Annotated in this window: 107 protein-coding genes and 1 riboswitch (2 of these 108 running past the window's edge); of the genes, 65 read left to right on the top strand and 42 right to left on the bottom strand. The window is 62.2% G+C overall.

Annotated features, from left to right (window positions below; genetic code table 11):
* A protein-coding gene (locus tag ACT54B_RS00770; RefSeq protein WP_476042100.1) for a pilus assembly protein TadG-related protein crosses the window boundary here: on the top strand, window positions 1-542 show its end. Its footprint begins 760 nt before the window's first position; only the last 542 of its 1302 coding nucleotides appear in the window; its start codon lies beyond the left edge, outside the window; its stop codon occupies window positions 540-542.
* A 9-nt stretch (window positions 543-551) separates the two neighbouring features.
* Here the strand turns inward: ACT54B_RS00770 and ACT54B_RS00765 are convergent, their stop codons facing one another.
* Together ACT54B_RS00765 and ACT54B_RS00760 are read right to left on the bottom strand one after the other, a co-directional pair.
* Window positions 552-899 carry a hypothetical protein gene (locus ACT54B_RS00765; protein ID WP_476043440.1) on the bottom strand — a complete coding sequence of 116 codons (348 nt, stop codon included), beginning with the start codon at window positions 897-899 and terminating at the stop codon, window positions 552-554.
* A 53-nt stretch (window positions 900-952) separates the two neighbouring features.
* Complete coding sequence (locus ACT54B_RS00760; protein ID WP_476043439.1) at window positions 953-2674, bottom strand: O-linked N-acetylglucosamine transferase, SPINDLY family protein; 1722 nt, start codon at window positions 2672-2674, stop codon at window positions 953-955.
* 266 nt (window positions 2675-2940) lie between these two features.
* Here ACT54B_RS00760 and ACT54B_RS00755 point away from each other — a divergent pair, with 266 nt between their 5' ends.
* On the top strand, window positions 2941-3963 hold the full coding sequence (locus ACT54B_RS00755) for a hypothetical protein (RefSeq protein WP_476042098.1): 1023 nt from the start codon (window positions 2941-2943) through the stop codon (window positions 3961-3963).
* Window positions 3964-3969: 6 nt separating this feature from the next.
* Here ACT54B_RS00755 and ACT54B_RS00750 read toward each other — a convergent pair whose 3' ends face one another.
* The 6 genes from ACT54B_RS00750 to ACT54B_RS00725 all read right to left on the bottom strand — a co-directional run bounded on the left by ACT54B_RS00750 (window position 3970) and on the right by ACT54B_RS00725 (window position 11172).
* Entirely contained in the window at window positions 3970-4842 is an 873-nt protein-coding gene (locus ACT54B_RS00750; protein ID WP_476042096.1) for an NAD-dependent epimerase/dehydratase family protein, read from the bottom strand.
* Window positions 4843-4855: 13 nt separating this feature from the next.
* Window positions 4856-5875 (bottom strand): betaine--homocysteine S-methyltransferase, encoded by a 1020-nt coding sequence (gene bmt, locus ACT54B_RS00745; RefSeq protein WP_476042094.1) that lies wholly within the window; start codon window positions 5873-5875, stop codon window positions 4856-4858.
* 142 nt (window positions 5876-6017) lie between these two features.
* Entirely contained in the window at window positions 6018-7631 is a 1614-nt protein-coding gene (locus tag ACT54B_RS00740) for an ABC transporter ATP-binding protein (protein WP_476042093.1), read from the bottom strand.
* Between the two features lie 3 nt (window positions 7632-7634).
* A complete protein-coding gene (locus tag ACT54B_RS00735) occupies window positions 7635-8468 on the bottom strand; it encodes an ABC transporter permease (RefSeq protein ID WP_476042091.1) in 834 nt (277 codons plus the stop codon).
* A 2-nt stretch (window positions 8469-8470) separates the two neighbouring features.
* Window positions 8471-9427 (bottom strand): ABC transporter permease, encoded by a 957-nt coding sequence (locus ACT54B_RS00730; RefSeq protein WP_476042089.1) that lies wholly within the window; start codon window positions 9425-9427, stop codon window positions 8471-8473.
* Between the two features lie 149 nt (window positions 9428-9576).
* On the bottom strand, window positions 9577-11172 hold the full coding sequence (locus ACT54B_RS00725; RefSeq protein WP_476042088.1) for an ABC transporter substrate-binding protein: 1596 nt from the start codon (window positions 11170-11172) through the stop codon (window positions 9577-9579).
* A gap of 1054 nt (window positions 11173-12226) precedes the next feature.
* Here ACT54B_RS00725 and ACT54B_RS00720 point away from each other — a divergent pair.
* From ACT54B_RS00720 to cobO, 5 genes are all read left to right on the top strand, one after another.
* Complete coding sequence (locus ACT54B_RS00720) at window positions 12227-13684, top strand: cobyric acid synthase (RefSeq protein ID WP_476042086.1); 1458 nt, start codon at window positions 12227-12229, stop codon at window positions 13682-13684.
* A 66-nt stretch (window positions 13685-13750) separates the two neighbouring features.
* Window positions 13751-14121, top strand: a riboswitch (cobalamin riboswitch).
* 184 nt (window positions 14122-14305) lie between these two features.
* A complete protein-coding gene (cobU, locus tag ACT54B_RS00715) occupies window positions 14306-14830 on the top strand; it encodes a bifunctional adenosylcobinamide kinase/adenosylcobinamide-phosphate guanylyltransferase (protein ID WP_476042085.1) in 525 nt (174 codons plus the stop codon).
* 4 nt (window positions 14831-14834) lie between these two features.
* Complete coding sequence (gene cobW / locus ACT54B_RS00710; RefSeq protein WP_476042083.1) at window positions 14835-15908, top strand: cobalamin biosynthesis protein CobW; 1074 nt, start codon at window positions 14835-14837, stop codon at window positions 15906-15908.
* Window positions 15909-15912: 4 nt separating this feature from the next.
* Window positions 15913-19971: a cobaltochelatase subunit CobN gene (gene cobN / locus ACT54B_RS00705; protein WP_476042081.1), complete on the top strand. Its 4059-nt coding sequence runs from the start codon at window positions 15913-15915 to the stop codon at window positions 19969-19971.
* Window positions 19972-20060: 89 nt separating this feature from the next.
* The gene (cobO, locus tag ACT54B_RS00700; protein ID WP_476042079.1) at window positions 20061-20702 is read left to right on the top strand and encodes a cob(I)yrinic acid a,c-diamide adenosyltransferase; all 642 of its coding nucleotides are present in this window, start codon (window positions 20061-20063) and stop codon (window positions 20700-20702) included.
* Window positions 20703-20705: 3 nt separating this feature from the next.
* On the opposite strand, the gene ACT54B_RS00695 is transcribed toward cobO, so the two are convergent.
* The 3 genes from ACT54B_RS00695 to ACT54B_RS00685 form a co-directional block, all read right to left on the bottom strand.
* Window positions 20706-21011 carry a type II toxin-antitoxin system RelE/ParE family toxin gene (locus ACT54B_RS00695; protein WP_476042077.1) on the bottom strand — a complete coding sequence of 102 codons (306 nt, stop codon included), beginning with the start codon at window positions 21009-21011 and terminating at the stop codon, window positions 20706-20708.
* Window positions 21008-21172, bottom strand: coding sequence for a hypothetical protein (locus ACT54B_RS00690; protein ID WP_476042075.1), 165 nt, complete (start codon window positions 21170-21172; stop codon window positions 21008-21010). Before ACT54B_RS00690 ends, ACT54B_RS00695 begins: the two co-directional genes overlap by 4 nt.
* Window positions 21173-21233: 61 nt before the next feature.
* The gene (locus tag ACT54B_RS00685; RefSeq protein WP_476042073.1) at window positions 21234-22019 is read right to left on the bottom strand and encodes a TSUP family transporter; all 786 of its coding nucleotides are present in this window, start codon (window positions 22017-22019) and stop codon (window positions 21234-21236) included.
* Between the two features lie 141 nt (window positions 22020-22160).
* On the opposite strand from ACT54B_RS00685, the gene ACT54B_RS00680 reads away from it, so the two are divergent.
* The gene (locus ACT54B_RS00680; RefSeq protein ID WP_476042071.1) at window positions 22161-22562 is read left to right on the top strand and encodes a cobalamin biosynthesis protein; all 402 of its coding nucleotides are present in this window, start codon (window positions 22161-22163) and stop codon (window positions 22560-22562) included.
* 514 nt (window positions 22563-23076) lie between these two features.
* Window positions 23077-24027 (top strand): nucleoside hydrolase, encoded by a 951-nt coding sequence (locus tag ACT54B_RS00675; protein WP_476042070.1) that lies wholly within the window; start codon window positions 23077-23079, stop codon window positions 24025-24027.
* Here the strand turns inward: ACT54B_RS00675 and ACT54B_RS00670 are convergent.
* Genes ACT54B_RS00670 through ACT54B_RS00655 form a run of 4 tightly spaced genes read right to left on the bottom strand, consistent with a single transcriptional unit; the run spans window position 24017 to window position 29271 of the window.
* The gene (locus tag ACT54B_RS00670) at window positions 24017-25189 is read right to left on the bottom strand and encodes a DegT/DnrJ/EryC1/StrS family aminotransferase (RefSeq protein WP_476042068.1); all 1173 of its coding nucleotides are present in this window, start codon (window positions 25187-25189) and stop codon (window positions 24017-24019) included. The genes ACT54B_RS00675 and ACT54B_RS00670 overlap by 11 nt on opposite strands.
* Window positions 25170-26114 (bottom strand): NAD-dependent epimerase/dehydratase family protein, encoded by a 945-nt coding sequence (locus tag ACT54B_RS00665; RefSeq protein ID WP_476042066.1) that lies wholly within the window; start codon window positions 26112-26114, stop codon window positions 25170-25172. The genes ACT54B_RS00670 and ACT54B_RS00665 overlap by 20 nt, the downstream gene beginning before the upstream one ends.
* A complete protein-coding gene (gene gmd, locus ACT54B_RS00660) occupies window positions 26111-27313 on the bottom strand; it encodes a GDP-mannose 4,6-dehydratase (RefSeq protein ID WP_476042064.1) in 1203 nt (400 codons plus the stop codon). The genes ACT54B_RS00665 and gmd overlap by 4 nt, the downstream gene beginning before the upstream one ends.
* Window positions 27313-29271 carry an O-linked N-acetylglucosamine transferase, SPINDLY family protein gene (locus ACT54B_RS00655; RefSeq protein ID WP_476042062.1) on the bottom strand — a complete coding sequence of 653 codons (1959 nt, stop codon included), beginning with the start codon at window positions 29269-29271 and terminating at the stop codon, window positions 27313-27315. The genes gmd and ACT54B_RS00655 overlap by 1 nt, the downstream gene beginning before the upstream one ends.
* A 318-nt stretch (window positions 29272-29589) precedes the next feature.
* On the opposite strand from ACT54B_RS00655, the gene ACT54B_RS00650 reads away from it, so the two are divergent.
* The 6 genes from ACT54B_RS00650 to ACT54B_RS00625 all read left to right on the top strand — a co-directional run bounded on the left by ACT54B_RS00650 (window position 29590) and on the right by ACT54B_RS00625 (window position 34825).
* Window positions 29590-30036: an N-acetyltransferase family protein gene (locus ACT54B_RS00650; protein WP_476042060.1), complete on the top strand. Its 447-nt coding sequence runs from the start codon at window positions 29590-29592 to the stop codon at window positions 30034-30036.
* Between the two features lie 55 nt (window positions 30037-30091).
* Entirely contained in the window at window positions 30092-30934 is an 843-nt protein-coding gene (cobA, locus tag ACT54B_RS00645) for a uroporphyrinogen-III C-methyltransferase (protein WP_476042058.1), read from the top strand.
* Complete coding sequence (locus ACT54B_RS00640) at window positions 30931-32253, top strand: cobyrinate a,c-diamide synthase (RefSeq protein ID WP_476042057.1); 1323 nt, start codon at window positions 30931-30933, stop codon at window positions 32251-32253. The genes cobA and ACT54B_RS00640 overlap by 4 nt, the downstream gene beginning before the upstream one ends.
* On the top strand, window positions 32238-33275 hold the full coding sequence (cobD, locus tag ACT54B_RS00635) for a threonine-phosphate decarboxylase CobD (RefSeq protein WP_476042056.1): 1038 nt from the start codon (window positions 32238-32240) through the stop codon (window positions 33273-33275). The genes ACT54B_RS00640 and cobD overlap by 16 nt, the downstream gene beginning before the upstream one ends.
* Window positions 33272-34252, top strand: a complete 981-nt coding sequence (cbiB, locus tag ACT54B_RS00630) for an adenosylcobinamide-phosphate synthase CbiB (protein ID WP_476042055.1) — start codon at window positions 33272-33274, stop codon at window positions 34250-34252. Before cobD ends, cbiB begins: the two co-directional genes overlap by 4 nt.
* Before the next feature lie 144 nt (window positions 34253-34396).
* Window positions 34397-34825, top strand: coding sequence for a L,D-transpeptidase (locus tag ACT54B_RS00625; RefSeq protein ID WP_476042053.1), 429 nt, complete (start codon window positions 34397-34399; stop codon window positions 34823-34825).
* A 28-nt stretch (window positions 34826-34853) separates the two neighbouring features.
* On the opposite strand, the gene ACT54B_RS00620 is transcribed toward ACT54B_RS00625, so the two are convergent.
* The gene (locus tag ACT54B_RS00620) at window positions 34854-35579 is read right to left on the bottom strand and encodes a Crp/Fnr family transcriptional regulator (RefSeq protein WP_476042051.1); all 726 of its coding nucleotides are present in this window, start codon (window positions 35577-35579) and stop codon (window positions 34854-34856) included.
* Between the two features lie 237 nt (window positions 35580-35816).
* On the opposite strand from ACT54B_RS00620, the gene hemN reads away from it, so the two are divergent.
* The 9 genes from hemN to ACT54B_RS00575 all read left to right on the top strand — a co-directional run bounded on the left by hemN (window position 35817) and on the right by ACT54B_RS00575 (window position 44899).
* The gene (gene hemN / locus ACT54B_RS00615; protein ID WP_476042049.1) at window positions 35817-37166 is read left to right on the top strand and encodes an oxygen-independent coproporphyrinogen III oxidase; all 1350 of its coding nucleotides are present in this window, start codon (window positions 35817-35819) and stop codon (window positions 37164-37166) included.
* Between the two features lie 128 nt (window positions 37167-37294).
* Window positions 37295-37573: an acyl carrier protein gene (locus ACT54B_RS00610; RefSeq protein WP_046797252.1), complete on the top strand. Its 279-nt coding sequence runs from the start codon at window positions 37295-37297 to the stop codon at window positions 37571-37573.
* A 28-nt stretch (window positions 37574-37601) separates the two neighbouring features.
* Entirely contained in the window at window positions 37602-38090 is a 489-nt protein-coding gene (locus tag ACT54B_RS00605) for a 3-hydroxyacyl-ACP dehydratase FabZ family protein (protein WP_476042047.1), read from the top strand.
* Window positions 38091-38099: 9 nt separating this feature from the next.
* Window positions 38100-39305, top strand: coding sequence for a beta-ketoacyl-ACP synthase (locus tag ACT54B_RS00600; protein WP_476042045.1), 1206 nt, complete (start codon window positions 38100-38102; stop codon window positions 39303-39305).
* A gap of 11 nt (window positions 39306-39316) precedes the next feature.
* The gene (locus ACT54B_RS00595) at window positions 39317-40603 is read left to right on the top strand and encodes a beta-ketoacyl-ACP synthase (protein WP_476042043.1); all 1287 of its coding nucleotides are present in this window, start codon (window positions 39317-39319) and stop codon (window positions 40601-40603) included.
* Window positions 40604-40661: 58 nt separating this feature from the next.
* A complete protein-coding gene (locus ACT54B_RS00590) occupies window positions 40662-41690 on the top strand; it encodes a zinc-binding dehydrogenase (RefSeq protein WP_476042042.1) in 1029 nt (342 codons plus the stop codon).
* 7 nt (window positions 41691-41697) lie between these two features.
* Window positions 41698-42627, top strand: coding sequence for a lipid A biosynthesis lauroyl acyltransferase (locus ACT54B_RS00585; protein ID WP_476042040.1), 930 nt, complete (start codon window positions 41698-41700; stop codon window positions 42625-42627).
* Window positions 42628-43117: 490 nt separating this feature from the next.
* Window positions 43118-43834, top strand: a complete 717-nt coding sequence (locus ACT54B_RS00580; protein WP_476042038.1) for a PAS domain-containing protein — start codon at window positions 43118-43120, stop codon at window positions 43832-43834.
* A 363-nt stretch (window positions 43835-44197) separates the two neighbouring features.
* On the top strand, window positions 44198-44899 hold the full coding sequence (locus ACT54B_RS00575; protein ID WP_476042036.1) for a PAS domain-containing protein: 702 nt from the start codon (window positions 44198-44200) through the stop codon (window positions 44897-44899).
* A gap of 63 nt (window positions 44900-44962) precedes the next feature.
* Here ACT54B_RS00575 and ACT54B_RS00570 read toward each other — a convergent pair whose 3' ends face one another.
* Entirely contained in the window at window positions 44963-45445 is a 483-nt protein-coding gene (locus tag ACT54B_RS00570; protein WP_476042035.1) for a hemerythrin domain-containing protein, read from the bottom strand.
* A gap of 223 nt (window positions 45446-45668) precedes the next feature.
* Here ACT54B_RS00570 and ccoN point away from each other — a divergent pair, with 223 nt between their 5' ends.
* The 4 genes from ccoN to ccoP are packed head-to-tail and all read left to right on the top strand — an operon-like array spanning window position 45669 to window position 49059.
* Window positions 45669-47282, top strand: a complete 1614-nt coding sequence (gene ccoN / locus ACT54B_RS00565; protein ID WP_476042033.1) for a cytochrome-c oxidase, cbb3-type subunit I — start codon at window positions 45669-45671, stop codon at window positions 47280-47282.
* 12 nt (window positions 47283-47294) lie between these two features.
* Complete coding sequence (gene ccoO, locus ACT54B_RS00560) at window positions 47295-48026, top strand: cytochrome-c oxidase, cbb3-type subunit II (protein ID WP_476042031.1); 732 nt, start codon at window positions 47295-47297, stop codon at window positions 48024-48026.
* 13 nt (window positions 48027-48039) lie between these two features.
* Window positions 48040-48192, top strand: a complete 153-nt coding sequence (locus ACT54B_RS00555; RefSeq protein WP_476042029.1) for a cbb3-type cytochrome c oxidase subunit 3 — start codon at window positions 48040-48042, stop codon at window positions 48190-48192.
* Between the two features lie 3 nt (window positions 48193-48195).
* Complete coding sequence (ccoP, locus tag ACT54B_RS00550) at window positions 48196-49059, top strand: cytochrome-c oxidase, cbb3-type subunit III (RefSeq protein WP_476042027.1); 864 nt, start codon at window positions 48196-48198, stop codon at window positions 49057-49059.
* A 72-nt stretch (window positions 49060-49131) separates the two neighbouring features.
* Here the strand turns inward: ccoP and ACT54B_RS00545 are convergent, their stop codons facing one another.
* Window positions 49132-49536 carry an SRPBCC family protein gene (locus tag ACT54B_RS00545; protein ID WP_476042026.1) on the bottom strand — a complete coding sequence of 135 codons (405 nt, stop codon included), beginning with the start codon at window positions 49534-49536 and terminating at the stop codon, window positions 49132-49134.
* A 139-nt stretch (window positions 49537-49675) separates the two neighbouring features.
* On the opposite strand from ACT54B_RS00545, the gene ccoG reads away from it, so the two are divergent.
* The 5 genes from ccoG (at window position 49676) to gndA (ending at window position 55748) form a co-directional block, all read left to right on the top strand.
* Entirely contained in the window at window positions 49676-51253 is a 1578-nt protein-coding gene (gene ccoG, locus ACT54B_RS00540) for a cytochrome c oxidase accessory protein CcoG (RefSeq protein WP_476042024.1), read from the top strand.
* The gene (locus ACT54B_RS00535) at window positions 51253-51759 is read left to right on the top strand and encodes a FixH family protein (RefSeq protein WP_476042022.1); all 507 of its coding nucleotides are present in this window, start codon (window positions 51253-51255) and stop codon (window positions 51757-51759) included. Before ccoG ends, ACT54B_RS00535 begins: the two co-directional genes overlap by 1 nt.
* A gap of 1 nt (window position 51760) precedes the next feature.
* Complete coding sequence (locus tag ACT54B_RS00530; RefSeq protein WP_476042020.1) at window positions 51761-54061, top strand: cation-translocating P-type ATPase; 2301 nt, start codon at window positions 51761-51763, stop codon at window positions 54059-54061.
* Entirely contained in the window at window positions 54061-54216 is a 156-nt protein-coding gene (ccoS, locus tag ACT54B_RS00525) for a cbb3-type cytochrome oxidase assembly protein CcoS (RefSeq protein WP_476042018.1), read from the top strand. The genes ACT54B_RS00530 and ccoS overlap by 1 nt, the downstream gene beginning before the upstream one ends.
* A gap of 92 nt (window positions 54217-54308) precedes the next feature.
* Window positions 54309-55748, top strand: coding sequence for an NADP-dependent phosphogluconate dehydrogenase (gene gndA / locus ACT54B_RS00520; RefSeq protein WP_476042017.1), 1440 nt, complete (start codon window positions 54309-54311; stop codon window positions 55746-55748).
* A gap of 4 nt (window positions 55749-55752) precedes the next feature.
* Here the strand turns inward: gndA and ACT54B_RS00515 are convergent, their stop codons facing one another.
* Window positions 55753-56781 carry a LacI family transcriptional regulator gene (locus tag ACT54B_RS00515; RefSeq protein WP_476042015.1) on the bottom strand — a complete coding sequence of 343 codons (1029 nt, stop codon included), beginning with the start codon at window positions 56779-56781 and terminating at the stop codon, window positions 55753-55755.
* 453 nt (window positions 56782-57234) lie between these two features.
* On the opposite strand from ACT54B_RS00515, the gene ACT54B_RS00510 reads away from it, so the two are divergent.
* The 7 genes from ACT54B_RS00510 to ACT54B_RS00480 all read left to right on the top strand — a co-directional run bounded on the left by ACT54B_RS00510 (window position 57235) and on the right by ACT54B_RS00480 (window position 65981).
* Window positions 57235-58470: an ABC transporter substrate-binding protein gene (locus ACT54B_RS00510; protein ID WP_476042013.1), complete on the top strand. Its 1236-nt coding sequence runs from the start codon at window positions 57235-57237 to the stop codon at window positions 58468-58470.
* A 185-nt stretch (window positions 58471-58655) separates the two neighbouring features.
* Window positions 58656-59561: a carbohydrate ABC transporter permease gene (locus tag ACT54B_RS00505; RefSeq protein WP_476042012.1), complete on the top strand. Its 906-nt coding sequence runs from the start codon at window positions 58656-58658 to the stop codon at window positions 59559-59561.
* Complete coding sequence (locus ACT54B_RS00500; RefSeq protein WP_476042011.1) at window positions 59554-60465, top strand: carbohydrate ABC transporter permease; 912 nt, start codon at window positions 59554-59556, stop codon at window positions 60463-60465. The genes ACT54B_RS00505 and ACT54B_RS00500 overlap by 8 nt, the downstream gene beginning before the upstream one ends.
* A gap of 8 nt (window positions 60466-60473) precedes the next feature.
* On the top strand, window positions 60474-61562 hold the full coding sequence (locus ACT54B_RS00495; protein WP_476042009.1) for an ABC transporter ATP-binding protein: 1089 nt from the start codon (window positions 60474-60476) through the stop codon (window positions 61560-61562).
* A gap of 10 nt (window positions 61563-61572) precedes the next feature.
* The gene (locus ACT54B_RS00490) at window positions 61573-64029 is read left to right on the top strand and encodes a beta-mannosidase (protein WP_476043438.1); all 2457 of its coding nucleotides are present in this window, start codon (window positions 61573-61575) and stop codon (window positions 64027-64029) included.
* Between the two features lie 38 nt (window positions 64030-64067).
* Entirely contained in the window at window positions 64068-64829 is a 762-nt protein-coding gene (locus ACT54B_RS00485; protein ID WP_476042007.1) for a sugar phosphate isomerase/epimerase family protein, read from the top strand.
* A 15-nt stretch (window positions 64830-64844) separates the two neighbouring features.
* Window positions 64845-65981 (top strand): Gfo/Idh/MocA family protein, encoded by a 1137-nt coding sequence (locus ACT54B_RS00480; RefSeq protein ID WP_476042006.1) that lies wholly within the window; start codon window positions 64845-64847, stop codon window positions 65979-65981.
* Window positions 65982-66081: 100 nt separating this feature from the next.
* Here the strand turns inward: ACT54B_RS00480 and ACT54B_RS00475 are convergent, their stop codons facing one another.
* From ACT54B_RS00475 to ACT54B_RS00460, 4 genes are all read right to left on the bottom strand, one after another.
* A complete protein-coding gene (locus tag ACT54B_RS00475) occupies window positions 66082-66387 on the bottom strand; it encodes a hypothetical protein (RefSeq protein ID WP_476042004.1) in 306 nt (101 codons plus the stop codon).
* 410 nt (window positions 66388-66797) lie between these two features.
* Window positions 66798-68294 carry an autotransporter outer membrane beta-barrel domain-containing protein gene (locus tag ACT54B_RS00470; RefSeq protein WP_476042002.1) on the bottom strand — a complete coding sequence of 499 codons (1497 nt, stop codon included), beginning with the start codon at window positions 68292-68294 and terminating at the stop codon, window positions 66798-66800.
* 124 nt (window positions 68295-68418) lie between these two features.
* The gene (locus ACT54B_RS00465; protein ID WP_476042001.1) at window positions 68419-70320 is read right to left on the bottom strand and encodes an O-linked N-acetylglucosamine transferase, SPINDLY family protein; all 1902 of its coding nucleotides are present in this window, start codon (window positions 70318-70320) and stop codon (window positions 68419-68421) included.
* 69 nt (window positions 70321-70389) lie between these two features.
* Window positions 70390-71352: a zinc ABC transporter substrate-binding protein gene (locus ACT54B_RS00460; protein WP_476043436.1), complete on the bottom strand. Its 963-nt coding sequence runs from the start codon at window positions 71350-71352 to the stop codon at window positions 70390-70392.
* Between the two features lie 97 nt (window positions 71353-71449).
* Between ACT54B_RS00460 and ACT54B_RS00455 the strand changes: the two genes are divergently transcribed.
* From ACT54B_RS00455 to ACT54B_RS00445, 3 genes are read left to right on the top strand one after another with little or no spacing between them, the layout of a single operon-like run.
* Complete coding sequence (locus tag ACT54B_RS00455) at window positions 71450-72376, top strand: ATP-binding cassette domain-containing protein (protein ID WP_476043434.1); 927 nt, start codon at window positions 71450-71452, stop codon at window positions 72374-72376.
* Window positions 72366-73190 (top strand): metal ABC transporter permease, encoded by an 825-nt coding sequence (locus ACT54B_RS00450; RefSeq protein WP_476041999.1) that lies wholly within the window; start codon window positions 72366-72368, stop codon window positions 73188-73190. The genes ACT54B_RS00455 and ACT54B_RS00450 overlap by 11 nt, the downstream gene beginning before the upstream one ends.
* Window positions 73187-73594, top strand: a complete 408-nt coding sequence (locus tag ACT54B_RS00445; protein ID WP_476041997.1) for a Fur family transcriptional regulator — start codon at window positions 73187-73189, stop codon at window positions 73592-73594. The genes ACT54B_RS00450 and ACT54B_RS00445 overlap by 4 nt, the downstream gene beginning before the upstream one ends.
* 7 nt (window positions 73595-73601) lie before the next feature.
* Here the strand turns inward: ACT54B_RS00445 and ACT54B_RS00440 are convergent, their stop codons facing one another.
* On the bottom strand, window positions 73602-74129 hold the full coding sequence (locus ACT54B_RS00440) for a gamma carbonic anhydrase family protein (RefSeq protein ID WP_476041995.1): 528 nt from the start codon (window positions 74127-74129) through the stop codon (window positions 73602-73604).
* 22 nt (window positions 74130-74151) lie between these two features.
* Window positions 74152-74853, bottom strand: a complete 702-nt coding sequence (locus ACT54B_RS00435) for a fumarylacetoacetate hydrolase family protein (RefSeq protein ID WP_476041993.1) — start codon at window positions 74851-74853, stop codon at window positions 74152-74154.
* A 245-nt stretch (window positions 74854-75098) separates the two neighbouring features.
* Here ACT54B_RS00435 and ACT54B_RS00430 point away from each other — a divergent pair, with 245 nt between their 5' ends.
* Window positions 75099-75356 (top strand): con-10 family general stress protein, encoded by a 258-nt coding sequence (locus tag ACT54B_RS00430; protein WP_210297040.1) that lies wholly within the window; start codon window positions 75099-75101, stop codon window positions 75354-75356.
* 79 nt (window positions 75357-75435) lie between these two features.
* On the opposite strand, the gene ACT54B_RS00425 is transcribed toward ACT54B_RS00430, so the two are convergent.
* Complete coding sequence (locus ACT54B_RS00425; RefSeq protein ID WP_476041991.1) at window positions 75436-75942, bottom strand: hypothetical protein; 507 nt, start codon at window positions 75940-75942, stop codon at window positions 75436-75438.
* A 125-nt stretch (window positions 75943-76067) separates the two neighbouring features.
* Complete coding sequence (locus ACT54B_RS00420) at window positions 76068-77357, bottom strand: TadE/TadG family type IV pilus assembly protein (RefSeq protein ID WP_476043432.1); 1290 nt, start codon at window positions 77355-77357, stop codon at window positions 76068-76070.
* Between the two features lie 403 nt (window positions 77358-77760).
* On the opposite strand from ACT54B_RS00420, the gene dusA reads away from it, so the two are divergent.
* Window positions 77761-78810, top strand: coding sequence for a tRNA dihydrouridine(20/20a) synthase DusA (gene dusA, locus ACT54B_RS00415; RefSeq protein ID WP_476041989.1), 1050 nt, complete (start codon window positions 77761-77763; stop codon window positions 78808-78810).
* Between the two features lie 134 nt (window positions 78811-78944).
* On the opposite strand, the gene ACT54B_RS00410 is transcribed toward dusA, so the two are convergent.
* A complete protein-coding gene (locus ACT54B_RS00410) occupies window positions 78945-79151 on the bottom strand; it encodes a cold-shock protein (RefSeq protein WP_476041987.1) in 207 nt (68 codons plus the stop codon).
* Between the two features lie 2478 nt (window positions 79152-81629).
* Between ACT54B_RS00410 and ACT54B_RS00405 the strand changes: the two genes are divergently transcribed.
* The 3 genes from ACT54B_RS00405 (at window position 81630) to ACT54B_RS00395 (ending at window position 84172) form a co-directional block, all read left to right on the top strand.
* On the top strand, window positions 81630-81827 hold the full coding sequence (locus ACT54B_RS00405) for a hypothetical protein (protein WP_476041985.1): 198 nt from the start codon (window positions 81630-81632) through the stop codon (window positions 81825-81827).
* A 278-nt stretch (window positions 81828-82105) separates the two neighbouring features.
* Entirely contained in the window at window positions 82106-82894 is a 789-nt protein-coding gene (locus ACT54B_RS00400) for a phage Gp37/Gp68 family protein (RefSeq protein ID WP_476041982.1), read from the top strand.
* A gap of 21 nt (window positions 82895-82915) precedes the next feature.
* Window positions 82916-84172, top strand: coding sequence for a three-Cys-motif partner protein TcmP (locus tag ACT54B_RS00395; RefSeq protein ID WP_476041980.1), 1257 nt, complete (start codon window positions 82916-82918; stop codon window positions 84170-84172).
* Between the two features lie 56 nt (window positions 84173-84228).
* On the opposite strand, the gene uvrB is transcribed toward ACT54B_RS00395, so the two are convergent.
* Complete coding sequence (gene uvrB / locus ACT54B_RS00390) at window positions 84229-87492, bottom strand: excinuclease ABC subunit UvrB (protein ID WP_476041978.1); 3264 nt, start codon at window positions 87490-87492, stop codon at window positions 84229-84231.
* Between the two features lie 189 nt (window positions 87493-87681).
* Here uvrB and ACT54B_RS00385 point away from each other — a divergent pair, with 189 nt between their 5' ends.
* Window positions 87682-88035 (top strand): DMT family protein, encoded by a 354-nt coding sequence (locus ACT54B_RS00385; protein ID WP_476041976.1) that lies wholly within the window; start codon window positions 87682-87684, stop codon window positions 88033-88035.
* Between the two features lie 3 nt (window positions 88036-88038).
* Here the strand turns inward: ACT54B_RS00385 and ACT54B_RS00380 are convergent, their stop codons facing one another.
* Both ACT54B_RS00380 and ACT54B_RS00375 read right to left on the bottom strand, forming a co-directional pair.
* Window positions 88039-90039: a putative bifunctional diguanylate cyclase/phosphodiesterase gene (locus tag ACT54B_RS00380; RefSeq protein ID WP_476041974.1), complete on the bottom strand. Its 2001-nt coding sequence runs from the start codon at window positions 90037-90039 to the stop codon at window positions 88039-88041.
* Between the two features lie 112 nt (window positions 90040-90151).
* Window positions 90152-90487 (bottom strand): acyl-CoA thioesterase, encoded by a 336-nt coding sequence (locus ACT54B_RS00375; protein ID WP_476043430.1) that lies wholly within the window; start codon window positions 90485-90487, stop codon window positions 90152-90154.
* Between the two features lie 209 nt (window positions 90488-90696).
* Here ACT54B_RS00375 and ACT54B_RS00370 point away from each other — a divergent pair, with 209 nt between their 5' ends.
* The 3 genes from ACT54B_RS00370 to ACT54B_RS00360 all read left to right on the top strand — a co-directional run bounded on the left by ACT54B_RS00370 (window position 90697) and on the right by ACT54B_RS00360 (window position 93847).
* Complete coding sequence (locus ACT54B_RS00370; RefSeq protein ID WP_476041972.1) at window positions 90697-92025, top strand: extensin-like domain-containing protein; 1329 nt, start codon at window positions 90697-90699, stop codon at window positions 92023-92025.
* Window positions 92026-92159: 134 nt separating this feature from the next.
* Window positions 92160-93089, top strand: coding sequence for an ABC transporter ATP-binding protein (locus ACT54B_RS00365; RefSeq protein ID WP_476041970.1), 930 nt, complete (start codon window positions 92160-92162; stop codon window positions 93087-93089).
* Window positions 93086-93847: an ABC transporter permease gene (locus ACT54B_RS00360; protein ID WP_476041968.1), complete on the top strand. Its 762-nt coding sequence runs from the start codon at window positions 93086-93088 to the stop codon at window positions 93845-93847. The genes ACT54B_RS00365 and ACT54B_RS00360 overlap by 4 nt, the downstream gene beginning before the upstream one ends.
* Window positions 93848-93849: 2 nt before the next feature.
* Here the strand turns inward: ACT54B_RS00360 and ACT54B_RS00355 are convergent, their stop codons facing one another.
* The 4 genes from ACT54B_RS00355 to ACT54B_RS00340 form a co-directional block, all read right to left on the bottom strand.
* A complete protein-coding gene (locus tag ACT54B_RS00355; RefSeq protein ID WP_476041966.1) occupies window positions 93850-94116 on the bottom strand; it encodes a hypothetical protein in 267 nt (88 codons plus the stop codon).
* 61 nt (window positions 94117-94177) lie between these two features.
* Window positions 94178-94879, bottom strand: coding sequence for a retropepsin-like aspartic protease family protein (locus ACT54B_RS00350; RefSeq protein WP_476041964.1), 702 nt, complete (start codon window positions 94877-94879; stop codon window positions 94178-94180).
* Complete coding sequence (locus ACT54B_RS00345) at window positions 94876-95097, bottom strand: DUF1289 domain-containing protein (RefSeq protein WP_476041962.1); 222 nt, start codon at window positions 95095-95097, stop codon at window positions 94876-94878. The genes ACT54B_RS00350 and ACT54B_RS00345 overlap by 4 nt, the downstream gene beginning before the upstream one ends.
* A gap of 50 nt (window positions 95098-95147) precedes the next feature.
* Complete coding sequence (locus tag ACT54B_RS00340; protein WP_476041960.1) at window positions 95148-95927, bottom strand: adenosylcobinamide-GDP ribazoletransferase; 780 nt, start codon at window positions 95925-95927, stop codon at window positions 95148-95150.
* Window positions 95928-96063: 136 nt separating this feature from the next.
* Here ACT54B_RS00340 and cobT point away from each other — a divergent pair, with 136 nt between their 5' ends.
* From cobT to ACT54B_RS00315, 5 genes are all read left to right on the top strand, one after another.
* Window positions 96064-97080 carry a nicotinate-nucleotide--dimethylbenzimidazole phosphoribosyltransferase gene (cobT, locus tag ACT54B_RS00335; protein ID WP_476041958.1) on the top strand — a complete coding sequence of 339 codons (1017 nt, stop codon included), beginning with the start codon at window positions 96064-96066 and terminating at the stop codon, window positions 97078-97080.
* Between the two features lie 134 nt (window positions 97081-97214).
* Window positions 97215-98831: a phosphoethanolamine transferase gene (locus ACT54B_RS00330; protein ID WP_476041956.1), complete on the top strand. Its 1617-nt coding sequence runs from the start codon at window positions 97215-97217 to the stop codon at window positions 98829-98831.
* A 2-nt stretch (window positions 98832-98833) separates the two neighbouring features.
* Entirely contained in the window at window positions 98834-99211 is a 378-nt protein-coding gene (locus ACT54B_RS00325; RefSeq protein WP_476041954.1) for a diacylglycerol kinase, read from the top strand.
* A gap of 191 nt (window positions 99212-99402) precedes the next feature.
* Window positions 99403-100719 (top strand): MFS transporter, encoded by a 1317-nt coding sequence (locus ACT54B_RS00320; RefSeq protein WP_476041953.1) that lies wholly within the window; start codon window positions 99403-99405, stop codon window positions 100717-100719.
* Window positions 100704-100886, top strand: coding sequence for a DUF1289 domain-containing protein (locus ACT54B_RS00315; RefSeq protein WP_476041951.1), 183 nt, complete (start codon window positions 100704-100706; stop codon window positions 100884-100886). The genes ACT54B_RS00320 and ACT54B_RS00315 overlap by 16 nt, the downstream gene beginning before the upstream one ends.
* 43 nt (window positions 100887-100929) lie before the next feature.
* Here ACT54B_RS00315 and ACT54B_RS00310 read toward each other — a convergent pair whose 3' ends face one another.
* Window positions 100930-102465, bottom strand: coding sequence for a sensor histidine kinase (locus ACT54B_RS00310; protein WP_476041949.1), 1536 nt, complete (start codon window positions 102463-102465; stop codon window positions 100930-100932).
* Window positions 102466-102636: 171 nt separating this feature from the next.
* Between ACT54B_RS00310 and ACT54B_RS00305 the strand changes: the two genes are divergently transcribed.
* From ACT54B_RS00305 to ACT54B_RS00275, 7 genes are all read left to right on the top strand, one after another.
* Window positions 102637-103188 (top strand): thermonuclease family protein, encoded by a 552-nt coding sequence (locus tag ACT54B_RS00305; protein WP_476041947.1) that lies wholly within the window; start codon window positions 102637-102639, stop codon window positions 103186-103188.
* Window positions 103175-103795 (top strand): glutathione S-transferase, encoded by a 621-nt coding sequence (locus ACT54B_RS00300; protein ID WP_476041945.1) that lies wholly within the window; start codon window positions 103175-103177, stop codon window positions 103793-103795. The genes ACT54B_RS00305 and ACT54B_RS00300 overlap by 14 nt, the downstream gene beginning before the upstream one ends.
* On the top strand, window positions 103792-104421 hold the full coding sequence (locus tag ACT54B_RS00295; protein ID WP_476041943.1) for a uracil-DNA glycosylase family protein: 630 nt from the start codon (window positions 103792-103794) through the stop codon (window positions 104419-104421). Before ACT54B_RS00300 ends, ACT54B_RS00295 begins: the two co-directional genes overlap by 4 nt.
* Window positions 104422-104578: 157 nt before the next feature.
* Complete coding sequence (locus tag ACT54B_RS00290) at window positions 104579-105067, top strand: Lrp/AsnC family transcriptional regulator (RefSeq protein WP_476041941.1); 489 nt, start codon at window positions 104579-104581, stop codon at window positions 105065-105067.
* A gap of 150 nt (window positions 105068-105217) precedes the next feature.
* Window positions 105218-105961 carry a sulfite exporter TauE/SafE family protein gene (locus ACT54B_RS00285; RefSeq protein ID WP_476041939.1) on the top strand — a complete coding sequence of 248 codons (744 nt, stop codon included), beginning with the start codon at window positions 105218-105220 and terminating at the stop codon, window positions 105959-105961.
* Between the two features lie 74 nt (window positions 105962-106035).
* The gene (locus ACT54B_RS00280; RefSeq protein ID WP_476041937.1) at window positions 106036-106224 is read left to right on the top strand and encodes a hypothetical protein; all 189 of its coding nucleotides are present in this window, start codon (window positions 106036-106038) and stop codon (window positions 106222-106224) included.
* A gap of 15 nt (window positions 106225-106239) precedes the next feature.
* On the top strand, window positions 106240-106857 hold the full coding sequence (locus tag ACT54B_RS00275; RefSeq protein ID WP_476041935.1) for an ATPase: 618 nt from the start codon (window positions 106240-106242) through the stop codon (window positions 106855-106857).
* Here ACT54B_RS00275 and ACT54B_RS00270 read toward each other — a convergent pair.
* The 4 genes from ACT54B_RS00270 to ACT54B_RS00255 form a co-directional block, all read right to left on the bottom strand.
* On the bottom strand, window positions 106854-107549 hold the full coding sequence (locus ACT54B_RS00270; RefSeq protein ID WP_476041933.1) for a DNA alkylation repair protein: 696 nt from the start codon (window positions 107547-107549) through the stop codon (window positions 106854-106856). The genes ACT54B_RS00275 and ACT54B_RS00270 overlap by 4 nt on opposite strands.
* The gene (locus tag ACT54B_RS00265) at window positions 107546-108415 is read right to left on the bottom strand and encodes an NAD(P)-dependent oxidoreductase (RefSeq protein WP_476041931.1); all 870 of its coding nucleotides are present in this window, start codon (window positions 108413-108415) and stop codon (window positions 107546-107548) included. The genes ACT54B_RS00270 and ACT54B_RS00265 overlap by 4 nt, the downstream gene beginning before the upstream one ends.
* Window positions 108416-108491: 76 nt before the next feature.
* Window positions 108492-109307: a class I SAM-dependent DNA methyltransferase gene (locus tag ACT54B_RS00260; RefSeq protein ID WP_476041929.1), complete on the bottom strand. Its 816-nt coding sequence runs from the start codon at window positions 109305-109307 to the stop codon at window positions 108492-108494.
* A gap of 51 nt (window positions 109308-109358) precedes the next feature.
* Window positions 109359-109625: an usg protein gene (locus ACT54B_RS00255; RefSeq protein WP_476041927.1), complete on the bottom strand. Its 267-nt coding sequence runs from the start codon at window positions 109623-109625 to the stop codon at window positions 109359-109361.
* A gap of 236 nt (window positions 109626-109861) precedes the next feature.
* On the opposite strand from ACT54B_RS00255, the gene ACT54B_RS00250 reads away from it, so the two are divergent.
* The gene (locus ACT54B_RS00250; RefSeq protein WP_476041925.1) at window positions 109862-110221 is read left to right on the top strand and encodes a hypothetical protein; all 360 of its coding nucleotides are present in this window, start codon (window positions 109862-109864) and stop codon (window positions 110219-110221) included.
* Window positions 110222-110288: 67 nt separating this feature from the next.
* On the opposite strand, the gene ACT54B_RS00245 is transcribed toward ACT54B_RS00250, so the two are convergent.
* Both ACT54B_RS00245 and ACT54B_RS00240 read right to left on the bottom strand, forming a co-directional pair.
* Window positions 110289-111119 (bottom strand): ABC transporter permease, encoded by an 831-nt coding sequence (locus tag ACT54B_RS00245; RefSeq protein ID WP_476041923.1) that lies wholly within the window; start codon window positions 111117-111119, stop codon window positions 110289-110291.
* Window positions 111116-111790, bottom strand: the 3' portion of a protein-coding gene (locus tag ACT54B_RS00240) for an ABC transporter permease (protein WP_476041921.1). It continues 129 nt past the right edge of the window; 675 of the gene's 804 nt are visible here — the last part of the coding sequence; the start codon falls outside the window, past its right edge — the gene reads right to left on this strand; it ends in the stop codon at window positions 111116-111118. Before ACT54B_RS00240 ends, ACT54B_RS00245 begins: the two co-directional genes overlap by 4 nt.

Below are 111790 nucleotides of genomic sequence, written 5' to 3'. Positions count from 1 at the left end.
CGCTCAGTTTGCTGCAGCCCATGACCCAGGACATGGATGCCTTCCGCAGGTCCGCCGGATCCGTTCAGCTGATGATCATGCCAAAGCACAATTACAACGCCTATGCCGTCGGTTACATCAACAAGGCGATCCAGCTGCTGAACCAGCAGATTCCGCCGTCGGGGACCGGTACCGGTGTCAACAATCCGCGCCAGGTGATGTTGCTGGTGACGGATGGGGTCGTTGACATGCAATCCACCGCGTCGCAATGCACCGGGGTTTTCCAGTATGGGCGCTGCGTTCAGCCGGTCGATGTCAATGAGTGCCAGCGTTTGAAAAACCGCGGGGTCGTGGTGGCCGTTCTGCACACCACCTACCTGCCGATCACCACGAACGACAATTACGTCAACTGGGTCCGGCCGTTCGACCAGCGGATCGGGCCGGCATTGCAGGCCTGCGCCTCACCCAATCTCTACGAGCATGTGGATATGAATTCCGATATTTCCGCCAGCCTGAACGAGCTTTTCAAGCGGGCCACCAACATGCCCCGCCTGACGATGTAACGGCAAGGCCTAGCGCGCTTCCGGATAGGCGCGCTGCAGGCCCCCCGACCGTGAAAGCCCGGTCCGGAAGGCCGAGAAAGCAGGATGGTGGCTGGACTTGGCAATTTCATGCAGGCGAATCTGGAGACGGGCCGGCGCATGGAGCCCCAGCCATTCGCCTGCCTTTTCCAGCTTGATCGTGTGCAGGAAGCGGGATCTGGTGGCGGCTTCGAGATAGAATTCGATGCCCGCCGTCAGGTTTTCGTCCTGCTTGGCATTTTCCATGACAAGACGCAGGTAGGATTGCTCCTGCTCGCCCAGAAGGCCGAGTTTTTCTGCAATCGTGTCACGATCGGGAAAGGGGGCAGCATTGGGCATGGCGGTCTCGGCGGCAGAAGAACCGGTTACGGATTGCATTCTAATCTCCTGGATCATGGACGAAAAGGGGCCGTGCGCTGCGGGCGCGCCGGAACGTCGAAAGGTTCAGGGGGGTTACCGGCGCGGGCCCGGTCGATCATCGTTCGGTAGGCATCCTCGAGGTGGCGGGCGAACCGCTCCGTATCGAAGAGCGGTGCGCTGTTGCGCGCGGCGGCCAGCCGGGTGCGCATCTCCCGTCGGAAAGCCGCGTCGGTCGCCAGGCGGACATTCAGCGCCACATAGGCGGTGTCATCCCCGGTGACCAGTTCCGGCAGGTTCACCGCCCGCAGGAGACTTTCCGAGACACGGCCGGCAAAATTTCGGCCCTTCAGCGTGACCAGCGGCAGGCCGGCCCAGAGCTTGTCGGAGGTCGTCGTATGTCCGTTACAGGGAAAGGTGTCCAGGCCGAGATCCGCAGACTGGAGGCGGGCAATATGGGCGGCATAGGGAATGATATCCGCAAACACCACCCGCGACGGATCGATGCCCCGGTCTGCCATGGCGGAGCGCATGTTCTGGCGCGCGTCTTCCCCTTCTGCTGCCATCCAGAGAATGCTGTCGGGCGCTCCCCTCAGGATCTCCATCCATAGCGCGACGGTGCGCGGAGAGATTTTTCGCTGGTTGTTGAAGGAGGCCAGGATCACCCGGTCTTCAGGCAGGCCCAGCGCGGCACGATCCGTCGGCGGGGGCAGGGCACGGTGCAAGCCGTCATTCGGCTGGTAGCTCTCCGGCAAACGGCAGAATGGGGTTTCCCAGAAGGGCTGGCTCTCGCTGGGGGTGACGATCCGGTCGCCGATCATGTAATCGCAGTCGATGCCGGTATTGATTCCCGGAAAGCCGAGCCAGGCCACCTGCACCGGTGCAGCCCCGCCATTCAGGATGCCCGGTCGTGCATCCCGGGTATGGCCCTTGAGGTCCACAAGAATGTCGATAGTGCGGCCCCGAATGAATTCCACCGCATCGGCATCGGTCAGATCCCCGATGTCGTGCAGGTTGGGAATGCGATTGCGCCCTCCCGTATCGATGGCTTTCAGGCCTTCATCGGTATAGCAAAAGACATGGACCTCGAACGCGCTGGGGTCGTGACCCGCCAGCACGCTCTGCACCAGCACCATCGTGGCGTGACGGTCGCTGAGATCATTCGAGAGGTAGCCGATGCGGATGCGGTTCCCATATTCATGCGGCCGGGTGCGGCGTGTGAGGCGATTGAACGGATTGTAGCTGGCGCCGCCATCGATTCGCGTCAGGCGGGCGGCAAAACGGTCCTCATCCGACCAGAACAAATGGTCGAGCGGGTTTTCCATGTCGAAGATGCCCGGTTCTCCCGCTTCCATCATGGCCGTCACCACCCGGTCGCTGGCCGCGGCTTCATCGAATTTCAGCAGCATCCGCACGCTGTTCCGATAGGTATTGAGCGCTTCGAAATCTTTCGCGTTTTCTCGCACCAGGGATGCGCTGATTTCATAGGCGCGCTGCCAATTGCCAATGCGGGCATATAGTTTGGCGGCCAGCAACTGCACCTGCCGGAGATTGGGCAGGCCGGGGACGCAGGCGCGATCATACCATGAGGCGGCCTGCGCATATTGCCGAAGGCGCGTACAGGACTGCGCCATCATCAAGGCAAGAGCGGGTTCCACCGTCTTCTTGTTCTCGATCAAAGGCCCGAGCTTGCGCATGACCATGACGTGATTGCCCGCCCGGTAAAATTCCATCGCTTCCTTGAGAAGGGCTGACATCGACAAACGACCTTTCCTTTGGGCAATCACTCGACCGGGGGCTGCACGGAGCAGCCGGACAGGGTCGAGCGTTACGCCTCAAGGCTGGCTCCAGACTTGCGCGCTTTATTAGGCGGCAATTGACAGGAATGACTTGATTAGTGTCCGTTAATGGCTGCCGGCCGAGTCGGTGCGTCACTCCGGGTATGATGGCCGTTCCCGTCAAATTGTGTCGATCCGTTCCCGGTTGGGCTGCAGCCCAATTTCTCATATGTCAGGAGTTCCGCATGGCCCTTCTTAGTCTCTGCATGCCCAGCAACCGCCGTTTCGAGGCGTCGCGGGCAGCCATAGAGGGCGCCATTGCCTTTGCGGAGGCGCGCGATGCCGAGCTTGTCATTTCGGATAATTCCGGCGATCCAGAGAAGGAGGCCTATTGGCGGCGGCAGTCTCCGCGCATTCGTTATTCGACGGCGATGGGCACGACGGCATTCGAGAATTTTCTCGCCACGATCCATGCGGCGACGACGCCCTTTATTCTGCAGCTCGGGGATGATGACGCCATAGCGCTCGATCCGGCCGTCCCGGCGGTCGATCTGGCTGCGCTGCCAGCGGATTTCATGGGGGTGAGACCGAAAACCGAGGTGACCGTGACCGGCGCAGGCGTCGTTCGCGTCAAGGCTTTTTCCATCGATGGTCTGACGCCATCGGAGCGTATTCGGGAATACAGCCAGAAGGCGGGCGGCGATAACAGCGGTTTTTACAGCATCTACCGGCGCGATCCCTATCGCAATCTCATCCGCCTTTTTGCGGAGCAGCACCCGATCAAGGGAAACTTCATCGATTGGGCCATGGCGCTCGCGCTGTTTGCCTATGGCCGGATGGCCTATGATGGCGGCATCATCTATCGCTACAATGCCGACCAATGGTCATCCCCGGAGCGGATCGCCGCCAAGAACCGCGAAATCTTCGCGTCCGTCGGCCTGCCCGCGCATACGGAGACGTATCAGCCGCTTCTGATGGCGCTGGATCTCTTCATCTTCGTGTCCCGGCCGGGCACGCCGCTGACCCAGGAGCAGGCGCTCGATGCCGTCAGCATCACGGCGGGCGACGTGCTGAACGGTTTCCTCAACCAGGTCATTCGTGACCCTGGCCAGTATTCCGAGAAAATCCGCTACCTGACCGAACTGGCCATGCAGGAAAGCAATGCCTTTGGACGCTTCCAGCTCGCACTCATCATGGCCGACGAACTGAAGCCCGGGCTCAAGGATGCCTATGTGCGCTATTATCAGACGGCGCAAACCTTTAGCTGATCGGGGTCAGAATTCCGGCGGAAGCGCTGAGCCTTTCCCCTCCTGCCAGTGACCCAGCAGATCAAGCGCGCCTTCGGCCGGTTGCCATTGCAGTTCTTCCATGGCGCGGCCGGGCGAATAGATCCGGTCGATCGAAAGGGGAAGGGGCCAGGCCAGACGGGCGAAGGCTTCCGCGACTTGCGGAGCCCGCAGACGGATGACGGCTGGCGCGTCGTGGCCGAGGCGTTCGCAGTCTTCCCGGAGAAAGGGCGTCAGGCCGGACAGGACAAGGCGGCGGCAGGCTGCAGGGGGCCGCTCCAATGCCTGCTCATGGGCGGACGCCACATCCTCCGCGGCGATGCCGCGATGCAGGCGAAACAGGACCATCCGGTTGACCGGTTCCGGGAAGCAGCGGCCAACCCGCAGGATCGTGACCCGAAATTGCGCCCCGGCCAGTGTCGTCAGATGTCTCTCGGCCGCCCATTTCGTGCGGTGATATATGGTCTTTGGTGAAGGCGGGGTGTCTTCATCGATCCAGAGGCAGGTCTTCTCCGCCCTGCCGGCGCCATAAAGGGCGGTGGTGCTGGTGAAGATGAAATGGCCGGCCCCTGCACGGATCGCGGCCTCAGCAAGACAAAGCGTGCCGTGGATATTCACCTGTTCGAACAGCCTGTCCGGCACCCGTCCCACATGGGGCGCATGGAGCGCCGCGCAGTGAATGACGGCGTCGAACCCGCCGCCGAGCAGGGCGGACAGAAATGCCATGTCGGTGATATCGCCGACATGGCTGGTGGTTGGAGCGGGGACGCGGTCCACGCCCACAAGATCGTGCCGGACCCGCAGCCGACCGACAATGGCGCTGCCGAGGCGACCCGAACTGCCGGTGACCATTACCCGCATGGGATCACGCCGGTCAGCCGCCGCGACGACGGCCCCGTTCCCGGCCTCCGCCAGCCACTTCTTCGCCGGCCGTCTTGTTGCGGAAGGGGCCAATCTTTTCCACGATGGCTTCCAGCGTGGGACGCGGGCCAGGCGTATAGGTGTCGAGCGCTTCCCGCATGGCCTTCAGATGTTCACAGCTCGTGCCGCAACAGCCGCCGATGATCTTTGCACCGCCGTCGCGAGCCAGACGGGCATATTCCGCCATCAGTTCCGGCGTTCCGGAATAGTGGATTTCCGAGCCCCGGAATTCCGGAATACCGCAATTGCCCTTGATGACGATGATGGCGTCCGGATTGGCTGTCGTCATGTCGAGCAGTGTCGAGAGGATATCGGAGGCGCCGACGCCGCAATTGGCGCCCACCGCCACGGGGCCTTCGCCCACATCGCCGGCAGGCTTCAGGATGTCGCGCGGATGCAGACCCATCATGGTCTTGCCGGCGGTATCGAAGGAGCCGGTATAGACGTAGGGCAGACCCACCTTCGTGGCTGCCTCCGCAGCGGCGCGGATTTCATCGGCGGACGACATGGTTTCGATCCAGGCAACATCGACGCCACCGGCCTTCAGGCCGTTCATCTGCTCGACGAAAGCGTCGACTGCGTCCTCGTAGCTGAGGGCGCCGAGCGGAATCAGCAACTCGCCCGTCGGGCCGACCGAACCGGCGACGATCACCGGACGGCCCGCCTTGTCTGCCACATCGCGGGCGATTTCCGCAGCTGTCTTGTTGAGCGCAAAAACCCGGTCGGAAGCGTGGTGCAGCTTCAGGCGGTGGCGGGTGCCGCCGAAGGAATTGGTGAGGATGATATCGGCGCCGGCATCGACGAAATCCTGATGCAGCTTGCGAATGCGCTCCGGATGGCTCTCCAGCCACAATTCCGGTGCTTCCCCGGCTTCCAGACCCATTGCGAAGAGATTGGTGCCCGTTGCGCCATCGGCGAGCAGGACGCCCTTGCGTGCCAGAAGGTCGGTCAGTGCATTGGGGGCTGTCGTCATCGGCGTTCCTCGCTCAGGCCATAGAATGATATAAAGATATCTTTATATGAACTGATGCGTGCCTTTTGACAAGCTGTTTTTGCCGTCCATAACGAAAAACCCCGCCGGAGGGCGGGGTTGATCAGGGCAATCCGGTCTGTCTTCAGGCCGTTTTCTGCGGGCGTTTTGCAAGAACGTCGGTCAGCCAGTCCGTACGCATTTCCGGAACGGAAGCCAGCAGGTTTTCCGTGTAGGGGTGGAACGGGGGATTGAAGATCTGCGCTGTCGGACCCTGTGCGATGATTTCGCCCCGCAGCATCACCGCCGTGCGGTGCGCGATGCGGCGCACGATGCCGAGGTCATGGGTGATGAACAGGTAGGAGAGGCCGAGTTCGTCCTGCAGCCTCTTCAGAAGCTTCAGAATTTCGTCCGCTACCAGCTGGTCGAGCGCCGACGTCGGCTCGTCGCAGATGATCAGTTCCGGATTGGCCGCCAGTGCGCGGGCAATGGCGATGCGCTGCTTCTGGCCGCCCGAAAGAGCGGTCGACAGGCGACCGGCATAATCGACCGGCAGACCCACCTGCGTCAGAAGTTCGGCGACCCGTTCCTTTGTCTTGGCCGGCGACATGCCGAAATAGAACTGGGCGGGACGGCCGATGATCTCTCCGATGGTCTGGCGCGGGTTCAACGCCACATCCGGCAGCTGATAGATCAGCTGGATGCGTTGCAGATCCTCGCGGGAGCGCTGCTTGTAATTGGCCGCCAGTTCCTTGCCCTTGAAGCTGACCGTACCGGAGGTCCGCGCCAGCAGGCCGGTGATCATGCGCGCCATGGAGCTCTTGCCGGAGCCGGATTCGCCCACCACCGCCACGGTTTCACCCTTGGCGACCGAGATGGAAACGCCCTTGATTACCTCGAAGCTGCCGTAGGAGGCGCGCACGTCCTTCACTTCCAGCAGAACCTCGTTGTGCTCGACCTTCACGTCCTCGGCGATGTGATCGGCAGCCTTGCGTTCCGAGACGAGGGCAGCCGTGTAGGCTTCCTTCGGCTGCTGGAGAATCTGCTCGGTGGCGCCAAGTTCCACCATCTTGCCGTGGCGTAGCACCATGATGCGATCGGAGATCTGGGCGACCACCGCGAGATCGTGGGTAATGTAGAGGGCGGCTGTGTTGTACTCCTTCACCACCTTCTTGAAGAGCGCCAGCACTTCGATCTGGGTCGTCACGTCGAGCGCCGTGGTGGGCTCGTCGAAGACGAGGATGTCGGGACGACAGGAAATGGCCATTGCCGCCATGGCGCGCTGCAACTGACCGCCCGAGACCTGGTGGGGGTAGCGGTCGCCGAAGGTCTGCGGATTGGGGAGGCCCAGCGAGGTGAAGAGTTCGATGGCCCATTTGCGGGCCTCTTCCTTGCTCATCAACCCGTGCTGGACCGGCATTTCGCAGACCTGATCCATGATGGTATGGGACGGGTTGAAGGATGCCGCAGCACTCTGTGCGATGTAGGCAATGCGCTTGCCGCGCATGTCGCGGCGGCCTTCCGCATCCTGCTTGCGGATGTCGGTGCCGGCGATGAACACTTCGCCCCCGGTAATGCGGCAGCCGGCACGGGCATAGGACATGGCCGACAGGCCGATGGTGGACTTACCCGCACCGGACTCGCCGATCAGACCCAGCACCTCACCCTTTTTGAGTTCGAGCGAGACGTTGTCGACCAGAACCAGGCCGCTGACCGACTCCACGCGGAGATTGTTAATCTTCAGGACGTTATCGGTCATGGCTTACATCTCCGCCGAGGCGCCGGACGGACGCGCATTGATGGACAGGATCCAGTCGACAATCAGGTTCACGCCGATGGTCATGAGGGCAATGGCCATTGCGGGCCAAAGCGGGGCGGGCAGGCCGAAGGAAATTGCCTTGCCACTGTCGCGCACCATGCCACCCCAGTCTGCCAGCGGCGGCTGGATGCCGAGGCCGAGGAAGGACAGGCCGGCGACGAAGAGGAAGTTGAAGCAGAAGCGCAGGCCGAATTCCGAAATCATCGGGGGCAGGGCATTCGGCAGGATTTCCTTGCGCATCACCCACCACAGGCCTTCACCGCGGAGCTTTGCCACTTCCACATATTCCAGCACCGCAATGTTCATCGAAACGGCGCGGGCCAGACGGAAAACGCGGGTCGAGTCGAGGATGGCGATGGTGATGATCAGCGTCGGGATCGACGAGCCGAACATGGAAAGCACGATCAGCGCGAAGACGAGCAGCGGGATCGACAGCATGATGTCGACGAAGCGCGACAGCGTCTGGTCGATCACCGGACCGCCCACGACGGCCATCAGGCCGGCGATCGTGCCGATGGTGAAGGACAGGATGGTGGTCAGCAGGGCCACGCCGATGGTGGTGCGGGCACCGTAGATGATGCGGCTGAGGATATCGCGGCCGATATTGTCATTGCCGAGCCAGAATTCCGCCGACGAGCGACCGAAGGTCTTGCCGACGGTTTCGGCTTCGCCATAGGGCGCGATCCAGGGAGCGAAGATGGCGAGGATCAGGAAGAAGCCGACGATGGCAATGCCGACCCAGGCGGAGAGAGTGGGTTTGTAGCCGAAGATTTTCATTATCAATGTCCCGTGTTCCGCTTGCGCAGGCGCGGATTGACCAGAATGCCGAGAATGTCAGCCGTCGTGTTGAGGATGATGAAGGCGCTGGCAAAGACCAGACCGCAGGCCTGCACGACCGGAAGGTCACGCTTCGTCACGCCATCCACCATGTATTGTCCCATGCCCGGATAGACGAAGACCACCTCGATGACGACGACGCCGACGATCAGATAGGCGAGGTTGAGCGCGATGACCGCGATGATCGGAGCGGCCGCATTCGGCAGGGCGTGCCGAAGGATGACGCGGGCGCGGGGCAGACCCTTCAGGAAAGCCATTTCGATATAGGGCTGGGACATGATCGCCAGCACCGAGGAGCGGGTCATGCGCAGCATGTGCGCCGTCACCAGAAGCGTCAGCGTGATCGCGGGAAGCGCGGTTACATAGAGCTTCGTGGAGAAGGCCATGTCCGGGAACACCGTCGCCAGGGACGGGAACCAGCGGTGCTTCACGGCAAAGAACAGGATCAGCACATAGGCAATGAAGAATTCGGGAACCGAAATGGCCGCAAGCGAGAGGATGTTCGCCACGCGGTCGATCCACTTGCCTTCGTTGATGGCGGCGAGAATGCCGAGGCCCACCGAGAGCGGCACCGCGATCAGTGCGGCGAAGCCGGCCAGGAACATCGTGTTGCCGAAGCGGGGCGCGATGGATTCCAGGATGTCGCGTTTGTTGGTGAGGGATACCCCCAGGTCACCATGCAGCACACCCATGAACCATTCGAGATAGCGCACATAGGCAGGCCGGTCGAGGCCGAGCTCCAGACGGAAGGCAGCCAGCGTTTCCGGTGTCGCGCCCTGGCCGAGAACGGCGCTCGCCACGTCGCCCGGAAGCATTTCCGTCGCGGCGAAAATCAGGATGCTGATGGCAAAGAGGGTCAATAAACCAAGGACGACCCTGGTTAAGATCAAGCGGAACATGTAGTCGTCCCCAGTCGATTTGCGATGATCATTGCCGCCGCTGCTGGCCAATAAGGGCCGGCACTGTCACGCGGTGGCACCAAACAATTTCATTTCAGTGAGGAAACCAGGCCGGGACGGCCTGGTTTCTTGTCGTTGGCGGGCCGCTATCAGGCGAACCAGGCCTTTTCGGCCAGACGCTGGTCGGCCAGGTCGTAACGGGCGTGCGGGGTGACGCCAGCGATCTTTGGCGAGTAGCCGTCGAGGTAATCGGAGATCGCGAAGCAGATCATGCCGCCGTCGTCGGAGATCATTTCCTGCGCCTTGAAATAGAGCTCCTTGCGCTTGGCATTGTCGAGCTCGATACGGGCTTCGGAGATGAGCTTGTCGAAGTCGGGCTTGCGCCAGTCGCTGTCGTTCCAGTCGGACGCCGAGCCGTAGACCTGCGACAGCGTCGCGTCGGCCGACATGCGGCGGCCCCAGTAAACGGCGCAGAAGGGAACCTTCAGCCAGACGTTATCCCAGTAGCCGTCGCCGGATACCTTGTTCACGGTCAGGTCGATGCCGGCCTTCTTCAGGGATTCCTGGTAGATGGACGCGCAATCGACGGCCGAGCTCCAGGCGCCTTCCGAGGTCTGCAGTTCAACCTTGCCGGAAATGCCGGCCTTCTTGAAGTGGAAGGCAGCCTTGTCCGGATCGTAGGCGCGCTGCGGCAGGTCGGTGTTGTAGAAGGGGTTCAGCGCGTCGAGCGTGTGGTCGTTGCCGGCCACGGCGTAGCCGCTGAACACCGACTGGATGATCTGCTCGCGGTCGATACCGTACTTGAGGGCGGTCCGCAGGTCCTTGTTGGTGAAGGGGTCCATGGTCACGCGCGACACGAAGCAGTACCGGTTGCCGGTGCCCTTCGTGCGAACGACCTTGACGTTTTCGTCCTGCATCAGCAGGTCGACGGTACGGGCGTCGAGGCGGTTTACGGCGTGCACTTCACCCGATTGCAGAGCCGCGGTGCGGGCTGCAGCGTCCTGGATGTAGCGGATTTCGACCGTGTCGAAGTTGCCGCGGTTCGGCTTCCAGTAGTCGCCGCGGTTCTTGAACACGATGCGAACGCCCGGCTCGAAGCTTTCCAGCGTGTAGGCACCGGTGCCGATCGGCTTGGACCAGTCGGAGAAGTCCTTGGGAACGACGACCAGGTGGTAATCGGCCAGGATGACCGGGAAGTCGGCATTGCCTTCCTTGAGGGTCATGGAAATCTGGGTCGGCGACAGGGCCTTGATTTCCGTGATCGGCTCGAGGATGCCCTTTGCCGGCGACTTGGTGTCGGCGCCGCGATGCAGGCCGATCGAGTAGATGATGTCGTCCGCGTCGAGTTCCTTGCCGTTGGAGAACTTCACGCCCTTGCGAACGTTGAAGACCCACTCGGCTGCACCCGGCTTTGCTTCCCAGCTTTCGAAGAGTTCAGGCGTCGGGTTGCCGGCGTCGTCGAACTCGATCAGGCAGTTCATGACGGCGAGGGATGCCGCAATCATGATGGAGTCTGCATAGGTACGCGGATCGTAGCTGTCGGAGGCGGAGCCGCCTTCCATGCCGATCACGAGCGCGCCGCCCTTCTTGGCATCCTCGGCCTTGGCGACCTTGGAGAAGAGGGTGCTGGCAACCGGGATCGCAATGCCGAGCGCGGCAGCGAACTGCACGAACTCGCGGCGGGACATCTTCCCACGGGCGGCGAGCGCTTCGGCCGATTTCAGCTTTTGTTCAAATTCGGTCATTAAAAAGTTCTCCTTCTGGTGGTTAATTTCTCGCCGCACCAATGGGCGGGCGAGGAAGTCATGCCCGGCATCGCCGGGAAAGCACGATTTGAGTCAGATAAAGGGATGCCCACAGGCATGCGGACCGGAGGGCAAACTCCAGCCGGGTCATTTCCAGACGATCTTCGAAAAACGGGCGAAACGAAACGCCGTGCGAGTCACCAAAGGGTGCTCCGATCAGCGGGTTCGAGGATATCGCATGCATACCAGAAAGACCCCCCAGTCTGACACATCGGTCCCGAGCCTCGACTGGCTGCCCATCTTGGTGCGGGCTCTACCGGGTCGGACGCGGAAGCGGAACGATCTGTTTCCAAAGAGAAACTTATCACTCCCCTGCGACATTCTTGTTTATGGCGTGCAGTGGAACCCTGTCAGCTGCCGCCCCTTCTTTATCGCATGGGTCTAGCGTAAGGGTTCTCACGCAGAAATCAACTGCTTAACGTGAGCATATATTCACATGGCACACGGTGCGCTCAGGTTGGCGTCGCAAAATGAATAATGCGACTAAATCAATGGGTGTTTTTATGTAGTATGTACAATTAATGGCTGCTTAATTTTGTGGGTGTTTCAGAGCTTCAGTAAATTTCAAATGAGTATAAGACCTTTTGTATCCTGAACGCGTCACCTGTTTCCGTCTGAAAAAATTCCACGCATCGCCATATTTTTTTCAAAAAAAATCTCTCGCCGTCCGCTGCTAACCATCCGGTAACAATGTCCCGCTACATCTGCCCCTGCAGCGAGCAATACGCTGCCCCCCGGATCAGGTTCTGCGTACCGGGCGGTTGCGGGCCTTGCTGCGTATCGGCAAGGCGTCGGCGTATTTCAGGCAAGCCGTGCCCCGGAGCGATCCGGGCACGGCTTTCGCGTTTCGTCTCCCGCCGTTGCGGGGTCGCTTTCGGAAAATCCGATCCGGGCTGGATCGTCGATACTGTCCGCAGGCCCGATCTGTCTGCCCTTGATTCTGTCCGGTCGTGCCGGTTAGTGGCAGGACAGGATGGCGAAGGCGGGGAAGACCATGACCAAGACGATCATGTTGCAGGGCACGGGCTCGGATGTGGGCAAGACGGTGCTGGTTGCCGGGTTGTGCCGCATCGCGTCGAACCGGGGGCTGCGGGTAAAGCCGTTCAAGCCGCAAAACATGTCCAACAATGCGGCGGTGTCCGATGACGGCGGCGAGATCGGCCGGGCGCAATGGCTGCAAGCCTGGGCGGCACGGGTCCCTTCCACGGTGCATATGAATCCGGTTCTGCTGAAGCCGCAATCGGAGACGGGCAGCCAGATCATCCTGCAGGGCAAGGTCTGGGGACAGGCGAAAGGGCGGGATTACCAGCGTCTGAAACCGCAGCTTCTCGGCGCTGTCCTCGAAAGTTTCGAAGGCCTGAAAGACAATGCCGACCTGGTGATCGTGGAAGGGGCAGGCTCCCCGGCGGAGATCAACCTGCGGGCAGGCGATATTGCCAATATGGGTTTTGCGACACGGGCGCAGGTTCCCGTCGTGCTGGTCGGGGATATCGACCGGGGCGGGGTGATTGCCTCGCTGGTCGGTACCCATGCCATCCTGCCGCCCGAGGACCGGGCGATGATCGCCGGTTACCTGATCAACAAGTTCCGGGGCGATGTGACGCTTTTCGACGACGGGTTGAAAGCCATCGAGGGTTTCACGGGCTGGCCCTGTTTCGGCGTCGTTCCCTGGCTGAAGGCGGCGGCCCGGCTGCCGGCAGAGGATTCCGTCGTGCTGGAGCGTCTCGCGCGACCGGAGGGACGGGCGCTGAAGGTGGCCGTTCCGGTCCTCTCGCGCATCGCCAATTTCGACGATCTCGATCCGCTGAAGGCCGAGCCGGAGGTGGATCTCGTCTATGTCCGTCCGGGGGAGGCAATCCCTGCCGATACGGGGCTGGTGGTGCTGCCGGGTTCGAAATCGACCATCGGCGATCTGATGGATCTGCGCGCGCAGGGCTGGGATCGCGATCTGGCCCGGCATGTGAAGCGGGGCGGACGGGTGATCGGCATTTGCGGCGGATATCAGATGCTCGGGCGCGTGGTGCGCGATCCGCTCGGCATCGAAGGCGGCACGACGGAAACGGAGGGTCTTGGCCTGCTCGACGTGGAAACCGAAATGGCCCCGGAAAAGACGGTCCGCAACACGGCCGCCTGGTCGGTCGAGCATGATGTGCCGCTCGAGGGCTACGAGATCCATCTGGGCGTGACGGAGGGGCCGGATTGCGTCCGTCCGGCGATCCGCATCGGCAACCGGGCCGATGGGGCCATCTCGCCGGACGGGCGGGTCATGGGCACCTATCTGCACGGTCTCTTTGGCAATGACGGATACAGGCGGGGCCTGCTGTCCACCTTCGGCATCGAAGGGGACCGGCTCTCCTACCGGGAAGGGGTGGATCGCGCGCTCGACGATCTGGCGGCCGAGCTGGAATCGCTTCTCGATCCACGCTGGCTCGATGGCCTGATGGGCGGTTGAGCCGGTTCCGCCTGCGACATTGCCCGCCGCCCGATGCGATTGACTTGGAACGCCCCCACTCTTATGAAACATCAAGAAACGGATGGTTTCCGCTGCGCCAAGGTCGCAGCGGGAAGAGATAGGGAATGCGCAAGGATGGACCCATTCAGGGCATCCGTATCGCAGCCGACCCCGCGACTGTAGAGCGGCGAGGGGACTTCATCCCGGTTCTGACGGCATTGGCCGGCGGTTCGCATGGTGCGGACGGGCGAAGGCGACAGGGACAGGGAAAAGCCACTGGAGTGGCATGGAAAACAGCCGGGGCCGGACGCCTCTTCTTCTACGAATCGTCCACCTCTTTCCATGCGGATCACTTCGGGAAGGCGAGAAGCACCTGCTGGCACGGCGACGTGCCGGGAACCGCGAGCCAGGAGACCTGCCATTCGTGCCGGGCGAAGAGCCCAGTTCCTGGGGAGGCGTCCCCAATGCCAGCACGGAGGTTGTCATGGCAAGACGAGCGCCCATGCCGGCTATGTGCCGGATGGCGAAGCATGCATGTGTGTCTGGCCTGACAGGGCGGCGCAGCGGTGTTTCCGCCGCGATGCCGGCTTTTGATTCATGCCGTGTGGGAGACTGCAGGCCATGACGGCACAGTCCAAAGGCGCTGTCCTCGTTCTCGGCGGCGCGCGCTCCGGAAAATCCCGATTTGCCGAAAACTATGTGCTGGGCACGGGCCTCAGGCGCCATTACGTGGCGACGGGCCGGGCCTGGGACGACGAGATGCGCGCGCGCATCGACAAGCACCGCGAGGACCGCGGCCCGGACTGGAACACGCTGGAAGAGCCGCTCGATCTCGTCTTCGCGCTCCAGACCATCGATTCCACGGAGAGTGTCATCCTGGTCGATTGCCTGACCCTCTGGGTCACCAACCTGATGATGGAAGAGCGCGACATGGCCTCCGAATTCCGCGCGCTTGCGGAATTCGTGCGGGATGCCCGGGGTCGCATCGTTTTCGTCTCCAACGAGGTCGGTCTGGGCATTGTCCCGGAAAACCGCATGGCCAGAGAATTCCGCGACCATGCGGGCCGCCTGCACCAGTTGATCGCCGACGTGGCGAAGGAAGTCTATTTTGTTGCGGCGGGCCTGCCGCTGAAGATGAAGGGTTGAACCGATGTTCAAGGAAAAGATCCCCGCAACTGTGATCACCGGTTTTCTCGGAGCGGGCAAGACCACGATGATCCGCAACCTGCTGACCGATACCGGCGGCAAGAAGATCGCGCTGATCATCAACGAATTCGGCGATCTCGGCGTCGATGGGGAGGTGCTGAAGGGTTGCGGTGCGGAAAACTGTACCGAGGACGACATCATCGAGCTGACCAATGGCTGCATCTGCTGCACCGTGGCCGACGATTTTGTGCCGACCATGATGAAGCTGCTGGAGCGCGAAAGCCGCCCTGACCATATCGTCATCGAAACCTCCGGCCTTGCGCTGCCGCAGCCGCTGGTTGCCGCCTTCAACTGGCCGGAAATCCGCACGCAGGTGACGGTCGATGGCGTGGTGACCGTGGTGGACAGTGCCGCCGTCGCCGCAGGCCGCTTTGCCGACGATCACGACCGCGTGGATGCCATGCGCGCCGAAGACGAGGGGCTCGACCATGAAAGCCCGCTCGAAGAACTCTTCGAGGACCAGCTGACCTGCGCCGACCTCATCGTTCTCAACAAGACCGACCTTCTGGATGCCGAGGGCCTTGCCACGGTTCGCAGCGAAGTGACCGCCCGCATTGCCCGCAAGCCGACGATGATCGAAGCCCGCAACGGCTCGGTTCCGGCCTCGGTCCTGCTCGGCCTCGGCGTCGGCACGGAAGCCGATATCGAGAACCGCAAGTCGCATCACGAGCTGGAACACGAGGCCCTGCACGAGGACGGCGTCGAGCACCATCACGACCATGATCATGACGAGTTCGAGAGCTTCGTGGCCGAGCTCGGTCCCGTTGCCGATCCGGCGCTCTTCGTGGAGAAGCTGAAGGCGATCATCGCGGAACACGATATCCTCCGCCTCAAGGGCTTTGCCGACGTGCCCGGCAAGCCGATGCGCCTCGTCATCCAGGCGGTCGGCAGCCGCATCGACCATTATTTCGATCGCGCCTGGGCCCCGGGCGAAACCCGCGCCACCCGCCTCGTCGTCATCGGCCTGCATGACGAGATGGACGACGACGCGATCCGCGCGGCGCTGAAGGCGCTCTGATCCCATGCATCTGCTGCTCGCACAAAAGGGAACCATCTCGGACGGGGACGAGGCCATCGATCTCGGCCAGTCGCCGGGTGATATACTGTTCCTGTCGGCAGCGGATACGGAGCTTGCCGCCGTCGCCTCGGCGCAGCGGCAGCTCGACAACGGGTTTACCTTGCGGGTCGCGAGCCTGATTTCGCTGAAGCATCCGATGTCCGTCGATACCTATGTGGAGCGGACGGCGCGGCATGCGAAGCTGATCGTGGTGCGGCCGCTTGGCGGGGCGAGCTATTTCCAGTATGCGCTGGAGGCCTTGCATGCTGCCGCAAACCGATACGGCGCGAAGATTGCGGTCATTCCCGGCGATTCCAAGCCCGATCCGGGGCTGGTGCCCTATTCGAATATCGGTGTCGACGATCTCAACGCACTCTGGTCCTACCTGATCGAGGGCGGTAACGACAATACGCGCGCCTTCCTCACCTATGCCTCGGCCATGCTGTCGGGGGGCGAAAAGCCGGGTCCCGCCGTGCCGCTTGCCAAGGCCGGCATCTGGTGGCCGGGCGAAGGGGTGATCAAGGTCTCCCGCTGGCTGGAAAAGGTGGGTCCCAGCCAGGAGGCGAAGGGCACCGTTGCCATTTCCTTCTACCGCGCGCTCGTCCAGAGCGGCGAGACAAAGCCTGTCGAGGCGATGATCGAGGCGCTGGCGGCGGAGGGGCTGCGCGCACTTCCCGTCTTTGCCTACAGCCTGAAGGATTCCGACTGCATCGGCACGCTGAAGTCGATCTTCGCCAAGGGCGTGCCTGAAGTGGTGATCAACGCCACCGCCTTTGCGGTTTCCGCGCCCGGCGCGAACCGCAAGCCGACCGTTCTGGAATCGCAAGGATCGGTCGTGTTGCAGGCGATCTTCTCCGCTTCGTCCAAAGAAGCATGGGAAGCCTCCGCGCAGGGGCTTTCCGCCCGCGATCTCGGCATGAATGTCTCGCTGCCGGAGGTGGATGGCCGTGTGCTTTCCCGCGCCGTCTCCTTCAAGGCCGCCAAGCGCTTTGACGAGCTGGTCGAGGCCAATATCGTTTCCTCCGAGCCGGACGCCAACCGCATGGCCTGGGTGGCAAGCCTTGCAGCCAACTGGGCGCGGCTCCGCCGCCTGCCGGCCAGGGACCGCCGCGTGGCGATCGTCATGGCCAACTACCCGAACCGCGACGGCCGCCTCGGCAATGGGGTTGGCCTCGATACACCCGCCGGCACCGTGGAGGTGCTGAACGCCATGCGGGAGGCGGGTTATGATGTCTCGGCCTATCCCGACAATGGCGATGCGCTGATCACCTATCTCATGCTGGGGCCGACGAACGGGGTTCCGGCGGGGGCCGTGATCGATAATGTCCAGCAAGCCGCCCCCTCATCCGGTCCTTCGGACCACCTTCTCCCCGCCGGGGAGAAGGGGGAGCAAGGCGCCAGCGTTTCGGCCTCCTCTCCCCAGCGGGGAGAGGTCCCGGCAGGGGGTGAGGGGGATGCAGGCACCCCGTCCCGTGTCATCCGCGAAACGCTTTCCCTGAGTCACTACAAGGGCTTCCTCGCCACTCTTCCCGTTCAGATTCAGGATGAAGTGACGGCCCGCTGGGGCGCGCCGGAGAAGGACCCTTTCTTCATCGACGGCGTGTTCGCGCTGCCGCTTGCCCGCTTCGGCAAGGTGGCGATCGGCATCCAGCCGGCGCGCGGCTACAATATCGATCCGAAGGAAAGCTATCATTCGCCGGACCTCGTGCCGCCGCATGGCTATCTCGCCTTCTATGCCTGGCTTCGCCGGGAATTCGGGGCCGATGCGATCATCCACATGGGCAAGCACGGCAACATGGAATGGCTGCCGGGCAAGTCGCTGGCGCTGTCGGAGACCTGCTATCCGGAAGCCGTCTTCGGGCCGACGCCGCATCTCTATCCCTTCATCGTGAACGATCCGGGCGAGGGCACGCAGGCGAAACGCCGCGCCGCCGCCGTCATCATCGGCCATCTGACCCCGCCGCTGACCCGGGCCGAAAGCTACGGGCCGCTGAAGGATCTCGAAGCGCTGGTGGATGAATATTACGAGGCCTCCGGCGGCGATCCGCGCCGCATCCGGCTGCTGCGCAAGCAGATCCTCGAGCTCGTGCAGGATATCGGCCTCGACCGCGATGCGGGCATCGAAAAGGGCGAGGCGGAAGACAGCGCGCTCCAGAAGCTCGATGCCTATCTTTGCGACCTCAAGGAAATGCAGATCCGCGACGGGCTGCACATTTTCGGCGTCTCGCCGACCGGCCGGATGCTCACCGATCTGACCGTCGCGCTCGCCCGCGTGCCGCGCGGGCTTGGCGAGGGCCGCGACCAGAGCCTGCAGCGGGCGATTGCTTCTGATCTCAAACTTTCCCGTGCCGCCCCCGCATCCGGCCCTTCGGGCCACCTTCTCCCCGGTGGGGAGGAGAGGGAGCGAGACGCCGGCGGCTCAGCCTCCTCTCCCCAGCGGGGAGAGGTCCCGGCAGGGGGGGAGGGGGCAGCGCTTTCAGCTCTCGCTTTCGACCCGCTCGACTGCACCATGTCCGACCCCTGGCACGGTCCGCGGCCCGAAGTTCTGCAAACCATGACCGATGCGCCCTGGCGAACGGCAGGCGACACGGTAGAGCGGATCGAGCTTCTGGCCTCCGCGCTGGTTTCCGGCGAGATCGCCTGCCCGGATGGCTGGACTGCCACCAAGCTTGTGATGCAGGAAATCGACGAACGGCTGCGGCCGGCTGTGCTTGCTTCCGGCAAGGCCGAGATCGAGGGGCTGATGGCGGGTCTCGACGGGCGCTTCGTGCCGCCCGGTGCTTCCGGTGCGCCGACCCGAGGTCGTCCAGACGTGCTGCCCACCGGCCGCAACTTCTATTCCGTCGACAGCCGCGCCGTGCCGACGCCGGCGGCCTACGAACTTGGCAAGAAAAGCGCGGAACTGCTGATCACCCGCTATGTGCAGGATCACGGCGAATGGCCGGTCAGCTTCGGCCTGACCGCCTGGGGCACCTCCAACATGCGCACCGGCGGCGACGATATCGCCCAGGCGCTGGCGTTGATCGGCGTCAAGCCGCTCTGGGACATGACCTCGCGGCGCGTGACCGGCTACGAGATCATTCCGCCCGCCATGCTCCGCCGTCCGCGCGTGGATGTGACACTGCGCATCTCCGGCTTCTTCCGCGACGCCTTCCCGGAACAGATCGCGCTGTTCGACAAGGCCATCCGGGCCGTCGGTCTGCTCGACGAGGACGACGAGGACAATCCGATTGCCGCACGGATGCGCAAGGAGACGGTCCGTCTTGTCGCCGAGGGACTCGATGTGAAGGCGGCGGGCCGTCGGGCCGGCTACCGCGTGTTCGGCTCGAAGCCGGGCGCCTATGGTGCCGGGCTTCAGGCCCTCATTGACGAGAAGGGCTGGGAAAGCCGCGCCGATCTCGCCGAGGCCTATCTGGTCTGGGGTTCCTATGCCTATGGCGCCGACGAGGAAGGGCAGGCCGAGCGCGGGCTCTTCGAGGAACGGCTGAAATCCGTGCAGGCGGTGATCCAGAACCAGGATAATCGCGAGCACGACATTCTCGACAGCGACGATTATTACCAGTTCCAGGGCGGTCTTTCCGCCGCCGTGGAGCAACTGACCGGCGCCCGTCCGACGCTCTACCACAACGACCATTCCCGCCCCGAAAAGCCGGTCATCCGCTCGCTGGAGGAGGAGATCGGCCGCGTGGTGCGCGGGCGCGCCGCAAATCCGAAATGGATCGCGGGTGCCATGCGCCATGGCTACAAGGGCGCCTTCGAAATTGCCGCGACCGTGGATTTCCTGTTCGCCTATGCGGCCACGACCGGTGCGGTGGAGCCCCATCATTTCGAGGCGCTCTACCAAGCCTATCTGATGGACGACACGGTGCGCGACTTCATGGCCGAGAAGAACCCGGATGCACTCCGCGAAATGGCGCAGAAATTCACCGAAGCCATGGATCGCGGCTTCTGGAACCCGCGTTCCAATTCCGCCCGTTTCGAGCTGGAAACCCTGTCGCGGCGGGCGCGTCCCGCTGCCGAATGATCATTGCTTGCCTTTTCGCAAAGAGCGCGGCTTCCGCGCTTTCTATGGAAGGCTGAAGAATGCCGCAGCCTGCGGTGGAGGAGACTGAGATGAGCGAAGAGATCGAAGACACATCCGGCATGACCGAGGCCGAACTGGCCCGTCACGCGGAAAAGATGGCCAAGAAAAAGGCCGCCCGCGAGAAGATCATGTCCACCAAGACCGGTGAGAAAGGCCTGATCATCGTTCACACGGGCAAGGGCAAGGGCAAGTCTTCCGCCGCCTTCGGAATGATCTTCCGCCATATTGCAGCGAAGAAGAAGTCGGCCGTCGTGCAGTTCATCAAGGGCGCCTGGGCGACCGGCGAGCGCGACCTGATCAACGAACATTTCGCCGATCTCTGCGAGTTCTACACGATGGGCGAGGGCTTCACCTGGGAAACGCAGGATCGTGCCCGCGACGTCGCGACCGCCGAAGCCGCCTGGGAAAAGGCCAAGGAGCTGATCCGCAACCCCGAGAATTCGATGGTCCTGCTCGACGAGATCAATATCGCGCTGCGCTATGACTATCTCGATGTAAACGAGGTGGTTCGCTTCCTGCAGGAAGAAAAGCCCTTCATGACCCATGTGGTTCTGACCGGCCGCAACGCCAAGGACGAACTGATCGAAATTGCCGATCTCGTGACCGAAATGGAGCTGATCAAGCACCCGTTCCGCTCGGGCATCAAGGGCCAGCTGGGCGTGGAGTTTTGAGCTTTACAGAAGTTCGGTGATATCGCGGCGGGCGTCGAGTATACGGATGATTGACAGGTCTTGCTGTGACTCATCTGATGCAGCGAGTATTTGGTAGAATATGAGATAGCGGGAAACGACGAGGAGACGGGCGTCAGGGTGAATATCTGGCCTCCTGACGCCAATGTGAGCATGCCGTTGCAACATCTCGACCTTCCTCTCAATTTCGAGAAGGATCCTGTCCGCTGCAAGCGGGTTTCGAAGGCCAATCCATTGATAAATGGTGAGAAGATCAAGCTCGGCCCTTGGGGACCAGTTGATCCTATTCATTTTCCTTCGCGCGCCTTTGCCAAGCTTTCACGAGCTTTCTTGCGAAACTCATCAAAATCCAGTTCGATGAACGGGCCGCTGGCGACGCCCTCGTCCCAAAGGCGGCGGAGCGTTTCCACATCGTCGATTAGATCAATCGCCTTTTTTTGCGGTTCTGCCATAACCAACCTCGTTTCAGAATGTCCTAAATAATATCCGGATTTTCCCGGAACGCAACTCCCTTCAAACGCCCAGCCAGACCCGCACCGGATTTGCCGGATCGAGCATCAGGCGAATGGCCAGGCCGAAGCAGGTCAGCAGCAGGAGCGGCTTGATCAGCTTTGCGCCAGAGCGCATGGCAAGGCGTGAGCCGGCCTGTGCGCCGAGGAACTGGCCTACGCCCATGATGAGGCCGGCCTTCCACAGAATGACGCCGTTGAGGGTAAAGACGAGGAACGCCCCCACATTCGAGCCGAAATTCAGCATCTTCGTGTGGGCGGTGGCCTTCAATACGCCATAGCCCGCAAGGGCGACGAAGGCGAGCATGAAGAAGGAGCCGGTTCCGGGCCCGAAGACCCCGTCATAGAAGGCGATCAGTGGCACTGCCGTCAGCCCGAACAGGAAGGGCGTGATGCGCGCGTGCCGGTCTTCGTCAGAAATCTTCGGCTTGAAGCCGAAATAGAGGCCGATGGCGATCAGCAGGAAGGGCATGATCGCCTTCAGCACCTCACCCGGCACCACGGTGGCGAGCACCGCGCCGAGCCCGCCGCCGATGATGGCCATGACGAACATGGGCAACTGGTCCCGCACATTGACGAGCCCCTTTCGCGCATAGGCGATCGTGGCCGAGGAGGAGCCGAACAGCGACTGAAGCTTGTTGGTGCCGAGCGTGTGCAGGGGTGGCACGCCGGCGAGCAGCATGGCCGGCACCGTAATCAGCCCGCCGCCGCCAGCGATGGAGTCGATGAACCCGGCCACGAAGGCGGCTGCGAAAAGGAAAGCAAGGATTTCTGGGGCCAGGTCAATCAAGGAGGGCACTCGAAGCGGATATCGGCAAGGCGGCGACCATGCGCCTCTTCGTGTTCTTTATCAATTGCCGAGCGCGGCTGTCCCCATTTCCCCGCATCCCGCCCGATGCTAAGGGAGTCCGACTTTCGCGGAGCACTTTATATGTCGGGCATGATCTATATCGGCATGGGATGCCGCAAGGGCGCGCTGCCGGAAGCGATGCTCGACCTTCTGGAGCAAAGCCTTCGCGAGGCCGGCTCTACTCGGCCGGTGATCGTCGGCGTTGGCACGCTGGCGGGCAGGGAGGAGGAGGCAGCCATCCGAGCCGTCGCGGATCGCCTTGGCCTGGCGGTTTCGGTCTTTTCGGCCGCGCGTCTCGAAGCGGAGACACCGCGGCTCCTCAACCCGTCCAATGTGGTTTTTCGCGAGACCGGTTGCCACGGCGTGGCGGAGGCAGCCGCATTGGCGCTTGCGGGTCGCAATGGACACCTCCTCGTGCCGAAGCGGCTCGGGCAGGGTTGCACCATGGCACTGGCGTTCGGCGCGGGATGCGGCGAATCTTGACAGGTGGGGGGCTCTGGTATATTAGAGATATATCGACATCGTTCATGAACTCCAGTGGGCTCCGATGTTGCTAGCGCGGGGCCCACATCTATTTTGGGAAGCCGGTCCACCGTCTCGGCGCGATGGACCGGCCCCCTCATCGTTCCGCTCAGGCCTTGAGAGCCATGAGCATGATCTGGCAGATCATGAGAACGATGATGATTTTATCGACGTCGTTCATGATTTTCTCCTTTCCGGCATCCGAGGATGGATTTTCGTGCGTCTGTTGCTAGCAAACGGACGAACCTCTTGCCGAAACCGCAGGGCGCGGCTTCCGCGCCAGCCAACCTTGTCAAGGGCGGTGCCGGCGATGCCGTTGTGCACTTTAATATAGATATTCCGAAAATACGAATAAAAAGAAGCGAGGCCGCGGCGTATCTTCCGCTTGCCTCCAGGCTTGCCGTGACTATCCTCGGTAGCCTTCCGGCCTGGCCTCCGACAGGCCCGCCGGGCCAGAACAAAAAGAAGGATAAACATGGCACATAAGGTTATTTTTGACACCGATCCGGGCGTGGACGATGCGATGGCGCTGCTCTTCCTGCATCGTCACCCGGACATTGATCTGGTCGGTGTCACCACCGTATTCGGCAATGCCTCGATCGAGACGACGACCCGCAACGCGCTGTTTCTGAAGCGGGAGTGGAAGTTCGAGGCTCCTGTCGCCAAGGGTGCGAATGAAACCATCGATCCGGCGCGCCCGCACGCCGGCTGGCCGACATTCGTGCATGGAGATGACGGTCTCGGCAATATCGGGGTCCCCGATGTCACCGACATTCCCCTCGATCCACGCCCGGCCTTCCAGTTCATCATCGATACGGTGCGGGCGCATCCGCACGAGGTCACGCTGGTCGCTGTCGGTCGCATGACCAATCTGGCGCTGGCGTTGCGCCACGCGCCTGATATCGCACATCTTGCGAAGCAGGTGGTGATCATGGGCGGTGCATTCGATGTGCCCGGCAATGTCACGCCCGCGGCGGAGGCCAACATTCATGGCGATCCGGAGGCGGCTGACATCGTCTTCACGGCCCCCTGGAGAGTGGTTGCGGCCGGGCTCGACGTGACGGCGAAGACGACGATGAGCCGCGGCTTTCTGGATGGCATGGCGGCCAAGGGTGGTCCCGACGTCGAGCTTCTGCGGCGCGTTTCGGATTTCTACATCAAGTTCTATGCGCATGCGGTGGAAGACGGCATGCTGGTGCATGACAGCTGCGCCTGCGTCTACGTCGTCGCACCCGAGCTCTTCGAAACCCGGAGCGGACCGGTTCGCGTCGCCTGTGGCAGCGTTGCCGATGGCCAGACGATCCAGGCACCGGACGGCATGAGCTTCGGACCGAGCCAATGGGACGGAAAGCCCTCGCAACACGTCATGGTCGGTGTGCAGTCCCAGAGGGTGCTGGACCTGCTCTACGACACGCTCACGGCTTGATACGGTCGAGCGCTTCCCTGAGGGCGGCGAGTTCGCCCTTGAGGGGATAGTGATGATTGCCGATGAAGAGGCCGCAACGGTCGATTTCATCGGCAGCATCGAGCCTGCCATGCACGGTGTGATCGAAGTAGCGGACGACTTCGTTCTTGGCAAAATTGCCCGCAACGATCGGGCGCACCTCGACTTCGCTTTCGGCCAGGGAGGCAAGGATCTGTCGGCGTTCAAGCCCGCTTTCCGGTTGCACGACCATGCTGAAGCCGAACCAGCTGCTTTCCCCGATTTCCTGTTGCGGGCGAATGAAGGAATAGCCGGAGACGAGATCGAGAAAGCGCGCGGCATTGGCTCGCCGCTCGCGGATGATCATGGGCAGTTTCTTCACCTGTTCGAGGCCTATGGCGCCGCTCATTTCGAGGGGCCGCACATTATAGCCAGGCAGCACGAAGCGGAAGGATTCCACGAAGCTGTCATCGCTCTTTGGCGTCGTGACCCGGTTTTCCTTGGGCAGATTCCGGGTCCAGCCATGCGCCCGCAGACACAGAAGGATATGGTGGAGTTCCTCGTCGTCGGTGACGATCATCCCGCCTTCCATTGTCGATATGTGATGGCTGAAGAAGGCACTGAAGGTGCCCATCGCGCCGAACGTTCCCGCGTGACGCCCCTGGTAGAGTGCGCCCATGGATTCGCAATTGTCCTCGATTAGGGTGATGTTGCGCCCTTTCGCCAGAGCGTGGATGGCCGCGAAATCATTCGGATTGCCCAGCAGGTTGACCGCCATGATCGCCCGCGTTTCCGGTGTGATGGCGGCTTCCAGGGCCGCGAGATCGTAGTTCAAGCTGTGCCGGTCGATGTCGACGAAGCGAAGCCTGAGCCCGTATTGGTAGAGGGGATAGTAGGTGGTGCTCCAGGAAACCGCAGGCACGATCACCTCGGCCCCAGGCAGAAGCGGATTGTCCCTGCGATAGCGAAGCGCCGCCACCATCAACAGATTCGCCGACGATCCCGAATTCACCATGACGCAGTATCGGCTGCCCGCGTAATCGGCAAAGGCCCGCTCGAACTCCGCGACCCGGCCGTTCATGCTGTACATGCCACTGTCGATCACGCGGTGGATGGCGGCGATTTCCGCCTCGTCCCAGGCGGAATTAGCGAGCGGATAGCGCATGGGCATGGTCCGTTTTCAGATAGTGCTGGTAGGTGAGGGCGATTCCGTCGGTCAGCGAGGTGCGGGCCCTGAAGCCCCATTCGAGGGCGCGCGAGACATCAAGCAGCTTGCGCCGCATCCCCGAAGGCTTGGAAAGGTCGTGGGTGAATGTGCCGCCATAACCGATGACCTTGGCCGCGATCTCATAGTGTTCGTTCACGGAATAATCTTCGCCGGTGCCGATATTCAGGAGATCCGGCAGGCTGTCGAACCGTTCCGCAGCCATCAGCACGGCTTCCGCCAGATCGCCCGCATAGAGGAATTCGCGTCGGGCCAGACCGTCGCCCCAGATGTCGACGGTTGCGTGATCGTCTTCCCGGGCGCGCACCAGCTTGTGAATGATGGCGGGCACCAGATGGGAGCGGGCGGGATCGAAGGTGTCATGCGGGCCGTAAAGATTGCTGGGTACCAGCGTCTTGCACCGGAATGACGGATCTTCGCGATTGAGATAGAGGCCAAGCCGCTGCACGCTGATCTTGGCCAGCGCATAGCCCTCATTGGTCGGCTCCAGCGGGGCAGACAGGATCCGCTCTTCGGTCAAACGTTCGGGGCTGTCGGCGGGATACATGCAGGACGTCCCGAGATTGATGACCTGCCGGACGCCGGTGGCGCGGGCGGCCAGCAGCAGGTTCCGGCCCATGTCCCAGTTTTCGGTGAGGAACGCGACCGGTTCTCGAATGTTGGCCTGGATGCCGCCGACCCGACCGGCGGCGTGGATGATGAGCTCCGGTCGATGGGTTTCCAGGTAGACGTGGACCGAGGCATAGTCCAGGAGATCGCATTCCCTTCGGCTGGGTGTGAGAAGGGAAAGGCTGCGTCTTGCCGCGAGGTCGCGGATGTTGCGGCCCACCATTCCGGAGCCGCCCGTCAGAAGGATGCCGCTCAAGGCCGCCCCCCTGCGCGATGGTCAATGGCCGGTTCCTCGTCCATCAATTGGCGGAGAGCCTGGAGGCGGGCGCTGAGGCCACCCGCATCGGCTGCTTCCGGCGCGACCTTTGTCGACCGGCCACCCAGGGCCGCATTCCGGAAGGCAAGGGCGAGATCGGCTTCCATCATTTCCGCAACAAGCGTGGCAAAGGAGGTACGGGGTGTCCAGCCGAGCCTGTCCCGCGCTTTCGAGGCATCGCCGAGAAGCGTTTCCACCTCCGCCGGCCGGTAGTAGCCGGGATCGACCCGCACGAGTACCCTGCCGGGATAAAGCCCGGAAAACCGGCCATCCGATGTGGCGACGATGCCTGTTTCTTCCGGTCCGTCACCCCGCCAGTCCAGGGTCAGCCCGAGGTGAGACGCTGCGGCATCGACAAAATCGCGAACAGAATGCTGGATGCCGGTTGCGATGACGAAATCCTCGGCCGTTTCCTGCTGCAGCATCATCCACTGCATTTCGACATAGTCGCGCGCATGGCCCCAGTCGCGCCGGGCATCGAGATTGCCGAGGTAGAGGCAGTCCTGCCCGCCGCTGGCAATCGCGGCAAGGGCGCGGGTGATCTTCCGGGTGACGAAGGTCTCGCCGCGCAGCGGGCTTTCATGGTTGAAGAGAATGCCATTGCACGCATAAAGCCCGTAGGCTTCGCGATAATTGACCGTAATCCAATAGGCGTAAAGCTTGGCCACGCCATAGGGGCTTCGGGGGTGGAAGGGCGTGTTCTCCGTCTGCGGCGTTTCCCGGACCTGGCCGTAGAGCTCCGATGTGGATGCCTGATAGAAGCGCGCCTCATCCTGCAGTCGGAGGATGCGGATCGCTTCGAGGAGACGCAGTGTGCCGAGCGCATCGGAATTGGCGGTATATTCCGGTTGCTCGAAGGACACACCGACATGGCTCTGCGCGGCGAGATTGTAGATCTCGTGCGGACGAACCTCTGCCATGACGCGGATCAGGCTGCTGGAATCGGTCATGTCGCCGTGGTGCAGGTGGAACGGCAGACCGGCCACATGCGGATCGTGGAACAGGTGGTCGATTCGATCCGTATTGAACAGCGAGGTACGACGCTTGATGCCATGCACCTCGTATCCCTTTGCCAGCAACAATTCTGCCAGATAGGCGCCGTCCTGGCCCGTGACGCCGGTGATCAGGGCACGCTTCATCAGGCCGCCTCCGCTTTGCGCTCGGAAGCCTTCAGGGCGGCAGCGGACGGTACCTCGATGACGTCGGGCGCGAGGCCCATCCGAGCCCGCTCGGCCACGCATTCATAGGCGGTTTCCAGGCTGCGCGCGAAGCTGCGGGGATCGAAGAGAGGGGAGGAGAGGCGGTTGCGGGCGAGCCGTTCTCGCACGGCGCGATACAGATCCCGATCGGTCGCAAGGGTTTGGGCGATACTGACGTAAGCGGCTTCGTCCGCGCCGATCAGATCCTGAAGACCCACCGCGTCGAGCAGGCTCTCGGTCATGCGCGACGGCGCTGTCGAGCCGCGCAGGGTCACCACCGGCACCCCGGCCCTCAGCATGTCCGTGGTCGTCGCATGGCCGTTATAGGGCAGGGTATCGAGCGAGAGATCGGCAAGGGCCGCGCGGCTGATGTGATCCTGATAGCTGCGGGTCGGCTCTGCAAAAATCACCCGGTCTCCCGAGACGCCGTTGCGGCGCAGCGCCAGGATGAGGTTTTGCCTGGCCATGGTCTCCGAAGCCCGGATCCAGAGGACAGAGTTCGGTACGGCGGCCAGCACCTGTCCCCAGAGATCGATGGTCTGCGGAGAGATCTTGAACAGCGCATTGAAGGACGAGAAAACGAACTTGTCCTCCGGAAGTCCCCATTCCGCGCGGGTTGCCGGCTGCGGAATGCAGGTTTCCAGGGCGGCATTGGGCATGGACGTATGGGGCAACAGGCAGAACTTTTCCGTATAGTGCGGCCGGCTCTCCGGCGGGGTCACCAAGGCGTCGGTGATCAGGTAGTCCAGCTCCGCTCCTGTAACGGTTGCGGGGTAACCGAGATAGGCGACCTTGATCGGGGCATCTGCCAGATTGACGATATCGAGCCGCGCGCCTGCGGTGTGGCCCTTCAGATCGACCAGGATGTCAATCTCGCGGCGGCGGATAATATCCAGCACTTCCACGGTCGGACGGCCTTCGATGGGAACGATGCAATTCATCAGTTCGGGGGTGAAATTGGCTCTTTGCCACCCACGTCCTTCCGGCGGGGTATAGCACAGCAGGGTCAACTCCACCCGCGACGGGTCATGCTGCTTGAGCACTTCGGAAAAGACCGACATGACGGCGTGCTGGCGAAAATCGTCGGAGAGATAGGCGACGCGCAGCGGTGCCTCGGCATCTGAGATGCGGCGGCGGGGATGGCGAAGCGGGGAGAGAGCATCCGTCGCAGCCATCAACATGTTGGAATCATGGGACGGCCGCGCAATGACCGCTTCCGAACGCGCCCAGAACAGGCGGTTCAGCGCCTTTTCGGAGCAGAGCAGCGCATTGGCCAGCGGCGTGTCGGGCGCTTCCATCAGCCTCTCATATTCCCGCATGGTTTCGAAATCACAGATGACCCGCGCCTCGGCGTAACGCAGCGCTTTCAGGAAGACGTCGTTGGGGCAGTCCTTGACGCCCTGGGTCAGGGTCTTCCACAGCGCTTCGCGGTCGCCCTTTTCACGATAGAAGGTGCATTTCATCGCCACATGTTGCGGATTGCGGTGATCGACGAGATCGAGAACGGCTTCCGCGCCCGCCAGATCGCCCATGGCCAGGCAGGATTCACCCAGCTGATGCATCGCGACAGGATCCGTCGAAAGCACCGCGCGCGCCCGTGAGGCCATCGAATGGATTTTCCCGATGGCGCCGGTGGCGGCGAACAGTGCCATGGCGAGCTTGAGGAACTGGGGAGCCTTTTCCGGGCATACCGCAGCCTCGCGTGCGAAGGCGTCGCCGGCCTCTTCCTTCTGCCCGAGCTTGAAATGGATATTGCCGAGGAGCGCGAACCAGTTGGCGCCGCCGGCTGGATGCATGTTCAGCAGAGCCTGCATGCGCAGGAGGGCGAGCGGAAAGTCGCCATCATTATAGGCTTGCAGCGTATCGGTGAAGGTGATGTTCAAAGATGCGGCGTTCATGCGCGATCGACCCCGGCGTTCAGAATCAGACAGGGAAATCATTCCCCGGATGCTCCTGTTAGGACGCCAAGCCTTAGCGAAGCTGGATTCTGCTTCGCCTGGCCATGAGGAAAGCGCGAATAATCCTTGCGAGGCAATATCTTGTGATGGTGGCTTGCCAAAGGGATTCAAGGCCTTCACAGATTGATTCAGCGTGCCCGTCGTCTTCGAGAAAGTGCGGGGCGCTCGAAGGCGCGGGAAGGCCGGCCCCCGTTCGTACAATGGGCTTTTGCGGAAGCCTTGCGCGCCGGCTCCGTTTGCAATTCAGAAGGTAGGGCGATGTCCGATATCGTAATCCGGAAGGCAGAAGCGAAAGACGAAGCGCGCTGGCGCGATTTATGGGCCGGCTATGTGGATTTCTATCGCGGGTCGGTGCCGGAGGAGGCCACGGCAATGACCTGGTCGCGAATTCTCGATCCGGCAAGCAACATCGATTGCCTGGTTGCGGAGCGGGCCGGACAGGTGGACGGCATCTGCAACTACGTCTTCCACGACAGCACCTGGAGCACGCAGCCCATCTGCTACCTGCAGGATCTCTTCGTCGATCCGAAGTCGCGCGGCGGCGGGCTTGCGAAGCAGTTGATCCTGGCCTGTGAGGATGCAGCGAAAGCCAAAGGCGCGTTTCGTCTCTACTGGCAGACCCAGGAATATAATGCGCCGGCCCGTTCGCTTTACGACACGATCGTGCCGCGTTCGTCGTTCATCGTCTACCGCAAGAACATCTAGAATGCGGCAAATCGTCGATGTTGCATTCCGGATGCGCCGGACTTAGGACAAGTGGATGAACCAGACCCTGTTTTCTCATCTGCCAGAGTTTCAGCCGGGCACCGTCTGGCTGGTCGGCGCCGGCCCGGGCGATCCCGGCCTGCTGACGCTGCTCGCCGTCAAGGCGCTCGGCGAGGCGGATGTGATTGTCCATGACGCGCTCGTGAACGACGAATGCCTGAAATTCGCCCGGCCGGGGGCCAAGCTGGAATTTGCCGGCAAACGCGGCGGCAAGCCTTCCGCCAAGCAGCGCGACATTTCTCTGCGGCTGGTGGAACTGGCGCGCGCCGGGCACCGGGTGCTGCGCCTCAAGGGTGGCGATCCTTTCGTCTTCGGGCGCGGCGGCGAGGAAGCACTGACCCTTGTCGAAAACAATATCGGCTTTCGCATCGTGCCGGGCATTACCGCGGGCATCGGTGGACTGGCCTATGCCGGCATTCCCGTTACCCATCGGGAAGTCAATCATGCCGTGACATTCCTGACCGGTCACGATTCCTCCGGCGTCATTCCGGACCGGATCGACTGGGATGCGATCGGACGCGGTTCGCCTGTGATCGTCATGTATATGGCCATGAAGCATATCGGGCAGATCAGCACGCAACTGATCGCATCGGGACGTTCGCCGGACGAACCCGTTGCCTTTGTCTGCAATGCGGCGACGACGGCGCAATCGGTGCTGGAAACCACGCTCGGCGATGCGGAAGCGGCCGTCGCGCGGTCCGGCATCGAGCCACCGGCGATTGTCGTGGTGGGCGAGGTCGTGCGCCTGCGGCCGTCTCTCGACTGGCTGGGCGCGCTTGCGGGACGCAAGCTGAAACCCGATCCCTTCGCTGCCGAGGCGCACAAGGTGTCGGCATGAGTGGACTGCTGATTGCGGCTCCGTCTTCCGGTTCGGGAAAGACGACGGTCACGCTTGGCTTGCTGCGGGCGCTGAAAAACCGTGGCGTCGCGCTGGCGCCCGGCAAGGCCGGGCCTGATTATATCGATCCCGCTTTCCATACGGTCGCAAGCGGTACGCCCTGCCTCAACTTCGATCCCTGGGGCATGCGCCCGGAACTGCTGCTGGCCAATGCGACTCTGCATGCCGGGGGTGGTCGTACGCTGGTGATCGAGGCGATGATGGGTCTCTTTGACAGTGCGGTCGACGGGCAGGGATCGCCCGCCGACCTCGCCGCCATTCTCGGGCTCAGCGTCATTCTGGTGGTCGATTGCCGGGGCATGTCCCATTCCATCGCCGCCCTCGTCGGCGGCTTTGCCAATCACCGCATCGATACGCGCATTGCCGGCGTGATCCTGAACCGGGTCAATTCCGACCGGCACGAGAAGATGCTGCGGGATGCGCTCGACCAGATCCGGATGCCGGTTCTGGCGGTGCTGCGTTCATCGAAGGAACTCGTCGTGCCGGAGCGCCATCTCGGCCTCGTGCAGGCGGAGGAGATCGGCGGGCTCGATGCCTTCATCGAGAAGGCGGCCGAAGCGGTGGCGCAGAAGGCCGATTTCGACCGCATCCTGCTCTCGGCGAAGCAGGTGCCGCAACGGCCATCGGAGGCGAATATTCCGCGCCTGCCGCCGCTCGGCAATCGCATTGCGGTGGCGCGGGATACGGCCTTTGCCTTCGTTTACGAACATATGCTGCTTGGTTGGCGCCGGCGTGGGGCCGAAATGAGTTTCTTCTCGCCGCTTGCCGACGAGGCGCCCGATCCGGATGCCGATGCGATCTATCTGCCCGGCGGCTATCCCGAACTGCATGCGGGCAAGCTCGCCGCCAACAGCCGCTTCATGGAAGGGGTCCGGCAGGCTGCAGCGCGGGGCGTGCGCGTCTTCGGGGAATGCGGCGGCTACATGACCCTGGGGGAGGGACTTGTCGATGCGGCAGGCGACCGCCACGCCATGCTCGGCCTGCTGCCCCTGGTCACCAGCTATCAGGCCCGCAAGCGGCACCTGGGTTACCGTTACCTCACCCCGCTGCCGGGTGCACCCTTCACGCAGGCCATGCGCGGCCACGAATATCACTATTCGAGCATTCTCTCCGAAGGCGACAATGCCGACCGCCTCTTTGCCGTCAGGGATGCCGCCGGCAACGATCTCGGCCAGGCGGGGCTGATCCGCGGTTCGGTTGCCGGTTCCTACATGCATCTCGTCGATATCGAGGGGGATGGACGGTGGAAGCGGCGCTGAAACCTCTGGCTGAACCTGTCCGGGCTGCTCCCATCCTGCATGGCGGGGGGGTGACCGAGGCTGCCCGCGTCTATAGCGGGCGGATCGAAGACTGGCTCGACCTTTCGACCGGCATCAATCCCAATCCCGTCGAATTGCCCGCCATCCCGGCGGTTGCCTGGCATCGACTGCCGGACCGGCATCTGGGCGAGGCGGCCGGCCATGCGGCACGCGACTACTATGGTACGCGGCATTGCCTGCCCTTGCCAGTTCCGGGCACGCAATCCGTGATCCAGCACATGCCAAAGCTGGCCGACCCCGCCCGCCGGGTCGCCATCCTCTCGCCGACCTATGGCGAATATGCGCGGGTGCTTCGGGCCGCCGGCCTGCCGGTCGATGCGCTTTCCGACCTCTCGGACGTCACGGACGAGCATGGCCTCGTCATCGTGGTCAATCCGAACAACCCGACAGGCCGCCGCCACAGCCGTGACGACCTTTCGGCGCTGGCGGAAAGGCTGCGGGTGCGTGGCGGGCGGCTGCATGTGGATGAAGCCTTTGCCGATGGCGGGGCGGGCGAAAGCCTCGCGCCGCTTGCGGGAGAGCGGGAGGGTTTGACCGTTTTCCGGTCCTTCGGCAAGTTCTTCGGGCTTGCGGGCCTTCGCCTCGGCTTCGTGCTCGGCACGGAGGGCGATCTCCAGCGGTTTGCCGATTGGCTGGGCCCCTGGCCGGTGTCCGGCCCGGCGCTGGTGATTGCCGAACGGCTGATGCGGAGCGATCTGGAACCGGTGCGGGCGCGCATCGCGGAGCGTCATGCGGGTCTGACCGCCGTGCTCGACCGTTGCGGCCTGACGATTGCGGGCGGCACGCCGCTTTTTGCCCTGGTCGAACAGGATCGAGCCGCCGCACTTCACGACCACCTCTGCCGCCATCACATCCTGACGCGGAAATTCGATTATGAGAGCCGCTGGCTGCGCTTTGGCCTTGCGCCCAATGCGGCGGCCGACCGGCGGCTGGAACAGGCCTTGCAGGAGTTTGCCGCATGAGCTGCCGGTTTCTGGTGCTCTTTCTCGCGCTCGTTTTCGACCGGATCGTCGGCGACCCCGACAGTCTCTGGCGCAAGTATCCCCATCCTGTCGTCCTCTTCGGGAAGGCCATTTCCTTTTTTGACAAGCGCTGGAACGATCCCGCGCTCTCTTTTGCGGATCGCAAGCGGAACGGCGTGATGGCGCTCATTCTGCTGCTCGCCGTCAGCCTGCTGGCCGGCCATGGGCTTCACCGGCTGTTTGCCCATCTCGGTCCGTTCGGGGTGGCGGCAGAGGCGCTGGTTGCCGGCGTGCTCCTGGCACAGAAGAGCCTCGCCGATCATGTGCAGGCCGTGGCCCAGGGGCTTCGGAAGGACGGGCTTGCGGGAGGGCGGCGCGCCGTGTCGATGATCGTCGGCCGCGATCCGGAGACGCTCGACGAGCCGGCCGTCTGCCGTGCCGCCATCGAAAGCCTGTCGGAAAATTTCTCCGATGGCGTGGTGGCGCCCGCCTTTTGGTTTGCCGTGCTCGGTCTGCCGGGGCTGTTTGCCTACAAGATGCTCAATACGGCCGACAGCATGATCGGACACAAATCCGACACCTATCTCGCCTTCGGCTGGGCCTCGGCCCGAACGGATGATTGGGCCAATCTGGTGCCCGCCCGCTTCTCCGTTCTGCTGATCGCGGCTGCGGGTTTCGTCTTGCGCGGGGCTGCAGCTGGCCGGCTCGCGGTGGGCGTCGCGCTGCGCGATGCGGGACTGCACCGCTCGCCCAATTCCGGCTGGCCGGAAAGTGCGATGGCAGGCGCGCTCGACATCCAGCTCGCCGGACCCCGGGTCTATGGAGGCGTCAAGGTGAGCGAACCGATGATCAACGGTGCGGGCCGGGCCGATATCGGCGCTGCCGATGTCGAAGCCGCCGTCTCTGTGTTTCTGGGGGCCTGCACCGCTTTGGCAGTGCTGGTTGCTGGCTTGCTCGTTGCGGCGGCTGCCTTCTAGTCGTCAGGCTGGCCTGCCCCTCAAGTATTCATGAAGCATTTACCCTGACTGTACTCGTTTGGCACAGTTTCGCCATTTTTCAGTCTCTCTCAACCTTTGTCTGCTTTGCTTCGACGTTGAAATATGTCTGCAAAGGGGATGGACATGAAGAAGGTTTTGTCTGCGCTCGCAACCTTCCTGTTGGGGGCAGGGCTGGTTTCCGGGGCGGAAGCGGCAACGCTGGTGGCCAAGGTCAGCATCGCCGACCAGAAGATGGTTGTTTATAAAAACGGCTTCGAGAAGTATAGCTGGCCGGTCTCGACCGCGCGTCGCGGCTATTACACGCCGACGGGTAACTATACCGCCAAGTGGGCGTCCAAGCACCACCGCTCGAAGAAATATGACAATGCGCCCATGCCCTATGCCATCTTCTTCAATGGCGGCTATGCGGTGCATGCGACTTTCGACCTGAAGCGCCTCGGGCGGCCCGCATCCCACGGTTGCGTCCGGCTGCATCCCGACAATGCGGCGACGTTCTTCTCCATGGCCCTGGAGGAGGGGCTTGGTAACACCAAGATCATCATCACCCAGTAGACGGGCAGGGGGCAAGCGCCCCCTCCGATCAATCGTTGCCGGCGGCGCGTGACAGTCTTTCCATGTCCGGGACGGTCACGAGGCGGTTGTTTTCGACGAGGATGACGCCATCCTTCCGCAGCTTGGTCATTTGCCGGCTGACGGTTTCGATGGTCAGGCCCAGAAAATCCGCAATGTCGGCACGCGAAAGCGGCAGTTCATAGGTCATGCTCTCTCCCTTTTCGGGATCGAGATGGGTGGCGATGAGATAGAGGAAGCTCGCCACCTTTTCCTGCGCGGTCTTGCGGCCGAGCGTCAGCATCCAGTCGCGGGCTTCGTCCAGTTCCTTCAGCGCCTGATTGTGGAGCTGATGTTCGAGGTTGGACGATTCGGACATGAGCCGTTCGATGATCGGCTTCGGGAAGACGCAGACTTCCGTATCGGTGGCGGCTTCCGCCGTCAGCGTGCTTTCCGCATGGAAGGGACGACCGATGAAATCGGGGGCAAATTGCAGGCCGACGATCTGCTGGCGGCCATCGGCCATCATCTTCGACAGCTTGATCACGCCCTTCAGGATATTGGAGTAGGACGCAATCCGCTCGCCCTGTCCGACAACCTCGTTGCCGGCATGCACGACCTTGCGGTTCGAGTGCTTGGACAGTTCCACGAGCTGCTGCGGCGTCAGGACACCGCATACACCGCCATGCCGGGCCTCGCAGGAGCGGCAAACGACCGGAATATCCGAATTGTGAATATCCTTGCGCAGTATGTCCATTCTATCCCCCGCGTCGCCGTGCCTTCCCTGAGGGGCTGCATTTCCTGCGTGTCTCCGCGGCTGCCTAGTCAATTTAGCAAGCCGTTTCAATCACCAGCGTGAAAATCGTCCCCGGCAATTCGCCGCACATAATGGTCGTACGATGCAATTTGATCGAAGTCAAAGAGCAATCGTTTCGACCAAGGTAGGGACGTCCTTATGCCGCATGGCAACCTTGTCCAAGAAAGGCCGAAAGCCGTGACCCAGGAACTCCTCACAAAGTATTCCGCTGCTGTTCCCCGCTATACGAGCTATCCGACGGCGCCGCATTTCGGGCCGCAGATCGAGGCGAACACCTACGGGTCCTGGCTGCGGGACATTGTCCCGGGCCAGACGCTTTCCCTCTATTTCCACATTCCCTATTGCGACCGGCTGTGCTGGTTCTGTGCCTGCCACACCAAACACACGCTGAAATACGAGCCTATCGCCAAATATCTCGTCTCGCTGAAGCGCGAGATCGAGACCATAGGCGGCATGGTGGACAAGGGTGCGCGCGTTACGGCGGTGCATTTCGGCGGCGGCTCCCCGACCATGGTGAAGCCTGACGATCTGCGCGACCTGATGGCCCATGTGCGCTCCCATTTCACCTTCGATCCCGGCGCGGAAATTTCCGTCGAGATGGACCCGAACGATCTCGACGCGCCGCTTTACGATGCGCTTGCCGATATCGGGATGACGCGGGCGAGCCTCGGCGTGCAGGATTTCAATCCGGTCGTGCAGAAGGCGATCAACCGCATCCAGACCTTCGAGCATACCAAGTCGGTGGTGGATGCGGTGCGGGCACGGGGCGTCCATTCGGTGAATTGCGATATCCTCTATGGCCTGCCGCACCAGACCATTGCTTCGGTCGAGGCAACGGTCTCGCAGATCCTGTCGCTCGATCCGGATCGGGTGGCACTGTTCGGCTATGCGCATGTGCCGTGGATGAAGAAGCACCAGACCATGATTCCCGAAGCGGCGCTGCCGGACGGTATGGAGCGCTTCCGCCAGATGAGCCGGGCAGCAGACATGCTGGTTTCCGCCGGCTATGAGCCGATCGGCATCGACCACTTCGCCAAGCCTGCCGATACGCTGGCGGTCGCGGCGCGTAACGGCACGCTGCGCCGGAACTTCCAGGGTTATACGGACGATGCCGCAGACGCGCTGATCGGCTTTGGCGCGTCCTCCATCGGACAGCTGCCGCAGGGCTACGTGCAGAACATTCCCGCCACCGGCGAATATGAACGCGTCGTCGAAGCGGGTGGTCTTGCTGCAGTGCGGGGTATCGCGCTTTCGGACGATGACCGGCTGCGGGCCGACGTGATCGAAAAAGTCATGTGCCAGTTCGGTTTCGCCTTTGCTCCCTTGCTCGAGGCGCATGGCCGCCTGGCGGAGACGGTCATCCGCGAGGCGAAGGAATTTGCGGCTGCCGACCGTGACGGGATCGTTCAAATCGATTCGACCGGTTTCCGGCTGACCGAGAAGGGAAAACCCTTCGCCAGGGTTGCGGCTGCTCGCTTCGATACCTATCTCGCCAACGGCAAGGGACGGCATTCGGTCGCCGTGTGAGGATTCATCATGCTGTTTCGGCCACAGGGAAGCGTCAAAATTTCCGCATTGCGGGAGGAAAGCATTGGCTTTTGGACGATCTTTCCCTATGACATGGGCCTGAATTGACATGACATGAGGTTAATGGCGTGACTGCTACATTCGACAAGGTTGCCGACATCATCGCGGAAACGAGCGAAATCGATCGCGAGACGATTACGCCCGAAAGCCACACGATCGATGATCTCGGCATCGACAGCCTTGACTTCCTCGACATCGTATTTGCGATCGACAAGGAATTCGGCATCAAGATTCCGCTGGAGCAGTGGACCCAGGAAGTCAACGAGGGCAAGGTTTCCACCGAAGAATACTTCGTGCTGAAGAACCTCTGCGCCAAGATCGACGAACTGCGCGCCGCCAAGGCCTGATCGCCGACACCGCGGAACGGAGGCCTCCATGCTCCTGGAATATTTCCAGATGATCGATCATGTGGAGGCCCTGGACCTCCGGAAGCGCGTCCTCAAGGCGCGCTCGGTCGTGCCCGAAAAAAGCCCCGTCTTCGAAGGACATTTCCCCGGGATGCCGCTGGTGCCCGGGGTTTTGCTCATTGAAACCATGGCGCAGGCCAGCGGTTTTCTCGTGCTGGCCGTGTCTGAATTCGCGGCCATGCCGTTCCTGATGAGCGTCGACGGCGCGAAGATGCGGACCTTTGTCGAGCCCTCCACCGTGCTCGACATCGAGGCGGAGCTGGAACATGATGGCTCCGGTTTCGCCGTCACCAAGGCGCGCATCACGGCCGGCGGCAAGAAGGTCTGCGACGCGCAGCTGAAGCTGCGCACCATGCCCTTCGATCAGGTGCCGCTTGCCGACATCGTCAAGAACCGGGCCCGGGAAGTGGGCCTCATGGACGCCATACGCGCCGGAGCTGAAGCCTCCGGCAATTGAGGTAAGATCATGAAGAGATCCGATCAGGACGTGGTGATTACCGGCATCGGTATCGTCACGTGCCTTGGCGTCGGCAAGGACGCTCATATCCAGGCCCTCACGGCGGCCGTTGCCCCGACGCCCCGCGTCGAAACCGAGAAATTCGCGCCCTATCCGGTGCATCCGCTGCCCGAAATCGACTGGTCGCAGCAGATCCCGAAGAAGGGCGACCAGCGCCAGATGGAAAACTGGCAGCGCCTCGGCGTCTTCGCGGCCGGTCTGGCACTCGATGACAGCGGCTTCAAGGACGATGCTGAAGCGGTCGGCTCCATGGACATGATCGTCGCTGCCGGTGGCGGCGAGCGTGACGTCAACGTGGACAGCCTGATCGTCGACGAGGGCCTGAAGCGGAACGACCGCGAGCATCTGCTGAACGAGAAGCTGACGACGGAACTGCGCCCGACGCTGTTCCTTGCCCAGCTCTCCAACCTGATGGCCGGCAATATTTCCATCGTCCACAAGGTCACGGGTTCCTCCCGAACCTTCATGGGTGAAGAGGGCGCCGGTATTTCCGCCGTCGAGACGGCGGTGGCGCGCATCAAGGCCGGCCAGTCCACCCATACGCTGGTGGGCGGCGCTTTTTCCGCCGAACGCATCGACATCATGCTGCTGATCGAGGCGATCCAGGGCCATTCCCGCGACAGCTGGAAGCCGTTCTGGTCCCGCGATCCTGCCGACGGCGGCGGCATGTTCCTTGGCTCCGTCGGGGCTTTCCTGATGCTGGAATCGCGGGCGCATGCGCAGGCGCGCGGCGCCAAGATCTACGCCGTCATCGGCGATATCCAGGGCGACCGCGGCAGCCGCGAGGAGGGCAAGCTCGAAACCCGTCTCTCCCGCCTGCTGGACAGTGCACGGGCCGTTCCGGCCGAGGATCTTGTCATCTTCTCCGGCTCGACCGGATTCCACGATCTCGCCCGCCGCGAGAAGGCTGCGCTGGAATCGGCCCTGCCAGCCGCGCCGATCCGCGCTTATGGCGGCCTCTCCGGCCACGGGGTCGAGGCGCAGTTTCCGCTCGGCCTCGCCTTTGCGGCATTGGCGCTGAGCGAAGGGGCGAAGGTCCCGCCTTTCGATGCCTCCGGCGAAAAGGCCATGGCCAAGCCGGCCCGCCACGCCCTCGTCACCACCGTCGGTCACGTGCGAGGGGAAGGGATTGCCCTTCTCTCCGCCGACGCCTGAGGAGTAGTACCATGACGTCTTCCGCTTTCACCGATCATCTCGGACGCCCGATCGTTGCCGTGACCGGCATGGGTGTGGTGACTTCGCTCGGCCAGGGCCTCAAGGACAACTGGGCGGCGCTGACCTCCGGTACCTCGGGTATTCGCAAGATCAGCCGTTTCCCGACGGACGGGCTTTCGACCCGCATTTCCGGCATGATCGACTTCATCAGCATCCCTGCACCGAATGCGGTGGAACGTTCCTATGCCTTTGCACGGGAAACCACCGAGGAAGCACTGGCGCAGGCAGGCCTCTCCGGCGATTTCGGCGGTCCGCTTTTCCTTGCCGCGCCGCCGATCGAGCCCGAGTGGAGCGCTCGCTTCGATCTCGCAGACCGTGCCGGTCCGAGCGAGAAGCCGGGCGATGCCTATGACCGATTCCTGGCCGTACTGCGCGAGAGGGCTGACCCGGTCTTCCACGAAGCCGCACTCTTCGGCGCCATCTCGGAACGGCTTGCCGACCGGTTCGGAACCCGCGGCCTGCCGGTGACGCTGTCGACGGCCTGCGCTTCGGGCGCAACCGCGATCCAGCTTGGCGTCGAGGCAATTCGCCAGGGCCGGACGACCCGCGCGCTGACCGTTGCCACCGATGGTTCGGTCAGTGCCGAGGCGCTGATCCGCTTCTCGCTCCTGTCGGCGCTCTCGACCCAGAACGATCCGCCGGAGAAGGCCTCCAAGCCCTTCAGCAAGGACCGCGACGGCTTCGTGATTGCGGAAGGGGCGGCGACGCTCGTGCTGGAATCGCTGGAATCGGCAGTCGCCCGCGGTGCGAAGGTGCTTGGCATCATGAAGGGCTGCGGCGAGAAAGCCGACCATTTCCACCGCACGCGCTCCTCGCCGGATGGCGGGCCGGCGATTGCGACGATCCGCGCCGCGCTGGAAGATGCCGGTCTCTCGGAAGCAGCGATCGGCTATATCAACGCCCATGGCACCTCCACGCCCGAGAACGACAAGATGGAGTACAACTCCATGCGCGCCGTCTTCGGCGAGGCGCTGTCGAGCATCCCGGTCTCGTCCAACAAGTCGATGATCGGCCATACGCTGACGGCGGCGGGGGCGGTGGAGGCGGTGTTCTCCATCCAGACCATGCTGACCGGCACGCTGCCGCCCACCATCAATTATGTGAACCCGGATCCGGCCATCGAGCTGGACGTCGTGCCCAATGTGAAGCGGGAGGCCAGCGTTTCAGCCGTGCTTTCCAACTCCTTCGGCTTCGGCGGACAGAATGCCAGCCTTGTCATGACGGCAGAACCGGCATAATTCAGGCCCCGAACCTCAAGAACCCATGAAACGCCCAGACCGGGCGAAGGATCGTCTCATGCGCGCGCTGCAACTCATCGAAGACCGCCGGCTCGAAGCGGTCGACCTGCCCGAGCCCGAAGCACCCGGCCCAGGCGAGGTAACCCTTCGCGTCAAGGCCGTCGCCCTCAACCATATCGACGTCTGGGGCTGGCGCGGCATGGCCTTCGCCAAGCGCAAGATGCCGCTCGTCATCGGCGCGGAAGCCTCCGGCGTGGTGGATGCCATCGGCCCCGGCGTTTCCAACGTGCTGCCCGGCCAGCTCGTCGCCGTCTACGGCGCACGCACCTGCGGGCTCTGCAAGCCCTGCCGCGAAGGCCGGGACAATCTCTGCGAACACGTCGCCGGCGTGCACGGCTTCCATCTGGACGGCTTCGCGCAGGAAAAGATCAACATTCCGGCCCGCCAGCTGGTGCCGGCGCCTCACGGTGTCGATGCAATCGGCGCGGCACTCGCCCCGGTGACCTTCGGGACCGTCGAGCACATGCTGTTCGACAATGCGAAGCTCGAACCCGGCGAAACGATCCTCGTCCATGCGGGCGGCTCCGGCATCGGCACGGCGGCGATCCAGCTCGCCAAGAAGATTGGCTGCACGGTCATCACGACCGTCGGTTCCGACGACAAGATCGAAAAGGCCAAGGCGCTCGGCGCCGATCACGTGATCAACTACCGCACGGACCGCTTCGAAGGCGTGGTGCGCAAGATCACGAAGAAGAAGGGCGTCGACGTGGTCTTCGAACATGTCGGCAAGGATACCTGGGCCGGCTCGATGTTCTCGCTGAAGCGCGGTGGTCGACTGGTGACCTGCGGCTCCACCTCCGGTGTCTCCACCGAGGTGAACCTGATGATGCTCTTCCAGCAGCAGCTGAAGCTGCTGGGCTCCTTCGGTTGCCGGATGGAGAACATGGCCAATGCCATGCAGAAGATGGCGCGCGGCCTCGTGCATCCCGTGATCGACACCGAAGTCAGCTTCGACGACATCGGCACGGCGCTGGAGCGGATGGAGAGCCGTCAGATCTTCGGCAAGATCATCCTGAAGATGGACTGATCTGCCCATGAAGATGTTCGTGACCCGGATCGTGCTGGCGCTCTACCATTTTCGCCAATGGCTGATCGCGCAGATTGCCTTCGGGTCGCTCAATGTCCTGAAGCTGTTTCCGGCCGACAAGGCGATGACGGTTGCGGACCGCCTGATGCGCCGCATCGGTCCGCTTACGTCGCGGCACAAGCTGGTTCTTTACAATCTCAGGCGGGCCTTCCCGGAGAAATCCGAAGAGGAGATCCACGACATCGCGCTGGGAAGCTGGGGCAGCCTCGGCCGGATGGTCGCCGAATACGTCTTTCTCGACCGGCTGTTCGATTTCGATCCCGACAGCGACAAGCCGGGCCGAATCGAAGTGTCCGGCATCCCGATCTTCCTCGATCTTCGCGACAATCCGCGGCCTTTCATCGTCTTTACAGCCCATTCCGGCTGCTTCGAGCTTCTGCCGGTCGCCGGGTCCTCCTTCGGGCTATCGGTGACGGTGCTGTTCCGCCCACCGAACAACCCCTATATCGGCGACAAGGTCTTCCAGTTTCGGGCCGCCCGCATGGGCAAGCTTGTGCCCTCCCATGCCGGTTCCTCTTTCGCCTTGGCGCGCACGCTGGAAGAGGGCGGAGGGGTCGGCGTCCTGGTCGACCAGAAGTTCACGCGGGGCGTGGAAACCCGATTCTTCGATCTGCCGGTGCAGACTAACCCGTTGCTCGCCAAGCTTGCCCGCCAGTTTAAGTGCGAAGTTTATCCCGCACGGTGCGTCCGCCTGCCGGGAAACCGGTATCGTCTTGAAATAGAACCGCGGATGGAACTGCCGACAAAGCCGGACGGCTCCCTCGACGTTGCCGGGGTGGCACAACTTCTGAATGATAAAGTGGAATCCTGGGTTCGGGAGTATCCCGATCAGTGGCTTTGGTACCATGATCGGTGGAATATAAAGAATCACTTGTAATTACCCCCAAAGCTGGGGTGTTTTTCGCCACCTGACGGAACTCTCCACAACCTTCAGTGGCCAATGTTAATAATTATTTCTATCGAAAATTTATGATCCGGCGCTGCTTTGACCAAAAAAGGTGCAAATCGCATCCTTGGCAAGCCTCCTGCAAGGTTGAATAATTGTTGTGTAGATGTACAATTAGTTAACAAAACGAAATAACCTCGTCCCGGTACATGATGAAGCGGGGCGCGGAAACGATAGGTCCGTTTCTCCGCCCGGGGCGATGGCCGTGTTCTCACTGATGTTAATCGCGTGACGGATGTTCCCTGAAGACTGAAGGGGGCAGCTGCTCGCGAGCTTCGTTTAGGAGGGCAGGGACGCGCATCACCGGGATAACCGAGGAGTGGTCCTGAGGGGTGTTCGGCAGCCGGGGCGATGATCCCGGCGGATGCTGACTGACGGGACAAGCGACCTTCCCGGTTGGGGGCGCATGGGAGATGCAGACTTGAAAGAGCTTATCGATCTATTCTGGACCAAATATTCCCAGATCAAAAAAGCCGTCGGCGAACTCGACGAACAATCGATCGCCATTCTCGACCGGGAGGTCGAAAGCCTGCTGGATACGATTTTTGCCCGGGAAGCCGCCAATGCGGTCGAGATCCAGATGCAGTTCCTGCTTGCCATCGAGCTGCTGCGCCGCGAGTCGGAAGATGCGTGCTGCGTGCTCCGTCACGCCGGGAACCTGCACAAGGTGGTGGAACGCCATATCATTCCCGGCCATGTCGGTCCCTTCACGCCGGACGATCTCGATCGCTCCGTGGCGCCGGAACGGGTTGCCGTCGATGCGTCTGTACAGACCGGCATCGACATTTCCCTGCTCGAAAGCCTGTCCAACCGCGTGTCCGTCGTGGCGCCCGATTACCGTTTCGTATTTACCAACGAAGCCAATGCTACGGCGCTCAACCGGGCTCCGGAGGAACTGCTTGGCCGCCATATCGGCGAGTTCATCGGTCTGCACCGCTTCGTTCAGGGGCTGAAGGAACGGCTCGATCGCTGCTTCGCGGGCGAGATCGTGGACTACACCTATGCGGACCAAATGGGAGACCGCACCGTCGTGGTCCGTACGCGCCTGTCGCCCTACTACGCGCCGAATTCGGTCCTTATCGGGGCGCTTCTTGTGGCAGAAGAGCTTCCGGACCGCCGCCAATCCTCGGCTGCGTGATAATTTTTTTACTTGAACAAAAAACGAAGGGCTCCATTTCGATGGGGCCCTTCGCTTTTTCGCGGAAGCCTTAATTTTGTTTTTAACGCTCAATTGATGAGTATTGTTTTTTCTCTGTCAAAAATAGTTTCGCGAAGAGCGGTGCTTCCGGGCGTATAGTACCCGCAATTTACAGTATGTATTCGATGATATTTTGGTGCAATATTTGAACGCTACATGATCACGCTACATTGAAAGTGAGCAAAAGTCATGTTATGGAATAAAAATTCGGCGACTCTCCGGGCAGCGGGAGGGTGCCGTACAGGGGGCGGATAACCGGGGGGCCGGGGTTTCCGCATTTATCTCAGGAAGTGAGGTGCTTACTTGCTGTCACGATTGGAAGTCTTTTCCAACATCGAGTCTCAGATCGAACGGGCGATACAACTGGGACAGGACAATGTGGTCGAAGATCTGGATCGGGAAATCGATCCTGTATTGGAAGATATTCTTCTTTATCAGGCCACCAATACAATGGAGCTGTACAAGCAGCTGAAGTTCATCACCGACCTTCTGGTTCGGCGATCCGACGATGCGGCGACGGTGGTTCGCCTTTCCGCCAAGATGTCGGAGCTCTTGTCCCGCTACTTTCACGAGGGCCAGCTTCGGCTGGACCGGGGGCTTGGTGTCAGGCCTTCGGTACTGACCGTGCCGCTCGCGGCGCGGGAGGATGCCATCGGTTCCATGCCGTCAGTATCGCGGGTGGCGGTGGTGTCCATCGACCAACGCTTTCTCTACTGCAATTCGGTCATGGCCGAGGATCTCGGGACATCACCGCGCACGCTGATCGGGCGCCCGATTGCCGATTTCTGTGACATGGACGTTTTCGAGGCCCATTACCGGCCGCATTTCGACGTCTGCATGGCGGGCGATTTTCGGGAGTTCGAGGCGCCACTCCTGTCGGGCGGGCAGGGGAGCGGGCCTTTCCACATCCGGCTCACGCCGCTTCGGAATATCGAGCGGCGGATCACCGGTTCTGTGATCGTGGCGCAGGCCAGCTTGCCGGAACCGGTGGAAGTGGGTCACTGATACGAAAAGGGCAGGCGACCGATCCGGTCGACTGCCCTTTTTCCTTTGGATCCTGTCCGGCAATCAGGGCCGGATGAAAGACAGAAGATGGTCGCGCTCGAAGGCGATGTGTCGCCGGCGCGCTTCGAAAAAGCCCCGGAACATGTAGCCGGCGGCTTCCATATTGACCGGATCGCCGCGGCCGAGCTTCATCAGCACTTCAGCCAGTTCCTCGGCAAAGCACTCATCCTCGAAATGTTCGTATTTCAGCCGCTCGAGAATGGCGGCGAGTTCGCTATTCGCTTCCTGCTGCCGAGCGAGCCAGGGGAAGAAAACATCCTCTTCATAAGAATGGCTGCGCTTCATCAGAGCGCCCAGGGCCTGGGCGGCGAAAATGCACTTCTGCCGGTTCACGCTGGCCGGAAGACTGTCGGCGATATCTTCGAGTTCCCGGCACAGGGCGAGCTGTTCGTTCTGGGAGGTCATCATGGCAGCGATCGATGGCGTTTCGCGTCTGGCCGTGCCGACGGCCGCTGCCGGATCCCAGCTTGTATCGCGTGCTTCCATGATCTTCTTTCCCCTGGTGGAACCGCCACCGGCAAAGAGGGGCGGTCTCCCCCATCCTGAACTAGGCTTTATTACGCCCGCACCCTGCTTCGCCTTGATTCAGATCAAGGCTGGGGACGGGCTGGAGTGCGAAACGTGCAACGACGCAAAAGTGGATTCGCGAGCCTTTAGCGTCGCAACCGGCCTTGCGGATCATCAGCAAAGACGTTGGGGGATTCCAACAATGAACTACACGATTGAAACCATTCTCATAGGAGTGGGCGTGTTTCTGGCGGTGCTTGGGGCAGCATTCGCGCAGGACAGCCTGTTCCAGGCGCACATGGGTGTGCTGGCGGTCACTCTGGCCATCGGCTTCATCCTCATGCTTCGCCGCATCAACTTCAAGACTGCCGGACAGGCTCCGTCCGAATCCGAATATTTCGATGAGGTCGTACGCTATGGCGTGATCGCCACCACCTTCTGGGGTGTCGTCGGCTTCCTGGTCGGCGTGGTCGTTGCCTTGCAGCTGGCCTTCCCGGACCTCAACATCGAGCCCTATCTCAATTTCGGGCGTCTGCGTCCGCTCCATACGTCTGCTGTGATTTTCGCCTTCGGCGGCAACGCACTGATCGCGACCTCGTTCTACGTGGTCCAGCGCACCTGTCGCGCCCGCCTGTTCGGCGGTTCGCTCGGCTGGTTCGTGTTCTGGGGCTACCAGCTCTTCATCGTCATGGCCGCCACCGGCTATGTGCTGGGTATTACCCAGGGCCGTGAATATGCCGAGCCGGAATGGTATGTCGACCTGTGGATCACCATCGTCTGGGTCGCCTATCTGCTGGCCTTCCTCGGCACGATCCTGAAGCGCAAGGAACCCCACATCTACGTGGCCAACTGGTTCTACCTGTCCTTCATCGTCACCATTGCCATGCTGCATATCGTCAACAACCTGGCGATCCCGGTCTCCTTCCTCGGTTCGAAGAGCTATTCGCTGTTCTCCGGCGTGCAGGATGCGCTGACCCAGTGGTGGTATGGCCATAATGCCGTCGGCTTCTTCCTGACTGCCGGCTTCCTCGGCATGATGTACTACTTCGTTCCGAAGCAGGCTGGCCGTCCGGTCTATTCCTACCGCCTGTCGATCATCCACTTCTGGGCCCTGATCTTCATGTATATCTGGGCCGGTCCGCACCACCTGCACTACACCGCGCTGCCGGATTGGGCACAGACCCTCGGCATGGTGTTCTCCGTGATGCTCTGGATGCCGTCCTGGGGTGGCATGATCAACGGTCTGATGACGCTGTCCGGCGCATGGGACAAGATCCGTACCGACCCGGTCATCCGCATGATGATCATCGCCATCGCCTTCTACGGCATGTCGACCTTCGAAGGTCCGATGATGTCCATCAAGGCTGTGAACTCGCTCAGCCACTATACCGAATGGACCATCGGTCACGTTCACTCCGGCGCTCTCGGCTGGGTTGGCATGATCACGTTCGGCGCGATCTACTACCTCGTACCGAAGCTGTGGAACCGCGATGGTCTCTACAGCCAGCGTCTGGTGAACTGGCACTTCTGGCTGGCCACCCTCGGCATCGTGATCTACGCGGCCGTTCTGTGGGTTGCCGGTATCCAGCAGGGCCTGATGTGGCGCGAATATGACAGCCAGGGCTTCCTGGTCTACTCCTTCGCCGAATCGGTCAAGGCCATGTTCCCCTACTATGTGCTGCGTGCCGTCGGTGGCGCCCTCTACCTCGTTGGCGGCCTCGTCATGGCCTACAACGTCTACATGACCATCCGTGGCTACAAGCGGAACGAAGCCCCGATTGCCGGCTCCGTCCCGACCCTGCAGCCCGCTGAATAAGGAGGTGGATCCATGTCCATTCTTGACAAGCATCAATATATCGAACGGAACGCGACCCTCCTCCTGGTCTGCTCCCTGCTGGTCGTGACCATCGGCGGCATCGTGGAAATCGCTCCGCTGTTCTACCTGCAGAACACGATCGAGAAGGTCGACGGCATGCGGCCCTATTCGCCGCTGGAGCTCGCCGGCCGCAACATCTACATCCGTGAAGGCTGCTATGTCTGCCACAGCCAGATGATCCGCCCGTTCCGCGATGAAGTGGAACGGTACGGTCACTACTCGCTGGCCGCGGAGTCGATGTTCGACCATCCGTTCCAGTGGGGTTCGAAGCGCACGGGTCCGGATCTCGCCCGCGTGGGCGACAAGTACTCCAACGAGTGGCACGTCCAGCATCTGACCGAGCCGCGCGACGTGGTGCCGGAATCGATCATGCCGAGCTATTCCTTCCTGAAGGAAACGCCGCTGAAGATAGCCAACATCAAGGCTGATCTGACGGCGAACACCGAAGTGGGCGTGCCCTACAGCCAGGAAGACCTCGACAATGCCGACGCCGATCTCAAGGCCCAGGCTGATCCGAACGCGGATACCACCGCTCTTCTGGCCCGCTATCCCAAAGCCAAGGTTGGCGATTTCGACGGCGATCCTGCCAAGTTGACCGAGATGGACGCACTCGTCGCCTATCTCCAGATGCTCGGCACGCTGGTGGATTACTCCAGCTACAACGACGAATCCGGTTACCGGTAAGAGGAGGCGCGAGATGGAAACCTACACAGCCATGCGCCAATTCGCGGATAGCTGGGGACTGCTGGCGATGGCCCTCTTCTTCGTGGGGGTCATCGGCTTCACCCTTCGTCCGGGCGGCAAGAGACAGGCCGACGAGGCCGCAAATATCCCTCTCAAGGAGGATTGAAAGATGGCAGAAAAACACGTCGACGAAATCAGTGGCGTCTCCACCACTGGCCATGAGTGGGATGGCATTCGCGAACTCAACAACCCCATGCCGCGTTGGTGGGTCTATACCTTCTATGCGACCATTCTCTGGGCGATCGGCTATTGCGTCGTCTACCCGTCGATCCCGCTGCTGACCGGCAATACCAAGGGCACGTCCGGCTTCTCGAGCCGTGCGTCGCTGACCGCCGAACTCGATGCCGCCAAGGCCGCGCAGAAGGCAACGCTCGACAAGATCGCTGCTACGCCGGTGGGCGATATCGCCAAGGACAAGGCTCTGACCGAGTTCGCCGTGGCCGGCGGGGCCGCTGCCTTCAAGAACAACTGCGCGCCGTGCCATGGCTCGGGCGCAGCCGGTGGCAAGGGCTTCCCGAACCTGAACGACAACGAATGGCTCTGGGGCGGCAAGGTGGAAGACATCTACACCACGCTCACCCACGGCATTCGCTACGCCCAGGATGCGGACACCCGGACCTCCGAAATGCCGGCCTTTGCCGATGTGCTCCAGCCGGAGCAGATCAAGCAGGTGGCAGCCTATGTGGTCAGCCTGACCGGCAAGGCCTCCGACCAGGCTCTGGTCGAGCCCGGCAAGCAGGTCTTCGCTGAAAACTGCGCGGCTTGCCATGGCGACAATGCCCAGGGCAATCGCGAAATGGGTGCGCCGAACCTTGCCGATGCCATCTGGCTCAAGGTCAATGGCGAAGCCGAGATCGCCGGCCAGGTTTCTCATCCGAAGCATGGTGTGATGCCGGCCTGGGGTGCGCGCCTCGGCGATGCCACCGTCAAGCAGCTGGCCGTTTACGTCCACCAGCTGGGCGGCGGGGAATAATAAAGACAGGGGCAGGCTTGCCTGCCCCTGCTTCATCGGAGCCGCGGCATCCCCCGGGATGCCGCGGTTTTTTCATGCCGATTCGCAGAGACGCTTCAGTCGCGCCAGATCGTTGGCGACCGCAGCCGCGTCCCGTTCGAAATCCTCGTCTGCGGTGCCGTCCATCCGGAGCAGCGTGAAAATCACCTCGGCACCGTCGCCGTTCGGCTGTACTCTCAGCGCATTGTAGAACTGCCGCCCATCCTCGAAGGTGACCGTGTGATCCACGACGCCGAATGGGTTCTGTTCCGCAAAACGCAGGCGGATCGCGCCGATTGGCCCGCCATCCGCCACATAATCCCGTCCATCGCGGCGCATTGTCGCGGACAGGCCTTCCGCCCAGCGGGGCATCTCCTCCGGTGTGGCGACTAGGGCGTAAACTTCGCGCCAGTCGCGCGAGATAGTGAGGTGAATGAGCCTGACAGGGTGGGTTTTCATCGGAATTTCTTCTCCTGTTCGCTCCGCCAGCGGCGGCGTTCCGGCCGGTCGCGACGCTTCGCCGCTGCTTGATTTAAGTCAAGGCAGCGGGGAGTGGGAAGTGGGAAGAGATTCACACGTAAAACAAGGGTGAAATGCGATGAATCTCTACACCGATCCCAAGCTGAAGCCGGAGGAGGTGGAGCGCCTGGAGGCGAGCCCCGTCAATTCGGCCAAAGTGAGAAAGCCGCTTTACGAAGCCCGCAAGAAGATCCATCCGAAGCGTGCTTCGGGACGGTTCCGGCAGTTCAAGTGGCTGGTCATGCTGATCACCCTCGGCATCTATTACCTGACGCCCTGGATTCGCTGGGATCGTGGCCCGTTTGCGCCCGACCAGGCGGTGCTGGTCGATATCGCCAATCGCCGTTTCTACTTCTTCTTTATCGAGATCTGGCCCCAGGAATTCTTCTTTGTCGCGGGCTTGCTCGTCATGGCGGGCTTCGGGCTGTTCCTGATTACCTCTGCGGTCGGGCGCGCCTGGTGCGGCTATACCTGTCCGCAGACCGTTTGGGTGGATCTGTTCCTCGTGGTCGAGCGGGCCATCGAGGGAGACCGCAATGCCCGCATCAAGCTCGACAGCGCACCCTGGAGCCTCGACAAGATCTGGAAGCGAGTGGTCAAGCACGCCATCTGGCTGGCCATCGGGGTCGCCACGGGCGGCGCCTGGATCTTCTATTTTGCCGATGCGCCGACCCTGGGCTTCGATTTCGTAACCGGTCAAGCCGCCCCCATCGCCTATATGACCGTCGCCGTCCTGACGGCCACCACCTATGTCTTCGGTGGCCTGATGCGTGAGCAGGTCTGCACCTACATGTGCCCCTGGCCGCGTATTCAGGCGGCGATGCTCGACGAACACTCCCTGGTCGTGACCTATAATGACTGGCGCGGCGAGCCGCGCGGCCGGCACTCCAAGAAGGCTGCTGCGGCCGGCGAGGTCATGGGCGATTGCGTGGATTGCAATGCCTGCGTGGCCGTCTGTCCCATGGGGATCGACATTCGCGACGGGCAGCAACTCGAATGCATCACCTGCGCCCTCTGCATCGATGCCTGCGACGGCGTCATGGACAAGCTCGGCCTGGAACGCGGCCTCATCCACTATGCAACGCTGAATGAGTATGACGCGAACATGGCGCTGGCGACCGGCAATGGCGCAACGCCGATCAACCCGCGAAACATCCGGGACGAAAACGGCAAGTTCAACGACAAGATCCGCCATTTCGACTGGCGCGTGATCTTCCGCCTGCGCACGCTGATCTATTTCGGTGCGTGGTCGGCTGTCGGTGTCGCGCTTCTGGTGGCGCTGCTTTCCCGCGATCGCCTGGAGCTCAACGTGCTCAAGGATCGCAACCCGCAATTCGTGCTGGAAGCCGACGGGTCGATCCGCAACGGCTACATGCTGAAGGTGCTGAACATGATCCCGGAAAAGCGGCCGATGGTGCTCTCCATCGACGGGCTGCCCGATGCCACCGTCAAAATCCCCTCGCTGTCCGAGACGGAAGGCCGGTCCTTCGCCTTCGAGGCCGATCCAGACAAGACCGAGCCGATGAAGGTCTTCGTCACCCTGCCGCCCGGCAAGACGGCTGGCGAATCCGGCGAGTTCCGGTTTATCCTAGAAGACAAGCCGGGCCATGAACGCGATGTCGTTGAAACCACCTTCACCCTTCCGGAGGCCAAATAATGAGCATGAATCCGAGCGAAACCGGAAAGCCGGAGGGCTTCGTTTTCACGGGCCGCCACATGGCGCTGGTCATGGTGCTGTTCTTCGGAACGATCATCGCCGTCAACCTCACCATGGCCTGGTTCGCCCGGTCGAGCTGGAGCGGGCTGGTGGCGGAGAACACCTATGTGGCCAGCCAGGAGTTCAACACCAAGGCAGCGCTGTCCCGCAAGATCGAGGCCTCCGGCGTCAAGGGCGCGCTGACCGTCAAGGACAATGCCATCGCTTACCAGCTCACGGCGCCGAAGGCGGAAGGGGAGATCGCGACCCGCGTTCTCCTGACCTTCCGCCGCCCGGTCGGCGATCACCAGGATTTCCAGCTGGAGCTCGCCGATACCGGCAACGGCACGTTCCGGGGAGCACATCCCGTGCTGGCCGGTCAGTGGATTGTCGAGGCCGAAGCCTTCAAGGGCGATGCGGTGGTGATGCATGAGGCCGTCCGGGTGATGGTCGACGGAGTGAAGTGACATGAGCTGCTGCGCGCCCGGAACCGAAGGTGCCCTGGACTACGAGAAGATCAGTCACGGTCTGCCCACATCCGAGGAATTGTGGCTTGCGAGCCGCGATCTCGGCAACGGGCTGCGCCAGACCGATCTGTCCGTACCGGGTGTCCATTGCGGAACCTGCATCGTCACAATCGAGGGTGCGCTCAAGGCGGACCCGCTGGTAACGCGGGCGCGTGTCAATCTTTCCACCAAGCGCGTTTCCTTCGTCTGGAAGGCGGAGGAGGGGAGCGAGCGTACCGATCCGGTCTCGCTCGTCCGTCGCATCGCGGCCACGGGCTACGATGCCCATCTCTTTTCGAGTGCGGAAGAAGTGAACGATGCCTATCGCAACGAGCTGATCCGCGCCGTGGCCATCTCGGGCTTTGCCGCCGCGAACATCATGCTGCTGTCCGTCTCGGTCTGGTCCGGGGCGTCCGATGCGACGCGCGACCTCTTCCACTGGATTTCCGGCCTCATCGCCGGGCCTGTGCTGATCTTTGCGGGGCGCTTCTTCTACCGCTCCGCTTGGAGTGCGCTGAAGCATGGCCGCACCAACATGGATGTGCCGATCTCGCTGGCGATCACGCTTTCCTATGCCATGTCGCTGTGGGAAACGATCCATCACGGCCCGCATGCCTGGTTCGATGCGACCGTGTCGCTGCTGTTTTTCCTGCTGATCGGCCGTACGCTCGATCACGTCATGCGCGACAAGGCGCGGTCGGCGATTACGGGCCTTGCCCGGCTTTCGCCGCGGGGCGCCACCGTGATCAACGCGGACGGCAGCCGTGAATACCGGCCCGTCGAGGATATCCGCCCCGGCGACCGGGTGGCGATTGCCGCCGGAGACCGCATTCCCGTCGACGGCAAGGTCATTGCCGGTCTTTCCGATATCGACATGTCCATCGTCAATGGCGAGAGCGCGCCGGTGCCGGCGGGCGCGGGCAGCGCGTTGCAGGCGGGTACCCTCAGCCTCACCGGTTCGCTGGTACTGGAAGCCACGGCGACGGCGCGCGACAGTTTCCTGTCTGAGATCATCGGCCTGATGGAGGCCGCCGAAGGCGGGCGCGCCCGCTATCGCCGGATCGCCGATCGTGCCGCCCAGTATTATTCGCCGGCCGTGCATCTTCTGGCGCTTCTCTCCTTCCTCGGCTGGGGCATTTTCGGCGGAGACTGGAAGCAGGCCATGCTGATCGCCACCTCGGTGCTGATCATCACCTGCCCCTGCGCGCTCGGCCTTGCCGTGCCGGTGGTGCAGGTCGTGGCCGCAGGCCGTCTGTTCCAGAACGGCATCATGGTCAAGGAAGGCTCTGCCATGGAGCGGCTGGCCGAGATCGACAGCGTGCTTTTCGACAAGACCGGGACACTGACCTCCGGACGTCCGCGCCTCACCAACCGGGGCGAGACCCGGCCGGAAGCGCTGGAAATCGCAGCGGGTCTTGCGCTCCATTCACGCCATCCGCTCAGCCGCGCGCTGGTTTCCGCCGCCTCCTCGGCCCGCGATTTCACCGATGTCTCGGAAAGACCGGGAGAGGGGCTGGAAGCGGTTGCCGCAGAGGGGATTTATCGGCTCGGCAATCGCCGCTTTGCCTGCAACGAGACAGAGGAGCAGGGCGCCCGGGGTGAAATTGCCTCTGAAGTGGTGCTCTCCCTCGATCATCGCCCGCTTGAAATCTTCCGCTTCGAAGACATGCCGCGTCCCGGCGCCCAGAAGGCCGTCTCGGCTCTGGCGCAGCAGGGATTCCAGACCGTGGTTCTCTCCGGCGACCGCGCGCCTGTGGTGAAGGATCTTGCCGCCCGCCTCGGCATCGCCGACTGGCGCGCCGCGCTTTCGCCGCGCGACAAGGCCGACTATTGCGCGGACGCGTCGAGGTCCGGCCACAAGGTGCTGATGGTCGGCGACGGGATCAACGACGCGCCGGCGCTGGCCGCCGCGCATGTCTCCATGGCGCCTGCCACGGCTGCGGATATCGGCCGGCAGGCCGCCGATTTCGTGTTCCTGCGGGAGGGCCTTGACGCCGTGCCTCTCGCCATCGAGATCTCGCGTCGGGCCGGGCGGCTGATCCGCGAAAACTTCGCGCTGGCCATCGGCTATAACGTTCTGGCTGTTCCGATCGCCATTGCCGGTTACGCCACGCCGCTCGTCGCTTCGATTGCCATGTCCACCTCGTCGATGATCGTGGTGCTCAATGCGCTGCGTCTCAACCGGCTTGCCCAGGGCGAGAGCCCGATCCGGGACGAAAAGGCCGTCAACGATCCGGACGTCCAGGGCGCGAGGTTTGCCTGATGAGCAATCTGCTGATCCTCATTCCGGTTGCGCTGTTCATGGGAGGGCTCGGTCTTGCCGGCTTCCTCTGGTCGTTGAAATCCGGCCAGTATGAAGACCTGGACGGGGCGGCCTGGCGCGCGCTCGACGATGGCAACGACAAGCCGGAGGTCTGACGGCCGGGACTTGACCAAAGTCTAATTCCTCGCTTGTCCATGGCTCTTTCCGGTGCAACAACTATCCGCGACAGCAAACGGGAGTCGCGGATATGGAAGCAGCGGAAATCGGTCTGATCGGCCTTGGTGTCATGGGTTCGAACCTGGCGCTCAACATTGCGGAAAAGGGCAACCGGATTGCCGTCTTTAACCGCACCGGGGCTGCCACCGACGCCTTCATGGCCTCGGCGGGCGATCTGGCCGACCGGATCGTTCCCTGCCATACGATGGAGGCGTTCGTCGCCGCCATCCGTCCGCCCCGACCGATCATCATCATGATCAAGGCGGGCGATCCCGTCGACCAGCAGATGACCGCGCTTCAGGAATATCTCCAGGCGGGCGACATCATGATCGATGCGGGCAATGCCAATTTCCGCGATACGATGGCCCGCTTTGCCCGGCTGAAGGATACGAGCCTGACCTTTATCGGCATGGGCGTTTCCGGCGGCGAGGAAGGCGCGCGGCACGGTCCCTCGATCATGGTCGGCGGCACGGAAGAAAGCTGGAAGCGGGTCGAACCGGTGCTCACATCCATTGCCGCCCGCTTCGATGGCGAACCCTGCGCGGCCTGGCTGGGCACCGACGGGGCAGGGCATTTCGTCAAGACGATCCACAACGGCATCGAATATGCTGACATGCAGATGATCGCCGAAATCTACGGCATCTTCCGCGACGGTCTCGGCAAGCCGGCGGCTGCGATCGCGGAGACTTTCGACGGGTGGAATCGGGGACGGCTGAATTCCTACCTGATCGAGATCACCGCCGGCGTGTTGTCCGCCAAGGATCCCCTGTCTGGCGGGGCCATGGTGGACATGATCCTCGACAAGGCCGGCCAGAAGGGCACGGGCAAGTGGTCTGTCATCGAGGCGCAGCAGATGGGCATTCCCGCGACCGCCATCGAGGCGGCCGTCGCGGCGCGCAGCCTGTCTTCCCAGAAGGCCGAGCGGGAGGCGGCGGCGGCAGTCTTTGGCGGCGGGCATGCGGAATTCACGCTGTCCGGCGGGCCGGGCCTGACCGAAGATCTCGAGCTTGCGCTCTTCGCAGCCAAGATCGGCGCCTATGCGCAGGGTTTTGCCGTCATGGCGGAAGCGTCGCGCGAATTCGGCTGGAACCTGCCCATGCCCACCATTGCCCGCATCTGGCGGGCGGGCTGCATCATCCGCTCGCAGTTCCTGGACGAGATCACCAAGGCCTTCACGGCCATGCCCGATGCGCCGAACCTCATCCTCACGCCGGCCTTTGCCGAGATGCTGAAGCAGTCTCTGCCGTCGCTCCGGCGCGTGGTGGCCGCTGCCGTGGCTTCAGGCCTTCCGGTTCCCGCGCTTTCCTCGGCGCTCGGCTATTTCGATGCCTACCGGCAGGCGCGGGGCACGGCCAATCTCATCCAGGCGCAGCGGGATTTCTTCGGCGCGCATGGTTTCGACCGCATCGACGGGCGGGATTTCCACCACGGTCCCTGGGGGAGCGGATTGCAGGATTTCGCCAACCTCTGACGCTTCAGACGTCGTCGGCAAAGCTCGGCTGATAGAGGGTCTGGAGGCTTTCCGGCGCTGCCCCGCCAATGCTGGCGAGAACGGCGCGGGCCAGTTCCATGCCGGCGGCGCGGATATCCTCGTTGGCAGCGATGATTTCGGGGCGGATCCATTTCAGCAGATCGGAATTCTGCTTGGAAACCAGATCCACGTCGCGGCCGAGCGTCTTGCCGGCCGCTTCGAGGCCCGCAACCATGGCAATGGTGCAACCGCCTGCCATGGAGATCAGCCCATCCGGTGCATTCGGCCCGGACATCAAAGCCCGGGTCGCATCATGGATCGCCGTGAGGGGAGACTCCACCGTGACGCTGTCGAACAGCACAGGTTTGGCCTGATAGAGCGATAGCCCGTCCCTGTATCCCTTGATGCTGTGGTTCGTATAGGACAGTTGCGCATCGGGCAGGATGATGGCGATGTTTTTGCGTCCCCGTGCGACGAGGCGGCGCACGGCCTCGCGGGCAAAGGTTTCGTTGTCATAGTCGTGAAAGGGATGCACGATCCCCATGTTGGTGCGCCCATGGGTGGCGAAAGGCATGCCACGCTCTTCCATCAGGGCCACGCGGGGATCGTTGGGTTCCGTGCGCGAGATGATCACGCCGTCCGCAGACCCGGTGTCGAGAATATAGCGGATCGGCACCATCGGATCGCGCGCCGAGGCATGGGGCGTGATGACGAGGTGATAGGGTGTGCCCGTCAGCACCTCGGAAATGCCGAACACCATGTGGTTGGTGAAGCCCATCAGCTCTTCCTCGATGGAGAGCACGAGCGCGATCACATTGGTCTTGCCGGTTCTCAGGCGTACACCGGCGCGGTTCGGCTGGTAGCCGATCTGGCGCGCCACGAGCCGCACGCGTTCCTTCGTATCCGCGCCGATATCGGGCGCATCCTTGAGCGCCCGCGATACGGTGGTAATCCCCAGTCCCGTCATGAAGGCGATGGTCTTCAGCGTCGGCCGTTCCCGCGCCCCATCCTTCAAGTCCCCGCCGTCACGCATCTCATTCCCTGCCTCACCGGACCTTGTCGATGAAAGTCCGCTTCTTCTCTTCGTCTATCCGAATTTGCCCCATCTGGAAACTGGAGGTCGACTGCATCGTTCCATCGAATAATTACTGTAACGATACAGTAGATTTGTCGAGGGCAATTGTGGATAAGCGCCGTGGTTGCAATGCAGCGCCGTTCTCTGGTGCATTGCGAGAACAACTGACGCGTTAGTGGTGACCATGGTGATCACCAACGGTGTGCTGCAACGATATAGTTTGGAAAATCAGAAGCTTGATGCCGCATGGACAACAGCCTTTGTCGTAATCCTGCCTGTCGGTGACCGAGGCGGGGATGCGCTCTTAAGATGTATAGTTTGGTGCAGCAATATTTTTTGGACGCACCCGTTGCGTCATGATGCGCTTTCGCCTAGCTTTTTACGGCAACGTTACAGTTCGGGAGGAACTCAATGACAATCCGTTTCACCGCGGCCATTCTCGCCGCGAGCGTGCTGCTCCCCGTCGGGGCTGCGCATGCCGTCGATCTTGAAGTCACGCATTGGTGGACGTCCGGCGGGGAGGCCGCGGCGGTTGCAGAACTTGCGAAAGCCTTTGATGCGACAGGCAATAAATGGGTGGATGGCGCGATTGCCGGCGGCGGCGATACGGCCCGTCCGATCATGATCAGCCGCATCACCGGGGGTGACCCCATGGCTGCCACCCAGTTCAACCACGGTCGACAGGCCGAGGAGCTCATCGAGGCCGGCCTCCTGCAGGACCTGACGGACGTCGCCGATCAGGAGCACTGGAAAGATATCATCCGCCCGGCCTCGCTGCTCGATGCCTGCACCAAGGACGGCAAGGTCTATTGCGCGCCGATCAACATCCACTCCTGGCAGTGGATGTGGCTTTCCAATGCCGCCTTCGAGAAGGCGGGCGTGCCCGTGCCGAAGGACTGGTACGAATTCGAAAAGGCGGTTCCCGCGCTTGAAAAGGCCGGCATCGTGCCGCTCGCCGTCGGTGGCCAGAGCTGGCAGTCCAAGGGTGCCTTCGACGTGATGGCGATTGCGCTCGCCGGCATCGACACCTGGAAGAAGGTCTATGTGGAAAAGAATGCCGAAGCGGCGATGAGCCCCGAATTCGGCAAGGTCTGGGCGGCTGCCGCCAAGGCCCGCGAATGGTCTAAGGATACCAAGGTCCAGGACTGGAACCAGGCCACCAACATGGTCATAACTGGCAAGGCTGCCGCGCAGATCATGGGCGACTGGGCGCAGGGCGAGTTCCAGGTGGCGGGCCAGACGGCTGGCAAGGATTACACCTGCCTTCCCGGTCTGGGCGTGAACGAGATCATCTCCACCGGGGGTGATGCCTTCTACTTCCCGAAGCTCAGCGACCCGGAAAAGACCAAGGCACAGCTGCAGCTTGCGTCCGTCATGCTCTCCAAGGAAACGCAGGTCGCCTTCAACCTGAAGAAGGGCTCTGTTCCCGTGCGTGGCGACGTGGATCTCAATGCGGCCAATGACTGCATGAAGAAGGGTCTCGACATTCTCGCCAAGGGCAATGTGCTGCCCGACAGCACGATGACGCTTTCGCCCGATACGACCAATCAGTTGCAGGACGTCATCGTGCAGTTCTGGAACACCCCTTCCATGACACCCGAAGAAGGGCAGAAACGCTTCGCCGATATCATCGCGCAGGCGGATTGACCGCCTGACCGTCGGATGTGGATCGGCCTGACCGCCATGGCCGGCCGCTCCGACCGGCCGGGCCGGCGGCAGAAGGCGGGGAGCCCTTTCCCCGGCCTTCTCCGCTCGGCCCGCCTATCGGGAAACCGGATCGCCTGCATCCTGGCTTCAGGGGGCGGTCCCGATGTCATGACAGGGGAGGTCTCATGAACGAACCCGGCCCTGGCGCGCGTGGAAACCCAATGTTCCGCTATGCCGCCGCCAAAATCGCAAGCCTGCCGATGATCCTGACGGCGCTCGTCGTTTTCGTCGGCGGCACGGCCTGGACGGTCGTCTATTCCTTCACCAATTCCAAACTGCTGCCGAAGCTGAATTTCGTAGGGCTCGATCAATATCGGCGCCTCTGGGCGAACGAGCGCTGGCTCGTTTCCGTCGAGAACCTGTTGGTCTACGGGATTTTCATGCTGATCTTCTCGCTTGCCATGGGTTTCGTGCTCGCGGCGCTGATGGACCAGAAAATCCGCTTCGAAAACACCTTCCGCACCATCTTCCTCTATCCCTACGCGCTGTCCTTCATCGTCACGGGCCTTGTCTGGCAGTGGATCCTCAACCCGGATTTTGGCGTGCAGCACGTGGTGCGCAGCCTTGGCTTCGAAAGCTTCACCTTCGACCCCCTCTATGACCAGGAGATCGTCATCTACGGCATCCTGATCGCAGCGCTCTGGCAGGGCACGGGGCTCATCATGTGCATCATGCTGGCAGGCCTCAGGGGGATCGACGAGGATATCTGGAAGGCATCGCGCGTCGACGGCATTCCTGCCTGGAAGACCTATGTCTTCATCATCATTCCCATGATGCGGCCGGTCTTCATCACCGCGCTGGTGCTGATCGGCGCCGGCATCGTCAAGGTCTATGATCTCGTGGTTGCGCAGACCGGCGGCGGGCCCGGCATCTCCTCGGAAGTGCCAGCCAAATATGTCTACCAGAACATGTTTTACGCCCAGAATCTCGGTCAGGGCTTTGCCGCTTCCACCATGATGCTGCTTTCGGTCGCCGTTCTGGTGGTGCCCTGGGCCTATCTCGAATTTTCAGGAGGGCGCCGCCATGGCTGAGGCCGCCATTCACCCGGTTGCGCTCGAAGGGCCTCAGGGCCGCCGACCGAAGAGCCTGCTTTCACCGCGCCGCATCGTTATCTACGGCCTGCTGCTCGTTGCCGCCTTCTACTATGTCCTGCCGCTCTACGTGATGATCGTCACGTCGTTGAAGGGCATGCCGGAAATCCGGCTTGGCAATATCTTCTCGCCGCCTGTTGAAGTCACCTTCGAACCCTGGGTGAAGGCCTGGTCGCAGGCCTGCACGGGCCTGAATTGCGACGGCCTCTCGCGCGGCTTCTGGAATTCGGTGATCATCACCATACCGAGCGTGCTGGTTTCCATCGTGGTGGCCTCGGTCAATGGCTATGCGCTCTCCAACTGGCGCTTCAAGGGCTCGGATCTCTTCTTTACCATCCTCATCATCGGCGCCTTCATCCCCTATCAGGTGATGCTCTATCCGATGGTGATCATTCTCCGGACCATGGGCCTCTATGGCAGTCTTTCCGGGCTGATCGTGGTGCATACCGTCTTTGGCATGCCGATCCTCACGCTGCTCTTCCGCAACTATTTCACCGCGCTTCCGCCCGAGCTCTTCAAGGCAGCGCGCGTAGATGGGGCGGGCTTCTGGGGCATTTATGTCCACATCATGCTGCCCATGGCGATCCCGATCATGGTGGTCGCGATGATCCTGCAGGTGACGGGCATCTGGAACGACTTCCTTTTCGGCGTCGTCTTCACCAAGCCGGACTACTACCCGATGACGGTGCAGCTCAACAACATCGTCAATTCCGTGCAGGGCGTGAAGGAATACAACGTCAACATGGCCGCCACCATCCTCACCGGGGCCGTGCCGCTCGCCGTCTATTTCCTGTCCGGCAGATATTTCGTGCGCGGCATTGCCGCAGGCGCAGTGAAGGGCTGAATTTATCCATGAATACCAGCGTATCCATCAAGAACCTGTCCCTCGATTTCGGCGCGGTGAGCGTGCTGAAGGCGCTCGATCTCGATATTGCCGATGGCGAATTCCTCGTGCTGCTCGGCTCGTCGGGCTGCGGAAAATCGACGCTGCTCAACTGCATCGCAGGCCTTCTGGAGCCGACCGACGGACAGATCTTCATCAAGGGGCGGAACGTCACCTGGCTGGAGCCCAAGGATCGGGGCATCGGCATGGTCTTCCAGTCCTACGCGCTCTATCCGCAAATGACGGTCGAAAAGAACCTCTCCTTCGGGCTGCGTATTGCCGGCATGGCAAAGCCGGAAATCGAGAAGCGCGTGGCGCGCGCCGCGGAGATCCTGCAGATCGGGCCGCTTCTGAAGCGCAAGCCGGCGGAGCTTTCCGGCGGCCAGCGGCAGCGGGTTGCCATCGGCCGGGCGCTCGTCCGGGACGTGGACGTGTTCCTCTTCGACGAGCCGCTCTCCAACCTCGACGCCAAGCTCAGGGCGGAGCTGCGCGTGGAACTCAAGCGCCTGCACCAGTCGCTGAAGAACACGATGATCTACGTTACCCATGACCAGATCGAGGCCCTGACGCTGGCCGACCGTATCGCGATCATGAAGAACGGCGTGATCCAGCAGCTCGATACGCCCGACGTGATCTATCACGCGCCCAAGAACCTCTTCGTGGCCGGCTTCATCGGCTCGCCGTCGATGAACTTCCTGAAAGGGGCGATATCCGTGGTGGACGGCCACGCCTTCTTTGAGACGGGCAGCGCGCGGCTGCCGCTCGATGCCTATCGCGCAAGCGAGGCACTGGCACCCGGCCGCGCCGTTGTGCTCGGCGTGCGGCCGGAGCATATCCGTGTCAACGAAGAGCGGGAGGGCGATCCTGTCCGGGAGGCGGTGGTCGATATCGAAGAGCCGATGGGGGCCGATAACCTGCTCTGGCTGAAGCTCGACGGGCACGTCCTCTCGGTACGCGTCAACGGGGCGCGCCGCTTCAAGGCCGGCACGCCGGTGCGCCTGTCCTTCGACATGAGCATGGCCTCGCTCTTCGATGCCGCCACGGAACTCCGGATCTGAGGCCGTGGCGATGGATCATCACTTCCCGGTGACACATCTGGACCTTGCGGGCCGCTGGCGCCTTGCCTCGGTGGACGGGCGGCATGAAGCCCAAATCACCATTCCCGGCGACGTGCATTCGGCGCTGGAGGCGGCGGGCATCATTCCCGATCCCTATCACGGCGATAACGAGAAGCGGGTGCAGTGGGTGGCCGAAACCGGCTGGATCATCGAACGGGTCTTCACCCTGCCTGAGGTCTCCGGCCACTGGTATCTCGATCTCGACAGTGTGGACACCGTCGCGACGGTGAGCCTCAATGGCACGGTCGTGCTCGAGGCCGACAACTGCTTCCGCCGCTACCGCCCCGATGTGAGCGCCGCCCTGCAGCCCGGTGAAAACCGCATCCGCTTCACCTTTCCTTCGAGCATCGAGGAGGGCCGGAAGCGTCATGCGGCGCAGCCCTTCGACGTGCCGTGGCTGGAGATGAATTCGCCGATCCCCTATGGCAACATGCTGAGGAAGCCCCAGTGCCATTTCGGCTGGGACTGGAATATCGCGCTCGCGCCGCTCGGTCTCTATGGCACGGTGGCGCTGAAGCGGCTCGATCCCTGCCGCATCGAGCATGTCACCACAGCCCAGCAATTTCAGGCGGATGGCCGCGTTTTCCTCACGGTTTCGGTGACGACTTACGCTGCGGAAGCCGGTCACGCGCCGGTGACATTGACGCTGGGGGAGGAGAGCGTCACGCTCGATGTCCAGCTTGCCGTCGGCGAGACCATCCTTACCCATGTCTTCACGGTCGAGAAGCCTGACCTCTGGTGGCCCGCGGGCTCCGGCCCACAGCCGCTGACGCCCCTTTACGTGACCGCCGGGGGAGAGACGGTGCAGAGAGAGATCGGCTTCCGGCATGTGGACCTGATCACCACGCCCGATGCCGCAGGCAGCCGCTTCGCTCTTGCCGTCAATGGCCGGGAAATCTTCTGCAAGGGAGCGAACTGGATACCCGCCGACGCCCTCTTTTCCCGCACCAGCCCCGAAAAGACCGAGGCGCTGCTGCGTTCGACCGTCGATGCCAACATGAACATGATCCGCATCTGGGGCGGCGGCTTCTATGAGGCGGACTGGTTCTACGAGATCTGCGACCGGCTGGGCCTCATGGTTTGGCAGGACTTCATGTTTGCCTGCAATCTCTATCCTTCGACGCCCGACTTTCTGGAGAATGTGCGGGCGGAGGTGGATCATCAGGTGCGCCGGCTCGTCACCCATCCTTCGATCGTGCTCTGGTGCGGCGATAACGAACTCGTCGGAGCGCTGACCTGGTTCGAGGTGTCGCGCAAGAACCGCGACCGCTACCTCGTTTCCTATGACCGGCTGAACCGGACCATCGAGACGGCGATGAAGACGGCGGCGCCGGATGCGATCTGGTGGCCTTCGAGCCCGGCCTCCGGCTATCTCGATTACGGCGATGCCTGGCATGCGGACGGATCGGGCGACATGCATTTCTGGTCCGTCTGGCACGAGAACAAAAGCTTCGACCACTACCGCAGCGTCAAGCCGCGCTTCTGCTCGGAATTCGGCTTCCAGTCCTATACGTCCATGCCGGTCATCCGCCGCTTTGCCGAGGAGAAGGATCTCAACATCGCCTCGCCGGCGATGGAACGGCACCAGAAAAACAAGGGCGGCAACGAACGGATCGCGGGCACGCTCTTCCGCTACTTCCGATTCCCGGTGAATTTCCGCAGTTTCGTCTACCTCAGCCAGGTGCAGCAGGCGGTGGCGATCCAGACGGCGGTGGACTATTGGCGGTCGCTGAAGCCCCATTGCATGGGCACGCTCTACTGGCAGCTCAACGATACTTGGCCGGTCGCCTCCTGGGCGAGCCTCGATCACGGCGGCGGCTGGAAGGCACTGCACCATGCGGCGAAACGCTTTTTCCAGCCGGTGCATCTGGCCGGCGTGCCGGAGGAGGGCGGGTTCCGCTTCACCATGATCAACGATACGGACCGGCCCGTCCGGATTACGGCCAGGCTTTTCGCCCTGACCCTTTCCGGCGAACGGCTGCCGCTTGGCGAAATGTCCCGAGAATGCCCGACCGACCAAGCGCTGGAACTGGGCTTCCTGCATCGCGCAAAGCTGCCCGAGGATTGCGTGCTGGCATGGCAATTCACCGCATCGAACGGCATGACCGGGGAGGGCCATCTGGTGGCCGAGACCTGGAAGGCGCTCGATCTCCAGCCCTCCGGGCTGGCCGCAACCGCCGCTCGGGACGAGGATGGGAGCTGGGTCTTGGATGTCACCGCAAGGGGACTGGCGCTCTTCGTCATGGTGGAGAGCGATAGTCCGGGTCGGTTCAGCACCAATCTTTTCGATCTCGCCGCCGGCGAAACGCAGCGCATCCGCTTCACGCCCGACGATCTCCGTGAAGGCGCGGTCCCCGCCTTCACCCTTCACGACCTCTATTCCAGCCAGGCGGCGAGTGCCGCCTGACCATCCTTTCGCTCCCGAGATGACCCAAGGACAGAACAATGACCAAAGCCAGTTTCCAGCTCTATAGCGCCCGCAACTTCCAGCCTTTTTCCGATGTCTTCGCCACGCTCGCTTCCGCCGGCTATGCCGAGGTGGAAGGCTTCGGCTTCATCTATGAAGGCATGAATGACGGGGAGCTCTCCGCCCTGCGGGCCGATCTCGACCGCCATGGTCTGGCCATGCCGACCGGACATTTCTCCCTCGACATTCTGGAGAGCAATCCCTCTCGCGCCATCGAGATTGCCCGGGCGCTGGGGTTCGAGAGCGCCTATTGCCCCTGGCTGCCGCCGGAGCATCGCCCGACGAGCGCGAAAGGGTGGTTCGAGCTGGGGCGGCGGCTGGAAAAGGCCGGCGCGCCGCTGGTCAACGCCGGGCTGGATTACGGCTGGCACAATCACGATTTCGAATTCGTACGTTTCGAGGATGGAACGACCGCGCAGGAGCATCTCTTCAAGGGCGGTCCCTCGCTTTCCTGGGAAGCGGACATTGCCTGGATCGTTCGCGGCGGGGCCGATCCCTTCGAATGGATCGAGCGGATGGGGGATCGCATCACCTCCGTGCATGTGAAGGACATCGCGCCTGCCGGCGAGAAGGCGGACGAGGACGGCTGGGCGGACGTGGGCGACGGCATCGTCCCCTGGGCAAAGCTCATGCCGGCCTTGAGGAAAACGCCCGCCCGTCATTTCATCATGGAACATGACAATCCCAACGATCTCAAGCGCTTCGCGACGCGCTCCATCGCAGCCTTCCAGTCCTTCTGAACAGGGTAAAATACCATGACCAAGACCTATGGCGTCGGCATCATCGGATGCGGCAACATCTCGACCACCTATTTCTCGCTGGCGCCGCTCTTCAAGGGGCTGGAGGTGCGGGCCTGCGCCGACCTGAACCCGGCAGCGGCAGAGGCCCGCGCGGCGGAATATGGCGTGCGCGCCCAGACGATCGACGAATTGTTGGCCAATGACGAGATCGACGTGATCGTCAACCTCACCATTCCCGATGCCCATTATGCGGTGACGAAGCGGATTCTCGAGGCTGGCAAGCACGCCTATTCGGAAAAGCCGCTGGTGCTTTCGCTGGAGGAGGGGGAGGATCTCCGCCGCATCGCCACCGCGAAGGGCCTGGCGGTGGGCTGCGCGCCGGATACGTTCCTCGGCGGGGCGCATCAGCAGGCGCGTCGGTTCATAGATGCGGGCGGCGTCGGCAAGATCACGTCGGGCACCTGCCATGTGATGGGTCCCGGCATGGAAATGTGGCATCCGAGCCCGGACTTCTTCTTCCTGCCGGGCGGTGGGCCGATCCTCGACATGGGGCCCTATTATATCGCCAACCTGATCAACCTGATCGGCCCGGTGAAGCGGGTGGCAGCCCTCACCAACATGGCGCGCGAGAGCCGTACCATCTCCAGTGAGCCGCGCAAGGGCGAGGTCATCCCGGTCAAGACCCCGACCAACATCCACGCGCTTCTCGAATTCCAGAGCGGAGCGACCATTACCCTCTCGGCAAGCTGGGATGTCTGGGCGCATCGCCACGCCAATATGGAGCTCTACGGCACGGAAGGCTCGATCTTCGTGCCGGACCCCAACTTCTTTGGCGGCAAGCTGGAGGTTACGGCCGCTGGCGCCGAGACGCGGACTCTCGATCCGTGGGACCATCCTTTCGGCCGGTTCAACCAGGATCATCTTCACCTCGGGCCGCTTGCCAACTACCGCACGGCCGGTCTTGCCGACATGGTCGCGGCTCTGGAGACGGGCCGTGATGCTCGCTGCTCGCTGGATCGCACCTTGCATGGCGTGGATGTCATGACGTCGATTTTGAAATCGGGCGCGGAAGGCCGTTTCGTCGAGATGACGACAACGTGCACGCAGCCAGCGGCGCTGGGCATTGCCGAAGCGCAGGCCCTGCTGAAGTAACCCGAGGTAAGGGCGCATTATCCCTGGGGATGCGCCCCTTTCTCGGCATGCAAAATCGCCGGAGGCTGCAAATGCCCGGTCGAATCTTGCGGCGGCGGCGTCAGATGTCCACAGCGGCTGGCAGTGTTTCCGGCTCCCGGTTTTCGGCCCGCCGCCCTTCGAGCAATGCCTGTTCGAGGCCTTGCAGCAGCCACTGACCGGCTTGCTGACGCGCCGCAGGGTCGGCGTAGAGCAATGACTCGGCATTTGCGGCGTCGGACGGCGCAGATGCCGGTAAAGCGGCCTTTCGGCGGGGCCAGCGGGTGCAGATCATGTAAACGCAGCCAAACACCGTCAGACAGGGCGTGACGATCATCAGCGCCTTGATCCAGTCCGGCGATACCATATAGATTTCCGTGGGATCCATCGGTTTCTTCCCCCTCTCGACAGAGTGAAGTCACCGGAAGCCACAGGAGGCGACCGGTGACCGGGAGCTAGAAAAACCGCTATCCAACGGCCGCCCCGGCTTTTAAACCGAAGTTCTGGACATGACCGGGGCCTCCCGGCCGATAGGCAGGAAAGCTAAAAGGTTCGGGACGCATCTTTCAAGATGCGACCATGGGATAGCGAGGTTTTCTAAGCCCCGGGATGCGAGATTTTGCCCGCATCCTGAAGGAGAGGTTAGCAGAAGCAAAATATCAGTCAATTCTTTATTAGATTTATTCCGGGCGACTGCGGGTTACACTCCCGCAGGTCCGGAAAACAGCCGGTCCCCGGCACGGAGGCCGGGGCAAGGGCCAGTCACGGCGAGGATAGCGCGCCTGACCCGCCAGATGTTCAGGCCCCGGGCTTCTTGTAGGACGGATCGGGCTTCCAGCGGATGGTGCTGCCGTCGATGACGGGCACATGAGTGCCGGACGCCATGCCGGGCTCCTTGTGCACCAGCGTGATCCGGTCGCGGCTGCCCTTGAAGGTCAGGTCCCAGGTGTCGTCGCCCGTTTTCGTCAGCGTGGCATCGCTCAGGCCGATCTCCTTCGTGGCGTCGGGAGAATAGCGCGAGATGGAGAGATCATTCGTGGTGGTGATGGTGTCATGACCATCGCCCTCGGCGAAAATCAATCCAATAGCGCCCTTGCTGTCCCGCGCATGCAGGACAAAGTTATCATTGCCCCTGCCGCCCACTATATCGCCTATCCTGTCCGCCGTAATGGTGATCGTATCATTGCCCGCGCCGCCGAGAACGCCGTAAACACCACCGAAGCCACGTTGGGACGGATTGCCCGTTATCGTGATCGTATCGTTTCCTGCGCCGCCATTGATGTCCATGACGACCTCGCCACTCATCGACATTTCGTCATCGCCATAGCCGCCATAGACATCCCAGATACGCTTTGCATCAATTTGCAGCTGGTCATTGCCGGAACCCAGATCGACATGAGATGTGTGTTCGCCTGATGTCAGCGTGACCCTGTCGTCGCCGCTGCCTGCGAACACGTCGGAAATGAAATCCCCGGACTCCGCCGTGATGCGGTCATTGCCGCGTCCCGCGTCGACCCCGAGGATCCGGCCATCCGCCTTGATGGTAATCCCGTCATCACCGAAACCGCCGGTGACGTCGGTGACGGTGCCGCTGCGCGTCGTATCCTTCAGAATCTGGTCCAGCGATTGATCCATCCTGGCCGTGATGGCGATCTCGTCGTCGCCGGCATTGCCGTCGACATGCTCGACCACATAGGCGTTGACCGTAACCTTGTCATTGCCCTCGCCGCCAGCAATTTCAGACGCATAGGAAGCCGTAACCTTCAACGTGTCGTCGCCGTCGCCGCCATAAACCGTGTCGGCCAGCTGCTCGGCATCGACGGTGATCGTGTCATTGCCCGCGCCTCCGTGAATGCGGGTGACACTGCCGCTGTCGAGAGCGTCGAGGCCGGGCTTTGCGGTGGCAAGGCCGGTTGCCTTCACCGCAATCGTGTCGTCGCCGGCTCCGGCGCTGATATAGTCGATCCGGTTGCCCGAGAGTGTCAGCTTGTCCGCACCCGCAGTGCCGTAGACCTTGCCGATTTCCGCCCGGTCGACCGTCATTGTGCGGCCCGTGCCGGTCGCGCCGGCTGAGACGGCGGGTCGCGCGACCGCGCCTTCCTTGCTGGCCCGCAGTTCCATGACCAGACGGGAAATGTTGGCGACGAAGCTCTGGTTCTCGTCGAAATCGGAACTGGTCAGGGTCGGAATGCGACCCGGTTCGAAAGGAGGGGTTTCCGTCAGAAGGGATTTCAGAATTTGCGTGGAATTGCGAAGCATGGTTTCGCGCGCGGAGGCGCCTGCAACAGTGGTCATCGAACAGCTCCATCAATTATATGAAAGAAATAAAATTCGTATATTTGGAAATTAACACGTATATGCTTAATGAAAGGTTAACGGTTGCAGGTGCGCGCCCGTTCTCGCGTGTAGCCGGTTGTTCTCAGCGGAAAGGCGCGGTGCGGGCGGGCAGGGCGGGGACGTCGATCGGGGCCGGGGGCAGGCCCGCACGGGCGCGGTCCGCCATCAGGCGATAGGCATTCTCCAGATGCCGGCAGAAGCGCTCCGCATCGAACAGGGGCGTACGGAAGCGGTTATCTTCCAGTCGTGCCTTCAGGTCGGTCGCGCCAGAGGGTGACCGGGCGATAGAAGCGGCAAGGCGGACGAAAGCGGCCGCATCCTCCGCGACCAGGTCGGCAAGGCCGATGGCGTGGAGAAGGCTTTCCGAGACGCGACCGGCAAAGGTTTGTCCCCGCATGGTGATGACGGGAATGCCGGCCCACAGCATGTCCGACGTGGTGGTATGGCCGTTGCAGGGAAAGGTGTCGAGCGCCAGATCGACCACCTGCGCACGGGCGATATGGTCCACATAGGCGCATTTCTTCAATGGGTGGATGCGGCTGCCGGCAATGCCGCGCCGTTGGAAGGCCGCTGTGACCGAGGGCTCGGCCATCACGGCGAGATGGGCCTCGGGAGCCTCCTTCAGCAATGCGGCCCAGAGGTCGAGAGTGTAGGGGGTAAGCTTCTTCGGGCTGTTGAAGGAGCCGAACAGGAAGGTATTTTCCGGCAGGCCGAGTGCGGCGCGGCCAAGGGCCGGCGGACGTGGACGCAACAGGGTTTCGTTCGGCTGGTAGGTTTCGGGCAGGCGGCAGAAGTGTTCGTGGAAATAGGGGGCGCTCGCTTCCGGCAGGGTAAAGTGGTCGCCCAGAATGTAATCGCAATCGACCCCCACCGCGGAACCCGGAAAGCCGAGCCAGGCCACCTGCACCGGGGCAGCCTGCCGGTTGAAGAGCGCGCAGCGATGGTTTGCCGTATAACCCTTCAGGTCGACAAGAATATCGATGCCACGGCTGCGGATGAGGGCTTCGGCGGCCTGATCGTCAAGCCGGTCGATGGGCACGACAGTGCCCCATGTCGTCCGCCCGCCGCCGTCGAAGGCGCGGAATCGGTCCGGCGTATTGCAGAACAGGACGATCTCGAATTGCTGCCGGTCGTGCAGTGTCAGGACTTCGCCGAGTAGCCGCATGGTGGCATGGTCGTCCCAGAAATCACCGCTGACATAGCCGATCCGGAGCTTGTCCGCCCAGGAATGGGGAGCCTTGTGACGACGGTCACGGCTTTCGGGGCTGGCCGGTTTCAGTTCATCGATATGAAGGGCTGCCTTCAGCAGCGCTTCGTCCTCCAGCCAGATCACCGCCCGATGCGGTTGTTCCGCCTCGAGCACGGCTGCACCCTTGCGGGCGATGTCGGCGCGCACGGCCTTTTCCTCCCGCTCGACGGTCGGGAAATCGCAGGCGTCCCGCGCCATACCCAGATGGGCGAACCGGAGATAAGGGTCGTCGGGCAGGAGAGCCCGCAGCTTGCAGGCAACGGAATAGTTGGCGGGATCATGCGGTTCTTCTGCGAGCAAACGGCTTGCGAGAAGAAGGTGCTCCAGCCGGTCGCTGGCGACCAGCCGGTGCTTTAGCGCCTTCACCATCTCGGCCTCGCCGCTTTTTTCGAACAGGTTGATCAGCACGAAGGCGAGGGCTGGCTCTTCCGGAAATTTCTGCAGGCCCCGCAAGGCAACTAGTTGCGCCTTGTCATGTTCGCCAATCTGCATCAGCAGTTCGGCCGCGCGGGCCGTCAGGGACGCGGCCCCGGCGCCGCCAAGCCCGGCGGCCGTTTCGAAAACATCGGCTGCCGCGCTGTGGTGACCGAGGGCGACCAGCGCCTCCCCGACAAGGGCAAGCACCGGCTCGCCGGCATCGGTTTCGATCATGGCCTGCAGCAGGGACAGAGCCTCCGCGGGACGCCCCGCATCCAGAAATGCGCGTGCCTTGCCGAGGCGTTTGTCGACCTTCAAGACTCGTCTCCAATTGCTAAAATACAGGAGACGAGCCTTAGGCGTCGAGCCTTGCGCCTTGCTGGAGCCTTAGGCCTTGCCGAGGCAATCGGCGAGCGAACCGGCGAGATTGCGCATCAGGGTGAAATAGAGGTCCGGACCCTCGGTCAGCGTGCCGCCCTCGGGGTCCAGCGTGCCGGATTTTGCCTGGCTCCCTTCCGTTACCACCGCAATCAGTTTCGGTTCGAATTGCGGTTCGGCGAAGACGCAGGTGGCGCCCAGGCTCGCAATCTTGTCATGAATTTCGGCTACGCGCGCCGCGCCCGGCGGCGTTTCCGGCGAGACGGTGATGGAGCCGGCAACCCTCAGACCATAGCGCTTCTCGAAATACTGATAGGCATCGTGGAAGACGATGAAGGGCTTGTCCTTCAGCGGGGCAAGCTGGTCTGCCAGCTCTCTGTCCAATGCATCCAGATTGGCATCCACCGCCAGAGCATTGGCGCGATACTGGTCTGCATGGGCCGGATCCGCCTTGATCAGCCTGTCACGAATTGTCTCCACCATGGCCGCCGCATTCTGGGGATCGAGCCAGAAGTGGAGGTCAAATCCGGCTTCCTCGTCATGGTCCTCATGGGCTGCCTCGCCTTCGTGTTCATGGTCATCGTGCGCCTCGAAGGCCCCGCCTTCCCGAAAGGGCAGCTTGGTCACGCCGGGGGCATCTTCCATCGCCACCACATCCGCGTCGGCGGCCAGAGATTGCAGCGGCTGTTCCAGAAAGTGCTCGAAATTCGGGCCAAGCCAGAACACCACCTTGGCATTTTCGATGTCCGATGCGTTGGAAGGCTTCAGGCTGTAGGTATGCGGCGATGCAGAACCGCCAACGATGAGCTTCGGTTCACCCACCCCTTGCATCACCGCCGCAACCAGCGAATGGAGTGGCTTGACCGAAACAGTCACGACGGGCGCTTCCTGTCCGCGCGCTGGCCCGCAAAGGAAAAGCGTGGCAGAGATGGCGGCTGTCAAAGCGGCGGCAGAAACGGAATGTCTTGATATCACCTTCGGGTCTCCATATGTAATGTTATTACATTCGTTGCGTTATGCTATAACGTGTGGCATAGGCTGTGGCAACGGGTCTGAAAGAGAAAAAATGCTGGATCGTTCAACGCCTGCCGGGCAGACACCATTGATCACGCTGAAGGGGATCGGCATTCGCCGCGCTGGCCGCTGGCTGGTGCGGGATGTCGGCTTTTCCATCCATCCACGCGAAATCGTGACACTTATCGGGCCGAACGGTTCCGGGAAATCCACAACGGCCAAGACCGCGACCGGCGTTCTCAAGCCCGATGAAGGCTGGGTGGAGCGCCGTCCCGGTCTGCGGATCGGCTATGTTCCCCAGAAACTTCAGGTCGACTGGACCTTGCCGCTGACAGTCCGGCGGCTGATGACGCTGACCGGTGCCCTGCCGGAGCGCGAGCTTCAGGCGGCGCTCGAGGCGGCGGGCATTGCCCATATGGCCGGTGCGGACGTGCAACATCTCTCCGGCGGCGAGTTCCAGCGTGCACTCCTTGCGCGCGCCATTGCGCGCAAGCCGGATCTGCTGGTGCTGGACGAGCCGGTGCAGGGTGTCGATTTCAACGGGGAAATTGCCCTTTACGAGCTCATCCGCCGGATTCGGGACGAGACCGGCTGCGGCATTCTTCTGATTTCGCACGACCTGCATGTGGTCATGGCGGAAACCGATACGGTGATCTGCCTCAACGGGCATGTCTGCTGCCGGGGCACGCCGGCATCAGTCTCGAAAAGCCCGGAATATTCGCGGCTTTTCGGTCAGCGGGCGGCAGGCACGCTGGCGCTGTACAATCACCAGCACGATCACACGCATCTGCCGGATGGCCGCGTGCTTCACGCCGACGGGCAAATTACCGATCACTGCTTTCCCGGCGACGGCCACCATCCCGACCATCAGCATGGGCCGGATTGCGGTTGCGGAGAGCCGCGGCTGCATCTGATGTACAAAGGCAGGCTTCAGCCAGAGGCTCCCTCTGCGAACGGGCAGGAGGGCAACGATGCTCGATGACTTTTTCTTCCGTGCCATGCTGGCAGGCGTCGGCTTGGCACTGACCACAGGCCCGCTCGGATGTTTCATCATCTGGCGACGCATGGCCTATTTCGGCGATACGATGGCCCATTCCGCGCTGCTCGGCATTGCGCTCTCGCTGCTGTTCAGCGTCAATCTCATGGTCAGCGTTTTCCTTGTGGCAGCGGCCATTTCGCTCCTGCTCATCCTGTTGCAGCGGCGCGGGGGGCTTTCGGCGGATGCGCTGCTGGGCATTCTCTCTCATGCCACCCTGGCGATCGGCCTCGTCATCGTGGCCTTCATGACCTGGGTGCGCGTCGATCTGATGGGTTTCCTTTTCGGGGATATTCTCGCGGTCTCCAAGGTTGATGTGGGCATCATCTGGGGCGGTGGCCTGGTGGTTGTCGGGGCGATTGCGCTGCTGTGGCGGTCGCTTCTTGCCTCAACGGTCAGTGCCGAAATTGCCGAGGCGGAGGGGCTCAATCCGGAGCGCGCCAAGCTTGCCTTCATGTTGCTGATGGCGCTTGTAATCGCCATTGCCATGAAAATCGTCGGCATTCTGCTGATCACATCTCTCCTGGTTATCCCGGCGGCGGCTGCCCGACGCTTTTCCGGCACCCCAGAGCGCATGGCGGTCATCGCCTCCATAATCGGCGCGCTGTCTGTCGTCGGCGGCCTTTATGGCTCTCTTCACTACGACACCCCGTCAGGACCTTCGATTGCCGTCGCCGCGCTGATCATCTTTCTCTTCAGTCTCCTTCCTTCCCCCATGGGGAAGGGCAACCATGCCATGGAAAGGGAGGGCCGCTCATGATGGCGCCTGCACTGACCAAGAACCAAAGTCTCGTTTTCGACGTGCTGACCCGCGCCGAACAACCGATCAGCGCCTACACGATCCTTGATCGTCTGCGCGATCACGGTTTTCGGGCGCCATTGCAGGTCTATCGCGCGCTCGACAAGCTCGTGGAGGCCGGCATGGTTCACCGGCTTGAAAGCCTGAATGCCTTTGTCGCCTGTGCGCATCGCAATGCGAGTTGCTGCGGAGGCCATGCCCACGGAACGGTGGCCTTCGCGATCTGCACGGGATGCGGCCAGGCAAGCGAGTTTCACGATACGGAAATCGACGGACGGCTGACCGCCTGGACGAGGGCCAGAAACTTCATGCCCGAAAAGACCACGATCGAAATCCGGGGTTTGTGCCAGGCCTGCGCCGCCTGAGGCGGCTTCAGATCCTGCGGAGGTCGCGGGCAAAGCTTTTCCAGTTTCTGACGTAGCTTTCAGCGGATTTCCTTAAACCGGAAGCTGCATTTTCGTCCAGCGTCCTGATGACCCGTGCAGGCGCGCCGACAATCAGCGAATTGTCTGGAAATTCCTTGCCTTCGGTTACCAGGGCGTTTGCCCCTACCAGGCAGTTACGCCCGATTTTTGCGCCATTCAGGATGGTTGCCCCCATGCCGACCAGCGAATTATCGCCAATGGTGCAGCCGTGAATGATGGCGTGATGACCGATGGTGCAGCCTTCGCCGATGGTCACCGGAAAGCCGGGATCCACATGCACCATCGTTCCTTCCTGGATATTGGTGCTGGCGCCAATCAAAATCGGCTCGTTGTCTCCCCGGAGCACCGCGCCGAACCAGATGCCAACATTCTCGCCCAACCGGACATCGCCGATGACATGGGCGTCTGGCGCGATCCAGTACTGTTCTTCCCCGGGTGTCTCCGGCGTTTTGTCGCCCAGCGCGTAGAGTGGCATGCGGAAGATCCTCCTTGCGGGTCTAGAGAATGAAGACACTGCGTCGTGCTATGCCATCGATGCCGAAATCGACCCGATCGCCGCGTTGCACCGGCCCCACACCCGCCGGTGTGCCGGTGAGGATAACATCGCCTGCGGCGAGGTCGAAGAGGCCGGACAGCGCCGAGACGATTTCGGGGACGCGCCATATCATGCTGGAAATATTGCCCGTTTGCCGTCTTTCCCCGTTGACGTCGAGCCACAGCACCGCGGATTGCGGGTGGCCGATCCGGCTGGCCGGCACCAGGGCGCTGCAGGGCGCCGAGTGTTCGAAGGCCTTCGCGACCTCCCAGGGGCGACCGGCTTTCTTTGCCTCCGCCTGTCGGTCCCGTCGGGTGAAATCGATGGCGACGGCATAGCCGAAGACGTGGTCCAGTGCGTTTTCAACGGGAATAGCCCGGCCTCCCACCTTCAACGCGACCAGCAGTTCCACCTCGTGGTGAACATCCTGCGAATGGGAAGGGTAGGGCATGTCGCCGGGCGGCGGCACCAGATTGTCCGGGTTCTTCTGGAAGAAAAAAGGCGGCTCGCGGTCCGGGTTGCCCCCCATCTCGATGGCGTGATCGGCGTAGTTGCGCCCGACGCAATAGACCCGGCGGACCGGAAAAAGCTGTTCGTTGCCATCGACGGGCAACAGGACGGGCGCGGGCACGCCATGGGTCAGTCGAGCGGTATCGGCGGTCATGCGGGCAATGTTCTCCAGGCGGATTCGGCGCGGTTCAAGGCCTTTGTCATTATGCCGATCCGCCGGCGGCTTGGAAGAGCTCGTTTGCCGGAGAGATGTTCACTTGCCGGTTGAAAAATCCTGAACATTTGCCGTGGGCGAGCGGAACGATCTTGAGTCCGACGCGTTCACGAAGTCCGGGCCCAACAATGGCCCTCCTCAGCGGGAATGGTCCCGCCCCAAGCAGGAATATGGAGGAAACTATCATGGCGAACAACCAGGGTGGAAACCAGTCAGGTGGCCGGTCGACCCGGGGCTTTGCATCCATGGATCCAGCCCGTCAGCGCGAAATTGCCTCGAAGGGCGGCATGTCTTCCGGCGGCAACTTCAAGAACGATCCGGCGCGCGCCGCTGCAGCCGGCCGCAAGGGTGGCGAAGCATCCGGCGGCAATTTCAAGAATGACCGCGAGCGCGCGGCACAGGCAGGCCGCAAGGGCGGTGAAGCCTCGCATGCCAGCCGGTAAGGCCTCAAGCGCCCCTGCTGGGCGCGCCAGACCGGCCCGGGTGGGCGAAGCTTGAAAGGGGGCCTTCGGGCCTCCTTTCTTATTGTTGACTGAGGGTCGAGCGGACCGATCTGGCGAGCTCCACATCCCTGGAAAAGTCCGGATCGCATTGTTTCGTCCCGATCGCCACTTCCGCAATGGCGCTCACCGGGCGCGAAGGTAGAAGAACGGCCTGCTTTTCGGTGACCTCGCCGGCCCGCGAGTCGATCACCGCGAAATCGACCGCCACGTCCCGTCCGGCGCTGTCATAGAACAGAGCGGCCACGCAGACGTGATCACTGTCGGCGGGGTCGCGGTTATCCAGCACGATGCGCGTGGAGATGCGGTTGGACGCTGCATCCACTGACGCCGAGTAGCGGTAGCGCTCGTCGCGTTTCCAATCCCATGTCCCGTCCTGGCGAACGCAATCCGCAGGTGCGCCGGCGCAGCTATCGACGGGAACCACCGTCCAGACGTAATCCGTCCAGCCAGCCTGGACGGCTTGGGGGACGTGGTCGCTGGAGAGCAGGCCGATGGCGAGCGAGAGTTCCTTGAGCAGAGAAGCCATGCCGGGCTGATCCCCTTTCAATATGTCGCTTTTGTGTTCGCAGGCGGGTCGGCGAGCGTCGCGGCGCCCATGCGAAAGGCCGGCATGCGCCGGCCCCTCTCTCCCGCAAACACGCGCTCGTGCCTTCAGCTCGTGATCCGCGGCTGGGTGACGATCTTCATGAACAGCGCGTTCATGGCATCGGCAATACCCTGGGTGGGGGTCACTTCGAAATAGAGTCCGTCGCTGGCACAGGACCGCATCTTGGATGGTATTTCGTTCTGGAACGGGGCGATCCAGGAGTTGTACCAGCCATTGGTGGGCAGTGGCAGGTAGGTGGTGTAGAGGACGGCGACCTTGTAGTTTGCCGCCTTGAGCGCATCGCAATATTTCACGTCGATGGGCTCCTGGCAGCGGGCGCCCGAGGTGGCTTTGGTGCAGCCGGTGGGCTTGTAGCTGTCGCCGACGCCATCCGCGACGAAGAAGACGATCTTTTCCGGATCGTTCTTGGAGTGGCCGGTGCCCTGGCCGCCCATCTTGGTCTTGATCTGCGTCAGGGCCGTATCGAAACTGGTCTGCTGGTCGTTGTTGTAACCCTGCCAGGGAATCGTCATCAGCTTGATCTTCGAGGCCTTCGATTTGGCATCGGAGAGGTCGGAGGTGAGCGATGCCACTTCCAGAAGCTTGGTGTCTTCGGCCTTTTCGCCGAAGGTGTAGATGGCCATGCGATACTGGTCGGACGTGCTGCGCTGGCTGGTGGCGGTATCCATCAGGGCGGCGGTGGCCTGCGCCACCACGTCGATGCGGATCGTCACGCCGAGTTTCTTGGCGAGGTTGTAGTAATCTTTGGCATCTTCCACACCGCCATTGCTGATGTGGCAGGCGAAGGCGCATTTGTCGCCGGTATTGGCGACCATCTTTGCCACGTCCGTCGGGGTGGCCGCGACGCCCATGGAAGGGGTGTTGTCGAGCAGCAGGTAGAAATCGCGGAAGATCTGGGTCTGGTATTCCGCCGTGACCGAGCCCGCAATATCCACGCTGGTCTTGCCGAGGACGCGCAGGAAGGTGGTGGGCACCCGGGCCTTGTAGGCGAGCGTTGCCTGCAACTTGCCGCCGATTTTCTTGATCGAAATATTCGTGCTGGTCACCTTGGCACGGTCGGCGGTGGGCAGTTCCGCCTTGAACATTTTCAACGCATCGGCCTCGCCCAGCTCGATACTGCCGTCCGCGCCCATCGAAAAGGACTTCGTCACGGCGATCGAGCGTTCGGAGATCGATCCCACCATGGCCGCATCGGCTGCGGCGGCCATGGTGCTGCGGGTCATCAGGGCGTCGGCGAAATCCACGGCCAATCCGGCCACGCCCAAAAGGGGGGCGGCGATCAGCGCGGTAATCGCGCCGAAATTGCCGCTCTTGTCTTTCAAAAGACGGGACATCATCACGGTTGCCTCCAGTAAGAGGCGGCACCGTCGCATATAAAGGTTTAGTCCAATATAATCATAATGGAAAACATAAAGTGAATTGGTTATCTAAAATAACTTATATAACGCATTAAAGTGGCCACCGCGCTGGCTGTGCGACGGAAAGGCGGATCGGCCGGTAGGCGTTCAGGCAGGCACACAGAGAAGACAGAAAGCAAGCAGACAAGGCTCAGGCATCGACCAGACCAGCGCTCGCGCCCAAGGCCAATTTGCGCTAGGAAAAGCACTGGATGTTTCTTCCCGTCCATTCAGGCGCATGCCCGCGCCATACGGGGGAAGACAAGTGACGCTCAAGAGTATACCACTTCCGGCGAAACAGTCAACGCAACTAAATTAGATTGAAATGGGCTGCTGATACATGCTTGAGACCCCGGGAAACCCGGCCACCCGCCTTTACGCGAAGGGACCTGTCTTCGCCATTGCGCCGATGCTCGACTGGACGGACCGGCATTGCCGGTATCTGCACCGGCTGTTGACGGGGCGGGCGCTGCTTTACACGGAGATGGTGGTCGCGGATGCGATCATCCATGGGCCGCGCGAGCGGTTGCTGGGGCATGATCCGCTGGAGAACCCGGTTGCCTTGCAGCTGGGTGGATCCGACCCCGCCAAGCTGACCGAGGCGGTGCGGATTGCGCTCGATTTCGGCTATGACGAGATCAACCTCAATGTGGGCTGCCCCTCCGACCGGGTGCAGAGCGGCACTTTCGGCGCCTGCCTGATGCGCGAGCCGGAGACGGTGGCGGCCTGCATTGCGGCGATGAAGGCGGTCTCGCCGGTGCCGGTCACGGTGAAGTGCCGCATCGGCGTCGACGAGCAGGAGCCGGAGACGGTGCTGCCGGATTTTCTGGCCCGCATGGTGGCCGCAGGCGCGGATGCGATCTGGATCCACGCCCGCAAGGCCTGGCTGCAGGGCCTGAGCCCGAAGGAAAACCGCGATATTCCCCCGCTCGATTACCCGCTCGTGCACCGCATGAAGCGGGAGAACCCGGCGGTCTTCCTCGGCATCAATGGCGGCATCCAGACGGTGGAGGAGGCCGTGGCCCATCTGGCCGTGATGGACGGGGTGATGATGGGCCGGGCGGCCTATCACCATGCGGCGCAGCTTGGCGCGGTGGATGCGGCGATCTATGGCGCGGCGCCGCAGCCGGTGGATTGGCCGGCGATCCGCGACGGGATGATGGCCTATGCGGAGGCGCATCTGGCCCGCGGCGGCAAGGTCAGCAATGTCACCCGGCACATGGTCGGGCTGTTCCAGGCGGTGCCGGGCGCGCGGCGCTTCCGGCAGGTGCTGTCGACGGCGGCGACCCGGCCGGGCGCGGGGCCGGAGGTGATCGCCGAGGCCTTCGAGGCGGTGCTGCCGCATCTGTCCGGCGCGGCCGGCGGCGAGGCGACGGCGGCAGCGGAATAGGCGCGGCCGGTCTTGCCGGGCCGGCGGGGCAGGGCAGCATTGCGACGCCGCCCGTCCCCGGGGGCGCAGGGCGCCGGCCGGAACTGAAAACGGCGCCCGAAGGCGCCGTTTCCGTGGAATTCGCAATCAGGCTCTTATGCAGCCTTGATGTTGACGGCCTTCGGGCCCTTGCCCATGCGGTCCGGCTCGGTGTCGAAGGACACGATCTGGCCGTCGCGCAGGCCCTGCATGCCGGAAGCCTGTACGGCGGAGATGTGCACGAACACGTCCTTGTCGCCATTGTCAGGGGTGATAAAGCCGAAGCCCTTGTCCTGGTTGAAGAATTTTACGGTGCCTTTCACGGGATGTTCCTTTTCGTTCCCTGAAGTCTGTCATGGCGCGCGAACCCGCCGAAACGAGGCCGCGCTAAAGCGGATGGCCGGCGCGCGGTAAGCGCGGGGTATGGCCGGTCGAGTGTCATGATTGCGGGGAAAGAACATCGCTTGCCGGCTGCACCGGCAACCCCGGCTGCGAAGCGACGGGGTAGTCTTCAGAAGTCCAGTCTCCGGGATCGCAATGCCCGAACGACAGCAGCAGTGCCAGTATTCGCGCAAAAAGGCAAGCCCGCTGTTTTCAGAGCGACAGGCCCGTCCTGCCCCCGGATGCCCGTCATGCCGGCCTTTGCGGCCCGGCGCGGCCGATGGGGCGCCTTCCTTCGCCGCCCGCAAAATCGCCCCCTCCTTGTTCCCTTGTGGGGGCGTGGGGAGGGGGCAGTCATGCCAGGCCATGCTTCATCGATCCCGCGCTTCGTTCGAAGCCGGGTTATGCCTCATTTCCCCCCTCGGGACACGAGGGGTCGGCCGGGGCGCGGGGAGCACCTCGTATGAATAAGTTTATATGGCGCTTTCCGCGCCCCGTTTCGGCTTTATGCGATGCAACTCCGGCTTCTCTGCACCAAGCCTACGGTCCGCCGGGTATTTCGCATGCCCCCGGCGACGGGCGACCGGATTGACCGGTCTTGTTCGCACCTGATCGCTATTTTTCACGCGACCCGGCCCGTAGCAGTTTTTCGTCGTCACACAGACGGACCCCCTGTCTTTTGGGGACGGGGAGCGGAAGCCATTTTCTGCACCGTCTCCTCCTGCGCATCTGCGAGAGAGCAGGAAGAAAGACCGGCTCCACCTGACCGGGATCGCAGGGCCCCCGGCGTTACCAGAGCGGAACGAGGAATATTATCCCACAGGTTTTGGTAAGGGGGATGACGGGGGTGCAAATTTATGTGCGGGGGAAAACAGGGGGTTAGGTGGGAGGGAGTGAGTAGGGAGTAGTGAGTAGGGAGTAGTGGGTAGGGAGTAGTGGGTAGGGAGTAGTGGGTAGTGGGTAGTGGGTAGTGGGTGGGCAAGGTCAATTGACGGCGTAAGAGCACTGGAAGCCGAACGCCAGCGGCGGTTCTTTCCTCTCCCCAACGGGGAGAGGATGCCGGCAGGCAGGTGAGGGGGCGGCAGGCGCTGACTGAAGCCATTGCATGATTTTACGGAGATCAGAGAGCGGCAGACTCGACCGTCTCCCTCCCCCTTGTGGGGAGGGGCAGGGGTGGGGGTATGCCGAGGAAATCGACGTGCGTTGATTGAAAAACGCATTGAGGCCTCCGGCCACATCTTACGCTCCGACCCCCACCCCTAGCCCCTCCCCACATCCGGACGAGCTTCGCTCGCCGCGAGGGGGAGGGGGATAGCTCCCGTTCCGCCGATCCGCCCCCTCATCTGCCCTCCGGGCATCTTCTCCCCGCTGGGGAGAAGAGGGCGTAATTGATGTTCGCGCAAAACAACGGAAGCCGAACGCCAGCGTTTTTTCCTCCTCTCCCCAGCGGGGAGAGGATGCCGGCAGGCAGGTGAGGGGGCCTCTGGCGCTGACCGAAGCCATTGCATTGTTTGGAGCAGATCGGGTGCGCCAAACTCAAGAGCCTCCCTCCCCCTTGTGGGGAGGGGCAGGGGTGGGGGTATGCCGAGGAAATCGACGTGCTTTGATTGAAAAACGCATTGAGGCCTTCGGCCACATCTTACGTTCCGACCCCCACCCCTAGCCCCTCCCCACATCCGGACGAGCTTCGCTCGCCGTGAGGGGGAGGGGGATAGCTCCCGTTTCGCCGATCCGCCCCCTCATCTGCCCTCCGGGCATCTTCTCCCTCGGCGGACAAGCTTCGCTTGCCGCGGGGGAGAAGAGGGCATCGCCGACCTCAGCGCAAGCCACTGGAGACTGAACGCCAGCGGTTGTCTTTCCTCTCCCCCGCGGCGAGCTTCGCTACTCTCCCCAGCGGGGAGAGGATGCCGGCAGGCAGGTGAGGGGGCGGCAGGTGCTGACCAAAGTAATCCTATGGTTTGGCAACGATGGGGTGCGCCAAGCGCAACCGTCACCCTCCTCCCATCCACCCGAGCTTCGCCCGCCATAAGGAGCACGGGAACCCGCCCCCGCGCGCACCCCACCATCCATTCCTCAATAAATCCCTAAATAAAATACACCCTAAAAAAGCATTGACTGAATATGCCGTACTGCTAACGTCCTGTTCAGGATGGCGGAGAATTTCGCTGTCCCGGGGGAGTCGAAACCCTCGCATCGGAAGCGGCTGCGCCTTGAACGGCGCATCCCGTACCTTATAGCTTCCTGTACCAGCGGTACGCCGTGCGGTCCGGGAGGCCTCGGCCATGTCCAGAACTTCGGTTTAAAAGCCGGGGCAGCCGTCCGATGCGGCTTTTCGATCTCCCGGCCATCGGGGACCTGTTTGGGAAAACTTGGGGTCCCCGGTGGCTGATTATCGGAACGCCGCGCGAGGAACCCGCCCCATGGACCTGACCGCAATGTATGACCATTCCCCGGACTGGCTGAAGCTGCTCTGGGTTCTGCTGCCGCATGTGACAACCTGGGTGATCACCTTCCTGATCCTCACCCTCATGAAACCCCATTCCCGCCCCCCAACCGAATTCCGCATCCTGCGCGAGGACGGATCGGAGGCCAAGGTGCGGTTGAAGGCGATTGAGTAGGGGGGAGTTTGAGAATGAGGCGGCGGGTGGAGGAGCGAGGTATACAGGATTGAGGAGCAAAGGGGATGTCCGGAGGAGAAGAAATTAGTCATGTCTGAACAGGCCAATACATACATATAATCATTATGCGATTTACCGACCAAGATTGATGTGGTGCACCTGGACTTGAAAATGCGATAAAACATCAAACTGAGTTCGCAGTTGAGAAATCTGTGATTTGTCACAATCGCTAACATATGCATTGGGCAATTCGATATTGCGTAACCTGAGAGGATCTGATGGCTGAATCGCAAATAGAGTGGACGGATTCGACGTGGAATCCGGTCGCAGGATGTTCAATAGTTACTGCGGGCTGTTCGAATTGTTATGCAATGGAAATGGCCAAACGCCTTGAGTCAATGGGTATTGAAAAGTATAGCGGCCTTACCCGCAAGACGGGCAAGCGATCAGTTTGGAATGGGGTTGTCAAAGAAGATTACGGAGCTTTATTAATTCCCTATGGGTGGAGAAAGCCGCGAAAAATCTTTGTAAACTCAATGAGCGACCTCTTTCATGAGAGTGTCAGCGATGATTTTATATTGAAAGTATGGGAGGTTATGGGTGATACACCGCACCATAATTATCAAATTCTCACCAAGCGTCCTGAACGTATGGCGGAACTCGTTGCGTCAAAAATGAACTACGTCCTTCCAAATGTCTGGCTAGGTACTAGCATTGAAAATTCCGATGTTGGGGGTAGAGCCGAATATTTAAGAAGAGTACCCGCAGCAATTCGCTTTATTTCTTTTGAACCTCTAATCGGACCTATAGGCGCAATCGACCTTCGCGACATACAATGGGCGATTGTTGGTGGAGAAAGCGGAAAATCGGCCCGGCCAATCAAAGAAGAGTGGATTGACGAAATTCATAACCAATGCGTGGAGGCGGGTACCGCTTTCTTTTTCAAGCAATGGGGAACCTGGGGGAAAGACAATAAAAGACGGTCAAAAAAGGCGAATGGGCGGGAATATCGCGGAAGAACATGGGACGAAATGCCGAACGGTCATGTGAATGTAAATTCAACATAAACATATTTTATGGGGGCTTCTTTGGTCGAAAAGAAATATGAATGGGTAGAGGGCGCCACCCTCCAAGAACATTCTCGCCGAAAACACAAAATTATTCGCCAGTATATTTATGATTATATTTCTGTCCGTTGTCGACTACCTCAGCAAGGGAGTTTCCGCCTCGCCATAATTGATGGCTTCTGCGGTGCAGGGCGGTATGAATGTGGATCTCCCGGTTCCCCCCTTATCTTTGTAGAAGAGCTCAAGAGGGCTGTCGAAGCGGTAAACATCCAAAGGGCCGCTCAAGGACTGGGAGAAGTTAATGTATATTGTCTTTTGATTTTTAATGATGAGAATCGTGATGCTGTGGAGCTTCTAAGGAGTAATATTTCGCCCTTGCAGGTAGAAATTGATCTCACCTGCCCTAAGTTGCAATTGCAGATTTTCTATATGAATAAATCGTTTGAAGAAGCATATCCGGAAATTAAGAGTATTCTCTCACAGGGCCGGATTCGGAACGTCTTATTTAATCTAGATCAGTGTGGTCACAAGCATGTAGATCGTAATACTATTCGAGACATTATGAGCTCTTATCAAGCGGCGGAAATATTTTACACATTCTTTATAAGCTCACTTTTGGCATTTCTAAATAAAAGACAGCCGGAGCAACTCCGTGCACAGCTCGCCTATCTTGATCTCGAAAGCAAGGATATCGGAATACTAGACGAACAAATGAGCCGAAAAGAATGGCTCGGGGTTGCTGAGAAAATCGTGTTTGAATCCTTTCAGTCTTGCGCCACATACGTAAGCCCATTTTCAATTCACAATCCCGATGGATGGCGTTATTGGTTAATCCACTTCGCGAATGTCTATCGTGCCCGGCAGGTGTACAACAATATACTTCACGACAATTCGAATTCCCAGGCGCACTATGGCCGGTCTGGGTTAAATATGCTTTCGTACAATCCCAAGCATGAAAAAGGCACGCTATACCTCTTCGATCAGAGCGCACGCTTATCAGCAAAGGATCAGCTATACGAAGATATACCGCGTTTGATATCGGATTTTGGAGATGCAATGCCTGTAATACAGTTTTACGAGACCATATACAATATTACGCCTGCTCATACCGATGATGTCCATTCTGTAATCATAGATAATCCAGACATAGAAGTCATAACTCCAACCGGAGGCGAGCGAAGAAAGGCAAATACGATTGGGGTAGACGACATCGTCAAGTTAAAGCCGCAAACGAGCTTCTTTCCGCAATTCAACAGCACCACAACTAAGCGAAGTTGATTTTTGGATATGACGTATGCCTACGATAGACCTCGCTTGTAATGTACTACGGTTTTCTACCGCCCCGGTCTCCCCGTTTTCCCCTTTGTCCGGCCCTTGCGCTTGACGTCCACCGGGTCCTCGTAGGAGCCGACGCCGGTGCGGGCGCGGCGGATCGGGGAGGGGTCGTCGGTGGCGCGGTCGGGTTGGCCTTCCAGCAGCGGCGAATGGCGCTTGGCGGTGGACAGGTGTTCCGTCGGCTTCTCCGGAAGCTTGCCGATGACAGGCTTTTCCGTGCGGCCCACCGTCATTTCGTCAAGGCTATTCTTGCGAAAATAGCCTTGAGTCCCCCGTTGCCCGGACTCGCTGTCTTGCCCGTCTTCGCCGGGCAAGGCGTCCGGGCGGCTGTTCTTGCGGAACAGCGATTTGCCCGCCGGTTCCGCGATGTCGCGGCCCATGTCGTCCAGGTCCGGCTTGCGGAACAGCGGCTTCACGCCGTCCGTGCCGGGGCCCATGTCGTCGAGCGAGGGTTTGGCGAAATAGGAGCCGGTCGTGCCCGTGGCCCCCTCATCCGGCGCTGACGCGCCACCTTCTCCCCGCCGGGGAGAAGAGGAGGAGCGCCCGCCTTCGGCTCCCGAGGCCGTCGCGCCCGGTTTCCCCCTCGGGCCTTCGGCCCTCGACGCCTCTTGGTTTGCCTTCCCCCTCGAGCCCTCTGCGTTTCTTGCCTCTTCCTTGGAGATCGGGTCGTCCATGGCGGCGAGTTCGGCGGCCTTGAGGCGTTTGATTTCGTCGCGCAGGCGGGCGGCCTTTTCGAAGTCGAGATCGGCGGCGGCGTCGCGCATCTGTTTTTCCAGCGCGTTGAGATGGGCCTGCAGGTTGTTGCCCACCAGATGCCCGCCATCGGCAAAGCCCTTGCCGGAGGCGCCGGAAATGTCGGCGCGGACGTGGTCGCGCTCGTAGACGCTGTCGAGAATGTCGGAAATGCGCGCCTTCACCGATTCCGGCGTGATGCCGTTCAGGCGGTTGTATTCCATCTGCTTTTCGCGGCGGCGGCTGGTTTCCTCCATCGCCCGCTTCATCGAGCCGGTGATGTTGTCCGCGTAGAGAATGACCTTGCCATCCACATTGCGCGCGGCGCGGCCGATGGTCTGGATGAGGGAGGTTTCCGAACGGAGGAAGCCTTCCTTGTCCGCATCGAGGATCGCCACGAAGCCGCATTCCGGAATGTCGAGGCCCTCGCGCAGCAGGTTGATGCCGACAAGCACGTCGAAGGCGCCGAGGCGGAGATCGCGGATGATCTCGATGCGCTCCAGCGTGTCGATGTCGGAATGCATGTAGCGCACCCGCACACCCTGTTCGTGCAGATATTCGGTGAGGTCTTCCGCCATGCGCTTGGTGAGCACGGTCACCAGCGTGCGGTAGCCCTTCGCCGAAGTCTCGCGGATCTCGCCCAGCACGTCGTCCACCTGGCTGCGGGCGGAGCGCACTTCCACCGGCGGATCGATGAGGCCCGTGGGGCGGATGACCTGTTCGGCAAAGACGCCGCCGGCCTGTTCCATCTCCCAGTTGCCGGGGGTCGCCGACACCGCGATGGTCTGCGGGCGCATGGCGTCCCATTCCTCGAAGCGCAGGGGGCGGTTGTCCATGCAGGAGGGCAGGCGGAAGCCGTATTCGGCCAGCGTCGCCTTGCGGCGGAAGTCGCCCCGGTACATGCCGCCGATCTGCGGGATCGTCACATGGCTTTCGTCGATGAAGATCAGGGCGTTGTCGGGGATATATTCGAAGAGGGTCGGCGGCGGCTCGCCGGGGCGGCGGCCGGTGAGATAGCGGGAATAGTTCTCGATGCCGGCGCAGGAGCCGGTCGCTTCCAGCATTTCGATGTCATATTTGGTGCGCTGCTCCAGGCGCTGCGCCTCCAGCAGGCGGCCGGCGCGCTCCAGCTCGGCGAGCCGGTGCTTCAGCTCCTCCTTGATCGCCTTGATCGCGCCGTTCAGCGTCGGGCGCGGGGTGACATAGTGCGAGTTGGCGTAGATCTTCACGCTCTTGAGGTCGCCGGTCTTCTGGCCGGTCAGCGGATCGAATTCGGTGATGGAATCGATCTCGTCGCCGAACAGCGAGATGCGCCAGGCGGCATCCTCCAGGTGGGCGGGGAAGATTTCGATCGTGTCGCCCCGCACGCGGAAGGAGCCGCGCTGGAAATCCATCTCGCGGCGCTTGTATTGCTGGGCCACGAGATCGGCCAGCAGCTGGCGCTGGTCGATGCGGTCGCCGACCTGCATCTGGAAGGTCATGGCGGTGTAGGTTTCCACCGAGCCGATGCCGTAGATGCAGGACACCGAGGCGACGATGATGCAGTCGTCGCGCTCCAGGATCGCGCGCGTGGCGGCGTGGCGCATGCGGTCGATCTGCTCGTTGATCGAGCTTTCCTTCTCGATATAGGTATCCGAGCGGGGCACATAGGCTTCCGGCTGGTAGTAATCGTAGTAGGAAACGAAATATTCCACCGCGTTGTTCGGGAAGAAGTTCTTGAACTCGGAATAGAGCTGCGCGGCCAGTGTCTTGTTCGGCGCGAGGATGACGGCGGGGCGCTGGGTTTCCTCGATCACCTTGGCCATGGTGAAGGTCTTGCCCGACCCGGTGACGCCGAGCAGCACCTGGCTGCGCTCGCCGGAATTCAGGCCTTCCGAGAGGTCGCGGATCGCGGTGGGCTGGTCGCCGGAAGGCGTGTAATCCGTCACCATCTGCAGGGGAATACCACCTTCCGATTTCTCCGGCCGGGCCGGGCGGTGCGGCACCCACAGCTTGCCATCCTTGAACAGCGGATTGCCGCTCTCGATCAGCTTCGACAGCGCGTCGACGGTGGCGGTCACGGCGCCCTGCGCCAGCGTGCCCGCTTCCTCCAGGCTCACATCCATGCCGGCCACGGGGTTGAGGCCTGCGGCAGCGCGGGTTTTAGGGTCTGTCGAGCCGCCCATGGAGGTGCCGCGCGAGGATTTCATCGCCGTGGGTTGGGATTTGTTTGCGCTCACGCTGTCGGCGCCTTGCGCCTTCGCTCCGCGGGGGCCTCGCATAGGCTCGGACGCCCGGTCGGGCTTGCGGCCTGCGGCCGGACCGTCACCCGCAGAGGTCTGGGTGCGGGCGGCGATCTCCACCTTCTTGCGGTGCTTGCCGGCCTTGGAGGCGATCTCGCGCTGGGTTTCCATGCCGGAGGCCTCGGCCTCCGCCTCGAGCTGCTTCACCCAGTCGGACACGGAGCCGGAGAGCGGCGCGCCTTCGAACGGGGCCTGCGGCGCTTCTTCGAAACCGGAGGGGCGGGACGGATTTTTCGGTGCCTTGGACATGCCCGGAATATGGACAGAGTCCCACAGAAAGGAAAGGGCAAAGGCGTACAAAAGGGAAACAAAAATTCAGGTGCGGGTTGCAGGAACCGGGGTTCCGGCGGGGCTTCCGGTGGCCTGCGCTTTGATTTCCGCTGCGCTGCGCTCTATTTCGGTCGGCAGTGCCCGTTCGATTCCCCGGAGAACCCGTCCATGCCCTTCGCCCTGTCCCCGGCCGCCGTCTGGCCCGTCGTGATGCTGCTCGCCTCCAACATTTTCATGACCTTCGCCTGGTATGGGCACCTGAAGCACAAGGGCACGGCCATCTGGATCGCCATCGTGGTGAGCTGGGGCATCGCCTTTTTCGAATATTGCCTGGCGGTGCCCGCAAACCGCATCGGGTCTTCGGTCTATTCCACGGCCCAGCTCAAGACCATGCAGGAAGTCATCACGCTGGTTGTGTTTTCCGGCTTTTCGGTTTTCTGGCTGAAGGAAAGCCTGACGATCAACCATGCGATCGGATTTGCCCTGATCGCCCTCGGCGCGAGCTTCGTCTTCCGGGCCTGACAATCACGCCGCATCGTGTTGCAGCGTGATCCAGTCCAGAATCTTTTCCGGCGCCATGGCCTGGGCATAGAGCCAGCCCTGCGCCGTTTCGCAGCCCAGCGCCCGCAGGATCATGCGGTCCTCCTCGGTTTCCACCCCTTCGACCAGAATGTCGATATCCAGCATGCGCCCCAGCGCGACCATGGCGGTCACCAGCGCCTGATTGTGCCGGCTGTCGGCAATGCCGGAGACGAAGTCGCGGTCGATCTTCAGACGATCAATGCGGATGGACCGGAGATAGCTGAGCGATGTGCTGCCCATGCCGAAATCGTCCAGGGCCAGGCGAAATCCCTGCTTTTCCAGCTCGGCGAGGTCGGCGCCGTGCTTTTCCACATCCAGCAGGGCTTCCTCGGTCAGTTCGATCTCGAACAGGCCGGGGTCGATCTGATGACGCCTGACGATATCGCCGAGCGTTTTCGCCACGTCGTAATGGGCGAAATCCTCCGCGGACAGGTTCACCGCGACATGCACGTCGGTGTAGCCGAAGGCTTTCAATCTTTGCAGCAGAAGACAGGCCTTCTCCGTCATGTGCGTGGCAAGCATGCCGTGCAAACGCCGGGTCTGCACGGCCTCCACGATTTCCGGCGCGCTCAGCGGCCCGAAGACCGGATGGGTCCAGCGCACCAGCGCTTCGACGCCGATGAACTTCCCGTCCGACAGGCGGACCTGCGGCTGGAACCAGGCCTCCACGGCGCCGCTTTGCAGGGCGTCCTGGAGATCGAGCTCGATCCGCTCGCGGCGTTCTTCCTTTTCGCGCATGTGATGGGTGAAGAGCATGGCGCAGCGGCGACCCGCGCCCTTCGCCCGGTACAGCGCCCGGTCTGCACAGGAAAACAGGGCATCGACCCGGTCCGCATGCAGCGGCGCCAGGGCGATGCCGATGCTGGCTTCAACCCCGTAATGCCGACCGGCGAGAAACACGGGCTGGCAGATCTTGTCGAGGCAATGGTTTGCCAGCGCCAGCGCCTCCTCGGCCGTTGCGGTCTTCGGGCAGAGAACGGCGAACTCGTCTCCCCCGAGACGGGCGGCAAGGGCGTGCGGGGGCAGGGCTTCCTGCAGACGCCGGGCCACCTCGATCAGCAGTTCGTCTCCGGCCGCATGCCCCAGCGTATCGTTGATGACCTTGAAGCGGTCCAGATCGAAAAGCAGCATCGCCAGTTCAGCCCGCTCGCTCGCCGCCCGGAGCGCTTCGCGCAGCTCGACATTGAACTTGGTCCGGTTGGCAAGGCCGGTGAGGGAATCGGTGGTGGCAAGCACCTTGAGCGCCCGGTTGGTCTGGCTGATATCGTGGTTCGCCGCCTTCAACGACTGGGCGAGCATGGTCGCCTCCTGCCGGACCAGCATGCTCTCGACAAAATTCCGCGCACCGAGCTTGCAGGCCCGATAAAGCATGACGGCATAGAGGATGACGTTGAAGCAGAGCACGTAACACATCAGCGATCCATCCGCGATCATGAAGGCCGCGATGGAGATGACCGGCGGCAGGGAAAAGGCAATCGCCATCCGGGCATAGGGCACCCCGCGCACCAGACCGCCAGCCGCCACCCCGACCATGATCAGCGTCACATAGGTGTGCTGGCCGGCCACGTTGAGATTGGGGATGTTCAGCGGAAGCGTCGCCCACACAATGCCCCCCAGAAAGGAGCCGGCGATGAGCAGCCGAAGAATGTTTTCCGGGCTCTGCCGCTCCGTCGCCCTTTCCAGCCACAGCTGGAGGGCATAGCGACCCACTAGCATGGCAAGGTTAAGCAGGGTCCACGTGTAAACCGAATAGGAGGTGCCCGCATCGGCAAAATAATAGATGAGCGCGACCGAAACAGAGATCAGGCCGTTCAGCAGATAAGGAAAAGCCCCATAGTCGAAAATACCGCGCATCTGCGCCCGCCGGATGGCATCCCGGCGCGCCTCGCCGCTCAGGAGGGGCGCTTCCATCTCTTCCTTGAAATCCACATTTTGCAAAATCATCACATGGTCCGGTCTTATTCAGTTAGACCATGAGAATATAAGAAACAATATAAGGAAGTCTTCCCGTGTATGGTTTATGCGCCGTTGACCGGACCTGCGGTCGCGGCGGCGTTCATTCGGCGGGGACGGGGGTGGGCTTGCCCTCTCCATCCAGCGCCACCATCACGAAGGTGGCATGGGTGACCTTTTCCATCACGGGCGTGAGATAGCGTTGGGCCCAGGCTTCCACCTCAAGCGTGATCGAGGTGCGGCCGACCCGTTCGATATGGGTGTAGATGCACAGCGTATCGCCGATCTTCACCGGCATGGCGAAGGCCATTTCCTTGACCGCCGCCGTGACGACGCGTCCGCGCGCCCGTTCTGCCGCGCGGATGCCGCAGGCAAGGTCCATCTGCGCCATCACCCAGCCGCCGAAAATGTCGCCAGCGGCATTGGCATCGCCGGGCATGGCCAACGTGCGCAGCGTCAATTCACCCTGGGGCGTGGCGGTATCGGTCAAAGGGCAGTCCTCCGGTCAGAATCGTCCGTAGCAGTATAGACCAACCCGCCGGGCGAGGGCACATGCCGCACTGCGCCGGCAAGATTCCCTTAACCATCCGTGCCTAGAATGAAAGACTGTATCCTGCGGCTCGGGCCGTGTTCCGGAGTGGCATCTGTATGGCGTATCGTGCCCCCCTGCGGCGTTTCCTGCTGCCGCTTCTTCTGACCGTGTCTCTGGCAGCCTGCTCCACGGAGGGGCTTGTCGTGGACAGCGGCACCCGTGTGTCTGCCATTCCGCCGCAAAAGCACCGCCGCCCGCTGCCGGAAAGCGCCAGCGAGCAGAGCTATTCCGTTCCCGACAGCGCGACGCCCGATCAATCCGGGCTCTATGCCGAGGCCGGCGGGACGGCTCAGCCCGCCGTGGCGCCGCCGGCAGGACGGCTGCCGCCGATCGACAGCGACGAGGCGCTTTCTCTCAACGGTCCGACGCCCTCTTCCGGGCCGCAGCTTGGCGCGCCGCCCCAGGTTCTGGGCCAGCTCACCATGAATCAGAGCGGCGTGCCGCTTTCGGCTGCCCCTGCGGGCCAGCCGCAGCAGGTGGCCTCGCTCGATCCCGGCCAGCAGGGCATCAGCCTTGATGAAGGGCTTGGCGTCAACAGCGCGCCGCAGCCGGGCACCAGCCTGGCCCAGGAGGAGGCCAACCAGATCGCCGAGGGCAATACGAGCGAGCCCGTGGTGGGCGGGATCGGCACCGACAATCCGGTGGCCTATCCCTCCGCCCAGCCGCAGCCGCAACCGGCCGCGGCCGATCCGCTGCTTTCGGAACTGGATTATCCCGAGACGGCCCCGGCCCAGCCGCGCCAGTCCTATCCGGCGGGACAGGAGGTGGCCATGCTGCCGCGTCCGGCCGATCCGACCGTCAACCCCACGCTGCCGCCGCGCCCGGCGGTCATGCCCCGGCAGGAAGTGGCCTGCCGCCAGGCGCTGGCGAAAATGGGCGTGAAGTTTCAGGATGTGCCGGCGATTTCGAATGGGCCGTCCTGCGGCATCGCCTATCCGATCAAGGTTTATGGTTTTGCCAGCAACATCCAGATGAAGCCGGCGATCAACCTGAACTGTCAGGTCACCTATGCCTTCGCCCAGTGGGTGAAGAACGAACTCAATCCGTCCGCGCGCTATCGCTACTGGTCGGGCATCAAGACGATCATTCCGCTCGGGGGCTATTCCTGCCGCCGGATGAACTCGTCCGCCCGCAACCCGTGGTCCGAACATGCGCGCGGCAATGCCATCGATGTCGGCAAGTTCATCCTGAACAGCGGCAAGGAGATCGACGTGCGCAAGCCGGGCTTCTTCTCCTTCCGGGAAAAGGGCCTGCTGAATGCGGTGCGGTCGGAAAGCTGCAAATATTTCCACACTGTGCTCGGCCCGGGAAGCGATCCGCACCACAAGGACCACTTCCATTTCGACCTGCGGGCCCGCAAATCCGGCTACCGGCACTGCGACTGACCGATCCCTTGTGACGGGGGAGGGCATTTTCAATGCCCGAGATCAGGGACCTCGCCCTGCGCTGAATTGACGCTATAGTCGCGATCAGTTCTTTTCAGCGATTCCCCCCTCAATCAGCGATCATCGGACAGACCATGCCGCAAGCGATCATTTCTGTCGAGAATCTCACCAAGACCTATGGCAACGGCTTCGAGGCGCTGAAGGGCGTCAGTCTGGAGATTGCCGAAGGCGAGATTCTCGCCCTGCTCGGCCCCAACGGGGCGGGCAAGACCACTCTTATCTCCATCATCTGCGGCATCGTCACGCCCTCCGGCGGCCGGGTGCTCGCCGGCGGCCACGATGTGGTGAAGGACTTTCGCGAGACGCGGGCGCTGATCGGCCTCGTGCCGCAGGAGCTGACGACCGACCAGTTCGAGACCGTGTGGAACACGGTGAGTTTTTCCCGGGGGCTGCATGGCAAGGCGCCCGATCCCGCCCATATCGAGCATGTGCTGCGCGAGCTGTCCCTCTGGGACAAGAAGGATTTCATGCTCCGCCAGCTTTCCGGCGGCATGAAGCGGCGCGTGCTGATCGCCAAGGCGCTTTCCCACGAACCGCGCGTGCTGTTCCTCGACGAACCGACGGCGGGCGTCGACGTGAACCTGCGCAAGGACATGTGGCAGGTGGTGAACCGCCTGCGCGAGAAGGGCGTGACCATCATTCTCACCACCCACTACATCGAGGAGGCGGAAGAAATTGCCGACCGGGTGGGCGTGATCGACGGGGGGCGGCTGCTGCTCGTCGAGGACAAGGTGACCCTGATGAAGAAGCTCGGCTCCAAGCAGCTCATCCTCGATCTTGCCGCGCCCGTGGCGGTGGTGCCCGAACAGCTGGCGCCCTTCGCCCTGCGGCTGGAGAAGGAGGGCACTGTTCTGGTCTATGATTATGACGGGCACGACCAGACCGATCGCATCGCACCGCTGCTGCAGGCGCTGAGCAGTGCGGGGATCGCCTTCAAGGACATTTCCACCCGGCAGAATTCGCTCGAGGATATTTTCGTATCGCTGATCGGAGAAAAGGCATGAACTGGCAGGCGATGAAATCCATCTATGTCTTCGAGATGGCCCGCACCCGGCGCACGCTTCTGCAAAGCGTCGTCTCGCCGGTGCTGTCCACCTCGCTCTACTTCATCGTCTTCGGCTCGGCGATCGGCTCACGCATCCAGAACATCGAGGGTGTATCCTACGGCTCCTTCATCACGCCCGGGCTGATCATGCTGTCGCTGCTGACGCTCTGCATCTCGAACGGCTCCTTCGGCATCTATTTCCCGAAGTTCACCGGCACGATCTACGAGCTGCTGTCCTCGCCCGTGTCCATGACGGAGGTGCTGGTGGGCTATGTGGGGGCGGCGGCGAGCAAGGGGCTGCTGGTCGGGGTGATCATCCTCATCACCGCCCATGCCTTCGTGGACATCCGCATCGAACATCCGCTGATGATGATGACCTTCTTCGTGCTGACGGCGGTGACTTTCAGCCTGCTCGGCTTCATCATCGGCATCTGGGCGACGAATTTCGAGCAGCTGAGCCTGATCCCGAGCCTCGTCATCCCGCCGCTTACCTTCCTCGGCGGCTGCTTCTATTCCATCAACATGCTGCCGCCGCTGTGGCAGACGGTGAGCCACTTCAACCCCGTGCTCTATCTCGTCAGCGGGTTCCGCTGGAGCTTCTACGGCATTTCCGACGTGAACCCCTGGATCAGCCTCGTGATCATCGTGGCCTTCCTCGCCGCCTGCCTGGTGCTGGTGAGCTGGATGTTCCGCACCGGCTACCGGCTGAAGAGCTGAGCTCAATCCGCATCATCCTCGGCCATGCTCATGATATCGGCATAGAGCTCGGCGGCGTTGTTGTGGACCTTGCCGCGCCCCGCCTCGTAGTCGTCGAGACCGAGCTGGATTTCGGCGCGCAGCCGCTCCAGTCGAACTTCATAACTCTCTAAAATGAATGTCTCGACGTCCACAAGCGTTTCGGTGTCACCGGGGCCGGAGAGGCGGATGATGCCGTCATCGAGCAGGTCCTCGTTGAAGGTGCCGGACTGGGTTTTCGGACGGGCCATGGAGTGCTCCTTTGGCGGCATCATGCCCCAACCGGTCGGGCAAGGCAAGATTTAGCGTCGCCTAATCCTTCAGGCGCAGTTCGTCGGTCTGCATGTGGAAGGAGGAGAGGGAGGACAGGAAGCTCATGCCGAGCAGGCTCTGGTCCATCGCGCCCTTGCGGGTGACGAGGGCCGGGATGTTCTCGCGGCGGATCGGGCCGATGTCGACAGTGGTGAGTGCGATGGGGGCAGCGAGCGCTTCGCCGTTGGCGGTGAGGACGCGGGTGGAATAGACGAGGTTTTCCGGAATGATGCCGACGGCGACCGCATCCTCGTAGGTGAGGGTGACGGTGCTGGCGCCGGTATCGACGAGCATGGGAATGTCCTGCGCATTCACCTGCACCACGGCGGTGAAGTGGCCGGACATATCCCGCGAGAGCAGCACTTCCTTGCCGCCATTCGCATCGGTGATGGTGACGGCGTGGCCGGGCAGAAGGCCTGCGGCGAGCCGGGCGCCGAACCGCTTCATGTCTTCGCGGAAGAGCGAAAGACCGGCGAGCGCGAGGATGATTCCCAGCCAGATCAGGATATGGCGGGCGGACTGGCTCCAGTTGCGGCGGCTTGCGAGAATGCCGGCGCCGAGCAGCGTGACGATGGGCACCAGCGCCGCCAGCTGCCCCAGCTGATCCTCCGAAAGGCCCATGACGCGCGTCCCGGGCGTCTTCAGAAGCAGAAAGGCGAGGCCCGAGAGGAGAATGGCAAGGGCAAGCCCGGTGCGTTTCATGCGCTGCCGGTTTCCCGCGCCATGCGCTGGCGGCGGGTTTCGCGGCGGGGCTTGCGCTCCACGGTTTCCAGACGGGCAGGCAGGCCGGCCATGATCTCGCGGCGCTGCTGGTCGCTATAGGTGGTCCAGGCGCCGATTTCGTCGCGGGTCCTGCCGCAGCCGAAGCAATAGCCGGTCTTCATGTCGATCGAGCAGACAAGGATGCAGGGCGATTCCATCAGCAGACTACCTCAGAGCCAGGGGGCGTGCGTGACCCTCCTAATGGGCTTCACGCCAGAAGCGCAAGGCTTGCGAGCAGAACCATATCAGAAATCTGCTGCGTTGCACCAATCGTGTCGCCCGTGTGGCCGGAGAGCCTTTGGCCGACATGGAGCGTAAACAGGAATGTGGCGGCAAGCCCCGCCAGCACCGTCACCAGCACGGCAGGGAGCGACAGAACCGGCAGGGTGAGAAGCAGAAAAGCCGCGAGGCCCGTGCCAAGGGCGAGCCTGAGCGCCATGCCGGAGGGCACGCCGACCTTTGCCGCCACCCCATCGCTCTTGGCCGGGGGAAGGTGGCGCCAGTGCCAGACCATGGCCGCGCGGCTGAGGGCGGCCGACCCCAGAAGCGCAAGCGCCGCCGCGCCCGGCGAGACCTCCGTGACGAGCGCCGACAGCGACGCCACCCGGATGAGCAGCGACAGGCCGAGCGCCAGCGCGCCATAGGTGCCGATGCGGCTGTCCTTCATGATGGACAGCGCGCGCTCGCGGTCCCGTCCGCCGCCGAGGCCATCGGCGGTGTCGGAAAGGCCGTCCTCATGCAAGCCGCCGGTCAGCAGCACGAGAAGGGCAACCGCGATTGCGGCGGCCAGCAGTGGCGCCTGCGTGTGTCCGGCAAGCCAGAGCACCAGCGCCGGCAGGGCCGCGACGATCAGCCCCGCCACCGCAAAACCTTCCGGCGTCCGCTCCATGCGTCCGTCATCGCCGGCAAAGAAGCGGCCGGGAACAGGCAACCTGCTCAGGAAACCGGCGGAGCGGGCAATGCTGGTGATGAAATCGGCCAGGGGCACGGTGAGACTTCCTTGGATGGGCGGGGAACCTGCGACAGGAAAGGCCGCTTTTGCGGTTGTTCGAAGCGCCGCGCCTGATTAAGAGACGGAGGCAGAAAAACCTCATTCCCGAGAAAAATACAAGGAAGCTGCTTCGATGAGCCTTTCCGGTCTGCCTTTTGACGATTTCCGCACCCTGCTGAAGGATCTGCCGGGTCCGAACCCGGTGGCGCTGGCGGCGGCCCGCGACCGCGACAGCCAGCTGACCAAGCCGCCGGGCGCGCTGGGCCGGCTGGAAGAAATCGCTTTCTGGCTGGCGGCCTGGACCGGCCGCGCGCCTGCTGTCACCCGTCCGCTGGTCGCGATCTTCGCGGGCAATCACGGCGTGACCCGCCAGGGCGTGACCCCATGGCCGTCCGATATCACCAAGCAGATGGTCGCGAATTTCTCCTCGGGCGGCGCCGCCATCAACCAGATCTGCCAGACCTATGATCTCGGCCTGAAGGTCTTCGATCTCGCCCTGGACATCCCGACCGGCGACATTACCTGCGAAGCGGCCCTTTCCGAGCGCGATTGCGCCGCCACCATGGCTTTCGGCATGGAGGCGATTGCCGGCGGAACCGATCTGCTCTGCATCGGCGAAATGGGCATCGGCAACACCACGATCGCGGCGGCGATCAACCTGGCGCTCTATGGCGGCACGGCGGCCGACTGGGTCGGCCCCGGCACCGGCTCGCAGGGCGAGTTCATGGAGCGCAAGCTGAAGGCGGTGGAAACCGCCGTCGCCTTCCACAAGGATCATCTCCACGATCCGCTGGAAGTGATGCGCCGGGTCGGCGGTCGCGAGATTGCCGCCATGGCCGGCGCGATCCTCGCCGCCCGCATGCAGAAGATCCCCGTGCTGATCGACGGATATGTGGCAACCGCCGCCGCCGCGATCCTCAAGGCTGCCAACCCCTCCGCGCTCGATCACTGCCTGATCGGCCATGTCTCGGGCGAGCCCGGCCATCTCAGAGCCATCGAGAAGCTCGGCAAGACGCCGCTGCTGGCGCTTGGCATGAAGCTGGGCGAAGGCACGGGTGCGGCCATGGCCGCCGGTATCGTCAAGGCTGCCGCCGCCTGCCATTCGGGCATGGCCACCTTTGCCAGCGCCGGCGTATCCACCAAGGAGTGACGCACCCTTGCCGCAGCGAAGCGTGCCGCCTTATATAGGCCGCATTGGCTTTGCTATGGAAAAGAACGACCGGGCCGGATCAACCCGCCCGGTTTTTTCTTGTCCGATGGCTGGACTGAAGAAGGGGCAGATCGATGCGCTTGGGACGACCGGAAATTGGCAGCAGAACAGCCGCTTTGCTGACCGGGCTGTGGATGCTCGTCACCTGCAACGATACGTTCTGGCCGATGATGCTGAAGAGCTTCGGCGGCTGGAACGCCGCCTCGATCACCTTCGGCTTGTCGATTTCGCTGCTGATCCTGACTTTTTTCGTCGCGATCTCCGCCAAATACGTGTTCAAGCCGCTGGCCATCCTGTGCCTGCTCACCGCCGGTGCCGCCTCCTATTTTACCGATACGTTCGGCACGATCGTCAACGAGCAGATGATCGACAGCGCGGTCACCACCAACCAGCGGGAGGCCGGCGCGCTGATCAGCGCCCGTTTCCTGATCCATCTGGGCTTCTATGCCATCCTGCCGGTCGTGCTTTTGCTCTGGGTGCGGCTGCGGCACGAGAATTTTCTCCTGAAGCTGCGCAACAATTCCAAGCTGATTGCCGGCATGCTCGCCGTGACCGGCGCCATGGTCTATTTCAACATCGGTTCCTACATCGTCACGATCCGCGACAACAACCTGCTGATGCAGACGCTGAATCCGGTCGCGCCGCTTTCCGCCGCCTATAATTACGCCCATACGCAGCTCACCACGGCCAATGTGGTGGTGGCCAAGCTCGGCACGGATGCAAAGCGTGGCGCGCTCCTGTCTGCCGAAAAGAAGCCGGTCGTGACGGTGCTGGTTGCGGGCGAGACCGCCCGGGCCATGAATTTTTCCCTCAACGGCTATGAGCGGGAAACCAATCCGCGCCTCAAGGGGCTGGACATCATCAACTATCCCGACGTGACCAGTTGCGGCACGGATACGGCGACGTCGCTGCCTTGCATGTTCTCCGTCTATCCCACGAGCGACTATTCGGAAACGAAGGCAAAATCGACGGAAAACCTGCTCGATGTCTTCCGCTATGCGGGCATCGAGGCCATCTGGTGGGACAACAATACGGGCAGCAAGGGCATCGCGACCCGATCCAAATACGTACCGCTGATGGACAGCAAGGATCCCGTTCTCTGCCCGAACGGCGAATGCCGGGACGAAATCTTCCTCAAGCCGCTGGAGGACCTGCTGGCGGGCGTGACCAAGGACACGGTGATCGTGCTGCACCAGATCGGCAGCCACGGACCAGCCTATTACCGCCGCTATCCGGAGGAGCGCCGCATCTTCAAGCCGGACTGCCAGACCACGGACCTGCCGAAATGCAGTCTCGAGGAAGTGCGCAACGCTTATGACAATTCCATCGTCCAGACGGATGCGTTCCTGGCCTCGGTGATCGAGCTTCTGAAGAAGCATGACGACCGTCTTTCCAGCGCCTTCCTCTATGCGTCGGACCACGGGGAGTCGCTTGGCGAAAACGGCCTCTTCCTGCACGGCGCGCCCTATGCCTTCGCCCCGAAGGAGCAGACCCACGTGCCGATGATCAGCTGGTTTTCACCCTCCTACCGCGCCCTCACGGGTCTGGACATGGCCTGCCTTGCGAAAGAGGCGTCAAAATCCTATTCCCATGACAACTGGTTTCACACGGCACTGGGGATGATGAATGTGGAGACTTCGGTCTACAAGCCCGAACTCGATCTTCTCCAGCCCTGCCGTCCGAAAGGCTGATCATGGACCACGGATTTGAAAAGAAGACCGGCGTTGCGCATTTCCTCGCGGCGGCCGGCTATTCACTGGGCGGCTTTCGCCGGCTGATGGGCGAGAGCGCCTTCCGCCAGGAAGCCTTTGCTTTTCTGGCGGGCCTGATCCTGCTGCCGCTCTTCGGCGCGGGCTTCCACCAGATGGTGCTGTTCATCGCGCTGATGCTGCTGCTGTTTGCCTTCGAGGCGATCAACACCGCCATCGAGGAAATCGTCGACCGCGTCTCGCCGGAATATTCGCTGGCTGCCAAACACGCCAAGGACCTCGGTTCCTTCGCCTGCATGTGCATGATCGTGCTCAATGGCGGCTATGTGCTTTACACGCTGTACGGGCTCTGGTTCGGGTGAGGGCGGTGTGAACCGGCCATTTTCCTGACCGGGAAATGCCGGGACCTAGTCCCTCCGTCGTCTTCTGCCCTTTTTCCATCGGGCCTGCGACAGGGCGGGAGCTGTTTCTGTGCGAAGGACGGTTCGGCGTTTCGCGGAGGCCAAGCCATGGCCGAAGCGTGTTCGGCTTTGCAGGACGGGAGGAAGATCGAATGTTCGGGATCCTGAAGAACCGCGCCTATCGCCACCTGCTCGGGGCGCAGGTGATCGCCTTGATCGGAACGGGCCTTGCAACCGTCGCGCTCGGACTTCTGGCGTACGATATTGCCGGAGCGGAAGCGGGAGCGGTGCTCGGCACCGCGCTTGCCATCAAGATGATCGCCTATGTCGGGGTTGCACCCATCGCGGGCGCCTTTGCGGAAATCTTGCCGCGCCGGCCCATGCTGGTCGCGCTCGATCTGGTTCGCGCCGCCGTCGCGCTGTGCCTGCCCTTCGTCACCGAGGTCTGGCAGGTCTATGGGCTGATTTTCATCCTTCAATCCGCATCCGCAGCCTTCACGCCCGCCTTCCAGGCCACGATCCCCGAGGTTCTGCCCGACGAGAAAGACTATACCCGGGCCTTGTCGCTCTCCCGGCTCGCCTATGATCTGGAAAGCCTCGTCAGCCCGATACTGGCGGCTGTGCTGCTCACCGTCATTTCCTTTCACGCCCTCTTCGCCGGCACGGCCTTCGGCTTTCTTGCCTCGGCTGCGCTCGTCGTTTCGGTGCGATTGCCGATGGCCCGCAAGCCCGAGCGCCGCAGCATCTACGAGCGAACCGTCAAGGGAATGCGCCTCTATCTTGCGACGCCCCGTCTGCGCGGGCTTCTGGCCATTTCCCTTTCGGTTGCGGCGGCGGGCTCGATGGTGATCGTGAACACGGTCGTCTTCGTCCAGGCGCGTTTCGGCCTCGGTCAGGACAGCACGGCACTCGCCCTTGCCGCTTTCGGCGGCGGCTCCATGGTGGCGGCGCTGCTGCTGCCGCGGCTGCTGGACCGGGTTTCCGACAGGCCGATCATGCTCGCCGGTGTCGGCCTGCTGATCGCCGGGCTCGTCGCGACCGCGCTGGTGCGGGACTATCAAGCGCTGCTGGTCGTCTGGTTTGCGATCGGGATCGGTTATTCCGGGGCGCAGACGCCTTCGGGACGTCTCTTGCGCCGGTCGGCCCATGCGGAGGACCGGCCCTCGCTCTTTGCGGCGCAGTTCGCGCTTTCTCATGCGTGCTGGCTGTTGACCTATCCGCTGGCCGGATGGCTGGGGGTGACGGTGGGCCTGCCGGCGACAGCGCTGCTGCTCTCCATGCTGGCGGTCAGCGGTCTCGGCATCGCCTTGTGGCTCTGGCCAACGGCGAGCGATGGCGCGCTGGTTCACAGCCATGCGGATCTCTCTCCCGACGATCCGCATCTGGCGGAGGGAACCTGGCAGGGGCCGCATCGCCACAGCCATACGATGATCATCGACAGGCTGCATCCCGCGTGGCCGACGCCGTGAAGAACGATTCACCCTGTACGAAAGTCTGCCAGTACGACCCGCGCCGAAAATGGTGTGCGGGCTGCGGGCGCACGGCAGAGGAGATCAAGTCCTGGCGGAAGCTGTCTCCCTACCAGAAAACCAGGCTGGCGGCGGAGCTCAAATGGCGGGTTGCAAAGCTTTCGTGAAGCGGTTGCCGGGAGGGATGTCCGGCCCGGCGGATGCTTTCCCTCAGGCAAAGCTCTTCTTGCGGGGCTGGATCGCGTGGGCGTCCTCGACGGCGGGGACGGTCTGGAGGACGCGGCGGGCCGGGAGGATGGCGATGACCTCGGTGCCCTCGCGCAGCTTCGATTTCAGGATGAACTGGCCGTCATGCTTGGCCATGATCGCCTGCACGATGGGCAGGCCGAGGCCGGTGCCCTGTTCGGCGCTCTTGATGGCGATGGAGCCCTGGCCGAAGGCCGAAAGCACGACCGGGATTTCATCTTCGGGAATGCCCGGGCCGGTGTCCTTGATCGCCACATATTGACCGCCGGTCGAGGTCCAGCCGGCCTTGACCTGGATCTCGCCGCCCTGCGGGGTGAATTTCACCGCATTGGACAGCAGGTTCAGGATGACCTGGCGCATGGATTTTTCGTCCGCCCAGACGGCCGGCAGCGAGGATTCGAACATTTCCGTAATCGTGATGTTCTTGGCGCTGGCCCTCAGCTGCACCATGCCGATGCAGTCCTCGGCGATATCCAGCAGGGAAATCGCCTCTTCCTGCAGCTCGTAGCGCCCGGCCTCGATCCGGGAGAGATCGAGGATCTCGTTGATGAGGTTCAGGAGATGCTGCCCGGAGCGGTGGATGTCGTTGATATATTCCTTGTAGGTCGGGTTGTTCAGCGGGCCCATGACCTCCGTCGCCATCACTTCCGAAAAGCCGAGAATGGCGTTCAGCGGCGTGCGGAGCTCGTGCGACATGGAGGCGAGGAAGCGGGATTTCGCCAGATTGGCCTCTTCGGCCCGCCGCCGGGCCTCGTCGGACATGGATTTCGCCGTTTCCAGCTCGGCAATCAGCTCGTCCTTTTCCGACTGGAAGGAGAGGAGCTTGATGTTCGACTTGTACATCCGGTCCGTGACGATGATGAAGAAGGCCACCGCGACGGAGAGCATGGCGAGAAGGGCGATATCGAGCACCCCGCCGCCCAGGGCCGCATTGCCGATCAGCGTCAGGATGACCGGGGCAAAGGTGACCGCCACGGAACGGCGCAGCATGAAGCAGGAGAGGGCGGTGAACGACACCACCACCAGCAGGATCGCCCCCTTGAACAGCGAATAGTTGTCCACCGAGCAGGCGCCGCAGGACTGCACGCTGAAGGCGGCCCAGCCGAAGCCGGTCAGCGCCTGTCCGGCCAGCAGCACATGGCGCCATTTGCCGACATTTTCCTGCGTGACGGACTGCCGTTGCGTGAAGCGCTGCAGCAGCGTGTTGCCCGCATGCAGGACGAGCGCCGCCAGCGCCCAGGCGATCAGCCGGAGGTCGTCGTTGAAATAGGTGCCGATCACCGTGATCGCGATGATCATGTAGGGGGTGATCGAGGAGCTCTGCAGCGCCGCCGCCAGATGCATGATCAGCAGGTCGCGGTCGAAGGTATGGATGGCGCGGTCGCCATATTGAAGCTTCTCACGCGTGGCCTTGATGGCGCGAGCGACCGCCCTGTTGCGGCTGCCCCGCGACAGGTCCACAATATTCTTGTCGGTCGATGTGCTCACTGGCTGCGTCATGAAACCGTTTGGCGATAGATGAGAATCTGGCTAGACCTTAAAGGCCAATTCTTAAGAAGAAGCTGATTTCAACCATTTGTTTTCCAATTTCCTTAGGTCAGGTGCCGTTTGCGATACCGGTTCCAGAAGACAGGCCATCCTTCCCGGCGCATCCGTCGCGAGATGCTGATATTGTTTTTGTTTCTGGGGCTTGCGGGCGCTTATTCCCTTTTTCAACGCCTCCTGCCGCAGGCGGAGATCGCCGGCGGCTTCCGGGCGGTGGATGGCGATACGTTAACACATGGCGGTCTGCGGATCCGCCTGAAGGGCATCGACGCGCCCGAGCGGCGGCAGCTCTGCGGGGCAGCGACGGCCCGCTGGCCGTGCGGGCTCGAAGCGGGGCGGGCGCTCGCCAGCCGGTTGACGGGGCTCGTCTGCACGCTGAGGGGCACCGACAAATATCGCCGCCGGCTCGCCTCCTGCCGGATGCCGTCCGGCGATCTCGGCGCGGATCTGGTGCGGCAGGGCTATGCGGTGGCCTATGGCGGCTACGCGGCAGAGGAGGCGGAGGCCCGCCGGGCCGGGCGCGGGCTCTGGTCCGGGCCGTTCCAGCGGCCCGAGGACTGGCGAAAGGCGCACCGGCCGCGCGCCGCCATGGTCGAAACGGCCGGTCCGCTCGATCTTCTTCTGGCATGGTGGTACGGTTCGGATGACGAAAGCGGAGCGGACGATGAAGCTTCATGATGGCGGCCGGGCGCCCAATCCCCGGCGGGTCACGCTGTTTCTGGCGGAGAAGGGCATCACGGTTCCGACCGTGGCGGTGGACATGGGGCGAGAAGAACATCGCTCGCTGGCGATCAGCCGGCTCAACCCGCTGCAACGGTTGCCGATCCTCGAGCTGGATGACGGCACCGTGCTGACCGAGACGGTCGCGATCTGCCGCTATTTCGAGGAGCTCCATCCGGAGCCTCCGCTTTTCGGCACGGGCGCGCTGGAGCGGGCGCAGGTGGAGATGTGGCAAAGGCGGGTGGAACTGCACTTCTTTCTCGCCGTTGCCGCCGCCTTCCGTCATCTTCACCCCGCCATGGAGGGCTGGGAGGTGCCGCGCATTCCCGAATGGGGCGAGGCCAACAAGCCGAAGGCGCTGGAGTTCCTGCGTCTGCTCGATGCCGAGCTGGCAACCCGTCCCTTCGTGGCCGGCAACCATTTCTCCATCGCTGACATCACCGCGCATGTCACGGTCAATTTCATGAAGCCGGCACGGATCACAATGCCCGACGATCTGGTCCATGTCCGCCGCTGGCATGGCGAGGTGGCCGCGCGTCCGGCCTTTGCCGCGCTCGCCTCGTGAGCGGAACCGCCGATCTTGCGGATCTGGCGGCGGAGATCGCCGCCTGCCGGATCTGTCGCGATGTTTCCGAGGGCGGACCGGACCGGCGCCTGCCGCACGAACCCCGCCCGGTCGTGGTGCTGTCATCCAGCGCCCGCATTCTCATTGCCGGACAGGCCCCGGGGCTTCGCGTGCATGAAAGCGGGCTTCCGTTCAACGATGCCTCCGGTGACCGCCTGCGCGACTGGCTGCAGGTGGACCGCGCGACCTTTTACGATCCCTCCCGCTTTGCCATCGTGCCCATGGGCTTCTGCTTTCCGGGTTATGACGCGAAAGGCAGCGACCTGCCGCCGCGGCGGGAATGTGCGCCCCGGTGGCGCGCCCGCGTCATGGCCGCCATGCCGCAGGTCGAGCTGGTGCTGACCGTCGGCGCTTATGCGCAGGCATGGCACATGGGCGCGTCCGCCCGCCGGGGCATGACCGAGACGGTGCGCGGCTTCCGCAGCATCCTGGCATCGGAGGGACGCCCCTCCATCCTCCCGCTGCCGCATCCGAGCTGGCGCAACACGGGCTGGATCCGGCGAAATCCCTGGTTCGAGGCCGAGTTGCTGCCGGTGCTTGCCGCGCGCGTTGGAGCGCTTATTTAGCACAAATTGGCACTTTTATTCTAAGGCATCGCCCTATAAGGAATAATTGTGCGGATGGTCCTAAAATGGTCGTTCGCTTTTCAAGCGCAATCTGCTCTTGAAGGTTGTGCGGACGGATTTGGGGCAAGGCCGTCCGCGTTACGGAAAGGATAAGGGCATGGATCGACTGGACCGCAAGATTCTTCGTCTTCTGCAGGAGGACTCCACTCTCGCCGTGGCCGATCTGGCGAAGAAGGTGGGCCTGTCGACGACGCCCTGCTGGCGTCGCATCCAGAAGATGGAAGAGGATGGCGTGATCCGCCGCCGGGTGGCGCTGCTTGACCCCGTAAAGGTCAATACCAAGGTCACCGTCTTCGTTTCCATCCGCACCAATGCCCATTCCATCGAATGGCTGAAGCGCTTTTCCGAGGTGGTGGTGGAATTTCCCGAGGTTGTGGAATTCTACCGCATGAGCGGCGACGTGGATTACCTGCTGCGCGTGGTCGTGCCTGACATTGCCGCCTATGATGCCTTCTACAAGCGCCTGATCGCCAAGATCGAGATCCGGGACGTCTCCTCCGCTTTCGCCATGGAGCAGATCAAGTACACGACCGAGCTGCCGCTCGATTACATGGGCATCGACAACGTCAAGACCGGCGACGACTAAGGGCTGGTCGTCGCAGCGCCGTCCCGGCCGACGGCGGCGGCGTTCGGCTCCGTACCCGCAATTTCGTGCCGGTGCGAGATTTCTGATGCTTTCAGCTTCCCTGTTGTCGTAGGCTCGCGTGGTGGATTCCAGACCGGGCGGGCCGCTTCGATGACCTTCGTCTATGCCTATGCTTTCCTTTGTGTTTTCCTTGCGGGTATCGTGAGGGGATTTTCCGGCTTTGCCTTTGCGGCCCTTGTTGTGATCTCGGTTTCCTTCGTGCTGCCGCCGGAAACGGTCGTGCCTGCCGTCTTGATCCTCGAAGTGATCGCCGGCATCCACCTGTTGCCGTCCATCTGGCGCACGGTGCACTGGCCGTCGATCACCATCATCGTGGTGGCATCGATCGTCGCCACGCCGTTCGGGGTCTATGTGCTGGCCAATGTGCCGGCAGAGCCGATGAAGCTGGCACTGGCGGTGATCACCTTCGCGGCGGCGGGTCTTCTCGCAACCGGCTATCAACTGAAGCGCATGCCGCGACCGGCGGAAACCGCCGCGACGGGGGCGGCGGCGGGCCTGCTCAACGGCGCCTTCGGCATTGGCGGACCGCCGATCATCATCTTCTTCCTCGGGTCGCCGCTGGCGCTCGAAGCCGGCCGCGCCTCTATCGTCGCCTCGTTTCTGGCGATGGACATTGCCGGTCTGATCTCGCTCTTCGCCTTCGGCATGTATGACAGGCAGAGCCTGACGCTGACCGTTCTCGCCCTTCCGGCGCTGGTTGTCGGGGTCTATATCGGCTCCCGCATGGTGGGCAGACTCGACGAACGCGCGGCCCGCAAGGGTGTCATCGCCATTCTGATGATCCTCTCCCTGATGATGGGCTATCGCAGCCTCGTGTCGCTCTGGGGCGGCTGAGGGGGTGGGCTTGAAAATGGAGCCGTTTCGTTTATATTAGTTTTTTGTGTGGATGTAACGGAGCCTTTGCCATCATGCTGCATGACCTGTTGAAGCAGAATGCGCAGCGGATCGCATCCGCGGCAGAAGAAGAAATTTCCATTGCCCATTCAAAGGGCAAAGACGTGTATTTTGAAGATCCTGATGAAGAAGGTTCGGTCGTCAAGGAACGGCCGGATGGGCGGTTAGAGAAAATCCATTCCAAAAAGGGTTTCGCCGCCTGAATTTACGCGAAAATCATGAAGCCAAATTGTCTGGTGCTTGCCGGGCCGAATGGTGCTGGCAAGAGTTCGATATACAAGCACCTTTCACCCGAAGGGGAATTCATCAATGCGGACCAGATTGCGGTCGAAATGCGGGAAACACATCCCGTAAACACGGACTTTGCCGCAGGTCGTGAAGCCATGCGTCGCATCGATGCTCATCTGGGCGAGCAGCGGTCCTTCGTGTTCGAGACGACTTTGGGCGGGCAGCAGCCTTTGAAGAAGATGCAGAGGGCCCGGGATGCGGGATTTCATGTCGCATTGGTCTTTGTTGCGCTTTCGTCTGCCGATTTGCATGTTGCCCGTGTTGCGCAAAGGGTCAGTCAGGGTGGCCATCACATCGATGCGGAGCTGATCAGGCGGCGCTACATCACCGCCTTCGACAATCTCGTTTCTGCTTTGCCTATCGCACACGAAACGGCGCTCTACGACAACAGCGCACGGAGTGGATACCGGCTCTGCGCCTTTGTGCATGAGGGGCACATTCGGGAAAACAACCTGGTCAGGCGGCGGCGCTTTGACCAGCGAATAGCGGACTGCTTGTCCCGAGGTCTAGGCTTGCCGATGTCCGCCGTGCTCAAAGGTGCTGCCTAGCCCAACCCCACCTTTCGCAGGGCGATTGGGCCTTTCAGCTCCCGCACGGCGTCCTTGCCGATCCAGCGGGCGGACCTGTCGGGGGAGAGGCTGAGCCTTTCGGCGAGCGCGAGTGCCGCCGCGTGGCAGACGGCATTGCGCTTGCCGATCTGGCGGAGGGCCCAGTTGACGGCTTTCTTTACAAAATTGCGCGGATCGGTTGCGTATTTCTCGATATCCGGGAGGAATGCGAGAAAGATATCATCGGAACGTTTTTTCAGGTGCACCGCGCTCCAGGCCATCATGACGAAGCCGGTGCGACGGACGAATTCGCGCTCGTCGGCAATGAATTCCGGGATCAGCAGCGGACCGAGGCCGGCATCGGCAAAGGTGTCCGACCAGCTATCGACCATTTCCCAGGATCCGAAGGTTGCGGCATAGGCGCGGGCCTGATCGGGCGTGACCTCATTTACCTCTTCGGTATAGGAGGCCAGCAGCCGTGCCTCGCGGATGCCGCTGTCCCAAAGCGCCAGCGCGCGGGCATGGTCCCGCTTGATGATCCGGGCAATCGCCCGGAGTTCCGTGTTCGAAATGCCGAGCGCATGGTCCGTCACGATGCCGAAACGGGCCATGCCGGCAATATTCTCCTCGTTGCGCAGGCCGTGCAGATGCGCGATCACATCCGTTGCGGAAGAGGAGCGGGAAAGGCTCATTTTTCGAGGCGGGCGAGGAGCGAGGACGTATCCCAGCGATTGCCGCCCATGGCCTGCACATCGGCGTAGAACTGATCGACCAGCGCGGTGACCGGCAGCTTCGCCCCGTTGCGGCGGGCTTCGGTCAGCACGATATCCAGGTCCTTGCGCATCCAGTCGATGGCGAAGCCGAAATCATACTTGCCCTGGTTCATGGTCTTGTGGCGGTTTTCCATCTGCCAGGAGCCGGCGGCGCCCTTGGAAATGACCTCGACCACCTTTTCGATGTCGAGGCCGGCCCGCTTGCCGAAATGAATGCCTTCGGCAAGGCCCTGCACGAGGCCGGCAATGCAGATCTGGTTGATCATCTTGGTCAGCTGGCCGGCACCGGCCGCCCCCATCAGGCCGACCATGCGGGCATAGGCATCGATAACGGGCCGGGCCTTTTCGAAGGTGGCTTCCTCACCGCCGCACATGACGGTCAGCACGCCGTTTTCCGCGCCGGCCTGGCCACCGGACACGGGCGCATCGACGAAGCCGAGGCCCTTGGCCTTGGCGGCCGCTTCCAGCTCTCGCGCCACTTCGGCGCTGGCGGTTGTGTTGTCGATCAGGATCGCGCCGGCCTTCATGGAGGAGAGAACGCCGTTCTCGCCCGTCGTGACGGAGCGCAGGTCGTCATCATTGCCGACGCAGGTAAAGACGAAGTCCGCATCCTTTGCCGCTTCCGCCGGGGTCGGCGCCGAACGGCCGCCATGCTGCTTCACCCAGGCCTCTGCCTTGGCGGCGGTGCGGTTATACACGGTGACATCGTGCCCGCCCTTGTTCTTCAGGTGAGCCGCCATGGGGTAACCCATGACGCCAAGACCGATGAATGCCACTTTCGCCATCGCGATCACTCCTCATCACGCATTCCCTAAACCGGTTGAGAGGCTTATCGGAAATGCTGCGGATGCGAAAGCAAAATCAGGCGAGACGGGCCGTGACCAGAACGCCCGGCGACGGGTTGCCTTCCTGCATGCGGACGTTGATCTCGAGCATCTCAAGGATCTCGAACCCGGTCGCCTTCAGCCGCTCGGCGATGTAGCCCGGCGCATGCACGAAGCGGTGGAACGGATAGACCTTGTAGGGCTCGCCGCCCAGCTCTTCCGTGCTCCGGGTTTCCGCGGAGAAGATGAACAGGCCGCCCTCGTTCAGGTTCTCCGCCGCACCGAAGAACAGGGCTTCGAGCGCGCCCAGATAGGGCACCACGTCGGTGGCGGTGATCAAGTCGAAGGGACCGTCGTCATTGTCTTCCAGATAGTCCTCGACTTCTGCGACATAGAGGGTGTCGTAAACTTCCTTCTCGTCGGCAATCGCGACCATGTTTTCGGAGAGATCGAGGCCGGTGATGTCGGCGGCCATGTCGCGCAGGGCGGAGCCGGCGAGACCCGTGCCGCAGCCGAGATCGAGCATCTTGCCGAAGGGGCCGAGCTTCCGTTCCTGCAGCCGCTGGCGCACCATGACCGGCACGCAATAGCCGAGCTGCTCGACGAGAATATCCTCGAAGGCTTCGGCATGCTGGTCGAACAGGGTTTCCACATAAGCTTCGGGCGCTTTGGCCGGGGTATCGCCATGACCGAGCGCGGCGAGCCTCACGGCCGCGCCGCCATGATCCTCCGGATCGAGCGCCAGCACCTCGCGATAGGCGATGGCTGCGGCTTCCGCATTGCCGGTTTTTTCCAGGGCGAGTGCGCGGTTATAGGCTTCCGCGAGAGCCTCTTCGTCGATCTTCTTGGCCATGGCGCACTCATATTCCGGCTGCACCGGTGGTGCAACCGGAATCATCCGCGCTCAATGCAGGATGAATTCGCCCTTCAGCGCCCGCCATTCATTGGCGCCGATCAGCTTGCGGTGCACGTAGCGCACCGAATGCAGCGGCCCTTCGAGCTTTTCTTCCCAGAATTTCAGGAAGTCGCGCATCTCGGGAAAATCCGGCGCCAGATCATAGTGCTGCCAGACATAGGTTTGCAGGATCGTGGGATGATCCGGCATGCGGTAGAGAATATGCGCGGTCGTCAAGCCGTAGCCGCGCAGCTGCATTTCCATATCCGTGTTCATGGGTGCCTCCGGGTTTCACGAAAACCAAAGTTCCAGTCACGGCGCGCCTGTGATGGAAATGGAACCATGGCAAGGTTAACCGAAGCTTTCCATTTTGGGGTTGTTGCTGATTTTTCTCGTTATAACAATGTGATAGCAGCGAGGTAAGGTGAGTGCTGCCAGCTTGCAGCCATAAATCGCAGGCGGTAAACTCGCCGCATGACGGAGTGGGCAGAGAGCCGGGAGGACCTTAGGGCATGAAGACCAGAATGATGGCATTGGGGCTGGCCGCGGCCGTGCTCTTGCCGGGCGGCGCGCAGGCCGGCGCGAATATTGCCGGCACGGGTTTTTCCACCTGCCGGGAATTTCAGGAGGGGCTGGCCGATCCCGCCACGTACAATCTGATCGTTTCGTGGGTTCTCGGCTTCTATTCGGGCATGAATGCCAGCAACGATGCCGAGGGCAAGCCGCAGCGCGATCTGGCCGGGCTCGGCGGCGAGGAGCGTTCCAATGCCCTGACGGCGGAGATCGCCAAGGCTTGCGAGAGCGATCCGGACGGGCCGGTGGTCGCCCACATCTACCCGCTTTACGAGACGCTGCCCGACTATCAGAAGTGACGGATGGCGCAAGCCTTGCGCTTTCCGGGGCGGGCGGGCAGGGGGCTGAAAGCCCCCAGCCGCGATCTCAGCGATGCAGGTGGCGGGTCAGGCGGCGTTCGAGCCAGGCCCAGACATGGCGCAGCGTTTCCACGATCAGCAGATAGAAGATCGCCGCCCACAGATAGGTCTGGTAGTCGAAGGTGCGCGAGAAGGCGTAGCGGGTCTGGCCCATGATATCGAGCACGGTCACGACCGAGACGACGGCCGAGCCCTTGATCATCAGGATGATCTCGTTGCCATAGGGGCGCAGCGCCACGATGAGCGCCTGCGGCAGGATGACCTTGCGGAAGGCGATGCGATCCGGAATGCCGAGGGATTTTGCGCCTTCGCGCTGGCCCTTCGGCACGCTCTCGATGGCGCCGCGCAGGATTTCCGCCTGATAGGCCGCCGTATTCAGGGTCAGCGACAGGAAGCCGCAATACCAGGCCTCGCGGAAGAACCACCAGAGGCCGACGGCCTCCAGCTCCGGCTTGAAGCTGCCGACGCCGTAGTAGAGCAGATAGATTTGCGCGAGCAGCGGCGTGCCGCGGAAGATATAGACATAGCCATAGGCCAGCCCGTTCAGCAGCGGGTTCCGCGACATGCGCGCAAAGGCAATCGGCAGCGACAGCAGCGCCCCGAAGGCGACCGAGACGACCACCAGCGTGGCGGTGACCCGGATGCCGTCCAGATAGCGCGGTCCGTATTTGGCGAATTTTTCCGGATCCCAGCCGGTGAGGACCATGTAGACCAGAGCCACGGCCAGCAGGAGCCAGAGCGCCTGCGCGAGATTTCCGATCACGGCGGACTTGCTCAGGGGCTTGCGCTCGGCCTTGGGGGCGGGACGGGCGGGGATGAGGGTTTCGGCAAAGCTCATCGGCTCATCTCCGCGCGTTTGGCCCAGCGTTCGATGAAGCCGAGGACCAGGGAAGACAGGACGGCGAGCACCAGATAGAGGCCGCAGGCCAGCATGTAGAAGAAGAAGGCCTGCTTGGAGACCTTGGCGGCGACGCCCGTCTGGCGCAGCAGCTCGGCAAGGCCGATGACCGAGACGAGGGCGGTATCCTTGAGCAGGTTCATCCAGAGATTGACGAGGCCGGGCAGGGCGATGCGGATCAGCTGCGGCACGATGATGAGCACCATGGTGCGGCTCCGGCTGAGGCCCAGCGCGTCGCCCGCCTCGTACTGGCCGCGCGGAATGGCCTTGAAGGCGGAGAGCAGCACTTCCGAGCAATAGGAGGAAAAGACCACCGACAGCGCCACCATGCCGGCGACGAAGGCGTTGATTTCCACGCGCTCCTCATAGCCGACCCAGGTGAGGAAGCCCTGAATGAGGATCTGCGCCCCGTAATAGACGATGAACAGGGTGAGCAGTTCCGGCAAACCACGGAAGATGGTGGTATAGATGCCTGCAGCGCGGCGCAGCGACGGCTCGCGCGATTGCAGCGCCAGCGCAATGAAGAAGCCGATGACGAGGCCGAGCGGCAGCGTGGCCAGCGCCAGCGACAGCGTCATCTTCAGGCCGAGCGCGATCTCGTCGCCCCAGCC

The sequence above is a fragment of the Gellertiella sp. DMC107 genome, assembly GCF_056313605.1.
Note: the sequence above shows the minus strand (reverse complement) of the source record. Positions and strands in the feature narration are given on the sequence as shown.

Excerpts from the sequence above, each read along its gene's own strand:
- ACT54B_RS00765 (WP_476043440.1), bottom strand. The coding sequence starts at position 899 with ATGCCCAATGCTGCCCCCTTTCCCGATCGTGACACGATTGCAGAAAAA.
- ACT54B_RS00760 (WP_476043439.1), bottom strand. The coding sequence starts at position 2,674 with ATGTCAGCCCTTCTCAAGGAAGCGATGGAATTTTACCGGGCGGGCAAT.
- ACT54B_RS00755 (WP_476042098.1), top strand. The coding sequence starts at position 2,941 with ATGGCCCTTCTTAGTCTCTGCATGCCCAGCAACCGCCGTTTCGAGGCG.
- ACT54B_RS00750 (WP_476042096.1), bottom strand. The coding sequence starts at position 4,842 with ATGCGGGTAATGGTCACCGGCAGTTCGGGTCGCCTCGGCAGCGCCATT.
- bmt (WP_476042094.1), bottom strand. The coding sequence starts at position 5,875 with ATGACGACAGCCCCCAATGCACTGACCGACCTTCTGGCACGCAAGGGC.
- ACT54B_RS00740 (WP_476042093.1), bottom strand. The coding sequence starts at position 7,631 with ATGACCGATAACGTCCTGAAGATTAACAATCTCCGCGTGGAGTCGGTC.
- ACT54B_RS00735 (WP_476042091.1), bottom strand. The coding sequence starts at position 8,468 with ATGAAAATCTTCGGCTACAAACCCACTCTCTCCGCCTGGGTCGGCATT.
- ACT54B_RS00730 (WP_476042089.1), bottom strand. The coding sequence starts at position 9,427 with ATGTTCCGCTTGATCTTAACCAGGGTCGTCCTTGGTTTATTGACCCTC.
- ACT54B_RS00725 (WP_476042088.1), bottom strand. The coding sequence starts at position 11,172 with ATGACCGAATTTGAACAAAAGCTGAAATCGGCCGAAGCGCTCGCCGCC.
- ACT54B_RS00720 (WP_476042086.1), top strand. The coding sequence starts at position 12,227 with ATGACCAAGACGATCATGTTGCAGGGCACGGGCTCGGATGTGGGCAAG.
- cobU (WP_476042085.1), top strand. The coding sequence starts at position 14,306 with ATGACGGCACAGTCCAAAGGCGCTGTCCTCGTTCTCGGCGGCGCGCGC.
- cobW (WP_476042083.1), top strand. The coding sequence starts at position 14,835 with ATGTTCAAGGAAAAGATCCCCGCAACTGTGATCACCGGTTTTCTCGGA.
- cobN (WP_476042081.1), top strand. The coding sequence starts at position 15,913 with ATGCATCTGCTGCTCGCACAAAAGGGAACCATCTCGGACGGGGACGAG.
- cobO (WP_476042079.1), top strand. The coding sequence starts at position 20,061 with ATGAGCGAAGAGATCGAAGACACATCCGGCATGACCGAGGCCGAACTG.
- ACT54B_RS00695 (WP_476042077.1), bottom strand. The coding sequence starts at position 21,011 with ATGAATAGGATCAACTGGTCCCCAAGGGCCGAGCTTGATCTTCTCACC.
- ACT54B_RS00690 (WP_476042075.1), bottom strand. The coding sequence starts at position 21,172 with ATGGCAGAACCGCAAAAAAAGGCGATTGATCTAATCGACGATGTGGAA.
- ACT54B_RS00680 (WP_476042071.1), top strand. The coding sequence starts at position 22,161 with ATGTCGGGCATGATCTATATCGGCATGGGATGCCGCAAGGGCGCGCTG.
- ACT54B_RS00675 (WP_476042070.1), top strand. The coding sequence starts at position 23,077 with ATGGCACATAAGGTTATTTTTGACACCGATCCGGGCGTGGACGATGCG.
- ACT54B_RS00670 (WP_476042068.1), bottom strand. The coding sequence starts at position 25,189 with ATGCGCTATCCGCTCGCTAATTCCGCCTGGGACGAGGCGGAAATCGCC.
- gmd (WP_476042064.1), bottom strand. The coding sequence starts at position 27,313 with ATGAAGCGTGCCCTGATCACCGGCGTCACGGGCCAGGACGGCGCCTAT.
- ACT54B_RS00655 (WP_476042062.1), bottom strand. The coding sequence starts at position 29,271 with ATGAACGCCGCATCTTTGAACATCACCTTCACCGATACGCTGCAAGCC.
- ACT54B_RS00650 (WP_476042060.1), top strand. The coding sequence starts at position 29,590 with ATGTCCGATATCGTAATCCGGAAGGCAGAAGCGAAAGACGAAGCGCGC.
- cobA (WP_476042058.1), top strand. The coding sequence starts at position 30,092 with ATGAACCAGACCCTGTTTTCTCATCTGCCAGAGTTTCAGCCGGGCACC.
- ACT54B_RS00640 (WP_476042057.1), top strand. The coding sequence starts at position 30,931 with ATGAGTGGACTGCTGATTGCGGCTCCGTCTTCCGGTTCGGGAAAGACG.
- cbiB (WP_476042055.1), top strand. The coding sequence starts at position 33,272 with ATGAGCTGCCGGTTTCTGGTGCTCTTTCTCGCGCTCGTTTTCGACCGG.
- ACT54B_RS00625 (WP_476042053.1), top strand. The coding sequence starts at position 34,397 with ATGAAGAAGGTTTTGTCTGCGCTCGCAACCTTCCTGTTGGGGGCAGGG.
- ACT54B_RS00620 (WP_476042051.1), bottom strand. The coding sequence starts at position 35,579 with ATGGACATACTGCGCAAGGATATTCACAATTCGGATATTCCGGTCGTT.
- ACT54B_RS00605 (WP_476042047.1), top strand. The coding sequence starts at position 37,602 with ATGCTCCTGGAATATTTCCAGATGATCGATCATGTGGAGGCCCTGGAC.
- ACT54B_RS00600 (WP_476042045.1), top strand. The coding sequence starts at position 38,100 with ATGAAGAGATCCGATCAGGACGTGGTGATTACCGGCATCGGTATCGTC.
- ACT54B_RS00595 (WP_476042043.1), top strand. The coding sequence starts at position 39,317 with ATGACGTCTTCCGCTTTCACCGATCATCTCGGACGCCCGATCGTTGCC.
- ACT54B_RS00590 (WP_476042042.1), top strand. The coding sequence starts at position 40,662 with ATGCGCGCGCTGCAACTCATCGAAGACCGCCGGCTCGAAGCGGTCGAC.
- ACT54B_RS00585 (WP_476042040.1), top strand. The coding sequence starts at position 41,698 with ATGAAGATGTTCGTGACCCGGATCGTGCTGGCGCTCTACCATTTTCGC.
- ACT54B_RS00570 (WP_476042035.1), bottom strand. The coding sequence starts at position 45,445 with ATGGAAGCACGCGATACAAGCTGGGATCCGGCAGCGGCCGTCGGCACG.
- ccoN (WP_476042033.1), top strand. The coding sequence starts at position 45,669 with ATGAACTACACGATTGAAACCATTCTCATAGGAGTGGGCGTGTTTCTG.
- ccoO (WP_476042031.1), top strand. The coding sequence starts at position 47,295 with ATGTCCATTCTTGACAAGCATCAATATATCGAACGGAACGCGACCCTC.
- ACT54B_RS00555 (WP_476042029.1), top strand. The coding sequence starts at position 48,040 with ATGGAAACCTACACAGCCATGCGCCAATTCGCGGATAGCTGGGGACTG.
- ccoP (WP_476042027.1), top strand. The coding sequence starts at position 48,196 with ATGGCAGAAAAACACGTCGACGAAATCAGTGGCGTCTCCACCACTGGC.
- ACT54B_RS00545 (WP_476042026.1), bottom strand. The coding sequence starts at position 49,536 with ATGAAAACCCACCCTGTCAGGCTCATTCACCTCACTATCTCGCGCGAC.
- ccoG (WP_476042024.1), top strand. The coding sequence starts at position 49,676 with ATGAATCTCTACACCGATCCCAAGCTGAAGCCGGAGGAGGTGGAGCGC.
- ACT54B_RS00535 (WP_476042022.1), top strand. The coding sequence starts at position 51,253 with ATGAGCATGAATCCGAGCGAAACCGGAAAGCCGGAGGGCTTCGTTTTC.
- ACT54B_RS00530 (WP_476042020.1), top strand. The coding sequence starts at position 51,761 with ATGAGCTGCTGCGCGCCCGGAACCGAAGGTGCCCTGGACTACGAGAAG.
- ccoS (WP_476042018.1), top strand. The coding sequence starts at position 54,061 with ATGAGCAATCTGCTGATCCTCATTCCGGTTGCGCTGTTCATGGGAGGG.
- gndA (WP_476042017.1), top strand. The coding sequence starts at position 54,309 with ATGGAAGCAGCGGAAATCGGTCTGATCGGCCTTGGTGTCATGGGTTCG.
- ACT54B_RS00515 (WP_476042015.1), bottom strand. The coding sequence starts at position 56,781 with ATGCGTGACGGCGGGGACTTGAAGGATGGGGCGCGGGAACGGCCGACG.
- ACT54B_RS00510 (WP_476042013.1), top strand. The coding sequence starts at position 57,235 with ATGACAATCCGTTTCACCGCGGCCATTCTCGCCGCGAGCGTGCTGCTC.
- ACT54B_RS00505 (WP_476042012.1), top strand. The coding sequence starts at position 58,656 with ATGAACGAACCCGGCCCTGGCGCGCGTGGAAACCCAATGTTCCGCTAT.
- ACT54B_RS00500 (WP_476042011.1), top strand. The coding sequence starts at position 59,554 with ATGGCTGAGGCCGCCATTCACCCGGTTGCGCTCGAAGGGCCTCAGGGC.
- ACT54B_RS00495 (WP_476042009.1), top strand. The coding sequence starts at position 60,474 with ATGAATACCAGCGTATCCATCAAGAACCTGTCCCTCGATTTCGGCGCG.
- ACT54B_RS00490 (WP_476043438.1), top strand. The coding sequence starts at position 61,573 with ATGGATCATCACTTCCCGGTGACACATCTGGACCTTGCGGGCCGCTGG.
- ACT54B_RS00485 (WP_476042007.1), top strand. The coding sequence starts at position 64,068 with ATGACCAAAGCCAGTTTCCAGCTCTATAGCGCCCGCAACTTCCAGCCT.
- ACT54B_RS00480 (WP_476042006.1), top strand. The coding sequence starts at position 64,845 with ATGACCAAGACCTATGGCGTCGGCATCATCGGATGCGGCAACATCTCG.
- ACT54B_RS00475 (WP_476042004.1), bottom strand. The coding sequence starts at position 66,387 with ATGGATCCCACGGAAATCTATATGGTATCGCCGGACTGGATCAAGGCG.
- ACT54B_RS00470 (WP_476042002.1), bottom strand. The coding sequence starts at position 68,294 with ATGACCACTGTTGCAGGCGCCTCCGCGCGCGAAACCATGCTTCGCAAT.
- ACT54B_RS00450 (WP_476041999.1), top strand. The coding sequence starts at position 72,366 with ATGCTCGATGACTTTTTCTTCCGTGCCATGCTGGCAGGCGTCGGCTTG.
- ACT54B_RS00445 (WP_476041997.1), top strand. The coding sequence starts at position 73,187 with ATGATGGCGCCTGCACTGACCAAGAACCAAAGTCTCGTTTTCGACGTG.
- ACT54B_RS00440 (WP_476041995.1), bottom strand. The coding sequence starts at position 74,129 with ATGCCACTCTACGCGCTGGGCGACAAAACGCCGGAGACACCCGGGGAA.
- ACT54B_RS00435 (WP_476041993.1), bottom strand. The coding sequence starts at position 74,853 with ATGACCGCCGATACCGCTCGACTGACCCATGGCGTGCCCGCGCCCGTC.
- ACT54B_RS00430 (WP_210297040.1), top strand. The coding sequence starts at position 75,099 with ATGGCGAACAACCAGGGTGGAAACCAGTCAGGTGGCCGGTCGACCCGG.
- ACT54B_RS00425 (WP_476041991.1), bottom strand. The coding sequence starts at position 75,942 with ATGGCTTCTCTGCTCAAGGAACTCTCGCTCGCCATCGGCCTGCTCTCC.
- ACT54B_RS00420 (WP_476043432.1), bottom strand. The coding sequence starts at position 77,357 with ATGTCCCGTCTTTTGAAAGACAAGAGCGGCAATTTCGGCGCGATTACC.
- dusA (WP_476041989.1), top strand. The coding sequence starts at position 77,761 with ATGCTTGAGACCCCGGGAAACCCGGCCACCCGCCTTTACGCGAAGGGA.
- ACT54B_RS00405 (WP_476041985.1), top strand. The coding sequence starts at position 81,630 with ATGGACCTGACCGCAATGTATGACCATTCCCCGGACTGGCTGAAGCTG.
- ACT54B_RS00400 (WP_476041982.1), top strand. The coding sequence starts at position 82,106 with ATGGCTGAATCGCAAATAGAGTGGACGGATTCGACGTGGAATCCGGTC.
- uvrB (WP_476041978.1), bottom strand. The coding sequence starts at position 87,492 with ATGTCCAAGGCACCGAAAAATCCGTCCCGCCCCTCCGGTTTCGAAGAA.
- ACT54B_RS00385 (WP_476041976.1), top strand. The coding sequence starts at position 87,682 with ATGCCCTTCGCCCTGTCCCCGGCCGCCGTCTGGCCCGTCGTGATGCTG.
- ACT54B_RS00380 (WP_476041974.1), bottom strand. The coding sequence starts at position 90,039 with ATGATTTTGCAAAATGTGGATTTCAAGGAAGAGATGGAAGCGCCCCTC.
- ACT54B_RS00375 (WP_476043430.1), bottom strand. The coding sequence starts at position 90,487 with ATGCCCGGCGATGCCAATGCCGCTGGCGACATTTTCGGCGGCTGGGTG.
- ACT54B_RS00370 (WP_476041972.1), top strand. The coding sequence starts at position 90,697 with ATGGCGTATCGTGCCCCCCTGCGGCGTTTCCTGCTGCCGCTTCTTCTG.
- ACT54B_RS00365 (WP_476041970.1), top strand. The coding sequence starts at position 92,160 with ATGCCGCAAGCGATCATTTCTGTCGAGAATCTCACCAAGACCTATGGC.
- ACT54B_RS00360 (WP_476041968.1), top strand. The coding sequence starts at position 93,086 with ATGAACTGGCAGGCGATGAAATCCATCTATGTCTTCGAGATGGCCCGC.
- ACT54B_RS00355 (WP_476041966.1), bottom strand. The coding sequence starts at position 94,116 with ATGGCCCGTCCGAAAACCCAGTCCGGCACCTTCAACGAGGACCTGCTC.
- ACT54B_RS00350 (WP_476041964.1), bottom strand. The coding sequence starts at position 94,879 with ATGAAACGCACCGGGCTTGCCCTTGCCATTCTCCTCTCGGGCCTCGCC.
- ACT54B_RS00345 (WP_476041962.1), bottom strand. The coding sequence starts at position 95,097 with ATGGAATCGCCCTGCATCCTTGTCTGCTCGATCGACATGAAGACCGGC.
- cobT (WP_476041958.1), top strand. The coding sequence starts at position 96,064 with ATGAGCCTTTCCGGTCTGCCTTTTGACGATTTCCGCACCCTGCTGAAG.
- ACT54B_RS00330 (WP_476041956.1), top strand. The coding sequence starts at position 97,215 with ATGCGCTTGGGACGACCGGAAATTGGCAGCAGAACAGCCGCTTTGCTG.
- ACT54B_RS00325 (WP_476041954.1), top strand. The coding sequence starts at position 98,834 with ATGGACCACGGATTTGAAAAGAAGACCGGCGTTGCGCATTTCCTCGCG.
- ACT54B_RS00320 (WP_476041953.1), top strand. The coding sequence starts at position 99,403 with ATGTTCGGGATCCTGAAGAACCGCGCCTATCGCCACCTGCTCGGGGCG.
- ACT54B_RS00310 (WP_476041949.1), bottom strand. The coding sequence starts at position 102,465 with ATGACGCAGCCAGTGAGCACATCGACCGACAAGAATATTGTGGACCTG.
- ACT54B_RS00300 (WP_476041945.1), top strand. The coding sequence starts at position 103,175 with ATGAAGCTTCATGATGGCGGCCGGGCGCCCAATCCCCGGCGGGTCACG.
- ACT54B_RS00290 (WP_476041941.1), top strand. The coding sequence starts at position 104,579 with ATGGATCGACTGGACCGCAAGATTCTTCGTCTTCTGCAGGAGGACTCC.
- ACT54B_RS00285 (WP_476041939.1), top strand. The coding sequence starts at position 105,218 with ATGACCTTCGTCTATGCCTATGCTTTCCTTTGTGTTTTCCTTGCGGGT.
- ACT54B_RS00280 (WP_476041937.1), top strand. The coding sequence starts at position 106,036 with ATGCTGCATGACCTGTTGAAGCAGAATGCGCAGCGGATCGCATCCGCG.
- ACT54B_RS00275 (WP_476041935.1), top strand. The coding sequence starts at position 106,240 with ATGAAGCCAAATTGTCTGGTGCTTGCCGGGCCGAATGGTGCTGGCAAG.
- ACT54B_RS00270 (WP_476041933.1), bottom strand. The coding sequence starts at position 107,549 with ATGAGCCTTTCCCGCTCCTCTTCCGCAACGGATGTGATCGCGCATCTG.
- ACT54B_RS00265 (WP_476041931.1), bottom strand. The coding sequence starts at position 108,415 with ATGGCGAAAGTGGCATTCATCGGTCTTGGCGTCATGGGTTACCCCATG.
- ACT54B_RS00260 (WP_476041929.1), bottom strand. The coding sequence starts at position 109,307 with ATGGCCAAGAAGATCGACGAAGAGGCTCTCGCGGAAGCCTATAACCGC.
- ACT54B_RS00255 (WP_476041927.1), bottom strand. The coding sequence starts at position 109,625 with ATGAACACGGATATGGAAATGCAGCTGCGCGGCTACGGCTTGACGACC.
- ACT54B_RS00250 (WP_476041925.1), top strand. The coding sequence starts at position 109,862 with ATGAAGACCAGAATGATGGCATTGGGGCTGGCCGCGGCCGTGCTCTTG.
- ACT54B_RS00245 (WP_476041923.1), bottom strand. The coding sequence starts at position 111,119 with ATGAGCTTTGCCGAAACCCTCATCCCCGCCCGTCCCGCCCCCAAGGCC.